The following is a 108,043-nucleotide window of genomic DNA, read 5'->3' as shown; positions in this document are numbered from 1 at the left end:
GCAGTTAAGCCCGCCAGAGCCGATGGTATTGCCGTAACAGGCGTGAGAGTAGGTCGGTGCCGGATTTCATTCAATGCCCCGCTGCGTAGAACGCAACGGGGCTTTTTTGTTGTAGACAGTCGGCGTCAATGGTTGGTGTCATCAGCACCACGATACTAACCCGTTTTAAATTTAAACCAATATTTCGTACTTTTAGCTTTCATATTACCGATATGGTAAAGACAAACATTAATTATATTTTTTCTGTGGTGGCTGCTCTGTTTGTTACATTGGCGGGCTGTAACTCGCCGGAGGGACGGGATGAGCAGACAAACCGTGTGTTTAGCGATGATAGCGCAGCCACATGTGTGGCCCATGGTATTCCTTCACGCGCCGCAGTTATTGCGGAATCCAAAATATCGCATGATTTTCTTGGGGCTGACGATGCGCCGATGGTTTACATCAAAGGGGGGGCTTTTTTAATGGGTTCCGAAGATTTTGCCGATGCTAGTCCTGTACATGAGGTCACAGTTGAGGGTTTTTGGATGGATGAGCATGAGGTAACCAACGCCCAGTTCGCCCGCTTTGTCGCAGCGACCGGTTATCAGACGGTGGCGGAAAGACCATTGGATCCAAGGGATTTTCCGAACGTTCCGTTAGATGCACTGCAACCGGGCTCTGCTGTTTTTATGCCGCCTGATCAAGGAATAGCCGGCTTGCATGACCATCTTCAGTGGTGGCGGTATGTGATTGGTGCGAATTGGAGACATCCCGAAGGCCCAGGTAGCAGTATTGAAGGACGGGAGGATGAACCTGTGGTGCATATAGCCTACGAAGATGCCGAGGCTTTTGCGAAATGGGCAGGTAAGCGCCTTCCAACCGAAGCGGAATGGGAATATGCAGCACGGGCGGGAAAACCCAATAGTAAGTATTATTGGGGAAATGAGTTAAAGCCTCAAGGAAAGTGGGTGGCCAACGTGTATCAGGGCGATTTCCCCCTAAAGGACATTGCCGAAGACGGCTATCGCGGAATAGCGCCTGTTAAATCATATCAACCTAATGGTTTCGGATTGTACGATATGGATGGTAATGTTTGGGAATGGTGTTCGGATTATTACCGGCCTGATTATTATCAAAACAGCCCGGGTATAAATCCTCAAGGCCCTGCAGACAGCCATGATCCGTTGGAGCCAGGAGTTGTAAAGCGAGTGCAACGGGGAGGCTCTTTCCTGTGCAATGAGCAATATTGTGAACGCTACATTGCAGGGAGCCGGGGGAAAGGAGAAATAAGCAGCGGAAGCAATAATCTCGGCTTCCGATGTGTAAGTGACGATCCTCCTCCGGTGGAATAATAGCTGTTTTGGAGCTTAATCCCGGTATTCCGGCAGTTCAAAAAACCGCCGTATGCGTTGAAAGTCATGATGGAGTGATACTGCTGATCCAAATATCAATAAAACGGGGCCGGTATTGTCTATCCCTTTTTCTTCTGAGACTTCGGCAATAGTATTAACTAATCCAACAGCAATTTTCTCATTCGCCATGGACCCACTTTGGATAACTGCGGCAGGCAACCCTCCTTTACCTAAACTTTGGTAAATTGAAACGATCTCGGACAGGCGGTCAAAACCTAGCAGAACGACTACCGTGGCATTGCTACGCGCTGCATCTTTCAGATCAGGCGACAGTTCCCCGCGGCTATCATTACCAGAAAGAATCCAAAGGCTTTCGCTGATGCCCCGGTGCGTTACGGGGATTCCTTGCAACCCGGGGACAGAAATGGCGCTGGAAATACCGGGTATAATCTCCGTTTCGATGCTATAGGAAGCAGCGTAGTTCAACTCCTCATATCCACGGCCGAATACGAATAAATCGCCTCCCTTAAGCCTGACAACACAGCCGAAATTCAGCGCATAGTCAACCATCAACTGGTTAACCACATCCTGAGAAAAGTTCTCATCACCGGATGGGTTGCCTACGTAGACTTTGATGCATTCTTGTGGAGCGTACGCTAAAAGCCGCTCATCTACCAACGCATCATATAAAATCACATTGGCTTCCTTTAATGCGTTAACGCCTTTCACACTGATAAGATCCGGATCGCCCGGTCCGGCGCCGACAATCGTGATTTTTGGATCGATGTACTGTTTTTTTGTTGCTGTTAAAGCCATGACTGTATTATGTAAAAAGTGTAATTAAAAAGCCTCTTCGAGTAACGATGGTCGAAGAGGCTTTTTGTTTTTCCTACCGGATAAAGCGTCTTCAACTGCTCGCGAAGAGCATCATGCCATTACCTACGGGGCAATTATTATTGATGACGGCCCTATGACGGTTTTTTAAATACATGGTACAAAGATAAAAAAAAGTCTATTAAAAAAGTAGACTTAAATAAAAAGTTCTGTGGCGCGTCGCCGATTGGTGGCTAGAGTCTGGTATAAATTGCAATCTGTCCAATATGATTCATTGTATTTGGAGATGACGGCCGTATCAGCAGTTGGTTCATGTATCCGACCTCCACATCATACTTCGGCGACAACCGATAACCTATGGACGCGTAAGCCCGGTTTTGATCAAAGAGCTTTCCATTAACCGCGTCCAAATTCTGAATATTAAAAAACAACTCGTTCTGAAGCGATACAAAAGCACCTCGGCTGAACGACATCCCAGCACCACTGAACGGAATGATACCTCTAATAAAATATCTTGCCCGTTGCGTGAAAGCAGTTTCACTTGTTCGTTTGAGAAAACGCTGCTCCAGGCGGAAGCGATGCTGCACCGGGATGGATAACAGCTTGCCGCTTATAATATATTGTTCCCATATCCGGTGCTCAGTAAGCCTTTGGACATCTGGCGCCAATGCGTTTGTGACCAGCGTGGTTGCATAACCGAAAGCAGCGGTTTGCCTATTGTTAATATAGTAGTTGATTCCAGGCCGGATCAGCAACAGTGAGTTGTCTCTCCAGTTTTTACCAGCGCGGAACTGGATGTCGTTATTCAATCCCCACTTTTCTGAGAATTTTACGTTGTTAAACCATGCGGCCCAAGTACTATACGTGTGATTCTGGCCATGTGAAAGATAAGGGAAAAACTGCAAGCAAAATGCCAGCACAACCAATGGCCGCGTAAAGCGGCGGATCGGCAAATACGTGTTCATAACTGTTTGTTTTAGCTGTTATCTGGATAATATCTGTTTTAGCGGGCGTAATTTAACGAAAAAAGGAGGGAATTCCCTCCTTTTTTCGTTAAATTACGTTCCTTAATATGGTGGCTGAAAGCTAGGAATATACTTGAACGGGTATTAGTATAATCAGCGTAGCTCGAAACGGTCGAGGTTCATAACCTTGTTCCATGCAGCAACGAAGTCTGTTACGAATTTTTCCTGGGCGTCGCCACTTCCGTAAACCTCGGCGATCGCACGGAGTTCAGAATTGGAACCGAAGATAAGATCAGCCCGGGTAGCTGTCCATTTCAGTTCACCAGTTGTGCGGTCCCGCCCTTCAAATATCTCTTTGCGGTCATCAATGGCCTTCCAGGCAGTGCGCATATCCAGCAGGTTCACGAAAAAGTCGTTCGTGAGCGTTCCACGCCGATAGGTAAGCACGCCATGCTGGGAGTGGTCGAAATTAGTGTCCAGTACCCGCATGCCGCCAATGAGGACCGTCATTTCCGGAGCTGTCAATGTCAGCAATTGTGCTTTGTCAACCAATAATTCTTCTGTAGACACGGTATACTTCGTTTTGAGGTAATTACGGAAGCCATCTGCCTGCGGCTCAAGTACGGCAAAGGACTCCACGTCAGTTTGTTCTGGGGAAGCATCCATACGACCAGGAGTAAAGGGAACAGTAATGTTATAGCCGGCATTTTTGGCGGCTTGTTCTACGCCCGCACATCCGGCCAATACGATTATATCCGCGAGGGATACCTTTTTGTCGTTGGACTGCGCATTGTTGAATGTTTGTTGGATGCCTTCGAGTGTTTCTAATATACTTGCGAGTTCGGTAGGGTTGTTTACTGCCCAGTATTTTTGGGGAGCCAGGCGGATGCGTGCTCCATTGGCACCACCGCGCTTATCTGAACCCCGGAATGTAGATGCCGAAGCCCATGCCGTAGATACCAGTTGAGATATTGATAGTCCAGATCCCAATATACTGGCTTTCAACTCGGCAATATCACCATCGTCTACAAGCGTATGGTTGACGACCGGAATCGGATCTTGCCATATCAGTTCTTCCTCAGGTACTTCGGGTCCTAGGTAACGGGTTTTAGGACCCATATCGCGGTGGGTTAGCTTAAACCATGCCCGGGCAAAGGCGTCAGCGAATTGATCGGGGTTTTCCAGAAAGCGTCTTGATATTTTTTCATAAGCGGGATCAAATCTTAGCGATAGATCTGTGGTAAGCATGGTAGGTACACGTTTTTTCGATGGGTCATGAGCATCGGGGATAACCTCAGCGGCGCCTTTTGCCACCCACTGATGTGCTCCGGCCGGACTTTTACTGAGTTCCCATTCAAAGCCGAATAAGTTTTCAAAGAAGTTGTTGCTCCATTTAGTTGGTGTAGTAGTCCATGTTACTTCCAGTCCGCTGGTGATTGTATCTGCGCCTTTACCGGTACCGAAATTGTTTTTCCATCCAAGGCCTTGTTCTTCAATGTCTGCGGCTTCCGGCTCGGGACCAACCAGTGATGCATCGCCCGCGCCGTGGGTTTTGCCAAAGGAATGCCCGCCCGCTATTAACGCCACCGTTTCTTCGTCATCCATAGCCATGCGTTTGAATGTCTCACGGATATCATGAGCTGCCGCGATGGGGTCAGGATTGCCGTCCGGACCTTCTGGATTGACATAAATTAACCCCATCTGTACGGCCGCCAGTGGATTTTCCAAGATACGAGAGTGTATATCTCCGTCTGCAGAATCCTCGGAAACCAATACGCCTCCCTCTTTCTCGATACCTTCCGAGCCATGAGCATAGCGTTTGTCTCCGCCCAGCCAGGTTGTTTCGGAGCCCCAATACACGTCTTCCTCCGGTTCCCATACATCTTCGCGTCCGCCACCAAAACCGAAGGTTTTGAATCCCATAGATTCCAATGCAACGTTTCCAGCCAAAATCATAAGGTCTGCCCATGAAATCTTCCGCCCATATTTTTGCTTGATTGGCCAGAGTAATCTACGCGCTTTGTCAAGGCTGACATTGTCTGGCCAGCTATTAAGGGGAGCAAAGCGTTGCTGTCCGGCGCCCGCTCCGCCACGTCCGTCACCCATACGGTACGTGCCGGCACTATGCCATGCCATACGGATGAACAATGGACCGTAATGCCCGAAGTCGGCAGGCCACCAGTCCTGCGAATCGGTCATTACCGCATGGAGATCTTTCTTTAGTGCCTCATAGTCCAGGCTTTTGAATGCTTCCGCATAATTAAAATCTTCGCCCATGGGGTTAGATAGGGGCGAATGCTGACGAAGGACACTAAGTTTAAGCTGGTTAGGCCACCAATCGCGGTTTTTCGTGCCGTTTGTTCCGACGGTGTGCTTCTGAATAGATCCGGAAAAAGGGCATTTGCTGATGTTGATTTTGTTGTTTTCCATTTTTTATGATTGATTTGACGGTTCTGTTTAAAGTATGATACGTCTTTAGCGCCTCGTTACGCTGGACACTATGGGTGTTAAAATCATTGGGCATTGCTACGCCCGTCATTCAAATATAATGATAACCTGGTTTGAAAGATATCATAAATAACAATAGACGATAGTCAAAATCTATACAACTAAGATACATTATAATTTCTGTGATGCCTTCGTCACCGCCCCTTCTTTTAATTTACCCATATACTCAATTATCTTTGCAATCAGGAAAGACTAAGTCACAATCTACTATCTTTACGGAATTGAACCGGAATTTATGTTGAACTGTAAACAAATTAGTATACTCTATCTGGCAGCCGTTATGGCATTGAACGGATGCGAGTTAGGTGGTGGGAGAAAACAGGAGCCTGCCCCCTATGGGCCTATACCTACTAAGGCCCAGTTGAATTGGCACGAGATGGAGATGTATTGTTTAGTCCATTTTACACCGACCACCTTTCAGAATAAGGAGTGGGGTTTCGGTGATGCTCCGGCTGATTTATTCAACCCTATGCAGTTTGATGCTGGCCAAATTGCGGAAGCCGCCAAGTCAGCTGGATTTAAGGGACTGATAGCAGTGGCTAAGCACCATGACGGCTTTTGCCTTTGGCCCACCAAGACCACCGATTATCATATCGGCAATAGTCCTTGGCGCGATGGAAAAGGCGATATGGTGAAAGAGTTTGAGCTGGCCGCCCGCGAGAAAGGGTTGCAGTTTGGTGTATACGTCTCAGCTTGGGATCGCAATCATCCTGACTATGGCAATGAAAAATATGCGGAGGCTTATCGGGAACAGTTGCGAGAACTCTACAGCGGTTATGGCGAGCTTTTTATCAGTTGGCACGATGGCGCAAACGGGGGCGATGGTTATTACGGAGGCGCCAATGAGATGCGACGTATCGACAGATCTACCTATTACGAATGGGAAGAAAAGACTTGGCCAATAACTCGTAAGCTGCAACCTACGGCTGTAATTTTCAGTGATGTCGGTCCAGATGTTCGCTGGGTTGGTACGGAAGACGGAATAGCTCCGGAAACTTGTTGGGCGACATATACACCGGTAGGTGTGAATGGTGCCAAGCCTGCCCCTGGTGCCACGGATTATACGTTAATCGGTACAGGGCAACGCGATGGCCAATATTGGATTCCAGCCGAATGCGATGTGCCCCACCGTCCGGGATGGTTCTACCATCCGGAACAAGACCAGCAAGTGAAAACTCCGGATCAGCTTTTTGAGATTTACATTCAAAGTGTGGGTCGCGGCGCCGTGTTCAACCTCGGTTTGGCACCGGATACCGCCGGGCGATTGCATCCCAATGATGTAGCATCATTAAAAGGATTCGGTGAAAAGCTGGAGAGAACCTTTGCGGCTAACCTTGCCTATGGAGCATCATTCTGGGCGTCAAACGTCAGAAATGGTAACAATCGATATTTCGGGCCAGATAATCTTCTGGATGCCGGCCGGTATAGTTATTGGGCGACGGATGACACTGTGACCGAGCCGCAATTGGTCATAGACCTTAGGGAGCCAGCAGTATTCGACCTTATACGTTTGCGTGAAAACATTAAGTTGGGACAACGGTTGGATAGCGTTTGGATAGACGTCTGGGAGAATGAAAGCTGGAATCCCTTGACGATGGCCACTAGTATAGGGGCAAACCGAATTATTCGGCTGAAAGAACCCATCACGGCTCAGCGCCTGCGCTTGCGTTTGTTTGCCCCGGTTTCGGTGGCGCTAAGCGATTTCGGACTATTTAAAGAGGCGGCGGTGAATTATGCGGTTGCTGTAAGGGAGCATAAAGCGATTGATCGCTCAGGTTGGATGGTGGTTGGTGATGACCAGACGGGAGGAAACCCGCTTCTTGCTATGGATGGGCGTAAGGAAACAGTATGGATAACCTCTGAACTAGTACTGCCTGCGTCTGTGGCCATTGACATGGGAAAAACGCAGCCGATTACGGGCTTTGGGTACCTGCCGCGGCAGGACGGAAGTGCTGCCGGGTCGATAAGCAGCTATCTGTTTGAAACCAGTAACGATGGCAAGAACTGGGAGCATGCGGCGCAAGGAGAATTTTCCAACATCATAGCGAATCCGATTCTACAGTATGTAGCGTTTGATAAACCGAAGCATGCTCGTTATTTCAGATTTACAGTAGCCGCCGTAGCGGATATGCGGGAAGGCCGGTCAATAATATCGATCGCTGAATTAGACGTGTATTATGATTAGTCTAGCCAACAACTGCATAAACGGTCAATTGCCGTAAGGCCTTCTTCACCGTTTTCTGGTTGTCCGCCCCGACTCATCATTCATGGCGTCGTGTAGAAGCCGCGATACGCGGCCCCGGATTGAGCGTAACGGAAAGTCCTATAATTTGACCAACAGATTTTTCCAATCGACCAAGTTACGGATTATCTTTTCCAAATCTGACGTGGCCACGCGTTCTTGCTCCATGCTGTCGCGGTGGCGTAGGGTAACTGTGTCGTCTTCCAATGATTGGTAGTCTATCGTGATGCAGAATGGAGTGCCGATAGCGTCTTGCCTCCGATAACGTTTGCCGATAGAATCTTTTTCATCATATTGAACATTATAATCCAGTTTTAGCCGGTTGAGAATTTCCCTTGCCTTATCCGGCAAACCATCTTTTTTGGTTAAAGGGAGTACGGCGGCTTTCACTGGCGCCAATGCCGGGTGAAAACGAAGTACGGAACGGGAGTCTTGTTTTTCAGCTGTGCTCAGATCCTGTTCCTCAAAAGCATTACAGAGTACGGTAAGGAACAGCCGATCAAGACCTATGGAAGTTTCAATCACATAAGGAACGTAATTCTGGCTAATTTCAGGATCAAAGTATTGTATTTTCTTACCTGAATACTTTTGATGCTGGCTGAGATCAAAGTCAGTGCGTGAGTGAATTCCTTCTACTTCTTTGAAGCCAAAAGGAAATTCGTATTCGATATCTACTGCCGCGTTAGCGTAGTGGGCAAGCTTTACATGATCGTGATATCGATACTTGGCCGAACTGCCACCGATTGCCAAATGCCATTTCAGGCGCGTTTCTTTCCACTGTTGATACCACTCCAGTTCGGTGCCTGGCCGCACAAAGAACTGCATTTCCATTTGTTCAAACTCACGCATACGCATAATGAACTGACGGGCAATTACTTCATTACGGAAGGCCTTGCCTATCTGGGCAATGCCGAAAGGAATTTTCATCCGTCCGCTTTTCTGGACGTTAAGGAAGTTAACGAAGATCCCTTGTGCTGTTTCCGGTCGGAGGTATACTGTTTCGGCGTCTTCTGCCGAGGCGCCCATCTGCGTGGAAAACATCAGGTTAAATTGTCGTACGTCCGTCCAGTTTTTCGTACCTGATATGGGACATACGATGTTATGCGTCTCTATAAGCGACTTGAGTCCGGCCAAATCGTCGGCATTAAGCGCAGCATCGAGGTCTGCCTGCAATTGTTCGGCTTGGTCGATTTTTCCGTCTGCCTCATAGGTTGCAATCCGTTCTTCAATCAATTGGTCAGCACGGTAACGCTTCTTGGAATCCTTATTATCTATCATCGGATCGTTGAAACCGTCCACGTGTCCAGAAGCTTTCCATGTAGTGGGATGCATGAAAATGGCCGCGTCAATGCCAACGATATTCTCATGGAGCTGTACCATGGCTTTCCACCAGTAGGCCTTCAGATTGTTTTTGAGTTCGGCCCCCAGCTGACCGTAGTCATAAACTGCGCTTAAGCCGTCATATATCTCGCTGGAAGGAAATACGAAACCATACTCCTTAGCGTGTGAAATAACGTTTTTGAAAAAGTCGTCCGTCTGCTTGCTCATAAGACGGCAAACTTAGCTAAAATGCTGCGCATTCCGAATACCGTTGACAAAATAACCGGCGTTGGTTAACATTCGATATAGTATTGCTTAGTCATTTTGTGCGGTGAGCGCATAAACGGCGAAGGAGGCCAGCCAATGTTCCCCCATATAGTCGCCACTGGCCACATGGGGCAATGCTGCCTGCAGATGTTCCTTCGCTATGGCCGTTAACCGTGCCTGGTTTACGCCTGTATATCGAGCGATGCCGTAGAGACACCACGCACGACTGAGGTTTAATCCATCAAGATGCACGAGCTTACCATCTGTGCGATCTGTTACGGTTCCAGGCTCAAGGGAGAATGATTTTTTGAATAGCTGTGGAAGGAATTTTTTCAACCATTTGCGATAAGCGGGAGGCGGAAGGATTCTCCGCATCAGGTCTGCTTCCTCTAAGCATGGGCTTAAAAAATCGGCACCGCCCGGTTCCCAGGCTAGTGGGCAATCGGTGTCTTTCGCATAGAAACGCAGGGCAGTATGCTGGATGACGGAACGGAGCGCTGTGTCTCCGGCAAGCACCGCGTAATCATATGCCAACCGCAGTCCGAATGCCAGATTCGAATGTTCGCCCACACGGATGGCATAGTTCATTTTAGGCAGATAGTTAATATAGGATTGGGCCAGTATAGTGGCCAACGGCCAGACATTCTTGCTTAATGTGTGTCCGATAGGGTCTTCCCATGATAGAAGTTCTGCTTGAAGTTGCAGTAGCCAAGCCCATCCGTACGTCCGTTCAAAGCTTTGGTTCAGGCCTTGAAACAAGCGCATTTCGGTAGCTATGTTCGCTTCAGAAAGGTTTTGGGAAAGTTTGGCTTTTATTTCTGCGGCTTCGGGTATATCCGGGAAGAGTTTCAGCAATCGGACCAACATCCAATGGCCGTGCACGCTGCTATGCCAATCAAAGCATCCATAAAAGGCCGGATGATAGTTGCTGGGCGGGAGTATTAACGTGGAGTCCGTAAAAACAATGCCTGTTTTATAAGGATATGCCTGTTGCATGCACTGGAGGGGCAATTGTGCCAAATGCGACGCTCCCGCCTCAGTAAGTTCTATGTGATCGCCCGTGAATTGATAGTGTATCGATTGAGATTTGGCCGCATTGCAACTAAAGGCTACGATTAACAGTAAGGTATTCCGCATGGTAAAACCAGTTTTTACAAAGATAAAGATTGCTGGTATTATCACTATTTTAGCGTAACCTCATTATCCGGTTCGATATGCCGCTTATTGGCCTCATAAATACGCACGGTGATGAGGAAATACGAAAGCAGGAGGGGGCCATATACGAGTCCCATGACACCAAATAGCGGGAGTCCGATGATGATACCTACTACAGTAATAATCGGGTGGATGTCGCCCAGCTTTTTAGCAATTATCAGGCGTAACACATTGTCTATATTGATAACCACTACGAAGCCGTAAATCAACAGGCCTATGGCGGCAAGGTTACTGCCCTGTGTAAAGGCAATTATCGCGGCAGGGACGAATATAAGCGGCGGTCCCAGTAAGGGGATGAAAGCCAGAATAGCGCATATCACTCCCCAGAAGAACGCGTCATCAAACCCAAAAATCCAAAACCCCAACGCGAGTGCCGCGCCTTGTACCAGCGCAATAATCGTTTGGCCAACAACATTGGAATATGTGATGTTACGGAGTTCAAGGCCAAACTTCATCGCATTTTCTATGCCGAAGGGGGAATACCGCAATAACCCCTGTTCAAAACCTCTGAAGTTAACCAAAATAAAATACAGCAGGAAATACATTACTGCGATATCGAGGAAGAGGCCTGCGGCTCCACTGAGTAAAGAGGTAAGCAGGCCACCAAAGTAAGTGGCGCTTCTTTCCAATTGTTCTTGCAATAAATCCGGTTTGCCCAGTTTATCTCCCGCAAAATCATTGACGGTATTCACTAGTCTTTCGATCCAATCGGGGTTTTTCACGAGCGCTATTACCTTATTGGCAAGCATTGTACCGATACCGAGGAAAGGTAAGACGATGATGATAAAAGAGCCGATGATAATCAATACCGCGACCATTGGACGCCGCCATCGCAACCGTTCTATCATCCAGCTATTGACGGGCCTGAACAGTGTGTATAATACGATGGTGCCAAGTAATGCCCCTATGATGCCCCGCACGGCATACGCGATGATGGTGCCGAGCAAGATCAATAGAACAAGCGTGATTGTGTTCCGTTCTTTTCGGGTAAATATAGAATAAGGCATACGTAGCGCCGATTATCTGTTTACCCAGATAACTCCCCATTCAGAAGTTTGGTTTTCGTTTTTCCAAAAACGCCGCTACCCCCTCTTTGAAATCCGGCGTACCAAAACACTGGCCAAAGGCGTCGATTTCGGCCTCGTACCCGTTTTGAGCGGGGTCTAGACCGGCATTGACCGCCTGTATAGCAAGGTTTACCGCGTGGGAGGAACGCGATGCAATGCGGTTTGCGATATCCATTGCTTTGCTGAACAATATTGAGGGGTCGACCACGTGGTTTACCAAACCGTATTCAAGGGCTTCCGCGGCAGATATCATATCGCCGGAGAGTATCATCTCCAATGCCCGTCCACGGCCCACGAGTTGGGTGAGGCGTTGGGTACCGCCGTATCCGGGGATGAGGCCCAACGACACCTCCGGCAGGCCCAGTTTCGCGGAGGAAACGGCAACCCGGATATGACAGGCCATCGCTAGTTCAAGGCCGCCTCCCAACGCGTAGCCATTAATGGCTGCAATGAACGGTTTGGAAGCGTGATGAATCAAATCAAACACCTTGTTTTGGCCTTCGCGTGCGAGCGTGCGCCCTTGTTCGGTATCTAAATCTGCGAAATCTGCGATATCCGCCCCAGCTACAAAAGCCTTGTCGCCCGCCCCGGTGAGTATCACGCCCCGGACAGATTTATCAGCAATGGAATCGGCAATTGCGTGATGCAGTTCAGCCAGTGAGCGTTTGTCAAGCGCGTTGAGTTTATGTTCACGCGAGATAATGAGGCGGCGTATGGTACCGCTGTCTACGATAGATAAATTTTGGTAGATCATTAGAAATCAATTTTTACGCCAAACCGTATGCCTGCTTTCCTGATGTTCGGATGGTCAAGATACGATAATCTGCGGACATACTCTATTCGGAATATATTCAAAATGTTTTCCAGTCCCGCACTCGCCTCCATATATGGCGTTCGTTGTAACAAGAACGTTGTGGGGCTGCCGTGTTCATTTGTAGGGAGCAAAAGCAAATGCGGATTATCTGCAGGTCGGTTTTCATGCCTTACATTACCGTAAAGTAGTTTAAATCCGGCCACTTCGCGCAATTTCAGCAATTTTAGCAACGGGATTTTATTGAGAATAAAACCATGCAGACGATGCTCGATGCTTAACTTGAAGTATTGGTCGCTCACAAATTCCAAGTTATTCATCAAGTTATAAGCATCGGGTGTGAGCAAATAAGCTTGGTTAGCGTTGGGAATGTCAAGCAGCGGATATGGTACCGTGCCGAAGATATAACCGGCGCCCATGGAGATATCCGCCAACCCCAATTGCGAGAGGAACACCCGCTTGAAAACATTTAGTCGGAGCGCGTGGTAATCATAGCCGCTACCTAAAAGATTCTTAATGCCCATGTTATAACGCAAGTTGAATATGGGATATTCGTTGACAATGGGCGATCGGTCGAGGTTACGCTGGAAAAACTCTTCGTTTGGCGCCCAACGCAGATCGAACCCTATCTCTGTTGCCTGCAATGTGCTTAAAGTATCGGCAGGATTGCCTGAAGTAACGAAACGAAGCTGCGCCGCGGGGGTTTGCCGTAACGATGCCAATGACGTTTGCAGCATGAAGTGATTGCCGAATTCAATGACATGGCTTACCCGAAAATTATCGTGGTAAAGCCAATTGTCCTGCGGGCCGCTGCGGAAGGAACGCACAAAGTTATCGCCGTTACGAAATCCGAGTTGCTGCCCCGGTTCACGCGCGTCCCGTTGATACGTTGCTTGCAGGTAGTGCGACGGGTATTCACCGATTTGCCGGCCATTGAGTGTATGGGCTGCCCCTCCATAGAATTTGACTCGTTGGTCGCCGAACCCATAGGCGAGATACCCCTCTGCGTAAAAGTTCGGAGAAAGTTGCGGGGTTGTCCGGCCGCTTAGCCGTAGGCGACTGCCTTCAAGCTCATTGAAGCTATAAGAGTATTCAAAAGGGCCGAATTCTATGCCTCCTGCCGGAACAAAGCCTTTAGAAAGGATGTATCCCCATTTTAAGGTACGCTGGAATGCCCGGTTATGCTGTAGGCTATCAGTATTGGCATACGTTCGGGCTTCGGTTTCGGTAAGCGGAGAGGGTCTGCTGCGGTGCCAGTATTCATCCGATTGGTTGTCTGCGTTGGCCTCCTTTTGCCAAAGCTGGCCTTCAAAAGTTCCTCGGGGTATGGGCGTTTCCGTATCGTATTTCCTGTATACCAATGTCCGTTGGCCGAAGGCGCCTGGTTTACCGCCATGCGGACTGAAGTCGATTCTCATATCGGAATAGGACAAAAGGTAAATGCCGCTATGATGGCGGCTGAAATGCAATGAAATATCCACATGATTCACCCAATCGAGATTCGCTTGGCGGCCAATCCAGATATCAGCCCTGCGGATGCCATAATTTCCGTCGAGCGCAATCTGTAATTTACCTGAAAACAGCCGATCTTGCTCATTCCGAGGTACAAAAAGAAGCTCCACAAACTGTCCTTGGTCAATCGATAACGTATCCAGAATAAAAAATTTATAGAACACCGGTGCTGCGTCTGCAGTAGGGCTCAGGAATGGTTTGTTAAGGATAAGAATATTGTTTTCGTAAATATCTATATCGCCATGGATGAACTTAAAATAAGCTTCTATATTCCGGTTATTTACATATCGTTGGTCAAGTTCCGTCTTTTTTGTCGCCGAGACGATGGTTTTGCTGGTTTTGGGGCGCATTCTCAGGTAACGGGTAGAAACATTTTCTTCGAGGTATACGGGCAGCACTGAACGGCCCGGAAGCAGCGTCGTGTCCACGTTTTCAAAAGCAAACCGGTAATTCTGGGTCAATCTGCCCTGAGCGACGAATTTAGGTATTTCTGTTACGCCCATCATAATCTTTTCATAGATTTCGACAGAAGCGTGATCAAAGCGTGAAAGGCGGTTTGCCGGTTTATATTCGATGACTTTACGGATAAGATCCACCGCAGGATTATTTTGGTTGCGGTAGCGACCTTTACCACTAATGATTACCTCATCGAGGGTTTGGAAGTCTTCCTCCAGGGCTACGTCTATCGGCTGTGATTGGTTTGGCAACAGGGACTTGCTCACAGTTTTGTAACCCAAAGCATCAAACCGGATGTGTGTAGCGGTACTGTCATGAGGCAGAATATAATAGCCTAAACTATCTGTCGACGTACCGCGGGCGGTAGGGGGCAGCGACACGGTTACGCCACCAATGCCAAGATTGGTGGCAGCGTCGGTCACCCTTCCCCGTATAGCGGTTTGTCCAAGGGCTGTAGAACAGGCAACCGTTCCGATTAGTATGAGCAACTGCCGTAAAGTGGCAAATGATAGCTTCAATCTCATAGCACGTCCTGTTCAATACTAACGTGTATACACGCAGACAAGATACAATTGTTCAGACATAATCCCAATTTACTTTGCCGTTTTCATCCGCTGTACCAAGTAGAGACCTGTCAATACAAGCGCAACCCCACCGAAGGTATACCAAGAGAGCGGTTCATCCATCAATATTGCTGCGATAGCGAATCCGGCGATGGGACACAAAAATAGCCACGCGGAGGCTTTTACCGCATTGTCGCGGAGCAAATATAACCAGAGAAAGACAGCTATAATGGATACTGGAATAGCTAACCACAGGACGGCCGTCCAAAAACGATCGTCGAAAACATTGGCTTCACGATTGAAGAAAAACAATGCAAACGGCAGAAGGCATAGTCCGCCAAATAGCGTTTGCCAGCCATTGATGGTCAGGATATGCAGGTTTTTCCAGTCCTGCCGGGCAAAATAAATCGCTCCGGCTGAATAAGACAACATACTCAGGAATAGCGTGAAGATGCCCCTTGGGCTGGCATGGCTATCAGCGAAAAGCGGATAAGCGGCCACCAACATGCCGGCTATACATAGCGCAAAACTTATAATAGCAATGGGTTTTAGAGGTTGCTTGTACCAAATCGTATTTATGAGCATAATAAGTACAGGGTTGGTGGCTACGAACAGCGTGCCCAATCCGGCCGACACCTCCTGCATGGCCAGTACATACAAGCCCAGATACAGCCCAACGTTCAGGAACCCGTAGATGATTAACTGCTTCCATATGCGCTTGTCTGCCGGTATCGTTCGCTGTATTAAGGTGTGTGAAATACCAAGCATAATGGCAGCAGCAAGTGCAAAACGGGTTATGGCCATTACAAACGGCTGAGCGGATTGCAGTCCGATTTTTGTAGCTGCCGAAGCTGACGCCCAAAGGATGGCAAAAGCCAAACCTGCTGAAAAATATATGACTTGTTGGACTGGATTTTTCAACCGTGTAGAAGACTAATCGTAATTATTATTTGTTCAGCATTGGGGGCGCCGGCATCTTTCTGGCACGGGCTGAAAGGGAATACAAGAAGCGCCTTTAACATAGTGCAAAGGTGGTGCTTATTTTAAGATTTCTAAAGAGTTGTAAGAAAAATACCTTATCTTTGCGGTATCCTCTCATATGATCCATATTAGACTGGATGTCGGTGCTGTTATGCATTCAGCACTTTAAAATGAACGAATTTGCAGTTTTCAACATTAAATCTTTCCAAGCCGATATTGAAGGTGCTGGAAGAAACAGGATATCAAACACCCACTCCTATTCAGGAAAGGGCTATACCGGTCATTTTACAAAAACGCGATGTTTTAGCCTGTGCACAAACGGGAACCGGCAAAACCGCTTCTTTTTCCCTGCCTCTTATTCAGTTCCTGTCGGAAGATACGGCACGGGCTGCCGGGCCGCGGGCATTAATATTAGCTCCAACGCGGGAATTGGCTATACAGATTGGCGATAATATTTCTGTATACGCGAGACTGACTCCCGTCAAGCATACAGTGGTTTTTGGTGGTGTATCCATTAACAATCAGATTATGGCGCTTCGGTCGCGGCCAGCCATTCTGGTTGCTACTCCGGGCCGCCTACTAGACCTGCTTAATCAGCGCGCTGTTTCCTTACAGGATTTGCGCTACTTAGTGCTTGACGAAGCTGACCGGATGCTGGACATGGGCTTTATCAAGGACATCAGGAAAATCATGGCGGTGATACCTGCCAATCGGCAGACGCTGTTGTTTTCAGCTACCATGCCAAAGAATATCGAAGATTTGGCTGGATCTATTCTGAAGAATCCGGAACGGATCGCTGTAACGCCTGTATCTTCAACGGTAGAAAAAATAACGCAGGCCATATACCCTGTTTCCAAGCCGGATAAAATCAGCTTGCTGAGCCATTTGATTAAAGAAGAACAAGGAGCTAACATCTTGGTTTTCTCACGTACTAAGCACGGCGCCGATAAAATCGTGAGGAAGCTTAAACAAGTGGGCATTGCTGCAGAAGCCATACACGGCAATAAATCTCAGCAAGCGCGGCAGAAGGCTCTGACGTTTTTCAAGACTGGCAAAATCAATGTTCTAGTGGCCACTGATATTGCTGCGCGTGGGATTGATGTGGATAATTTGCAATTGGTGATCAACTATGATCTACCCAACGAACCGGAAACATATGTGCACCGGATAGGGAGAACAGGCCGGGCAGGAGCAAGTGGAAGAGCTTGGTCTTTCTGTGATGCTGAGGAATGGGAATATCTTGGGCAAATCCAGAAATTGACGGGGCAGACCATTCCGACATTTGCAGATCATCCCTTTGCATCAACGGAAGCTGCGCAGATAGGGCGACCGTCTAATCAAATACAGCAGGGAAGTGTGCCGAATGCTCCGAAAAGGAAAAAGAAAAAACGGAAAGCTAAAACAGCCCATGTGGCGGCTTAGTGGATAATTAAATAAAAAACAAATAGGAATTACGTGGCAAGATCTCAAGAAACATACAACAAAAAGGAAAAAACAAAAAAGAGGCTTCAGAAGCGCAAAGAAAAAGAGCAGCGCAGAGACGAAAAAAGGCAGGAATCGGGCAAGACAAAAAGTCTGGAAGATATGATAGCGTATGTGGATGAAAATGGTAATATTTCTTCGACTCCGCCTGATCCCAAAAAAGCCAAACCGATCGCGCTGGAAGATATCCCGATTGTGACACCCAAGGCGGAATCAGGCGATGCATCGGATGCTGTCCCCACGGGTACAGTAACGTATTTTGATGAATCACGTGGTTTCGGTTTTATAACCGATTCACGCACCCAAGAGCGCATATTTTTCCATGTGAATGATCTTTCAGAGCCGCTTGCGGTGGGTGATAATGTCGAGTATACCGCAAAGAAGGGCCCTCGCGGCCTACAGGCAGAAACCGTCCGGAAAGGAGGCAACTAACCTCTGCCTAATTGATAAATGTGCCGAAGATGGGATAAAAACGCATGGCCCATTGTGCGATGTTCAATATAAGCAACGTTGAATTCCTTGCACGTCTTTTTTACCAGTTGGTTTATTGCGGGGTAATGTACGTGGCTGATGCGTGGGAAAAGATGGTGTTCCACCTGAAAATTGAGCCCACCCAACAACCACGAAACTATGCGGCTACGGGTTGCAAAATTGGCCGTGGTACTTAGTTGGTGCACCATCCATTCCTGCTCTATTTTACCGGTATCGGCATCGGCCGCAGGGAATTGCGTGGCCTCCACCACATGGGCAAGTTGGAACACCACCGCCAAACAGAAGCCGCATGAAACGCCGGCAATGAGCCAGCCCAATAATGCAGGCAGCCAACCGACCGTGAGGATAGGGATAATAAGGTAGACTCCGGCATAACCTAATTTTGTAGCCCAAAAGATGACGTGTTCACGAACAGGCATTGTTTTCCTGTCGGCTTTGACACCCATTTTTCCGGTGAAATACTTTTCAAAATCTTGGAACAGTACCCAAGCGATATAGGATATTCCATAGAGCACAAACCAATAGGCAAACTGAAAGCGATGAAACCATTTCCTGGGCTGTTCTGTGTGCATGCGCATAAATTTGATATCGATATCGTGGTCAAGTCCGTCAACGTTGGTGTAAGTATGGTGGCTGATATTGTGTTTCTGTTTCCAGAAGTAAATAGTACCGCCGAGCATGTTTAAGGTGTACGCCGAAATGTTATTCAGCCATGCTTTCTTTGAAAAACTCTGATGCCCGCCCTCATGCATGATATTGAAACCAATGGTTGCAAAATTTACGCCCAGCAATACGCAAAGCAAGCATAAGATCCATGCTGGCAGCGAAACGAACAGCAACGTAAGGTATAAACTAACGGCTGTAATCAGCAATACCAAACTCTTAATATATAGCTTGCGGTTGCCGGTATTGGAAATATTATGTGTTTTGAAATAGTCATTCACCCGGTTGCGGAGCGTGCTTGCAAATGGTTTGTTGTTGCTTTGGAAACTAATCTTGGACATGTGGTAATCCTGAAAAAAATAAATAATTCTATAATTTTCCGAAGATACGGGTTTTAAACCCGATAACGGCATGCCGCCGTAAGGTTTAACGCTTTTTAACAGAAAAGATGAGTCAGGCCGGTTTAAGAGAGTAAGTCCTTGTGCTTTACAATATTATGCAAACAAAAGCGACTTGTTGATGAATCAACAAGTCGCTACGTGTAGCCCATAGGAGAATCGAACTCCTCTTTTCAGAATGAAAATCTGACGTCCTAACCGATAGACGAATGGGCCATTCAAAATGGAGTGCAAATATATACCGTAATTTGGATAGTTACAAATAAAGCAATCCAAATTTTATATCAGATCGAAGCCGATATCTTTACGGAAGTATTTACCTTCAAAATAAATACGGCCGGCATCGGCGGTCGCTTGTTGCAACGCGTCGAACAAGGAATCTTTCAACGCCGTTACCGCCAGGACGCGTCCCCCGGCGGTTGTTATCGTGCCTGCTTCTTCCTGAGTCCCTGCGTGAAAAACAAAAGATTCTCTCACGTTTTCAATGTTGCTGATGGTCTTGCCTGACTCGTATGCGCCCGGGTAGCCGCCCGATACGAGCACTACGGTGGCGGCCGTCTTGGGTGACACGGTAAACGAACGATCGGATAAGTTGCCCTGCGCTACACCCTGCAACAGATCAACGAGGTCACTTTCAATGCGCGGCAGCACACTTTCGGTTTCAGGATCGCCCATACGTACATTATATTCAATGACGTAGGGCTCGCCGTTTACATTCATCAAGCCGATAAAAATAAAGCCTTTATAGGAAATTTCATCTTTTTTGAGCCCGCTGATGGTGGGTATAATGACACGCTCCTCCACCTTGTTTAGAAAAGAGTCGTCGGCAAATGGTACTGGCGATACTGATCCCATGCCTCCCGTGTTAAGCCCTGTGTCTCCTTCCCCAATACGTTTATAGTCCTTCGCTGCAGGCAGCACTTTATAGCTATCGCCATCGGTGAGGACAAAAACCGATAGTTCTATACCGGCTAAGTATTCTTCGATAACTACTTTATTGCTTGCTTCACCGAATTTAGCTTCAGCAAGCATAGCTCGCAGTTCAGCCTTGGCTTCTTCCAAGGTGGTGCAGATTAGCACACCTTTGCCGGCAGCCAAACCATCGGCTTTCAGTACGACGGGTAAATGCTGTGTTTCCAGGTAAGCCAGTCCTTCGGTTAACGTTGTTCTGTCAAAAGATTTGGAGGCGGCCGTAGGGATGCCGTGGCGCAGCATGAATTGCTTCGCGAAATCTTTACTGCCCTCCAACAGTGCCCCGTCTTTCCGTGGGCCAATAACCGGTATATGCCGAAGGTCGCCCCGGTCAAGGAAATAATCATGGATACCTTTTACCAACGGTTCTTCAGGGCCAACAACCACCATATCTATGTGGTTCTGCAGTACGAAGTCTGCTATCCCGTTGAAATCGGTAACCTGCAGGGGTACGTTCTGGCCGTAATGGCTGGTGCCAGCATTACCCGGCGCAATAAATAGCCGGTCGATTTGTTCGCTTTGGGCTATTTTCCAGGCGAATGCACTTTCACGCCCGCCAGCACCGATAATTAGAATATTCATTCTTAACTAATTGAATTTAAGAAGTTAACGAAACCGGTGCTTGCGTAATCTCTTGGAGATTACGTTGCCTTGGTCGGTTTCACCGTGCAAAGATATTTTTTTCGGCCGATGCACACTGATTTTTTCGTAACTTTCACCGGGGCCAAATAACATGATTATGAAATCAAAGGCAATTTTTTGTTGGTGTATGTTGAGCTTAGCTCATCATTTGGCAGTTGCCCAAACCTATGTTACAGATACCATATTAGCCAATTTGCAGCGATATGCTGAAGATTATCCGCGAGAAAAAGTTTACCTTCATCTGGATAAACCCTATTATACCGTTGGGGATGATGTCTGGTTTAAAGGATACGTGACCATTGGTACATACAATAACCTTTCCGGCCTAAGCAAGATACTGTATGTAGATCTCATCAGCCCTAACGACCAGATTGTGCAATCCGTCCGTTTGCCTCTGATAGCGGGGGTTACCATGGGAGATTTCCAGCTAGCGGATTCCCTCCAGGAAGGAAACTACCGGGTACGGGCATATACCAACTGGATGCGGAATTTTGACAGTGATACGTTCTTTGACCGAGTAATACCCGTGGGTAATGCACGCACCGATCAAGTGATTACGCAGAGTTCGTTTTCTTACCAAAACTCACCGGTTCATACAGTCAATGCAGAGATTATTTTTACCGATTTAAACGGGGAGGTGCTTGGCGATATGAATGTAAATTATGAGGTGATTATGGAGGAGCGGAGTATCAGTCGCGGGCGGAAGACAACGGACGAACAAGGGCGTATAGCGTTTGATTTTGTAAACAAACAACCGTTCAACCTTAAGAGCGGGAAAATAGAGCTTACGTTATTAACGCCAGAAAAAACCATTCGCAAAACCATTCCGCTGAAGACCACATCAGCAGCCAATAGCATCCAATTCTTTGCAGAAAGCGGCCGGTTGTTGGCGGGCCATTTAACCAAGGTTGCGTTTAAAGCGCTTAAACCAGAGGGGTTGGGTGTTAGCGTGGAAGGGTATATCGAAGACGATCAGGGAACGCGTATTGCCGACTTCGAGTCGGCATACGCAGGAATGGGAAATGTTAGTTTCGTACCGCAGGAGGGACGTACCTATACCGCTAAAGTGACCTACGCCGATGGAACCGAAGCAGCGCATGAACTTCCCGCCGTAGAGCGTTCCGGTTATGCTATTGCGGTTAACAATGAGTTGGATAAAAATATTTTTGTGCAGGCTTTTGCCACTGACGATTTGGTGCGTGGCCAGGAAATCATGCTTTTGCTTCAACGTAACGGCAGCGTCTTTTACGCAGCAAAGAGTAAGCTAACAAAAAATGAATCGGTGTTTTCCGTTCCGAGAGAGGGGCTTCCGGACGGGGTAGTCCAAATTACGTTATTTTCGCCGGAACAGGGACCGCTTGCAGAACGCGCCATTTTCAACGCTCATGGGAATGCCACGTTTCCTCTGACGGTATCAACACCAAAGGAAACCTACGCTGCAAAAGAAAAGGTTGTGGTTAATATCGGTGTTGGTGAGCAGGTAGACAGCAATGGTATTGCTGCCCTTTCTGCCGCGGTAATTGACTTGGGAAAGGTCCCTGTAGACGGTCATCGCGATGGAAATATTTATGCCTCGCTGTTGTTGAGTTCGGACATCAAAGGATATATCGAGACGCCGGAGTATTATTTCGACGACATGGATATTTCCAAGAAAAGGCTGCTTGATAATGTAATGCTTACGCAGGGTTGGAGCCGGATAAACTGGCAGGAGTTATTAACCAGCAAGATACCGGATTTGCCGCATCATCCAGAACAGGATCTACGTATCAGCGGCATCGTTACTAAACGTGATGGTAAAACGCCTGTGCCCAATGCCACTGTAACAGTATTGTCTACAAGCAACGCACTCACTGTAATTGATACGATAACGGGCCCTGATGGACGGTTTAGTTTTGACAGGCTGCTATTTTATGATGAGGCAAAGTTTGTTGTACAGGCGCGAGATGAACGCGGGCGTAAGAATGTTGATATCCAGCTCGATGAGTCCCCCAGACAGCAGGTTTCACGTAACCCTAATGCGCCAGATGCCACGATTAATGTGAATCAATCGGTTAGCGCCTATCTTAAAAATACAGAGGAACAATTCCGGGAAATGGAAAAATATGGCCTTAGGGAAAAAACCATTTTACTGGAAGAAGTGAAAGTGACCGAAAAAGCGTCTCAAAAAAAGGTAACGCATTCCAGTAACCTCAATGGTCCGGGAAATGCCGATCAGGTGCTTACCGCGGAGGATCTTCTGATGGGGTGCCCTTCTCTGGAAATATGCTTACAGGGTCGCCTAGTTGGTGTGATTTTCCGTAATGGTGTACCCTATTCCACCCGTTCAATGAACCAGCCGATGCAGATTGTTTTGGACGGTATGTTTATGGAGTCCGACGCACTATCGATGATTAATCCGTTTGATATAGAAACGATTGAGGTGTTGCGTGGCATTGGCAATACTGCCGTTTACGGTAGTAGGGGTGGTGGTGGTGTCATTATCATTACGACAAAGCGCGGGGATAGCGGTTTATATAATAGAGATTTGTACACCCCGGGAGTCGTTACACATAGTCCTCAGGGATATTATGAGGTACGGGAGTTTTATGCGCCGGATTACAGCGCGCCGGTTGACTCACTTGCGGCAATGAAAGATCTGCGCACCACCATCCATTGGGCGCCGAATCTGGTTACAGATCAAACAGGAAACGCTTCTTTTGAATTTTATACCGCCGAGAGTCCGGGAACATACCGTATTCTGATAGAAGGCGTGGCCGTGGATGGCCGGTTGGCGCGTGTTGTACATTATATTACGGTTAAGTAGTTTCAGGCGTGTGGTGGATACAATAGGGCAGCAACAAATCAGTGAATAAATGGAGTTTATCAACGTTAGGGTAGATGAGCGGGTTTCCCATATTTATCTCAATCGGGGCCGATCAAATGCTATTCACCAGCAAATGCTGGACGAGATTTTACAGGTAATCGAAAGCGCGCAAGAGGATCCGGCAATAGAAGGAATCGTCCTCCATGGCAAAGAGGATTTTTTTAGCGCAGGACTGGATTTGGTAGCTTTATATGCGTATGATGAGGTGGAAACGAGGCGGTTTTGGCACACGTTTATGGATGTCATTCGCGCATTCATCGCATTCGATAAGCCGGCGATAGCGGCTATAAGTGGGCATAGTCCTGCCGGGGGATGTGTGTTGGCAATGTGCTGTGATTATCGGATAATGGTAGAAGGCGATTATATTATCGGGTTAAACGAAGTGCCCGTCGGCATCATAGTGCCGAATAGCATTTATCAGTTGTATGGTTTTTGGCTTGGTCAGGCGGCAGCCTATCGTTATCTCTTGGCCGGGCGGCTATTCAAGCCGCGGGAAGCGCTTGAGGTAGGGCTGGTGGATGAGGTGGTTTCAGTCAAGGGTATGCGTACCGCGGCGGAGCGGCAATTAAGAAATTACTTGCAGCACGAACGAAATACATGGCGCCAGAGTAAGCGTAACCTGCGGAAGGCTTTGCTTGCCGGTTTCGATGCGGAGCAAACAGACTCCGTTGAGGAGGTGTTAAGGCAGTGGTGGTCGCCCGCAACCCGATCCATCGTCAAAGCGATTATAGATAACTTGAAAGGCAATGATGATAGTTGGCGGAGCTTTGCGCGAGAATGCGCTTCAACATAAAACCGTTGTAGTAACCGGAGGGGGTACCGGCTTAGGAAGGGCTATGGCCACGTATTTTCTGGAGATAGGAGCTCAGGTTGTTATTGCCAGCCGTAAGCTGGACGTGTTGGAAAAGGCTGCCGAAGAAATGATGGCCAGTACGGGAGGACAGGTATTTCCGGTAGCGTGTGATGTTCGGGACTACGCCCAGGTGGAACAGCTGCTTTCCCGGTCGTTAGAGCGATTTGGCCGGGTCGATGCGCTGGTAAACAACGCTGCGGGTAATTTCATTTCACCCTCAGAACGACTTTCGGCAAATGCTTTTTCGGCAATAGTCAATATCGTATTAAACGGCACAGCCCATTGCACATTAGCGTTTGGTAAGCATTGGATTTCCCGGAAACAACCGGCAAGTATTCTGAATATTGTTACCACGTATGCATTTACGGGATCAGCCTATGTGGTGCCTTCTGCGGCCGCCAAGGGTGGTGTGCTGGCGCTGACGCGCTCATTGGCTGTGGAGTGGGGGAAATACGGTATCCGCAGTAATGCCATTGCCCCCGGCCCCTTTCCAACCAAGGGCGCTTGGGAGCGGTTGTTGCCGGGTGATTTGGCGGGGCAGTTCGATTTCAAAAACCGGGTGCCGCTGAAGCGCGTGGGCGACCATCAAGAGCTTGCCAATCTCGCCGCCTTTTTACTATCAGACTTTGCCGGATACATAAATGGCGAGATCATTACCATTGACGGGGGGGAGTGGCTACAGGGGGCAGGCCAGTTCAATGGTTTGGAGGCAATACCGGATGCGTTATGGGATAAACTGATGGATATGGCACGGCGGGCGAAGAGCTGATTGTTGCCAAACACTATTTTGGCATTAGTTATGCTTTATGGTGACGTAATTATTTTTTAAGACAAACAGACAATTTTCATAGCAAATGACAACGAATTTAGATCCAGTGGTCCAAGCGCGAGCAGAGAGTTGGTTGCGCACGCCTTATGACGAACAGACCATCAATGCGGTAAAACAGCTTTTTGACACAGAACAATATACGGAGCTGACCGATAGTTTTTATAAAGACCTAGAGTTTGGTACAGGCGGTTTGCGGGGAATCATGGGAGTGGGCACCAACAGGATGAACAAGTATACAATAGGACGAGCTACTCAAGGATTGAGTAATTACTTGCTGAAGATTTTTCCGGATCAGCAGGTGAAAGTAGTAATATCGTATGACAGCCGGAATAATTCGCAGTCTTTTGCTCGTTTGGTGGCCGACATTTTTTCTGCCAACGGCATCAAGGTATATCTATTCGCAGAACTGCGGCCTACACCACATCTTTCATTTGCCGTGCGCCAGTTGAAATGCCATGGGGGTGTGATGCTTACCGCTTCGCATAATCCTAAAGAGTATAACGGCTATAAAGCCTATTGGAATGATGGGGGGCAATTGGTGCCGCCGCATGATAAAAATGTAATTGATGAAGTATATGCCATTGGAGATCCTGATCAAATTAAATTTACGCCTATTCCAGAAAATATAACCTTGTTAGGAGAAGAGCTCGACGAAGCCTATCTTCAAGCAATTAAGGCATTGTGCCTTCGGCCGGAAGCGGTCGTCCGCCAACACGATCTTAGCATCGTGTATTCACCCATACATGGCACGGGGGTTACTCTGGTGCCGCCCGCATTGTTGCGTTGGGGATTTACCAACGTGAATGTGGTTGAGGCGCAGGCGTTACCTGACGGCAATTTCCCCACGGTGATTTATCCGAATCCGGAGGAAGGGGAAGCGATGTCGCAGGCCATGGAAGAGGGCCAACGCAGGGGAGCGGATGTCGTCTTTGCAACTGACCCCGACGCCGACCGGGTGGGAGCAGCAGTGAAGAACGCACAGGGGGAATACCAATTGCTCAACGGTAATCAGATCGGGAGTCTGTTGGTCAATTACGTACTCTCTGCCAAAAAGGAACAAGGTGATTTGCGGCCCGACGATTACGTGGTGAAAACCATTGTAACCACAAATTTAATCGCTGATATCGCGAATTCATATGGCGTAACCTATTATGATACGCTTACGGGCTTCAAATATATCGGTGAACTTATTACCCTTAAAGCTGGAATGGGCAGGTTCCTCGTAGGGGGGGAGGAAAGCTATGGGTTTCTGGTGGGCGAACTCGTCCGTGATAAGGATGCTGTGGTCTCAGCAGTATTTATCGCTGAAATGGCGGCCTATTATAAAGATCAAGGCAAAACGCTTTTTGATGCGCTCATAGAACTGTATATGCAACACGGCTTTTATAAGGAAAAGCTTATCTCGCTAACCAAAGCAGGTAAGGCTGGGGCAGAAGAAATCAAAGCGATGATGGAGCGGTTACGCAATGAGCCACCCCAGTCTATCGGAGGTATCTCCGTAGCCGAAATCAAGGACTACCAGCGCAGCGAGTCATTCAACCTCAAAACCGGCAAACGAGCGGCCATCAATTTACCTAAGTCGGACGTGCTGCAATTCATTACGGTAGATGGCGATGTGGTTTCCGCGCGTCCTTCCGGTACGGAACCCAAAATCAAATTTTACTGTAGTGTTAAGCAGCCCCTTGCTAACCGGGAGGATTTCAACAAGGTAAGTCAGGAGTTGGAAGAGCGGGTTACGCGCATCATGAAAGACATCGCTTGATATGTTACATTGGGAAACGTTGTCTTCTGAATACCTGGTGCGGAAACCTTGGGCAGTGTTGCGTAAAGACGTGTGCCGGATGCCCAACGGCCATATTGTACCTGAGTACTATGTTCTTGAATACCCCGATTGGGTCAATATGGTGGCGCTTACGGTAGACAATCAATTCATATTGGTAAGACAATACCGACACGGCATCAAGCAAGATGTGCTTGAAATCCCCGGTGGAGTAATTGACCCGGGCGAGGATGCTCCTACTGCCGCGGCCCGTGAAATGCTGGAGGAAACAGGGTACCGGTTTGAACATATTGAGCCTATGGTCACCTTATTTCCCAACCCAGCTACGAGCAATAATAAGACCTATTCATACCTCCTCACGGGAGGAGTCAAAGTGCAGGAGCAACAATTGGATGAACAAGAGGAGATCGATGTAATATTAGTGAATCCGGACGAACTGAAAGAGCTGTTGTTGGACAACAGATTCGGACAGGCATTGCATACGGCTGCGCTTTTTTACGCGTTGGCCAAGCTGGAAATGTTTCGGTAAACCCATGAAGCGGCTCGGGTCAGTAACGAACCGGCCGATAAGGGATTGATGACTTTCAGGTGTAGCGCTTGTGTGGAGAATTGCCGTTGTCAAGGGAGGATAAACCAAGTGTTTCTCAGTTGATGAACATGCAGGCCCCGTCAGGATCAGCTTGGCTTGGACATCTCGGTAAATCCTCGCAGCGCGGTACCGTGTCAGTTTCCATGTGTGCAGCCATTCGCATTAAACAGAGAGGCCTGCCGTTCATCGGCAAATCGCATTTCTTAGTGTAACAAGTACACAAAGGTACGGGGTTTCCGGCTCATTTTTGCTATGCCTGAGTAATTCTTTTCAAAACGCCTGCTTAGGTTGTCCGATAGCGGACACTCTGGTGTCTGTCGGAAAGTATATAACGGGCTTGCAATAAACAAGTTGTCTTGTTGGCCGAAAAATTGGCAAACCCTTTTCATTGGTTTGCACGGTGTGAAAAAATGCAGAATGAAATGATTCGGTTAAACAATATATTTAAATGGTATAATATCGGCGGAAGCCGCTCTTTTGTGCTTAAGGATGTCAACCTTGATGTCCATGAAGGTGAATTTATATCCATCATGGGGTCTTCAGGATCCGGCAAGTCCACGTTGCTCCATATCCTCGGACTGCTGGACGAACCGGATGAGGGCGAATACTTCTTTATGGACGAGAGCGTACTTGCGCTGAAAGAGAAACGGCGGTCTGCATTATATAAGCAGTATATTGGTTTTGTTTTTCAGGCATATCACCTTATTGATGAACTAACGGTTTATGAGAATATAGAAACGCCTCTTATCTATAAAAACGTTAAAAGCGGCGAGCGTAAAGCTGTGGTGGGCGATTTGCTTGACAGGTTTGGCATTGTCGGTAAGAAAGATCTGTTCCCTGGGCAGCTTTCGGGCGGGCAGCAGCAATTGGTGGGCATTGCCAGGGCATTGGCCCCCGCACCGAAATTACTGTTGGCAGATGAACCTACGGGTAATCTGAACTCTAAGCAGGGAGAAGAAATCATGAACTTGTTCAAGCAGCTCAATCAGGAGGAAGGAGTTACCATTGTTCAAGTAACGCACTCTGAAAAAAATGCAGCATACGGCGATCGAGTCATTGAGCTGTTGGATGGCCAGATCCAGCATTAAGGGCGAGTAATGCCTCGGCCAACATTTTATCGGAACGGTTGCGTACCTTAAAAAAAGCTTCGCTTCCAAAATAATAACGGCCCAACAACGCTTCAATATCAGTTCGTACCCGGGGTTTCACGGCGTCGGCTTCTTTTTGAGTATAATCAACTCCTTGGTCTTGTATGTATCGAAGGAAGCTCTGGTATTCCTTATCCGGCAGAAAATATCCTTTTAAATAATTTTCTACAGCGTAAGTGGGAGCCGATTTGGTGAGCCGTTCATATACATATGTCTCAATGAGGTTTGCTTGTCTTATCCTTCGGTATAGGTTGCTTATTCCGTTACTGTCTGCGGGCACCCATACATCAGGTGAGATCCCGCCACCGCCGTAAACCAGTTTACCGGATGCGGTAAGGTAACGCGCGGTATCCGTGTGCGCTTTTTGTACAGACGGGAACATGATTGTGTCACGCCTCATGGCGTTTCGCGAAGGATATGTTTTTTGAATGCATCGGCCTGACGGGGTATGGTACCGCGCTACAGTGAGGTTGAGTGCCGATCCGTCGCTGAAACCGAACTGCTCCTGTACCAAAGCCTTCCCAAATGAACGCCTTCCTATAATGATGCCCCGTTCCAAATCTTGTATTGCCCCCGCTACGATTTCGCTGGCAGATGCCGACTGCTCATCAATAAGTACGGCCAGCTTGCCGTCCCCGAAAATGCCGTTGGCACTGGAGTAGTAATCTGTTCGGCCTTCATGTGCACCTTGGGTATAAACAATTAGCTGTTTATCGACAAAAAACTGGCTGGCTAACGCAGTTGCTGCATTGAAATATCCTCCTCCGTTCTCCCGTAGATCCAATATCAGCCGTTGTGCACCTTGTTTTTTGAGGTTTTGAAGTGCCCGCTTAAAGTCGTCTGCAGTTCTTGCGCCAAAACGTCTGATCTTTATGTATGCCGTGGCACTGTCAATGATGTATGCGGCATCGATGCTGCTCACTTCAACACGGTCGCGCATAACTTTTAAAGGCAACGGCAGGTTTTTTCCGTTGCGATTGATGCTTATTTCGATAGCAGTCCCTCTACGGCCGCGGATCTTTTTCTCGATGGTCTGTTCGGAGAAGCGAATCCCGGCAATTGTATCCCCATTGATTGCGATTAATTTATCGCCTACGCGCATACCGGCGCGTTGAGCCGGTCCACCCGCGATGAGCCCTACGGTCATCAGGGTGTCATGGAGGTTGTAATACTCAATGCCAATGCCCTCGAAACTACCTTCAAGGGTTTCTTGTTGCCTATGAACCTGATTAGGCCGAAGGTATTCGGAGTGAGGATCCAGTTGACCTACAAGCTCATCGATAGCCAGTTCCTGCAACTGGTCAATATCCAGGCTGTCTACATAATGGTTGGCTATGATATTAATCATTCGCTGCACTTTGCCCAGATTATCCGTACGGTTTAGCAACAGTGCACCTGTGCTTCCGGTATGCGTGTTTTCATCGGCATACTTCTGCCCAAGTAAGAGCCCAAGCAGGAGCGCTCCGCCGTAAGTAGCCGCGATAAACAAATTTCGTTTGGTAACCTTCCGCATATCGAAATAACATGTGCTAAATTAAATAGTTTCTGTCATTTTCCATGGTCAATGCGTAAAATTTACATTACGGTGGATGAAGTGTTTCCCCGCCGCATGCAGGCTATAAATAAAAGCTGCTTGTGAAAAATCGGTCAGTTAGCTAACTTTGTAAAGTTAATACACAAGGCGATGCATGAGATTGAGCCATATTATCGTTGGAGGGATGATTACATCGCTGCTGAAGACGAGCTGTCACCGTTTTACGGTACAGAGTACAACGAATTTGAGTTTGATAAGCAGATTTACAATTTTCTGCTGCATCCGCAATGGGATAATTTCGGATCCAGCACGTTATACCTGAAAATCTTATACGCCGATTACAACCGGGGATATACCATCATAGAGCTTATCGGGGAGTGGAATGATGCGATATATAACGATATCATGTTGCTTAAACGAGAGGTGATCGATATCATGGTCAACGCAGGTATCAGTAAGTTTATCATGATTGGGGAAAACGTGCTTAACTTCCACGCTTCTGACGATTGCTATTACGAAGAATGGTTCCAAGATATTGAAGATGGTTGGATTGCAGGCATCAATTTCCGCGAACACGTTTTGGACGAATTCAAATCCAGCAATATCGACTACTTCATCAATTTCGGGGGGGCACTTAACCACGTGAGTTGGCGAAACCAAAAGCCGTTGCAGGTCTACAAAGCTGTAGAAGAGCAGATGACCAAACGCTTATATTAATTATACCCTAAGCTGGCTTGGGCAAATACCCTTTTATAGATTAATTTAAACCAAGAGGTATAAGCGCTTGGGTCAGTAGAGATGCCTTTGTCAATATCGGACGAAGTAGCCCAACGATAGTCGGCTACCTCATCGGGGTTAATTGCGGGATTTTCGTCTGTATAGCCGATAAATACATGGTCCAGTTCATGTTCAATAAGACCGTTGTCCAACGAAGCCCGATACCGGAAGGTAAATAAAAAATCCAAAGGAATAGACAACCCCATTTCTTCCTTTAGTCGCCTTTTTGCGGCCGCGGGCGCAGACTCACCGGGGAATGGGTGGCTACAGCATGTATTGGTCCATAACGCGCCGCTGTGATATTTATGAAAGGCTCGCTGCTGCAACAATAACCTACCGGTGCCGTCAAAAATAAAAACGCTGATTGCCCGATGTAGCAGTCCGCGCCGATGCACTTCCATCTTTTCCATGAAACCGACAGCGTGATCGTGCTTGTCTACCAATATGACGTTTCCTGTTTCCACTCAAAAATTTCTGTATATTTACTCAAACATACTGGTATTACGGTTATACTGTCTTTACGTAGCGTGCATCGTAATTTTCAATATCAATAATATACTTATTCCTGACAAGGAATTCAAACAATGGCCTTGCTTCGTCTGACACGGGCATGTTGGCTGTAGTAACAATCTGGTTGTGCTGTTTGTTCAGGTAGGGATAAGCATATAACTTTACGTTTTTACTGAATAAACCACTCACATAAGCCAACAGCTCATCGGTATAATTTCCTTTGGTATACTGCTTTGAATTAAAAATATTGCGTAGGTTAGAGATGTTGGTTGAAATGCCTACGTTACGCGGTTTAAATTGCGATAAATATTCTGCGAGATAATGGTTTCTCGTAAAGTTAGAAACAAGGATGTGGTTGCCGGTACTACAAAGATATTCGGCCCTCTCGGCGAAATACTGCAGATCTTCCGGCGTAAACTGGGGCGTTTGATCCAGTACATTGCTCATGAGCACTTCAATCATTACCACCAGGTTATCTCCTTTAATGCCAACATTACGTTTGAACTGATCTACCGCTAAATTAAACAGGTCAAAGTTAGGGTTGGACTTCTGCCGGTATTTAGTTCGCAAGATCATGATATCCTTTTTATATAGGAAATCCTTGCTTTGGTAAGCTCTGCCTTCCGGGTTAAAAATCGCTGCTTTGGAATACCCCTTAGCAATAAGGTACAGGTTGATGAGCCGTTCGTTCACGTCTCGGAATACGGGCCCGCTGACTTTCACCAAATCAATTTCAACAGACCCGGGAGACAGGTTGTCGGCGAGCGATTCAATCATGGTCTGTACATCTCGGGTATAGTAATACGCAGCAAATACCAAGTTGACCCCTAAGATACCTAATACTTTTTGTTGTAGAAGGTTGTCGCTATCCAATAATCTAACATGGAAAATAATTTCATTTGGCACACTTCCCGTCTCGTGCTGGAAGCGGATGCCCATCCAACCATGTGGATCGTTAGTTTTGTTGAAATTGATGGCCGCTACGGTATTGGCAAAGGCAAACAGCCGTTTATTGCTGTATTTTTCACCTATAAGCCGTTCTGCGAGTAGTTCGTATTCATGTTCAAGCATTTTACGTAGCCTTGACTGGCTCACATAACGGCCGGAATCTTCCGCGCCGTAGATGGCATCGCTGAAAGCCATGTCATAAGCAGAGATTGTTTTTGCGATGGTGCCCGAAGCCGCTCCGGCATTGAAAAAATTACGGGCAACTTCCTGCCCAGCACCAATTTCAGCAAATGTTCCGTATATTTCTTCGTTTAGATTGATTTTTAATGCTTTTCGCTTGGTTTCGTAAATTTCCCTTGCCATGGTACAAAGATAGGGATTTCAGTATCAATGCCATGGTTAACAATGGCATTTTGATTTGGCGATTTAATTTTCGATTTTTGACCTAAGACGTTTTTACTTACCATTCTCACTATGTATAAGACCCTACAACCCGTATTGCAGCAAGAATTGCAGGACATCAAAGATGCCGGCCTTTATAAAACCGAACGTGTCATTGTAACGCCCCAGGGAGCCGATATTAAGGTTCAAGGTGGTGCGGAGGTTATCAACTTTTGCGCCAACAATTATTTAGGTCTTTCATCGCATCCTAAGGTAATAGAGGCGGCCAAACGCGCGATTGATACACATGGGTACGGCATGTCTTCCGTACGGTTCATTTGTGGCACGCAGGATATTCATAAAACGTTAGAGAGCAAGTTGTCGGAGTTTTTGGGCACGGAGGATACTATTCTTTATGCCGCAGCCTTTGACGCCAACGGCGGCGTATTTGAGCCGTTATTCGGCCCGGAGGATGCCATTATCTCAGACGAGCTCAACCATGCATCGATCATTGACGGTGTACGACTCTGCAAAGCACAGCGTTTCCGCTATAAAAATTGCGACATGGATGATTTAGAAGCCCAGCTCCAGGCCGCCAAAGGTGCCAGGCATCGGATTATTGTAACTGATGGAGCTTTCTCGATGGACGGCAGTATTGCACCCTTGAATGTTATCTGTGACTTGGCTGATCGGTATGAAGCATTAGTAATGATCGATGAGTCGCATTGCACCGGCGTTATCGGTAAGACCGGCCGCGGAACACATGAGCTGCATAGCGTTATGGATCGAGTCGATATCATTACAGGTACGTTAGGGAAAGCGCTGGGAGGTGCCTCCGGGGGGTTTACGTCCGGTCGCAAGGAAATCATTGATATGTTGCGCCAGCGGTCAAGGCCTTATCTATTTTCCAACACGTTAGCCCCGGCGATAGCCGGAGCATCCATTGCTGTTCTCGATATGCTAAGTGAAACCACGGCGTTGCGCGATAAGCTTGAATACAACACCCGTTATTTCCGGACTAAGATGGCCGAGGCAGGCTTTGACATTAAGTCGGGGAACCACCCCATCGTACCTGTGATGTTATACGAAGCTTCTCTGGCTCAAGAGTTCGCTGCTAAAATGCTTGATGAAGGTATTTACGTCATCGGATTTTATTATCCCGTTGTTCCAAAAAGCAAGGCCCGTATCCGGGTGCAGCTATCAGCCGCACATGAGCAGTACCATCTGGACAGGGCTATCGCGGCATTTACCAAAGTAGGTAAGCAGCTGGGAGTCATTTAACCAGGGGGAAGATCGGTGCTGACGCGGATATCCCAAGCGGGATGCTTTCTGTACATTGCGTTTGTTTAAGCACTTTTATTTAACTTTGGCGGCGAAACCAACCCATGCACAGATGAATAGCAAAAGTGTTTTATTTGTATTGATGATTTCAACCGCCTTTATCGTATCCTGTGATAATGCTAAACAGACAGGCACAAACCCTTTTCTAAGGGCTTATGATACACCGTTCGGTGTCCCGCCGTTTGATCAGATTAAGGAAGGCCATTTTAAGCCGGCTCTTGAGGCGGGCATGAAACAGCATGAAGCAGAAATTACGGCTATCGTGAATAACGCTGAGTCGCCCACATTTGATAACACCATCGTGGCGCTGGAGCAAGCCGGTCGGTTACTTAGCCAAGTCAATACCGTACTTAGTAACTTGAACTCGGCCCACACCAACGATTCCATCCAAGCCATTGTTAAAGAGATGGCTCCGGTATTGTCCGCACATTATGATAACATCCGGCTGAACGAACAGCTCTTTGCCCGTGTAAAGGGTTTATGGGACAAGCGGGATTCATTGGAGCTTACGGACGAGCAATCCAAATTGCTCGAAAACACCTATAAGGGGTTTGTGCGTGGGGGCGCCAACCTCCATGGCGATGACAAAGACGAGCTGCGCAAAATCAACGAAGAACTGTCTGTGCTGACGGTGCAGTTCAACCAGAACCTGCTGGCAGAAACCAACGCATACGAGCTGACCATTGAAGATGAAAAAGATCTTGCGGGGCTCCCCGAAGGGGCTATAGCTACAGCAGCGGAAACGGCCAAGGAAAAAGGTCAGGATGGAAAGTGGGTGTTTACCTTATCGAATCCCAGCGTTATGCCTTTTCTCCAATATGCGGATAACCGCAATCTGCGTAAACAGATTTGGGAAGCATACAAAAACCGGGGTGATAACGATAACGCGCATGACAATAAGGAAATCCTTGTCAAGATAGCCAACCTGCGTCTACAGCGGGCCAATCTGCTGGGCTATCCTACACATGCGCATTACGTCCTGGAAGAGGCCATGGCGGAGCATCCTGATAATGTCTATAAACTGCTTCATGATTTGTGGCGTCCGGCGCTGGCTAAAGCGCAAGTGGAAGCCGCCGATATCAAAAAAGAAATCGCTTCCGCCGGCCAATCGTTCGAACCGATGCCCTATGATTGGCGGTATTATGCGGAAAAAATCCGTCAAAAACGGTATGCCCTCAGCGAGGATGAAATCAAACCTTACTTTAGCTTGGAAAAGGTGCGCGAGGGTGCATTTGATGTAGCTAACCGGCTCTATGGCATTACATTTAGAGCCTTGGATAGTGTGCCTGTTTACCATCCAGATGTAGAGGTTTATGAAGTGTTTGATACAGATGGTAGTCACCTGGGAGTCCTTTATGCCGACTTTTTCCCACGGGCTTCTAAACGGGTGGGGGCATGGATGACGTCGTACCGCCGCCAGCGGACGGAAGGCGGTAAGCGTATCCCTCCGGTCATTTCCATTGTTTGTAATTTTACGAAACCCGTCGGCGACAAACCGGCGCTACTCACCTTTGACGAGGCCAGTACTCTGTTTCACGAGTTCGGCCATGCCCTCCACGGGCTGTTGTCCAATGTAACGTATGAAAGCTTGTCCGGCACTTCTGTGTCGCGAGATTTTGTTGAATTGCCTTCCCAGATCATGGAAAACTGGGCCGCGGATCCTGAGGTACTTAAACTATATGCCAAGCATTATGAGACAGGGGAGACCATCCCCGATGAGTTGATCGCCAAAATGAACCGCGTGGGCACATTCGACCAAGGGTTTGCCACCGTGGAATACCTGGCGGCATCATTGCTGGATATGGATTACCATACGCAGACCGATCCAATCACTATTGGGGCCACCGATTTTGAAAACGCTTCAATGGATAAATACGGCTTGATCGATGAGATTATCCCACGGTATCGCAGCACGTATTTCCAACATATTTTTAGTAGTGGATATTCGGCGGGGTATTACAGCTATATTTGGGCTGAGGTGCTTGACTCGGATGCGTTCGCTGCTTTTAAAGAAAAAGGTTTGTTTGACCAACCTACCGCTCAGGCATTCCGGAAAAACATTCTAGAACGAGGTGGTACGGAAAGACCCGCTATATTGTATCGTAATTTCCGTGGATCCGATCCGAACCCGGCCTATCTGATGAAGAAACGGGGATTAGAATAAAAGATTTCAGGGGCTGTCCATTCCGGACGGCCTTTGACTATTTATATTATTCTATATTCCGGCCGAATGGAACTGTAAATCATACAGGCGTTTATAATAGCCGTCCATACGCAGAAGTTCTTGATGCGACCCCACCTCCTTGATTTCCCCTTTATCCAACACAATGATCTTGTCTGCTTTTTGGATGGTGGAAAGGCGGTGGGCGATAACGATGGAAGTACGGCCTTTCATTAAAGTGTCAATAGCGTGCTGGATGAGCCCTTCGGTTTCGGTATCAACGGATGAAGTAGCCTCGTCCAGCACTAATATTCTGGGGTTATGTACGAGTGCCCGTATGAATGCGATGAGCTGCGCTTGGCCAGATGAGAGTGTGGCTCCCCGCTCCTGTACCTGATAGTCATATCCATTGGGCAGCCGCATAATAAATTCATGGGCTCCCACCTGTTTGGCTGCTGCAACAATTTGTTCGCGTGTAATTGCCGGGTCATTCAGACTGATGTTGCCGGCTACGGTGTCCGAAAACAGAAACACGTCCTGCAGTACGGTGGCAATGGTGCGCCGCAGGTAGTTCAATTCATATTCCCTGATATCTATTCCATCCAGTAAGATGGCACCCTTATTGACCTCGTAAAAGCGGCTGAGTATATTGATCGTAGATGATTTGCCTGCTCCGGTTGCTCCCACTAATGCTAACGTTTCACCCGGAGCAATTTTAAAACTGATGTCTTTCAGCACCCACTTCTCGTCGTTGTAAGCAAACCACACGTTGTTAAAGACAATCTCCCCGCGGATTTGGGCGGGCTGCATGTTGCCGGTATCGGGTGTCCGCTCATCGGTGTCCAACACAGCAAAAATCCGCTCGGCGCTTACCATGCCCATCTGCAGCGTATTGAACCGATCCACCAATTCTCGGATAGGACGAAAAATCATGTTGATATACATGATAAAAGCCACAATGACACCTGGCGAAAGAGTTTCAGCCAAAACCTGCTTAGAGCCATACCACACCAACAGCCCCAATGCAATTGCCATGATGATTTCGATCACCGGAAAGAAAATAGAAAAATACCAGTTAGCCCGGATATGCGCATTGCGATGTTCGGCGTTAGCCGCCTGGAACTTACGCATTTCCTGTTCCTCGCGCGCAAAATATTGAATAATACTGATGCCTGAGATATGCTCCTGCAGGAACGTATTCAGGTTAGCTACCCATTTACGCACATCCTGGAAGGCAGATTTCATAGCTTCCTTGAAAATATAGGTCGCCCCTATCATTAAGGGCATCGGAATTAACACAATCAGCGTTAACTTCCAATCGGTATAAAACATTACGCCCAGGATAACCACCAGCTGTAAAATATCGCCGATGATTTGGATAACCCCTTCGGAAAAGATATTGGCAATGGTTTCCAAATCTGAAATGGTCCGGGTAATGAGCCGCCCAATGGGTGTATTATCAAAATACTTCAGACGAAGCCCTGTGATGTGGTTAAACACGCCAATGCGCAGATCGCGAATTACAGACTGCCCCAATGTACTGGTCATTAACGTGTGAAAATAACGTATAACTGTCTGCAACAACAAAAGGCCCAGCATGATCAGCAGCATTGCACGCAAACCATCCGTATCGTTTTGGAGGATAAACCGATCCAGCGTATATTCGATGAGCATCGGCAGTGCCGGGGCGGCACCCGCCATGACTATGGTAAGGAATACCGAGGCGATGAAAATACCACGGTAGGGCTTAACGTAGCGCATCATCCTGCGGAGCAGATCCGCGTCGTACGTTTTACCTGTTATTTGGGGCTCGCTCATGGGTAGGTGCAAAAGTACGACTTTGTGCGCTATCTAAATTCATTGATTTGTCAAACCCGTTGGCCGCATTCACTTCATTTCCTCAAGGATGTCAGGAAGATGCTCAATGGCTACATCAGCATTAAGCATGTCGCCGTTAGGCCGAATAAGAACATAGCGCGGCAAATCAGTCAGGTATAGAGAGTCTATGAGCGGTTGGAGCGCCTCTTTCCTTATCTTATAGTTATGCTGCAGATTCAACGGCTCGCTTAGCTTTTCCCATGTGGTGAACCTGTGGTCTACTGACAGGTGAATAACCGCTGTTTTTAACGCATCCAGGGCTGGGGCCTGCTTCTCCAACCGGAGAATTTCCGTGTGTTGGCCCTTATCGCCGCTTTTCCAAAAAGAAAGCAGCAAAAAATCGAAGTGACTGAAACCTTCCCAATTGATAGGAGCCAAACCCTTATTCACGGCCATCAATTGGGTTTCAGGGTCTAATCGTTGAACCGGGCTCAAAATACGATCCAGGCGTTGGGCGAGGTCAATGCCATATTTTGTCTGCCGAGCATGACTGGAAACAGCTTCATGCAGCGCCCGGTAATCTGTTGCGTATTGCCGATGCTCATTGGTGGTATAGATCAAAAAGAGGGAGGTTACCAGCGGTCTTTTCTGTTGGATAAATCCCTGAGTGATGTCAGCTTCCCGGTTTCCGGAGTCGTTTTTTGTGTCGGTGAGTTTGGTCGCGCCTCCAGCGCCCAGCGAGAAATGTTCCATCTGGCTTTCTTTTTCAGCCCATGCATCGTTTAACGCGTTTTGCCAATCATTTATTAATTGCTGCTCCTCACCGCCTCCTGCGATCGAAAACTTGGCCTTACTGATGGAGCCGTCGTGGTTAAAGGGCTGATGTTGCAACGTTAATTCGGATCCTCCTTCCAGATACACAGGGATGTGTTCTTTCCAGTCCAGGCCACTGGTGCCTCGTCTCGTAGATTTTCCTGCGATTTCCAAAAAGTACACCTCATGCATGGGCAACCGAGCGGTCAATGTAAATGAACCGTTGGTCAGTGCGGCCGTTGCAAGTGAGTCCCGTTTTCTATCGTCAAGCAGCTTAATGTACCGGATTTCGCTGGCTGTTTGCAAATCGTTAATGTTGCCTGTCACCCGTAAATTACCCATCGAAGGTTTATAAACATAAGGATTGGCAACATCCGTATTGGCTTTGCTTTTTTTTTCAGAGGGTGGGTGGCAGGAAAAAAGTAGGAACAGGGCAGAAGAGATAAGGGAAATCCGATAGAGATTCATAGTTAGTAAATTAGTGACTCAAATTTACATAATCCGAACGGAAAATCCAGTTGTTTTATGTGTCAGTATTGTGGTCAATATAGGGGTATATTACTTCTGTGAGGTAAAGTCCGCATGCAGGTACGGAAGAACCGGCTACCGCTCGACTCTTGCTTTGGATCACGGTATGCATGTATGCGGGTTTATTTTCCCCTCGTCCTATTTCGATCAGTGTTCCCACAATAGCCCTTACCATATTGCGCAAAAATCGGTTGGCCGAAATGTAAAAAACCAGCTGTTGATCGCTCACCCATAACCATTCGGCGCGCATAATTTCGCAAATGTGGGTATGTACTTGCGTATTGGATTTGCTGAAACATGAAAAGTCGTCATATTCCAGTAAGATTTTGGCCGCTTCGTTCATGGCATCCACATCAGGAACGCCGCGCAGCTGCCAAGAGCGGCCGTGAAGAAATGGGTTTTTTCCAAAATGTGTATGGTATTCATATGATCGCTTCACCGCATCAAAGCGGGCGTGTGCGCCAGGCGCTACAGCGAATAGCCGTCTAACCGCGATATCGTGGGGCAGTAAGGCGTTCAGTTTATAACAGCATTCATCCGGCTGTTTCAAGAGCTCGTCGTCCCTGACATCGAAGTGCGCATAAAGTTGCGTAGCATGCACACCGGTATCGGTCCGGCCGCATCCCACAGTATTTACGGGTTGGCGCAATATAGTGGTTAAAGCTTTGTCCAACAACTCCTGTACCGTCACGGCATTCGGTTGAATCTGCCAACCGTGATACGCTGTGCCGATAAAGGCGAGTTCTATGAAGTATCGTTTGCTTGTGGATTCCACGCAACAAAGGTAGTGAAATGTTTGATGACCATCGTTGGCAGGCAGTAGCCGAAAAACGCAAGAGTAGATTAACCGGATAATTTCAAATTAACGTATCTTTGCAGCCTATGATATATCTTACACGGCGCGAACGGTTTAATGCGGCGCATAAACTATACCGCGAGGGATGGACGCTCGAGCAAAACGAAGAGGTTTTCGGCAAATGTTCAAACCCAAACTGGCATGGGCATAATTACGAACTTTTTGTTACGGTTAAGGGAAAAATTAACCCGGAAACCGGATTTGTAATTGATCTGAAGGAACTGAAAAAAATCATTAAGGCACAAGTAGTGAATAAGCTTGATCACCGCAATATTAACCTTGATGTAGATTTTATGCAGGGCAAGATGGCGTCTACCGAAGTACTGGCGGTAGAGATTTTTAACCAATTGAAACCACATGTAGAAGCGCATGGGGTTTTCTTGCATTCCATCAAGCTGGTCGAAACTGAAAATAATGCCGTCGAGTATTTCGGTGGATAGCTGTGGTACTCGTCAATAACATGAAACCATGGAAGAGCATTTTTCACTCAACGAAGAAGAAATAGACGGATACGTGAAAATCGACCGTTATAATCCCGAAAAGGTGGCCCGCATAGCTGCCCATTATGCTGACATCTTAGCGCTGCTGGGGGAAGATCCTTCCCGCCAAGGATTGCTCAAAACCCCCGAACGCGTAGCCAAGGCGTTGCAGTTCCTTACGCATGGTTATGATTTAGATGCTGCTGAAATATTGCGCAGTGCAATGTTTGAAGAGGAGTACAGCCAGATGGTGGTGGTCAAGGATATAGAGGTTTATTCGATGTGTGAGCATCACATGCTCCCCTTTTTCGGAAAAGCACATGTCGCCTATATTCCCAATGGGCATATTGTAGGGCTTAGCAAGATTCCGCGTGTGGTAGATATTTTTGCGCGTCGTCTGCAGGTACAGGAAAGGCTCACCAACGAAATCCGCGATTGCATACAGCAAACGCTCCAACCCGCTGGAGTGGCGGTGGTTATCGAATGCAAACACTTATGTATGTGCATGCGCGGCGTACAAAAGCAAAATTCAGTCACAACCACATCAGCATTTACCGGGGAGTTTGCACACGAACGGACGCGCAGTGAGTTTCTTCGGCTGATAACGGCCTCATTGGATTAACGCTAATGGGTCGGTTTTAAACCGACTTAGTCCAACCTGTATTGCGTCTACCATAATTGAGCGTGAGCGCCAAACCGTTCACACTTTCCTTGGTAAGCTGGAGGTTGACACCGTATATGCACCGGGTGGCCCTGTTTAAATGTTCCCATCGTTTACGAATTGCCTGTCGGATAATACTATAGACCGGATCTTCACCATCACTGATAGCCACCCCATCGAGCAACTGAAGCTTGAACACTCCCTCGCTCTTGGCCGATGTACCGGCGGTTCTATGGCCTTCGTGTGTTGTAAAGGTTGGGCAGGAAACTTTGAAAAAGCAGCGCGAATAACACAACGCCGGCGCAGCCCACCAAATTAAGCCAGAGAAAGGCCATGGCATCGGACCACCACAAGCCGATGATGATCGCTTCGGTGACGATGGCCGCCCACAGTACCGCCCTGCCGCCGGCCCGCTTGACATAAAAAGCCACCACAAAAATGCCCAGTATCGTACCGTAAAAGAGCGAACCGAGGATGTTTACCGCTTCCAATAGGTTGCCCAATTTGCTCGCATACAAGGCGATGATGACACAGAAAATCCCCCAAGCGAGGGTGAAGGCCCGTGATGCCGAAAGGTATCCACGCTCACTTGCTGCCTTACTGACAAAACGCTTGTAGATATCGATGACCGATGTCGACGCCAAGGAATTGATGGCGCTGGCTGTGGCGCCCATAGACGCCATAAACACTATGGCGACTAACAGTCCGACGAGTCCTTTCGGAAAATTTTCGGTGACGAAAGACAGAAAGATGTAGTTGTTGTCATTAGTGTCCGCCAGGCTGTCGTTCTCCTGCATCAGGGCTATCAAATCTTGCCGCACCTCCTTGGCCTGTGCGTCGGCATGGCGCAGTTGCTCGCGCACGTCAGCGATCATTGCTTCATCATCACTGTCAAGGGCGTCCGTCAATCGGTGTATTTGCTCTTGTTTTTGCCTGAAAATTGCCTCATGTTGCGCTTTTAGTGCATCTACCTCAGGGGCATATTCACTGTTTTCGATTTTGTTGAGCTCATACTTATTGAAGAATATGGGGGGGCTGTTGTATTGATAAAAGGCAAATACTAAAATGCCGATCAGTAGGATAGCAAACTGCATCGGCACCTTCAACAACCCATTCATCAGCAGGCCAATGCGGCTATCGCGAATGGAAGACCCTGTGAGGTATCTTCCCACTTGACTCTGGTCGGTGCCAAAGTAAGATAATTGCAAAAAAAAACCGCCGATAAGGCCGCTCCACAAAGTGTATTGGTTATTCCAGTCAAAAGATAGATCAATGGCGTTTGCCTTGCCAGATTTACCGGCGATATGCAGGGCCTTTGCTAAGCCTATATCCTCCGGAAGCATATAAACCACCAATATGCCCGCCGCGAGTAATCCCCCGAAAATGATGCTCATTTGCAAAAGCTGTGTATAGGATACGGCCTTAGTGCCACCATATACCGTATAAAGGACAACGAGCGCGCCGATAAATAGTGTCGTGTAAACCACATTGATCTGTAAGATGCTGGAGAGGATAATGGCCGGCGCATAGATGGTGATGCCTGTCGAAAGTCCTCGCTGCAGCAGAAAAAGAAAAGCGGTAAATGCACGGGTGTGTACATCGAACCGCTTTTCCAAAAATTCATATGCCGTAAATACGCGTAGCCGATGAAAAATCGGCACAAACGAAATGCTTAACACTATCATGGCTAAGGGCAGTCCAAAATAGAACTGCACAAAGCTCATGCCTGACGAGTATGCCAGTCCGGGGGCCGACAGGAAGGTGATAGCACTGGCCTGCGTAGCCATTACAGAGAGTGCTACGTGATACCAGGGCAATGACTTATTCCCCAGCAAATATCCATCGATATTGCGGATGCCCCTGCTCTTGTAGATACCATAAACCACAATTACAAGCAGGGTAACGAACAGCACTCCCCAATCCGTCTTACTCATCCAAAATGCTTAGTGAATAGGTAAAACAGTACGATTAATGCCAGCAACCAAAGTACAACAATCCAATAAAAACGTCTCCAATTGCGGACAAAAGGAGGAAGCCCTTTATCGATCATGCTCCCGGCTTTTGAGCAGGTTGCCGACGAAAAAACCGGCAAACAATAGCCCGATCACGGCGCCAATGATGGTCGCGAGAAAGCTCTCTTGCGTGAAGCCGCCGGTCAATCCGCCGAATATTGCCCCCAGCAGGTAAAAGTAGCTGTTGATGTTTTTTTCTTTTGAATGTTCTTCAATGTGCTTTTCCATTTCAATATATGCTTAATCAATTGGGTTTCGCGAGCAAATTTACAAATAATCTATATGCACCCGGCACACCTGCCGGTAATTGCCGGAAAAAAGCAAGCGATGTATAAACAAAGTTACCTTTGCCATAGCGGGTTACCAAGAGAGCGCCTTCATTGGGTGTTTCACCGGGATCAGCCATACGTAACGGCTGATTATATCGGGGGTCGGCATCGCTTACAAAATACAATCCACGTTCCTGTATCCAGCCATCGAAATCAGCAGCCGTAATTTTGTTTGGGTAATTGAGTATCCGGTTATCAGTTTCAATAAAGGTTACTTCAGCTGCTTCATCGGTCACACGGGTGCGGCTTAAGGCGAATGGGTAGGGCCCCAGATCAGGTATCTTCAGTCCACCGCTCGTATTATACTGTACCAATAATGTGCCTCCGTTTTTCACATAGTCAAGCAGACGTGGCTGCATATATCGCACGCGTTCGTTCACATTATATAAGCGTACGCCTGTGACAATGGCGTCATATTGTGATAGGTCTCCCGATAGCACGTCTTGTTCGTTTAATATATCTACTTGCAGGCCGATTTCCCGTAACGTATTTGGAATCAGGTCGCCCGCTCCAGGCAAATAGCCGATTCGGGAGGCGGATATACCCGTTTCTATTTTACTTAGCCGGGCCGCTGAAGGAGGGAACCATGTGATGCGGGGGATATGTTCATACGCAATAGACCGCAGGGCCTTAGCGGTTCCGGCAGCGCCATCGTATTGTAAGACCACGCTGAGCGAGTCGGTGAGCGACGACCGTTCGCCGGGATAGATCGTAAACCGGGATACTGTCTCTTCAGACTTCGCCGAGAACGAGAGCGTTATTTGCTGCGGTTCAGCCTTCCAGCCTTCCGGTAAACGAAGCGAAGCAGTAGCCGACACGGGTTGCTGCCCGTGAGCGGCAAAAACCACTTCCAGTGTTTTGGGTGCATTGCCGTTGAAGACCAATGCTTTTTGGTTCAGGTTGGCGGTAATCGGCGGGGCAATAACGAGCGGTTCATGCACTTCTCCCCTCACCGGATCTGTATATTTATAAATGATTGGCCGTTCAAACGTCAGGGCTCTGTCGTTAATTTGGAGGGTAATGCTGGTTTTTGGAGCATTGCTGTTTTCCGGCCGGCCCACATCGTTGGGATTGTCAATGACAAAACTTCCCAATGCGTGAGGGCGTCGTAGCCAGTAGGGCTGGGTGACGAGATCGGCGTTGAAAGCCGATGTTTCTTCATGGATTTCATTGAAGGGAAGGATGGTGTCACTCACCATTACTTTCACGCCCGGCCTCCGCACAATATAAGCGGTGCTGACAGGGATTTGTTCGCCCACGGCATATTTGGGGGCAGGAGCCGTACTTTCCATCCATATCCCGCCGCAGGCCAGGACAAGCTCTTTGATTTCCGCCGTTTTTTGTGCTTTCCAATACGTATCGTTGATCTGTTCCACTTCGTCAAGCAAGGCTATAAGTCCGGGAATTGATTTTTCCGGGTGTTCCCCGTCAAATGCATGATAGAGTTCGTCAATCATGCGCGGTATTTCGTCAGACGCCCCTACGCGCTTCCACGAGGTTTCAATACCATCAAAGAGTGTATGTTCCGGAGCGTCACCTTGCAACACTTCAAAGCGTTCCACGCTATTGCCCCGTTGGCGGGGCGAACCGAACCCTTGGCTTTTGTGCTTTGAGCGGCTTTCGGCGGCAATCTCACCGTATGATTGTCCCACGAAAGGGTTGTAGTCGCCAACATTTATAAAAAAATGGGCAGACGAAGGCGGAGAACCTTGAAAAAAGCTGGATGTGTTCCAAAGCAAGCGCTTGGCTTGCCATACTGGTATGGTTTTGAGTTGTTCCGGAAAGCGTTGCGGGTCGGCAGCAGCCCGGAACGCCTCAATAGCCAGCAGGGCTGAAGCCTGGTGATGGCCATGCCCCGCTCGTTCATCGGGTGGAAAGCGGGTGATGATTACATCCGGCCGGAATTTCCGGATTACCCAAACTGCGTCGGCAAGGATCTGTTCGCGCCCCCAGATGCGAAAGGTCTCCTCCCAGGTTTTGGAAAACCCGAAATCAATGGCACGCGAAAAGAACTGTTCACCACCGTCCACGTTCCGGGCAGCTAACAGTTCGTTGGTGCGGATAAGGCCGAGTACTTCCGCTTGTTCCGTGCCAATAAGGTTCTGTCCTCCGTCACCGCGGGTAAGCGATAAATAGCCGGTCCGATACAATTTTTCTTTGGCCAGCCAAGCAATCAGCCTCGTATTTTCGTCGTCCGGATGTGCCGCAAGATAGAGTACCGAGCCCAACGTGTTCAGTTTCTTGATAGCTTGTTTGATTTCCCCTGCATGAGCCGGGGGGTGTGTTTGGGCAATTGATGGAAAAATTGATATGGATAGCGGTAAAAGTGAAAGTAGTAAGCGCTTTACATTCATGGTTTAAATATAGCGGTTTAAGAAAAACAAAACAAAAGCCGTCCCAGTTTACGCCGGGACGGCTTTTGCAAATTAACAATTAAAAAACCATTTACACCTTAAAAAACCGCAATGTACATGAGCACCAAGAGGAAAAACGAGATGTTTTAACCAAAACTGCCAAAGCGGCCTATAAGAAGTTAACCTTTAACAACGGTAAAGTTACAATAATAAGTAGCCAAATCGCTGTTAGGCAAACGGTAAGTTTTCCACAAAAGTGCCGTTGTCAACAAGAGGTTGTTGGCAGCGCTTTGCCATTACTTATGCCTTATCGATGGAGCCCAGTACCCGTGTCATGAATGCGTTGAGCGCTTCTTTTTGATTCATGCCGCCTTTAACCAGTTTATCCACTTCAATAGCACCATATAGGTTAGAGATAAGTTCTCCAATCACATCCAGTTCTTCATCCTTTAGTGAAGGAACCTCCGTAAGTGCTTCCAGTGTCTCAATGGTTTCGAGCACATAGTCTTGGTCATTCTTATCGATGAACTCTACCAAGTGTTTAATTATGGGTAACTTCATTCAGCAGTTCGATTAATGGATCAAATTTATTGGTCTGTACCTGATTAACCAATTTACCCCCTTTGAACGCGGCAAACGTGGGCAGATTACTCACATTGGCCAATTGCCGGGACAGCGGAAAGCGCTCCGCATCAGCGATGACGAAAGGGATGTGGTCGTTTTCTGAGGCCAGTTTTTTGAATTTTGGTTTCATGATTTTGCAGTTCCCGCACCAAGTTGCGGAATACTGTACCAGCACGACATCGTTATCCTTGACGATATCGGCCAAGTTATCGTTTTCTAATTCTTTTAACATGACAAAAATTTTTTTGGAGAGGCGCGGAGGTTGAGCGAAACGTCAACCCCCGTGCGCCTTAATTAGTGTGGTATTGCTTAGCTCAGAGAAACCTGGCTTGCCAAGTAGCTGGCCACGCCATCGCGGGTAGCATGCATGGCTTCCTTTCCTTCTTCCCAGTTGGCCGGGCATACTTCACCGAATTTCTGCACGTGGGCGTAAGCGTCGATTAGGCGAAGGTACTCTTTTACGTTGCGGCCAACAGGCATGTCGTTCACGCTTTCGTGGAATACTTTGCCTTGTTCATCGATGAGGTAAGTAGCGCGGAAAGGTACATTCGAGCCTTCGAAAAGGTAACCGAATTCGTCATTTTCTTTCTCTTCTCCTTCCAATATGCCCAATATGCGCGAAAGGTTGCGGTTGGTATCCGCAAGAATCGGGTAGGTAACGCCTTCGATACCGCCGTTATCCTTTGCCGTATTCAACCATGCGAAATGAACCTCGTTGGTGTCGCATGATGCGCCAATAACAACGGTGTTGCGCTTTTCGAATTCGGGCAATGCCTCTTGGAAGGCATGCAGTTCCGTGGGGCATACGAACGTAAAATCTTTGGGATACCAAAACAGCAATACCTTTTTACCTTTTTTTGTGGCTTCCTCAAAAATATTGATAGATAGATTGTCGCCGAGGTAATCTATGGCATCGACTGTAATGTTTGGGAATTTTTTTCCTGTAAAACTCATAGTAAATCCAATATTTATTTGACGCTGCAAAGATACGGTTTCCTTGGCATCAACAGTATTGTTTTTGTCAATAGGCCATTTAAATCATCTATCTTACCGCGTTATGCCGCGATTGAGGAAATGTTTTTCAGATATAGCATAAAATCGTATTTTTGCTCCCGACGTTTAGGCCTCGTAGTTCAATGGATAGAATAGAAGTTTCCTAAACTTTTGATACAGGTTCGATTCCTGTCGAGGCTACAAGATAGGACAAGTGAAGATTTTCATCGCTTGTCCTTTTTTTATGATAGGACGGCCTATAGCGGACTGGAGGTCGCCGTGAACGGTAGGGCCGCCGGAAAGTCAGCGGCCCAGTCGTTAGTATTCAAAATATCCTTTGGCATTGTGGTAACAAATATCCTGGATGATTTTGCCGGTCCACTGGATGTCATCCGGTATAAGCCCCCGGTTGATGTCTTCAGCAAAAAGGCTGCAGAGCAGTCTTCTGAAATAATCGTGGCGAGAGTAGGAGAGAAAGCTCCTTGAATCCGTAAGCATGCCCACAAAACAGCTGATCAGCCCGATATTCGATAATGTATTCAACTGTTGGGTCATGCCGTCTAATTGATCCAGAAACCACCAGCCAGAGCCGAATTGCATTTTTCCTTTGATTCCCTCGGCTTGGAAATTTCCCATCATGGCTGCAAATACGGCATTGTCCGACGGGTTCAGGTTATACACAATGGTCTTGGCCAATCGGTCCTCTTCTTCCAGCGCATTGAAAAACCGCTGCATGCTTACTGCCTGCCGGAAATCGCCGATGGAATCATAACCGGTATCAGGGCCGAGCTCGCGCAATTTCCGGTTATTGGTGTTGCGTAGCGGGCCAAGATGGAATTGCTGCACCCAGCCCTTATCGTGATACAGCTTGCACAGCTCAGACAGAACCACATAAGTGAACGCTTCTTCATGCTCGGCAGCGAGGCGGTCGTTGCCATCGAGCACTTGTTTGAATACCTCATCCAAAGAAACGGCCGACGTACCAGCCTCCGGCAGATGACTCAAGCCATGATCCGCGATGCGGCAACCGTGGGCATGGAAGTAATACAGCCGCTTCCATAGGGCATCCAACAAAGTATCCAGATCAACAATAGCGACGCCGCTGCTGGCTTCCAGCTTTCTGATATAGTGCCGGTATTGATCGCCTTTACTAAGTTGGAAGACCTTGTCCGGTCGAAACGAGGGCAACACCTTGGTCTCGAATCCCGACTGAGCGATGATCCGGTGGTGATTAAGGTCGTCAGTGGGGTCATCCGTGGTGCCTACCATTTCCACGTTGAAATGGCGCAGGAGCCCACGGGGTGAGAAGCCGGGTGTTTGCAATCGGGCCGAGGTATTATCGAAAATAGCATCAGCATTATCGGGCCCCAGCAATTCAGTAACGCCAAATGGGTTCTTTAGTTCCATGTGGGTCCAGTGGTATAACGGGTTCCGCAGCGTGTAAGGTACGGTTTCCGCCCATTTGCGGAATTTTTCCCGGTCATCCGCATCGCCGGTGATGTACTTTTCCGGAATGCCCAGCGCCCGCTGTGCCCGCCATTTGTAGTGGTCTCCAGCCAGCCAGATGTGTGTGATGTTATCGAAATAGGAATCGGCAGCCACCGTATCCGGCGGCAAATGCGAATGATAATCGATAATGGGCAACGCTTTGGCATAATCGTGATACAGCCGTTGGGCCACGTCGGTATGCAGTAGAAAGTTATCGTGAATAAAATAAGCCATATCCGTTTTATTGACCAGTGATGCCAAGTTTTATTGACCAGTGATGCCAAGTTCTAATCCGCGTAATTCTGCCAGCCCGCGAAGACGGCCAATAGCCGAATAACCGGGGGCGGTGGTCTTTTGGAGGTCATCCAGCATCTGATGACCATGGTCCGGCCGGAAGGGGATAGGTGTGTTGCGCCGTTGGTTCTCGGCTACCAGCGCCTTCATGACCGCGTACATATTTACATCGCCATCTAAGTGGTCAGCCTCGAAGAAGTTTCCCTGTGCGTCTTTCTTGACATTACGTAAGTGCACAAAATAAACGCGTTCCTTCACGGCGTCAAAAATAGCCGGAATATCGTTGGTCATGCCAGCGCCCAGCGATCCGGTGCAGAAACAAATGCCATTGAATGGCCTGTCCAGTTCGCGGATAATGTAAAGCAAATCTTCCTTATTACTGGCTATCCGGGGCAGGCCCAAAATCGGATCAGGCGGGTCGTCAGGGTGAATGGTCATGCGGATGCCGTGCTCTTCGCAAACATCGGCAATGGATGACAAAAACCAGATTAGGTTTTTACGTAAGCCGTCAAAACCGATATCGGCGTACTCGCGGATGCTTTCGCGAAGTTCATCCAGTTCAGTGCTCCGTTCGCCAGGAATACCCATCAGGATATTGGTGTTCAACAAAGCGATCTGATCGTCCGTATAACTTTCATACCGTCTTTGGGCTTCGGCTTTGACGTCGTCGGGGTAGTCCCGCTCGGCGCCCTCGCGCTTCAGTACAAACAAATCAAAGACAGCTAAATCGTTCCAATTGAAATACAGCGCTTTGGAGCCGTCTTTCATTTCTAAATCAAGTTGGGTGCGTGTCCAGTCCAGTACGGGCATAAAATTATAGCAAATCGTCTTAATACCCTCCTGGGCAAGGTTTCGTAGGGTTTGCCTGTAATTTTCCAGGTAACGCTGCGCATCTGCCCTTCGGGTTTTAATAGCTTCATGCACAGGCACGCTTTCCACCACGCTCCACCTAAGCCCCGCTGCCTCAATATCGGTTTTACGTTCACGGATATCATCCACGGGCCAAACCTCGCCATGCGGAATATGATGAAGAGCGGTTACGATACCGGTCGCTCCGGCTTGTTTAATGTCTTGTAAAGATACCGTGTCGGCAGGGCCGTACCACCGCCAGGTCTGTTCAAGTTTCTTTGTCATTATTCTTTATGCTTTTTATTTTAAACCCCGCTCCATGCATTGAAACCGCCATCTACCAGGATAGTTTCTCCAGATACGAAGCCAGAAGCGTCACTCAGTAAAAATATCAGCGTGCCAGTCAGTTCCTGTGGGGCGCCTAGCCTGCCGTAAGCCGTATTGTTTACGAAGCGTTGCGCGCGGTCGGTATACGATCCGTCCGGATTGGTAAGCAGCGTCCGGTTCTGTTCGGTTAGGAACACACCGGGAGCGATGGCGTTTACGCGTATCTTGTCACCGTATCGCTGAGCAAGCTCCACCGCCATCCATTTGGTATAACCTTCAATAGCGCATTTAGCCATATTGTAGCCAAGCACACGGGTGATGGCCTGTTGTGCAGCCAATGAAGATATATTTACAATGGAGCCTTTGCCTTTTTCGGCAATCACCCGTCCAAAAACATGCGTAGGAATAACGGTTCCGAAAAGGTTGAGTTCCACGGCTTTTTTGGTGTCTTCTATCTTAGCCTCAAACAGATTTTGATCAGGGCCTATCGTTGCCCCAGGGATGTTGCCCCCCGCAGCATTTACCAAACCATCTATGGTGCCCCATGCGGCTAAAATCTGTTCTTTTGCCCGCTGTACGGCAGCTTCATCCAATACATCGGTAATAACGGCCATGGCCGTTCCACCGTTGGATTTGATTGCCTCTACACGAGCGTGGGCCCGTTCCTCATTACGGCCTAATACGGCCACCTTTGCTCCTGCAGCCGCAGTCGCCAAAGCAAATGATTCCCCCAATACCCCGGTAGCTCCTGTAATCACTACTACCTTGCCAGCTAAAGAAAATTGCTGTATTCCATCCATAAGTAAAAAATAAGGTCTATACTGTATTTTGAATCCCCAATATTAACAAAATGGGCTGAACCTTAACGACTTTTTAGAAATTATCTACGAAAACGTTGTAGCCATTTTTGATGGGAAACGCAGGGAACACATTCATTTACAAAAATTTAACAATTTTATTTTAAGATATCGTTTTAAAGCGATACTTTTGCATCCCCAACATCGGAAGGGCTTACGTGTTGAAAAATAATTATTTACAAAAAATATAGATATGACTAAAGCAGAAATTATCGCAGAGATCTCCAACAAAACCGGATTGGAGAAAGTGGATGTCCAAGAAACGGTTGAAGCTTTTTTCAAAGTTGTAAAGAACGCAATGATTGGGGGTGAAAACGTATACGTAAGAGGATTCGGTAGTTTTGTGGTAAAAAAACGAGCAGAAAAAACAGCACGCAACATTTCAAAAAATACGGCAATCATAATCCCCGCGCATTACGTACCCACCTTTAAACCGGCCAAAACATTTGTTGAGAAGGTAAAGGCAGGCAATAAATAATTTCTGCTTTATTGCAAAGCAAGCAGCAACCCATCATGCAGCAACGGACCAAACAGATTATCGCTATTACAACTACCATCGCGCTGATGGGGTTCCTTTTAGCGCAGCCTATAAAAGGTTTGGTCAACGAAGATAAGAACGCAGCAACGGATGCTCACGCAACATCACAGGCCACCTTTGAGCTGATGTCGCAGCAGGCCAAACAAGGGCTGAATCCGCAGATTATCGGTGAAATTTCGACAATAGAATCGAAATTGACAAAGGCTTCCGGAGCAGAGAAAGTAGCTCTCCTCCAACAACTCGCCTCCAAATGGGACGATGTAAATAAACCTGCACCCCTTGGCTTTGTTTATGAGGAACTCGCCAAGCTCGAGCCTCAATTTGAGTATTGGTTTAAAGCAGGTGATGCTTATCGTGCTGCCTATACCAATCTTCGAGATACCGCATTGGTGCGGGAACTCAACAGTTACGCGATTAATGCATACCAGAACGCATTGAAGTATAATGCAGATGATTTGGATGCAAAAACAGGCTTAGGTAGTGCCTATGTAACGGGCACGGACAATCCCATGCAAGGAATTGCACTTCTTCAGGAAGTTGTAAAAGCAGATCCCTCACATGTAGAGGCAAACAAGAGCTTAGGTTTGTTTTCCATGCAATCACGGCAGTTTGACCGTGCTATAGACCGTTTCAAAACGGTAATTGAACAACAGCCAGACGCAGAATCTTATTTTTACCTCGCAACGAGTTACGAAAACATTGGGTTGAAACGCGAAGCGATAGCCGCTTTTGAAAAAAGCCGGGATTTAGCCGCAGATCCAACCCTCACCCAATTCATCAATCGTAAAATCGATGAGTTGAGTAAATAAATTAATTCAATCATTCATTAAAAAAATTAAGCTATGCCAAGCGGAAAAAAGAGAAAAAGACACAAAATGGCTACCCACAAACGTAAAAAGCGTTTAAGAAAAAACAGGCATAAGAAAAAATAGTTCAGGCCTGTACAGCCCGCTTCCGGAATGGGGTATATAAATGAGCGTGTTTCCACCATCGAACTCTGCCCCAAATGAACACTTGCCGGAAGATTTTGGGTGTTTGTTAAACGTATTTTATTGTTTCATTCAGAGCAGCGGTTGTTTCAAATCGCCTGCTTTGTAAAAAAAGTAGCTGTTGGTAAAGGAGTTAATCATCGATTCAACTCCCGAAAAGGGAGTTACTATCGCTTTACTACAGGACAAACAGCTTGTAGAGCTCAATAAAGAGCCCGCCAACAACAATTATGCTGTAGGTGATATCTACTTAGGTAGGATAAAGAAGATAATGCCGGGCCTGAATGCCGCGTTCGTGGATGTCGGTTATTCTAAGGACGCATTCTTGCATTATCTGGACTTAGGCCCCCAGGTACAGTCGCTCATCAAGCTCACCAAGGTAGTAAAGAATGGCAGTTACAAAGAGAAACTGCTCGATAGTTTAAAGTTAGAAAAGGATATCAACAAAGCGGGTAAAATTTCCGAAGTATTATCCCGCAACATGTTGTTGCCTGTACAGATTGCCAAAGAGCCTATATCTACTAAAGGCCCCAGGTTAAGTTCGGATTTATCCATCGCTGGAAGGTATGTGGTATTGGTGCCGTTTTCGAGTGCCGTTTCCATATCCAAGCGCATCAAAGGTAATGCCGAACGGAGTCGGCTCAAGAAAATAGTCGAGAGTATTAAGCCGGCCAACTTCGGCGTTATCATCCGCACGGTTTCGGAAGGAAAGGGCGTTGCAGAACTGCAAAAGGATTTGCTGGATCTGATTTCCAAATGGGAGGTATTTACCAGCCGATTGCGTTCCGCTGAACCTACTCAAAAGGTACTTGGCGAAATGGATCGCACCTCCACCATTCTGCGAGACATCCTCACCGATGAATTTTCACACATCTATGTCAATGATCAAGCCATCTTTGATGAGACCCGGTCATACGTGCAGGAGATCTCGCCAGACCTGGAGAAAATAGTTAAATTATATAAGCACAAAGAGCCTATTTTTGAGCACTTCGGCATTGAGCGCCAGATCAAGGCTGCGTTTGGCAAGACGGTAAACCTGCATGGCGGAGCCTACCTGGTTATCGAACATACAGAGGCGTTGCATGTTATCGATGTAAACAGCGGCAATCGTACCGCCAATAAAGATACGCAGGAGGAGAACGCCTTGCAGGTCAACAAAGAAGCTGCCAAGGAAATTGCACGCCAACTGCGGCTACGTGATATGGGGGGCATCGTGGTCATCGATTTTATCGATATGCATAAACCTGCGAGCCGTAAGGAGCTGCATACTTACCTTAAGCAATGCATGGCCAATGACCGAGCGCGTCATACCATTTTGCCGCCCAGTAAATTCGGGCTGGTGCAGATCACCCGGCAGCGCGTACGGCCAGAAATGACTATTGTTACCAATGAGAAGTGTCCGGCCTGCGGCGGTACTGGTGAAATCCGTTCCAGCATCGTACTGATGGACGATATCGAGAACAACCTGAGCTTTATCCTCCAGGAACAGAATGAGCGGAGCATTACACTATGTGTGCATCCCTATATCTATGCTTACGTCAAATCCGGAATCATTTCCCGACGGTTGAAATGGTTTTTCAAATTCGGGCGATGGATAAGGGTAAAACCAGTGTCTTCTTATTACCTGACGGAATTCCATTTCTTCAATGGCAAAGAGGTTGAAATAAAGTTATAAGCAAATCAGGGGGGTGTACACCTACCTCCTGATTTGCTTTGTCATTGTTGGCTTATCAAAATTTCTTCAACCATCTCGCTAAGGGTTCCGGTTTTCAGCCAATGTATCGGTATCCCGTCTTTCTCCATCTTTCTGAAATAGGTCATCTGCCGTTTCGCGAAGCGGTGTATTTCGGTATTTAAGCGGGCAAAGAATACTTCGTAACTCAGCTCGCCCAACACGTACTGTGTGGCATATTTATATTCCAGCCCATAGTATATCAATTTTTCGGCAGGGATGCCTTTTTCCAGTAGCGCTTCCACTTCTTTCAGTAACCCGTCATCAAGCCGTTGCTGAAGCCGGGCGGTAATGCGCTGCCGCCGCAGTTCAACCGGAGGGTTAATGCCGAAAAGCGTGGCCCTTATGGGGTGGTCCGAGTGGACGGGAAGCGGATTTGACCGGTACCATGCTGCAATTTCGATGGCCCGTATAAGCCGCTTATGCGTACTGGTATCGGCACTAAAATCTGGAGGGAGGGACAGCTGGGCTAATTGTTCCCGCAGTGTTTGCAGCGGTACCTGCGCAAGCGCAGCGCGTAGCACCGGGTTTACCGGCACCGCGGCGTAGTTAAAACCCTGTACTACGGCTTGGATATACATTCCTGTGCCGCCACAAAGAATCGGCTGCTTACCCTGGGCCCAGATGGCGTCAAAAGCCTGCTGGAAATCTTCCCTGTACCGCGCTACATGATAACTTTCTCCAGCCTCTACAACATCAATGAGATAATGAGGAATGTTGTCATATGCTCCGAGGTCTTTCCCTGTGCCCAAATCCATGCCTTTATATACTTGCCGTGAATCAGCACTGATGACGGCCCCATTCAGGCGTTTCGCAAGCTCCACGGCCAACTGCGTTTTCCCGGAAGCCGTAGGGCCGAGAATAACCAATAGCCGCTGCTGAGAAACCAAGTCCATCTTATCCATCAAAGTCTGCCCAATATAATTAAAATATTTTCGACAGGGTAGCTCACCCCTTAGGTCTTCACCAGTTTGATACTGCCGTTATTGTATAGTGGTACAAAGCCGGATCGATGTCTTTCATCAGCGCTTTTGGCACGTATTTCAAGGGGCAAAGTATGCTCGTAATAGCGTTCCATGGTCCGGGTGTTTATCCAGAAGCATTGCGGTTCCGTCTCGCCGACGGCAACGAAGCCCATTTTGCGATAGCTGGAACCATCGGACCAATCTTTATCAGCATACGTCATGATATCCCCCGGGTGGAAATCTTGCTGAAAGGTTTTGATCAGCTTGCTGAAACCGCCTACCACATGTATGCCCTGTTTATGGCAAAACCGGAGCAGTTCATACGAACGGTACGGTGCCGGCTTGGCTTCCATTTTCCGGCCACCGCTGAATATGGCAACAGACACCAGCACACCCCCGTGAAATAACCCGTAACGGTATTTGCCAGGAAGTGCCACCTGGAGGTGATGTTCCTGTTGAAAGGCCATAGCTGCAGGCTTGTCAATACGGGCCGCTACGGTCTTCCGTGCGTGGATGCGTTGTGCCCGGCCGGCAAGGGCGGCAATGCGGTTAAGTATCAGGCCTGCGCGTCTGATCCATTGGTCTTCATCCAGGTGAATGTTTCGGCCTCCTTTTGTGTTGGGCAGGCGCTTTGCCGCACCGCAGGGATAGTATAAGATGCGTATAGGCAATTCATCGGTCCACAGTAAACGGATGTCTCCCATGCATCTTTCCTCGTGGAAGCTAACCTGTAGCTTATTTTGTAGAGCGGTATAGAACGAGTCGAAAGCGCTATGGGCAGCAGGCATAATAACGAGGATATAAAGGGCAAAAATCAATAAAATTTTCTGGAGGCAGCCATTTTTTGCGTAAATATTAGCGATATTCGTCAGGTATGAAAAAGATTTCTTTCCTGATTGGCATAATGTTCATCGGTTGGTGCGGAAGCCTTACGGCGGGCATGCAGACTTCGGGGACCAATCAGACGGTTTTATTGAATAATCAAACTCGTCTGATCCCGCTAAGGAGCTTGGACAACCGTAAAATAGCGTGCCTCACCGATCTCGATCCATCACTTGCTGCGGCATTTGCCGATCAACTGGCGCGGTATGCGCCGGTTAAGGCATTGGCCATTCCTGCAGGGAATGAGACATTTTTAGGTCTGGATGAAGACTTGAAATTTTTTAACACGTTGATTATCGGTGTGGATGGTACAGATCTGAATAGCCAGCGCTTGGTGCAGTTTATCAGCGCTAAAGCGATAGGCAAACAGGTGGTATTGGTCGTTTTTGGCCCCGGAGCGGCGCTTGGAAAGCTGGATTTTGTTCATTTTCCAATATTATGGAGTTCCCAAACCACCGTAAATGCGGCAAGGAATGCTGCGATGGCTGTGTTCGGAGGGGTAGCCTGTACGGCGCGGTTACCCCAATCGTTCTCTGCACGGTACGCCACAGGTGCGGGCTTCACTACTGAACAAACGCGACTGGCATATGCAGACGCCTCGGTTTTCGGCATTGATGCCAAGCGTCTGGAAAACCGGATAGATGCCATTGCCCAGGAGGCTATCCGTGAGCGGGCTGCCCCGGGCATGGTGGTGATGGTGGCCAAGAGTGGCAAAGTGATTTTCGAGAAAGCCTATGGCCACCATACTTATGAACGGCATACACCCACCACGGTGTCGGATATTTTTGACTTGGCGTCAATTACCAAGATAGCGGCTACCACGCCTACTGTCATGAGATTAGCCGAACGCGGTGTCATTAACCTTGACAGTACGATGGGATATTACCTCTTACAGGCCCGAGAGACCAATAAAAACCGTACTAAGTTAAGGGATGTGATGCTTCATGAGGCTGGTTTTATTCCATATATACCGTTTTACCGCGATCTGAACCCGGGCGATCTGAGTCGGGATTCTTCTGCAACACATGCGGTGAAGGTAGCTGACAACTGTTATATCCGCACCGGATATTATCAGGACGTCATGTGGCCTATAATGTTAAACTCCAAGCTCAATGCTCCCGGTTCGTATGTATACAGTGATATCAGTATGTACGTAATGAAAGAGGTCGCAGAACACCAGACGGGTATCCCCATTCAAGATTATATCCAGCGGGAATTTTACCTTCCATTGGGCATGCAAACGGCGGGTTACCTTCCGCGGCAGCGTTTCCCGAAGCTGCGTATTGTACCTACGGAAGACGACAAAATTTTCCGGAAAACTTTGCTACAAGGGTATGTACATGATCAGGGCGCGGCCATGGCTGGCGGTATTGCGGGCCATGCGGGGTTGTTTGCTACGGCCAATGACCTGGCCATCTATGGGCAACTGCTGCTCAACCGGGGCACGTATGGGGGCGAGCGCTACTTCAAGCCGGAAACCGTCGATATGTTTACCTCCAAACAATCAGCTACCAGCCGGCGTGGCTTAGGTTTCGATCGCCGTGATCCGGATACCAACAAAGAATATCCTTCGAAGCTGGCGTCTGAAGCAACTTTCGGTCATACCGGTTATACGGGCACTTGCATTTGGATAGATCCCAAAGAGCAGCTTACCTATATCTTCCTTTCTAATCGGGTACATCCAGAGGTTAGCACCAAGCTGCATGAACTGAATGTACGCAGCCGGATACAGGATACAATATATGAGGCAATCCGTGAAGCAAGTCAATCGAAATGATGCGTTACCTGACATTTCCGGCCAGCTGTTGTATTGCCCTGCTGTGGATGTCTCCGGTGTACGGACAGGATGCCCGGCGCATCCATGAGCAAGCCATTGTGGTGGATAGCCATAATGACGTGCTGTACCAATCGGTCATGCGTGGTAAAGATATCGGCCAGCGCATTAACTCAGGGCACACAGATTTACCTCGTATCAAGGCGGGAGGAATAGACGTGCAGGTCTTTGCGGTCTGGTGTAACGAAAAGTATGGCAAGGGTACTGCTTTTGCACATGCCAACAAGCAGATAGACGGACTGATGAAAGTGATTAGCCGCTATCCGGATGATATCATGTTGGCTACAGACGCTGTCAGTGCCCGGCAGATTGCGGAACAGGGTAAGATCGCTGCTATCATCGGTATAGAGGGCGGCCATATGATTGAGGCACGGATTGATTATCTTGATAGTTTATTTAAGCGAGGTGCTCGTTACCTTACCCTCACATGGAACAACAGTGTGGAATGGGCGACTTCCGCTACGGATGAAACACGGAAGCCCAATACATTGAAACATAAAGGGCTCACCGACTTCGGGAGGCAGGTGGTGCGTCGGATGAACGAGCTGGGTATGATGATTGATCTGTCCCACGTTGGCAGGCAAACATTCTTCGATGTGATGGAAATTACTACCAAGCCGGTTATCGTGTCGCATAGCAATGCCTACGCGTTGATGGCGCACCCGCGCAACTTGCATGACGATCAGATAAAAGCAGTGGCCAAAAACGGAGGGGTCATCTGTCTTAACTTCTATTCGGGTTTTCTGGACCCCATGCATTACACCAAAATCAATAGGTTTTATGCCAAGTACGTTACTGCAAATGACAGTGTCAAACGCTCCAGCGATGCTAAGTATGATCGCCTCCCTGCAGTGGCAAAAGAGCAACTGAGGCCGCCGTTGTCGCTCTTGCTAGACCACATTGATTATATGGTTAAACAGGCCGGTATAGACCATGTGGGTATCGGCAGTGATTTTGATGGAATTAATGCTACGCCCAAAGGGCTGGACGATTGCAGCGACTTCCCTAAAATTACAGAAGGCTTGCTCACGCGGGGATATACCGAACCACAGATCCGGAAAATATTAGGCGAAAATATGCTGCGGGTGATGGCCGCACAGAAGAACTGAACCATGGCCAAAACAAAGATAACCTATTTCTGCCAAAGTTGCGGATACGAATCACCCAAATGGCTCGGTAAATGCCCGTCATGCAATGCTTGGAACACCTTTGTAGAAGAGGTGGTAGAACGCGCCGCCGCCCGCGCACCGGATTGGCAGACATCGGCGGATGTCTCGAAGCGCACCAATAAGGCTGCCGCCATACAAGACATCGAACATGCGGCAGAAAGCCGGATGACAACGCCCGACGGAGAACTTAACCGGGTATTGGGAGGAGGTATTGTCCCCGGCTCGCTGGTACTCATCGGCGGTGAGCCGGGCATCGGCAAATCTACATTGATGTTGCAGCTCGCGCTTAACATGCCGGGCGTGAAAACACTTTACATTTCCGGTGAAGAGAGCGAGCAACAGCTCAAGATGCGGGCCGAGCGGCTTACCGGGCCGGCCAGTGCTGATTGCTTTATCCTTACCGAAACATCCATGTCCAACATCTTTACACAGGTAGCGGCCGTCGGCCCGGGGTTATTGGTCATTGATTCCATCCAAACCCTATATTCCGCGCAGTTAGATGCCGCACCGGGCAGCGTTTCCCAGGTACGTGAGTGCACGGCCCAGTTGCTGCGTTTCGCTAAAGAAACAGCAGTGCCGGTATTCATTGTGGGGCATATTACCAAAGACGGAGCCATAGCGGGGCCTAAGGTGCTGGAGCATATGGTGGATACGGTGCTTCAGTTCGAGGGCGATAGGCATCACGTATACCGCATCCTGCGCGCCGTAAAAAACAGGTTTGGCTCCGCTTCAGAGCTTGGAATTTATGAAATGCAGGGAACCGGGTTGCGTGAGGTAAGCAATCCTTCGGAGATTCTGCTGTCGCAGCGCGAAGAACAGATGAGCGGCGTCGCCATCGCGGCCATGCTGGAAGGCATGCGCCCCATGCTTATCGAAGTACAGGCGCTGGTGGGTAATTCAGCTTATGGTACACCCCAGCGCTCATCCACCGGCTTTGATACGCGGCGCATGAACATGCTGCTTGCCGTGCTCGAAAAACGTTTCGGATTCCGGTTGAGCGCGCAGGACGTGTTTCTTAATATCGCGGGTGGTTTGCGGGTAGAAGACCCCGCCATCGATTTGGCGGTTATTATCGCCATTATCTCTTCTCAGCAGGATATTGGTGTAGCGCCAACTGCAGCGTTCGCAGGTGAAGTAGGCCTGTCTGGCGAAATTCGGGCCGTCAATCGTGTTGAGCAGCGTATCGCGGAAGCAGAGAAGCTTGGTTTTGAAACCATCTACATTTCCAGATATAACACTAAAGGATTGGACAACAGCAAACATCGCATCCGTGTCGTTCCCGTAGCACGCGTTGAGGAAGTGTTTCAGGCAATCTTTGGATAGGCCTTAGCTTACCGACTTGCCAAAGGGCGTAAAAGCCAGTGCCATCAGCTTGAAATGCTGCCGGCCAAAGGGAATGCCGATAATCGTAATGCAAAGCAGCAGTCCGAAGACAAGGTGTGTAAGTGCCACCCATATTCCTCCGAATACAATCCAAAGGATATTCATCAGCGTATACAGGCACCCCGTGCTTGACGGGCGGTTGGTCACTACCGTACCGAATGGGACCAAAGAAGCCACAGCCAACTTGAAAAGTTGTATCCCGAACGGTATGCCCACAATGGTCAGGCAGAGTACCAGTCCGCCAATAAGGTATTGCAGGCAAATAAGAAATCCGCCGAAAATAATCCAAATGAGGTTGCCAAGAAGGTTCATATCAAGATTCGGTTAAGTGCGCAATGAGATTCGCTTCAGTCAGCCGTCGCTGTTCGCCGCTCCGCATGTCTTTAAGCGATAGTAGTCCGCTCTGGATTTCGTCTTCACCGATGAGCAGGACGTAAGGAATCCGCTTGGCGTCGGCATATGACAGCTGTTTCTTCAGTTTGGCCGCAGTGGGGTATAACTCGGCCGCCACCCCTGCATTGCGTAGTTTATACAGCAAGGGTAGTGCATACAGTTCTGCTAATTTGTCAAAATTGCTGATCAACACCTGCGTAGACTGCCTTGTGCCGGCAGGGAAAAGCGATAATTCTTCCAACACGTCATAGATGCGGTCCGCTCCGAACGAGACACCTACACCTGTAAGCCCTTTGAGCCCAAACATCCCCGTCAAGTCATCGTAGCGGCCACCTCCACCAATGCTGCCCATAGTTACCTCATTGGTCTTCACCTCAAAGATGCAGCCCGTATAATAGTTGAGTCCACGGGCCAGGGTAATATCCACGTCTACAAAACGGTTCAGCAACGCAACATCACCCGTCAGTCTTTCCACATACCCCATAACGGTTTCCAGCTCTTCGATACCCAGCAATCCGGTAGCAGATGGTTCAAGTACCCGTTTCAGCTGCCGGATTTTGTCAATGTTGTCGCCTTGTAGTTGAATGATAGGTTGCAGTTTTTTTAAGTCATCCACCGAAAACCCGCGGTCGAGCAGTTCGGTAATGACACCGTCGAGGCCGATTTTATCGAGCTTGTCGATAGCAACGGTCATCGCCACGATAAGTTCCGGTTTGCCGAGCACTTCGGCGATTCCCGTCAGGATTTTCCGGTTGTTAAGCTTAATGGTAAAGTCCGTCAGTCCGAGGTTTGTCAATGCCTCGTGGTAGATAAGGATAAATTCCGCCTCATGGAGTAAGCTATCCGAGCCCACTACGTCCACATCACACTGGTAAAATTCGCGATAACGCCCCCGCTGGGGCCGATCGGCCCGCCATACCGGCTGTATTTGGAAACGCTTAAAGGGCAGCGTTATTTCATGTTGGCGCATCACTACATACCGGGCAAACGGTACGGTCAGGTCATACCGCAGGGCCTTTTCGGAAATGTGAGGAATTAGCTGTACAGAAGCCCGCTCTTCCAGCATATTCCCCGGCACCTTTGCAAGGTATTCGCCGGAGTTAAGTATTTTGAAGATCAGCTTATCTCCTTCGTCCCCATATTTACCGGTAAGGGTCTGCAGATTTTCAAATGCAGGGGTTTGTATCTCTTGGTATCCGTACTTTGCAAAGACCTGTTTTATCGTGTCAAAGATATAATTGCGCTTTTCCATTTCCGCCGGTGAGAAATCGCGCGTGCCTTTTGCCAATGATGGTTTAATCGTTGCCATGCCGCAAAGGTAAGCATCGGAACTTAGAAGTGCATTATGGTGCGCGCTTTAAAGCACATTTAACGCCTCGCAAGCCTTTTCGGCAGCGATTTTTTCCGCGCTCTTTTTATTATAGTCGCGGCCCGTACCATACACCTCGCCGTCAATTACAGCATCAATGGTGAAAATTTTCATACTGTCGCCTTCTGCATTTTCGGTCTGCACGAAGCTTATCTCCTTGCCGGCTTGCTGGCACCACTCAATGAGGCGGCTTTTGAAATTGGTTTCAGTCTGTTCCAGTAATTGGATGTCTACATGGGGCTTGATAATACGGCCTATCAGGAAATTACGGGTAAAAACATATCCCTTGTCAAGGTAAATGGCCCCAATGAGTGCTTCAAAAGCGTCCCCCAGCAGCGATCCCTGCTTACTGGGATAATTGATCATGCGGGTATCATACTGGATGAGTTCATTGAGCCCAAGCTTTCGGGAAAGCTGGTTGAGGTGGGCACGGCTCACAATTTTTGAGCGCATTTCCGTGAGAAATCCTTCGCCCTTGTAGGGATATTTCTTAAAGAGTAGTTCGGCCACCACCGATCCCAGTACAGCGTCGCCCAGAAATTCCAGCCGTTCATTGCTGTTCTTGATGCCATCTTTCACAGGTACGGCTACTGATTTATGGCGGAAGGCCAGTTGGTAGAGGTGTATATTCCCCGGAACGAAGCCCAGTAGATTTCTCAACGCCCTTACATAGCGGCGGTTGGATGAAAAGTACAGCTTGTAAATCCTTGAAATAGGCATCTGATTGTTACGTAAAACTAAGCATGCAAAGGGGAGGTTCCCCTTTGCAGCCAATGCCTTCCAACCTACGCTTCAAATTTTTTAAAAATAACCGTGGCATTGTGTCCACCAAAACCGAAGGTGTTGCTCATAGCAGCATACACGCCCCGTTTTTGCGCTTTATTGAATGTGAAGTTTAGTTTCGGATCGAGGTTTGGATCATCCGTGAAGTGATTGATCGTCGGGGGTACGATGTCGTTTTGCACCGCCAGTATGGAAGCGATGGACTCCACCGCACCAGCGGCACCGAGCAGGTGCCCCGTCATGGATTTCGTAGAGCTGATGTTAAGCGCATAGGCATGCTGCCCAAACAACTCTAGGATGGCCGTGATTTCACTTGGATCCCCCACGGGGGTAGATGTTCCGTGCACATTGATATAATCAATGTCTTCGTTTTTCAGCCGTGCGTCCGTCAGGGCGTTGGTCATCGCCAATCGGGCGCCGAGGCCTTCAGGATGAGATGCGGTAATGTGGTATGCATCGGCGCTCATTCCGCCGCCTACTAATTCGGCATAAATCTTAGCCCCGCGCGCTTGTGCATGCTCAAGGCTTTCCAGTACGATGGCACCTCCGCCTTCTCCCGCCACAAATCCATCCCGATCTTTATCAAAAGGCCGCGATGCCGTCTGTGGGTCATCATTTCGGGTAGATAGTGCATGCATCGCATTGAAGCCGCCGATGCCGGCTTCGTTGATGATGGCTTCGGAACCGCCGGTAATAATCACATCGGCAAATCCGGTGCGGATATAGTTCAACGAGTCAATCAGCGCATGGGTAGACGAAGCGCAGGCAGAAACCGTAGAAAAGTTCGGCCCGCGTAGGCCATGCCGCATAGAGATATGCCCCGGGGCGATATCCAGAATCATTTTTGGGATGAAAAAGGGGTTAAACCGGGGTGTTCCGTCACCCTTGGCAAAATTGCTCACCTCATCCAAAAAAGTCTTCAAGCCACCGATACCAGACCCCCAAATCACACCGATGCGGTTGGTATTCAGTTTATCAAATGCAAGCGACGCATCGGCAATCGCTTCATCTGTAACGGCTATTGCATAATGTACAAATGGATCTACCTTACGGGCCTCTTTGCGCTCCATGAAATCTTCGGCATTGAACCCCTTAACCTCACAGGCAAAGCGGGTCTTGAATTTCGAAGCGTCAAACTTCGTGATAGGAGCAGCGCCGCTTACCCCTTTGATTAGGTTGTCCCAGAATTCCGGGACAGTATTTCCTATAGGAGTAAGCGCACCTAACCCTGTTACTACTACTCTTTTAAGCTCCATTTATTATGATTAGCCTAATGAACTTAGTTAGTTAACGTTTTTTTCTAAATAAGCGATTGCTTGTCCTACCGTGCTGATGGTTTCAGCCTGGTCATCGGGAATAGCTACGTTGAATTCTTTTTCAAACTCCATGATCAATTCCACCGTGTCGAGCGAGTCGGCACCCAAATCATTGGTGAAAGAAGCCTCGGGGGTTACTTCGTTTTCGTCTACACCCAGCTTTTCAACGATAATTGCTTTAACTCTTGATGCGATATCAGACATGATTCTATAGTTTAATTGTTTAATAAATCTGTGCAAAGAAAAATAAATTTCGGCAAATAGTAAAACGTTTTTGATTTTTGAGGCCTTCCGCCCACTTAGCAATTGAAAAATACTTATAGTTTTTATGTCAGTGATTTAGCGCAATCCTCGGAAGTCCGCTCACGGGTACTTCGCTGATGGCCACCTTCCAACTCCAATTCCGTTACCTTTTTATTATCTTTCGTATAATTGTAATGCTATTCTTTTTGTTTTTGTAATATTGCGCTGAATATAGGAAATACTTTGAATAAAGTTACACTAAAATACGAATTAGACCTTGATTTCACCCTTGTTGCCATAACGTCTTCACTTAGGGATTATCGGCTGTGCCATTTCATCAATAAGGCCACGCGGCGGAACTTCACTAAGATTGACGATCACGAAGTCTGGTTGCCTCCTTTGGGCTGGGCGTATTTCAGCAGGTATGCAGATTTCTCCACCGCTACCGATACCGAATATTATCTTCTGGCAAATAAAGGAACGGACGGAGGGATTCTCGTCCCGGAAATGCGCCACTCGGATTACTTCTTGCTGATAAAAAATTTTATAGACGATGAAGACCTTGCTTTTCTCCAGGACGGCATCGCGAGCATTGCGGAAGTGGTGGTCGCAACGGAAATCTCCCCGCAAAAATTGAAATCCAAAGAAAATCTAATATTTTAGCGCCATGTTTCAGCAAAGTGTATCAATCACACTATATTGGTTTTGTTGGAACAATCATTGTCAGTACCATAAGGTAAATAGAAGTAAAACAAACAACACGATATAATGGAAAAGGTTCAGAAGCGAACTAAAATAGTAGCGACATTAGGCCCTGCCTCGGCCAACAAAGAGGTGTTAACCAGCATGATTGCCAAAGGGGTAGACGTATGCCGCCTCAACTTTTCTCATGGTAGTCAGGAAGACCACTTGAAAGTGATCCATACCATCCGTGAAATCAATGCAGAGTACCATACCAACATCGGTATCTTGGCCGATTTGCAGGGGCCCAAGATCCGTATCGGTAAAATGAAAGAGGGAGGGGCAGTTTTGTTGAACGGCGCGCAGGTAGAGATTACCACCAAAGAGCTTATCGGTGACGAAAGCCGTGTCTACATTACCTATGAGAATTTTCCGAAGGACGTTCGTGAGGGTGAAATCATCTTATTGGACGACGGAAAAATACAGTTACGGGTACTGCGTTCAAACCAGCAGGATACCGTTTGGTGCCAAGTGGTACATGGAGGGGTCCTCACTTCCCGTAAGGGAGTAAACCTCCCCAACACAAAGGTGTCCATCCCCAGCCTCACGGAGGAAGATCTGAACAACCTTCATTTTGTGCTTGAGCATGATGTAGAATGGATAGGGATGTCGTTCGTGCGGACGGCTGATGATATCGTAAAGCTCAAAGAAGCTATCCGGGCCAAAGGCAAATCGGCCCGCGTAATCGCTAAGATTGAAAAACCTGAAGCCATTGAAAACATAGATGCTATCATTGCCGCTACGGATGGCATCATGGTGGCCCGGGGAGACCTCGGGGTAGAAATGCCCATGGAGGATGTGCCCGTGCTTCAAAAGATGATTGTCAGCAAATGCCGCAGCGCGGCTAAACCGGTCATCATCGCCACACAGATGTTGGAGAGCATGATTACGACACCCCGTCCTACACGGGCAGAGGTAAATGACGTAGCCAACTCCGTGCTGGATGGTGCGGATGCGGTAATGCTCAGCGGCGAAACATCGGTCGGCGAATTCCCGGAAATCGTTATTGAAACCATGAGTAAGATTATTGTCCACGTAGAACGGACGTCTTATCCTTATTACAGCCTGAAAAAGACCGTGCATGGCAACGAATCAATGATTCCTGATGCGATATGTGGGTCTTCGGTGTATCTCGCCGAAAAAACCAATGCGTCGGCGATTGTGGCGATGACGTACTCCGGTTACACCGCTTTTGAGATATCAAGCTATCGTCCGGACGCCAATATTTACATTTTTACAGGAAATCAGGTGCTGCTCAATACGCTCAGTTTACTTTGGGGCGTAAAAACGTTTTTCTATGACAAGTTCGAGAGCACCGACGGCAGTATACATGATGTCAATTCCCTGCTGAAAGCCAAAAAATTGGTTCAATCGGGGCAGATAGTCATTAATACGGCATCTACCCCTTTGCACAAAAAGGGAAAAACCAATACCATCAAGGTTACTGAAATGGAATAAATATGGCTATACGTGCTGTTGCCGACCGGCTACTCACCACCGCCCGGCGCTGGTGGTACACCATTACTGATAAAGAGCGAGCGGCAGTGTTGCGCGTAAAAAAGGAGCATTTGACGTATCTCGGAACGGCTGATTTGCTCAACCTCTATGAAACGGTTAAAGCGGTAGAGCGCGACCGGGTTGATGGGCTTTTTATCGAGGCGGGATGCGCGCTGGGCGGCTCGGCCATCGTCATCGGTCGCGCCAAACGTCCTGATCGTGAATTTCGGGTATACGACGCGTTCGGCATGATTCCGCCTCCATCAGATAAAGATGATGCCGATGTACACGCCCGCTATGACGAAATCAAAAGCGGCCGATCGAAAGGCCTCGGCAACAATACATATTATGGCTATACGGAAAACCTCCAGCAGGTGGTGTCGGCCAACCTGGCCGGACACGGCGTGCCTGCTGAACCGAACCGGATTAAATTAATCAAAGGGTATTTCGAAGATACTTTATATATAACCGAACCGGTTGCCTTTGCACATATTGACTGTGATTGGTATACGTCTGTGATGAGCTGCCTTGTTCAAATTGAACCGAATCTGGCTCATAATGGCAGGATAGTTTTTGACGATTACTATGACTGGTCAGGTTGCCGGAATGCTGTAGACGAATATTTCCGCGACAAAAACGGATACGAGTTTATCAAAAAGGGCAGAAAACTCCACGTCAGAAAGACAGGGTCCTAACGGTTATTGTTCATCGTATCCGGTTTAATTTTAATTCGGAACGGCTCGGCTTTCTTCTGCTGTGGCAGAAACTCCAGTGGTTTTCGTGACGTACTGTCCGATTGCGGTATCTTAACCAAAGGGCTCCGGTAAAGGTTTGGCATGGGTACGCAATTATCGCCTCGGTATGCATTCGGCATTTCAACACACCCGTCGCCCCGGTACGCATTGGGCATGGGAGCGGTAGGAAACGCTTGTAAGCCATGCTGCTTGGGGGCAACTGCTGTGCTGTCTGCAAGTCGGCTTGCCGTTGCCGAAACGCGGGTCTCTTGCGGGCGTTTATCCGCCGGACCGTCAACTGTTGCGTTCAGGCCTAAGGCACTGAACACGATGAAAAGCCCTTTCATTGTTCAATAAATCAGTGTCAAACAAAAATAGTAAAAACCTTGCAATGCACGGTTTTATCTCTGTTAAAATATGTTAAAACCCTACATTTTGCTGCGTAGCTTGTGTATTTTTGTGAGAGATGAAGCATCGAAGCATTGGACTGATTATCGGGTTAATGACGGTTGCCCTGTTGGGTGTGATGGCCATGCAGTACTTTTTTATCAGACAGTCTTATGTGCTGAAAGCGCAGCTGTTTGATGAATCCGTAAAAGCAGCACTTCACATGGTAGCCGCCAAGGCCGAGAAGAAGGAAGTGGAGCAACTGGCCCGCACACAGCGTCAAAACAAGGAAAAGCTGGAACGTGAGCAGCGCAGGCTGGAGGAGCAGCTCCGGCTAAAAACAGAAATCGAACAATTGCGAGAAAGACAGTCTGAATTCTATGTGGCTTTTAAACGGCAGGAAGAGGCATTGCATGCGCAATACCCGTTTGTGCTGCCCATTGAAAATAATGCATTTTACGAAACCTATATCAACGATGCCCGCTATCGCCACCTGGTCCGGGTTAACTTTCAGTCTAACGAAGTGGTCGACGGTGGATACCACCGAAGCGACAACTCGGTAGGGCTTTATGCGATCCGGCAGGTGCCTCTGCGCAAAGCTAAAGACGATAGTGTGCGCTATTTCATCCCCCTTGGCCCGGCAACCTACGGCTCTACGGATCTCAACTACGCGATCAAGGCACTGCCGCCACGCAAAGATTTGAAACTCAACGATGATATTGCTCGTAAGGAAAAGCAGCTTAAACTGCTGCAAGCGAGCACCCTGTTGGATACCATTGCCATTATCAGCGGTAAAAATCCCCGAATCATAGAAGATTTCGCAGCGGAAATCGAGTTATATAAACTTCCGCTGAACCAGCGCGTCAACGCTACCTATATCAAAAAGGAGTTGGAAAAAGAACTGGTGGCCCGCGGTATCCGGTCGCCATTCAATCTCGAAATCCGCGATGGTAATAGCATGCTGTATTCCATGGCCAATTTCGCGAGTGAGGAGCCTTCGCCGGCAAACGTTTACACCACAGAGCTCTTCCGTGCAGACGACCGTGGGGCCGCTGGCAGGCTATCCGTATATTTCCCTAATAAAAACAATATCATAATGGGCAATATGGCGGTGATGATGTTTTCCTCCGTAGCGCTGTTGCTGGTGCTGATTGGTTGTTTTGCTTACACCATCTTCACCATACTCCGCCAGAAGAAGATCTCAGAGATGAAAACAGATTTCATCAACAACATGACGCACGAGTTTAAAACGCCTGTCGCCACGATTATGATTGCCAGCGAATCACTGAAAGATCCGGAGATAGCATCAGACCAATCCCGCGCGGCACGCCTGGCCAACATCATTTACGATGAAAACGTGCGCCTCGGTAACCATATCGAGCGTGTGTTGAATATAGCTCGGCTCGAAAAGGGCAATCTCAAATTGGATCACCAAGACGTCAATATCAATGACTTGGCTCAAGCGGTGGTAGACAGTATGGAACTTCAGTTACAGAAAAACAATGCACGGGTGACCATGCAGCTTGATGCCGCTGACGACCGCGTAGTAGGTGATGAATTGCACTTATCAAATGTGCTGTTCAACTTGGTGGATAATGCGATTAAGTACAGTCCCGAAAATCCGGATATCACCATCAAGACCCGGAATACGCATAAACACATTGTTGTCAGCGTCGCGGATAAGGGCATCGGGATGAGTCGGGATCAGCTATCCAAAATCTTTGACCAGTTCTATCGCATCCCCACCGGTAATCGGCATGACGTTAAGGGGTTCGGCTTAGGGCTGAGTTATGTAAATGATATCGTCAAACGGTTCGGCGGTAGAATACAGGTCAGAAGTGAAAAAGACAGGGGGACAACATTTGAAGTTATGTTGCCGCTCAAAGGATAGGATACTACTATTATATTATGAAAATTCTACTGGCAGAAGACGACCCCAATCTCGGCGATATTTTGAAGGATTACCTTGAATTGAAAGGTAAGTTCGACGTCACGCTTTGTAAAGACGGAGATGAGGCAATACGGCAATTCAATAAGGAGCAATACGATCTCTGCATTCTTGACGTTATGATGCCCCGGAAAGACGGTTTTACCTTAGGCAAGGAAATCCGTAAAGTCAACGCGGATATACCTATTATTTTCGCCACAGCGAAAGGCATGATGGAAGATAAGACCGAAGCATTCGGTCTCGGGGGTGATGATTACATCACCAAGCCGTTCCGTGTGGAAGAATTGTTGCTCCGCATCAACGCGTTGCTGAAACGGGCCTCACGCGGAAAACAGGGAGAAGAAGCTTTCCCTGAGAAGTTCCAGATAGGTGATTATCATTTTGATTACGTTGCCCAACAGATTAGCCATAAGGGGCAACAGCAAAAGCTGTCCACCAAGGAGGCTGAATTGCTGCGCTTGCTCTGTATCAAGAAAAATGATGTGCTTACCCGTGAAGAGGCGCTGCTCAAAATCTGGAACGATGACAATTATTTCAACGGCCGCAGCATGGACGTCTTTTTGAGCAAACTGCGCAAATACCTGCGCGACGATCCGAAAGTAGAAATCGTCAATGTCCACGGCAAAGGTTATAAACTGCTGGTAAGCTGAATATCTTTCCAAAAAATTTGCACTTTTTAGAATTTATCCCGACCTTAGCCGCCGCTTATGGAGAAAGGCAGAGGGAATGGACCCTGTGAAGCCTTAGCAACCTGTCACCAGACAAGGTGCTAAATTCTACCCGTCGGCAGGCGGGAAAAATAAGCAGACACAACTCACCCTTGTGCCCTCTCCCCAAAGCAAGCAATAAAACAGTGGTGTTGTAAATTATCATACTTTATTTATATCCTCATGTTAAAAACCAATAATTTGGGTTATCCGCGTATCGGAGCCTTACGCGAACTTAAAAAGGCTAATGAAGCCTATTGGGCGAAAAAGATTGGGCAAAGGGAGCTGCTGGAAGCGGCACGCATTATCCGAGAGAATAATTGGAAGACCCAGCGGGAAGCAGGCATCAACCTGATTCCTTCCAATGACTTTTCGTTCTACGATCAGGTGCTTGACCTTACGCTTACCGTGGGCGCAATTCCCACACGTTATCATGGATTCACTTTGGAAGGGCCGTCATCCTACAACCTGGATCTATATTTCGCCATGGCCCGCGGCTTCCAGCAAGAAGGCCTTGACGTAACGGCCATGGAAATGACCAAGTGGTTCGATACCAATTACCACTATATCGTTCCTGAATTTGTAAAAGATCAGCAATTCAGCCTTACCTCAGAAAAGGTAATCAACGAATTTAACGAGGCCAAGCAGTTAGGCATCATTACCAAGCCCGTGCTGATCGGCCCGATAACTTACCTGCTGTTGGGTAAAGAGAAAGCGTCTGGCTTCCATCGCCTTGATCTGATTGACCGTTTGCTGCCGGTATATGAAGAAATTCTCGGTAAACTCGCCGCGGCTGGCGCGGAATGGGTGCAGCTTGACGAACCGTTCCTTGCGCTGGATATCGATGACCGCACCCGCCAACTCTACCAGCGTGTATACAGCCGCCTTGCGGCCGCAGCCGAAGGTCTTAAATTGTCGGTCACTACCTATTTTGAATCGCTTCGTGAAAATGCAGAAACAGCACTGGCCCTGCCGGTGCAGGCGCTGCACATTGATTTGGTCCGCGGTGAAAAGCAACTTGCCGAAATCCTGCCGGCCGTGCCGGCGGGCCTAACGCTCTCATTGGGCGTCGTAGATGGCCGTAACATCTGGAAGAACGATTACGAAACTGCACTCCAGCAAATCAAGTTGGCTGTGGATGCACTCGGGTCAGAGCGCGTGTGGGTTGCACCCTCGTGTTCCCTGCTTCATGTTCCGTTTGATCTAGACTTGGAAGACAACGAACAATCGCTTCCCGCTGAAGTGAAAAACTGGTTGGCTTTCGCCAAACAGAAACTCGCCGAGGTGACCGATTTGGCAAGGCTGGCCGCCGGTGAGGCAGACGCCGCTACACAAGCGCGTTTTGAGGCCAATAAAGCGGCTCAGCAAAGCCGCCGCACCTCCAGGCTGATACACCGCGATGAGGTAAAAGCACGCGTTAAGGGCATCACAGATGATGACGCTACGCGCACAAGCCCCTTCCCCGCCCGCAAGGCAAAGCAACAAGCACGGTTTAACCTGCCCGCCTTTGCTACCACCACCATCGGTTCGTTCCCGCAAACACGCGATGTCCGTAAGTGGCGTGCCGACTTGAAGAAGGGGGTTATCACCCAGGATGAGTATGATCAGTTCATCGCGGAAGAAACCGAACGCACCATTCGCCTGCAGGAAGAATTGGATATTGATGTGCTGGTACACGGCGAGTTTGAACGCAATGACATGGTGGAATATTTCGGCGAGCAACTCTCGGGATATGCCTTCACCAAAAACGGATGGGTTCAATCTTACGGCTCGCGTTGCGTGAAGCCCCCCATTATCTACGGTGATGTGAGCCGTCCCGCAGACATGACCGTACGTTGGTCCGCCTACGCACAGTCGCTGACCAATCGTCCTGTCAAGGGCATGCTCACCGGGCCCGTTACTATCTTGCAATGGTCGTTTGTGCGCAACGACCAGCCACGTTCTGAAACAACCTACCAAATTGCACTCGCTATCTTGGATGAGGTGCAGGCGTTGGAAAAAGCGGGCATCAAAATTATCCAGATTGATGAACCTGCCATCCGAGAAGGGCTTCCGCTGCGTAAGGCAGATCATAAAGCATACCTTGATTGGGCAGTGCGTGCGTTCCGTGTGTCTTCATCCAATGTAGAAGACGATACGCAAATCCATACGCATATGTGCTATTCCGAGTTTAACGATATCATTGAACACATCGCCGCCATGGATGCCGATGTGATTACCATTGAGACCTCTCGTTCACAGATGGAACTGCTTGATGCGTTTGCGGATTTCAACTATCCGAACGATATTGGTCCGGGGGTATATGACATCCACTCCCCACGCGTACCCAACAAAGAAGAGATGGTCAAACTACTGGAAAAAGCGAAAGCGGTTATTCCCGCCGGGCAGTTATGGGTAAATCCCGATTGCGGCTTGAAAACCCGCGCATGGCCGGAAACCAAGGCGGCGCTGGAAGCCATGGTAGATGCCGCTAAGACGCTCCGCGGCGTAGCCGAAGCGGTATAACGTTTATGCGATTAGTGTACTAACCCCGGCTGCTGTGCTCAGCAGCCGGGTTTTTTTTAAGGGCATCCGCAGTCCGCTATTCCCGTCACCGGTCACAAAAAAGCCTATCTTTGTCCCATGCGATTTGATATCATTACCGTGCTTCCGGGGTTGTTGGAAAGCCCCTTTGCGCATTCCATCCTGCAACGCGCCCAGAAAAAGGGGCTGTGCGAGATCGTGGTGCACAACCTTCGCGATTATGCAGATAACAAACACAAAAGTGTGGATGATTATCCCTATGGAGGTGGGAGCGGGATGGTGATGCAGGTTGCTCCTTTCGCCGCGTGTATCGAAAAGCTGCAGGCCGAACGTCACTATGACGAGATTATTTTCATGACACCCGATGGCGAGACGCTCAATCAGTCAATCGCCAACCACCTGTCTACCAAGGGCAACATGATCATTCTGTGCGGACATTATAAGGGCATCGACCAGCGTATCCGTGATATCTACGTTACCCGAGAACTGTCCATAGGCGATTACGTGCTTTCCGGAGGCGAATTGCCAGCGGCGGTGCTGGTAGATGCAGTGGTCAGGCTTGTCCCCGGCGTGCTTTCCGATGAAACATCTGCGCTTTCCGATTCTTTTCAGGGTGGTTTGCTGGATGCGCCGGTATATACCCGGCCGGCCGATTGGCGGGGGCATAAAGTGCCAGATGTGCTGCTCAGCGGCAATGAAGCGGCCATTAATCAATGGCGCGATGAACAGGCCATTGCCCGTACCAAAGATCGCCGCCCAGACTTGCTGGATGAGTAAAGTGGAGTGCTGCGGAAAAAAATTTGTTTAATCAGATTTTTTTATAAATTTGCGGTGTATGTTGATAATGAAGTTCCGCATCGATTCGTGGTGGTGGCTCGGCAAATGTAACGTCGGGTCTGTAGGAGCAATAACGTATTCCTAATCAACCAAAGCTTGGAATATTTGGCCCGACTTTCCCACAAGATCGTCGGGCTTTTTTATGATGTTTAGTTAAGAAAAAATGACATATCGATTTAAAACTACCTACAAGCACCTATTGGCAGATACCACTACGCCGGTGAGTATTTACCTGCGGCTCCGGGATGTATTCCCAAATAGTTTGCTGCTGGAAAGCTCCGATTATCACAGCCGTGAAAACAACATGAGCTATATCTGCTGTGAGCCGATTGCAGGCATCAAGCTGGATGATGACTTCTTGGATATCCGGTACCCCGATGGTAAGACCGAGCGGAAATCTGCTTCTGAAATCGACCTCCGTGAAGAAGTGTCCCGGTTCAGGAGTGCGTTTACGCAAATGGACGGCACGGAGTTTACATTTATTTCCAATGGATTGTTCGGTTTTTTTACGTTTGATACCGTAGCCCACTTTGAAGATATTACCCTCCGGAGTCCAAAAGATCCGGCCCGTGATATTCCTTGCCTTCAATACCATGTGTACCGATATGTCATAGCGATTGATCACTTCCGCAACCAGTTGTATATTTTCGAGCATCAACTTGAAGGAGAAGAACGGCCCGCCGGATTGGAAAAAATCCAACACCTTATCCAAAACAAGAACTTTCCCGAATACAGTTTTTCGCTTAACGGAGATGAAACCTCCAATATGACCGATGAGGGCTTCAAAGCGCTCGTAGAGCAAATGAAAGCCCACATCTATCGGGGTGATGTCTTTCAGATTGTGCCGTCACGCGGTTTTTCCCGGCCTTTCCTGGGAGATGAGTTCAACGTATACCGGAGCTTGCGTTCCATCAATCCGTCTCCTTACTTGTTTTATTTTGACTATGGCGATTTTAAGCTGTTCGGGTCATCTCCGGAGGCGCAGTTGACCATCCGCAACCGGGAAGCAACCATTTACCCGATCGCAGGAACGTTCAAGCGAACCGGCAATGCTGAGCAAGATGAGCAGTTAGCCGCTGCCCTGAAGGAAGATCCTAAGGAAAGTGCTGAACATGTGATGTTGGTCGACTTAGCCCGCAACGATCTCAGCCGTCACTGCGAAGGCGTGCATGTCAAGTCATACAAAGAAACCCAATATTACTCGCATATCATCCATTTGGTTTCCAAAGTGTGCGGCACGCTCAAAGAAGGGGTCAACTCCTTTGACGTGGTGGGCGATACCTTTCCCGCAGGTACACTCAGCGGCGCGCCCAAGCACATGGCCATGCAACTGATAGACCGCTACGAAAACCAGCAACGCAGCTTCTACAGTGGGGCCATCGGATATATGGGGTTTAATGGCGACTTCAACCATGCCATCATGATACGGTCGTTCCTCAGCCGGTACAATACGCTGCACTATCAGGCAGGGGCAGGTATCGTCGCTGATTCAGACCCCGAAAAAGAACTTCAGGAAGTAAACAATAAAATTGCGGCATTGCGCAAAGCCCTTGAGTTGGCGCAGGATATATAGACATACGAAGATGAGCAGTTTGCAACAACGATTACCTAATATCTTGGTAATAGACAATTACGATTCCTTTACTTTCAACTTAGTCCACCTGTTATATGAATGTGGGCATAACGCAACCGTCTGGCGCAACGATAAGTTCGTGCTGGAAGACGTTGCCGCTTTTGACAAGATTCTGTTGTCTCCCGGCCCGGGTATTCCGGAAGAGGCAGGCCTGCTGTTGGATGTTATCCGGGAATACGGGCCGTCCAAGAGTATTCTTGGCATCTGCTTAGGTCAGCAGGCTATCGCCGAAGTGTACGGGGGCTCGCTATATAACCTCCGTAAACCTGTGCATGGAACGGCTACCCCGTTGGTTATTACGGATACGGATGAATTACTTTTCCATGGGCTTCCATCTTCATTTTCCGTGGGCCGCTATCATTCCTGGGCTGTCTCACGGGAAAACCTGCCGGATACGCTGCAGGTTACGGCTGTAGACGAGCATGGGGTCATTATGGCGCTTTCGCATAAAGAGCTGGACGTGAAGGGGCTGCAGTTTCATCCCGAATCTGTGCTTACCCAATACGGAAAGGAGATGATTGCCAATTGGCTATCCACTCCCCAGCACCCAACCCCCATCCCCGAACACCGGCCCCCGATCACCGATCACCCATCCCCGGTCACCGACCACCCAACCCCAATCGCCAACCACCAATCACCCACCACGCCATGACCATTCTGGATACCATCGTTGCAAAAAAAATACAGGAAGTCGCCGAGTCCAAGGCTGCGGTGCCTGCGCCGGTATTGGAACAAATGCCGTTGTTCGGCAGGGATTGCCTTTCTTTGCGCCATTCGGTTGCTGATAGCACTAAAAATGGTATCATCGCTGAGTTCAAACGGGCTTCTCCTTCCAAGGGTGTCATTAACGATCATTCCACAGTAGCACAGGTCGTAACCGCCTACCAGCAAGCGGGTGTTTCGGCGGTCTCCGTGCTCACAGACAGCCACTTCTTCAAGGGCGGACTGGATGATTTGGTGGCTGCACGTGCCGCCTTGAACATCCCTTTGTTGCGTAAAGATTTTACCATTGATGCCTACCAAATCACGGAAGCGAAGGCTTACGGGGCGGATATTATCCTGCTGATAGCAGCCATCCTCAGTCCTGCCCAAATCCGGCAGCTTTCTGAGCATGCCCATGCCCTCGGCTTAAGCGTATTGCTTGAAGTGCATAATCGTGAAGAGCTGGAGCGAAGCATGGTTGATACCGTAGATGCCGTGGGGGTCAATAACCGTAATCTCCATGATTTTTCCGTGTCGTTGAGGCATTCCCTGGAACTGGTCGATTGTATTCCCAATCGGTTCATCAAAGTGTCTGAGAGCGGCATCAGTGATCCCGTTACCATCCGCCAACTGCGCGAGGCGGGATTCAATGCGTTCCTCATCGGCGAAAATTTCATGAAAACGGACAACCCAGCGTTGGCCATCGGGGAGTTTGTGAAGGGATTGTAAGCCGATTTGGTTACCTTTGCATAACCATGGAAATATATTTGATCGGCTTTGCCCTCGTTATCCTGATTATAGCGGTTGTCCTGTTTATTAGCAGACCCAAACAAGCGGCGGAGCATGGCGCCGAGTTGGAGACACTGCGTAAGGAACGCGAAGTGCTGTCCATTCAGCTGGCTCGCGCCGAACAGCAGGTAGAGAATCTTCAAGCCGAAAAGGAGCGCATCACCGCCCTGCTGCGTGAAGAGCAGCAGCGCCTGCTCGGCGAGTTACAACAAGCGCGTGAACAATGGGCAGCGGCCGAACGGTCGTTGGAAAGTGCGCGCGCCTACTATAAGTCACAACAAGAGAAGCTGCAAGAGCAAAAAGCGGAAATCGAAACCATTAAGCAGCAGTTCAATACGGAGTTTCAGGTAATCGCCAACAAGATCCTCGATGAGAAAACGCAGAAATTTACCGAAACCAACACCCGCTCGCTCGACCAAATCCTCAGTCCGCTCAAAGACAAGATCAAGACGTTTGAAGAAAAGGTAGAAAAAACATATCAAACCGAAGCTGCGGAGCGTAACACCCTGAAAGGGGTCGTCGAGCAACTGATGGAACAAAGCTTACGCATTAAAGACGAAGCCAACAGCCTTACCCGTGCATTGCGGGGCGATAGCAAGAAGCAGGGCAATTGGGGCGAGGTTATCCTGGAGCGTGTGCTGGAACGCTCCGGCTTGGTCAAAGACCAAGAGTACCGGTTGCAGGCATCCATGGTTGATGAAGAGGGCCGGCGCCTGCAGCCCGATGCTGTTATCCACCTGCCCGATGAGAAGCATCTGGTAGTCGATTCCAAGGTGTCGCTGATAGCCTATGAGCAGTGGGTCAACGCCGATACCGACGAAGACCGTGAGCGTTTTGCCAAGCTGCATATCCAGTCGGTAGAGAATCATGTAAAGAGCCTTTCGGCCAAAAATTACCACGACCTTTACCAAATCAACTCACCTGACTTTGTGTTGCTGTTCATGCCCATTGAATCGGCCTTCAGCATGTCCATCACCTACAAGGCCGACCTGTTCAGCGATGCTTGGGACCGCCGGGTGGTCATCGTCAGCCCCTCCACCTTACTGGCCACGCTACGTACCATCGCCAGCATGTGGAAACAAGAAAGGCAGACGCGCAACGTGATGGAAATTGCAAAAGAAGCAGGGGCGCTTTATGACAAATTTGTTGGCTTCCTGCAAGACATGGAGAAGGTCGGCAGGCAATTGGATGGTGCTGTGCGGGCACATGAAGAAGCTACCAAGAAACTCGGCACTGGCCCCGGCAATGTCATCAGGAAGGTTGAAAAGCTGAAAAAGCTGGGAGCGAGAGCCAGTAAACAGATCGACGGTGGCTTGTTGGATAACGATGAGTGAAGACCTGGCCTAAGAGTCCGGCAACGGTGCGCCGATAGGGTGTTCGCTGTAGCAGGGCCCATCCGGCAATAGGTTACCGACATAGTCCGACAGCCATTCTGTTATAGATTGAACACGCATTTCAATACCGCCATCCTGCCGCGTAGCTGATAGTGGCTGTATCCCAGCCTATTGGCCGATAGTGAATAGGTTTCATAAGAAGTAATGTCAGCCAGGTTGGTCAGGTTCAGCTCAATGTCGGTACGCCATTTGGCAAGGGTATAGCGGATATTCGCGTCGGCGAAGAAATAGGAGATGTCATTGAGCTGCGCCTGACTGGTATATTGGTGGCGGCCGTTGACGCGGAGAAACGTGCGCTTAAGCGGGGAATAGGAAAGCCCGATGCTTTGGTCGAACCGCCTGATCTGCCGGTCAGGCACATGAGCGGAAGCTTCTTCCAGTACCAGCCGGCTGGTTGTCCATGTGCCCGTGCCGTTGTAGTTAAAGCTGATCTTATCGAAGAGGCGGACTTCAAAGGCCGGATTTACCGTCAGCGAGCGGTTATTGAAAGGGAGCGTTTCACCGTTGAGCAACTGGTTGAAGCGGCTGGTGCTCCAGGAGGCACTCAGGCTGGCTGTCGCCCCGAGGGCAAAGATAAACCTGCTCACACCTGCGTTGAGGTTGACACTGCTCACGTCGTTATTGATTGGTAGGAGCACCGTACGGGCGATGTTGTCCGTGACGACGCTTGCGGCGATGGTATTGGCAGTCGACCGGGTATAGGTGACGCCCGCGTTCATGAAAAGCATGCTGATGGCACGTTGAAAATGGTACCGAAGCCCTATATTATGGCTGTCGCGCTCCTGCAAGCCGGCGTCATTCGCCTCAATGCTGCGGTAATTGGTCAATACCGCACCACGGAATACCCCGTTGATATTGCCCATCTGGTTGGTGTAACGATAGTCAAGCGAAAGATAGTCTTCCCGGGTCGTCATGCGTTTCAAACGCATCGACGGATTGAACAGCAGACGGCTTTTCGATTCGTCCAGGGCAAACGCATCGTCGTGATAGGCGATGCGCAGCACGGCGAGCGGAAGCGTTGCGGTGGCTTCCCACGGTCCCTGCTTGTATTCATATGTGCCGTCTACAAAGAACTGATGCCGCTGCCAGTGCAGGTTATTGTCGTCACTGCGGGCATACGGTGTCTCCCGGCCGTCCGTTTGGGTGAGGCGCAGGGCCGAATGCAGCCGTTGCCATTCGTTGATCACGCCGGTCCGGTAGCGCTGGCGGATCAACCCCTTGGTGAGCCGGTAGGCGGCCGATGCCCGGCTGAACCAGGTGGGGGTTTCACCGAACTGGCGGATGCCGGCCAACGGCATACCCGCGTTCAGCACTTCTTCGTTGATGCCGGGTGTAATGATAAGCGTCTGGGGCTGATTGAAGTGGTTGACATACCAATACAGGTTGATCACGTTGCCGTTTTTCAGCGCCGGCGTGTATTCCAGCGTGTTGGAAAAGTCGCACAAACGGTTGTGCAGGCCCTGGCGCATGTCCATGTCGTTGCTCAGTAAGGCAGACGAACCCCTATCGCCTGAATAGTTCAGCTTGAATACGTTGCTGAAATAATGCTCTTCTTCATTGGCCATGGCGGTGAGGCTAACACCGGTGAGAAAGGGATCGCGGCCAATGTCCTGCCATTCGCTGTAGCGAATGGTATCATTGCCGAGGTAGAGTTCGCTCCAGCTGTTGTAAGCCATGTCGTTGCCATCCAGAAGGCCGTTGATGTTTGCCTTCAGCTGAAGCCCATTTTTCAGGTTCACGAGATTGTTGAGGTTGAGCGACCCGGAGTTATTGAAGTAATAACGCTGCTTGGGCAGTGGCGGGCTACCCGCGGTGCCCGATGAGAGCAGCGCCTGCGGACGGGAGTTGCCGGCGCCTGTCAGCATATCGGACAGGCCGAATGCCGTGAAATCGGACGCAAGGTCTTCGCCCACGTTGTTGCCCTTGGCCACGTTGAGCATCTTATATTTCTTGTTGAAGAGGATGGAATTCAGCTCGCTGTCATATTGGTGGGGCAGGCCGGCGCCTGCTTTGACCTGCCCGGTGAGTTTGAGACGAGCTTCATCCTTGATGACGAGGTTGAGCGCCACGCGGTCGCTGAGGGCTTTGTTTTTGAGCACTTTCAGCGGCTGGTGGTTCTGCAGCACCTCCAGCTTCTGCACCATGGCGTGGGGGATGGTTTTCGTGCCGATGGCATATTTGTCGTCGAGCAGGTCGTCGCCGTCGATGTACAAGTTCGAGATGTTCTGCCCGTTGTATTTGATCTGTCCGCTTTCACTCACCTCCATGCCCGGCATACGCTTCAGTACATCCCCGATGCTGCGGTCTTCTGCCTTGGCAAAGGAGCCCACGTCATAGCGGAGTGTGTCGCCACGCGTATCGATGCGGGGGCGGCTTTTTACGTTCACCTCTGAGAGGTCGATGGGTTTTTCCTCAAGGGTGATGTCATAGCGGCTGCGTTCGCGCAAAATCGGCAGGTTTACGCCCGCGTAGCCGAGGTGATTAACCAGCAGGCGGAGGCTGTCTAAGGGCGCTTCGGCAGGCAGGACAATGCTGAAATTGCCGCTCGCATCACTGGTTTTAAAGGCCACAATGCGGTCCTGCGGATTGCGCACGGTCACACTGGCATGGGGTACCGGTTTACCGTCGGCGGTTTTCAGCGAACCTTGAATGGTTTGCTGTTGAGCCAGCACGCCCGCACCCGGGCAGAGCAGGAATAAGGTAAAAAGAAGTCCGGCGGGTTTAAGAAATATCAACGGTTATCTTCCAGTTCAAGGGGATTATTCTCCACGGGAGATATCTGTGTATTGTCCTTTTTCACATTGACGCTTTTGATGCGCGAAGGGTCGATAGAAGTCATCGGGTTTCCGCCGCTTGCGCCCACGCGCACCGTGAGAGGTCCGCCGCCTCCCCCGGCCGTTGCTGTGCCTTGCGATCGGGCGCTATGCGCTGCCTGAGGGTTTTTTCTATACGCTTCCACCAGCTTGTCCAGCGCTTTTTGCGTGGTCGGGATGGCATTGTCGGGAAGCAATACCGCGGCTTCGCTTTCCTCAAGGGTCTCGAAACCCGCGTAGCGGAAAACTACCTCTTGCCGGCTGTCCGTGGCTTCGAGTATTAGGCCCGGAAGTCCCTGCAGTTTCCAGGGACCGGCCTGAAAAGGCACTTCCGTGGTAAACCATGCCGTGTACTCGCGGCCTTTAAATCGGCCGGTGGCTTTCTGTGCCGTATAGCCGCCAATCTCCTTGGTCTCATCGGCTACGTGCCAGTCAATGGCCGGATAATCTTCGTCCACCAAATACGTTTCCCCTGCCACACGGGATAGCTGCTTGAATGCCTGTGTTCCCGGCTTCGCGTAGTATGACTCCTGTGTGGTGCGGCCGCTTCCGGTGATGGTGAGGTTGCCGTCGAACGAAGGGTCTTCCAGTTGCTTTTGGATTTGCTGGTTGATCTGTTCGCCCGTATTGGAACCGTAGAGCGAAGCATGCTGCCCTATGTAAAGCACCATTTCCTCTTTATGCGGCTTGTCGGGTTGCAGGGTGTCGTTGATGTGTGTGAATTCATAAAGCACGCGGGCCAGAGCGGGGTCACTTTGCTGCGCATACAGGGCTGATGTAAGCGAAATAGCGAGTATTAAAATGATTAAGTGTTTCCTTTTCATAGAATCCGAATTTTTAATAGTTCTACGAAAATATAGTAATTAGGGCAACGGACCAAATTTATTTACGAAAATTTCGTAAATAACTTGCGGTGACTATTGGCTTCCAGAAGTTCCCGGGTGTATCCCATGCTTATTCGTTAGCCCTTTGTGACGCTGCCATGTGACGGAACGCTCGCTTTTGAGCGGTTTGTCTAAGCCTCCTTGTCACGCCGGTACATCCAGTAGAACAGCAGCGGAAGTACGGTAAATGACAGCACCATGCATACCAGCAGGCCCCCCACAATCATGATAGCCAACGGCTTCTGCACTTCAGAGCCCATACCGCTGGACATTGCGGCAGGGAACAACCCCATAGAACCCATTAACGCAATCATCACTACGGGCCTAATCCGGCTGTAAACCCCTTTGCGGATAGCCTCGGTTAAAGGAATTTTCCGTAGCAGGTTTTGACGCATCACGCCAATTAACACAATACCGTCAATGGTGGCCACTCCAAACAGGATGATGAACCCGATACCTGCGGAGATGCTGAAGTTGGTTCCGGTCACCCAAAGGGACAAGAACCCCCCGATAAACGCAAATACCATCGTCACAGAAGAAATGAGGGTATCTTTTACGTTGCCGAAATTCATATACAACAAAAACAAAATTAACAGGAGCGATACAGGCACAATCAGCATCAACTGGCGCGACGCCCTGTCCTTGCTCTCAAATTCACCGGCCCATTCCAGCTTAATGTTTTTCGGAAACGAGGTGTTGGCGGCTATGGCGGCTTGGGCCTCAGCAATGGTACTGCCCAAATCGCGGCCTTCAACGCTGAAGCCCACGCCGATATAACGGCTGTTCCCTTCCCGGTAGATGAAAGCTGGGCCAGTATGGTAGCCTATGGTCGAGATTTCCTTCAATGGTACGTTCTTGCCATCCATCGTCGGGATTAAGATGTTTCCGATTTTCTCTTCGTTATCGCGGTATTCCTGCTGAAAGCGTAGCCTAACATCGAAGATCCGTTCATCTTCGTAAAACTGTGTGGCCGCCTGCCCGCCAATGGCCATTGCTACCACGGCCTGCACATCGGCCGTATTGACAGCGTAGCGCGCCATTTTGTGATCGTGCAGCTGGATGCGCAGTTCCGGTAGGCCGATGTTTTTGAAAACATTAAGGTCTTCAACGCCCCGCACGCCCTGCAGCACATCCGCTACCTGCGCCGCATAGCTTTCCAGTTCATATAAGTCATCGCCGAAAATTTTAACCACCAGCGAACTTTTCACGCCAGCCACATATTCCTCAACGTTGTCTTGAATGGGTTGGCTGAAACCGAAGTTGATACCGGGGTACTGTTCCAGCTGTTCCCGCATTTCGCTTAAAAGTTCATCCTTTTTGATGTTCCGTTTCCACGTCTTTTCAGGATGCAGTTGGATGTGGAATTCGATGTTGAAGAAGCCCGTCGGATCGGTGCCGTCATTGGGGCGGCCCACTTGATTCATTACAAATTTTACCTCCTCAAACTCACGCAGCTTTTGTCGCATGTCTTTCGCCAGCCGCACCGATTCGTCCAGGTTAACGCTGTTTGGCAGCGTGGCGCGCACATAGATAGCGCCTTCGTTCAGCTTTGGCAGAAACTCACTCCCGTGGTAATGGAAGCCAATGGCGCACGCTGCGAACAGGGCTACGAACATGGTAAACGTTGCCCGTTTATGCGCAAAACTGAACGTAAACAGTCGGTATAGGTTGTCGCGGAAAAAGCGCGAAACGATGCTTTCACGTTCCACGATATTTTTGTTTAGCAAAACCTTGCACATGGCCGGCACATAAGTGAGGCTCAGAATCAACGATCCCAGCAGTGCATAACCCAGCGTAAAGGCTAATGGAGCAAACATTTTGCCTTCTACCTTCTGAAACGAGAAAATCGGCATCAAGGCTACGATGAGGATGATCAGGGCAAAGAAAATATAGGTTGCCACGCTGCCCGCGCTGCGCTTGATCAACCCCAGCTTACTCATCCTGTTAAACCGTTCCATTCCCACTTGGTGGGCTTTTTTCTCCAGCGATACGAACACCTGCTCCACGATAACCAGCGTGCCCTCCAATAACAGTCCGAAGTCAAGCGAACCCATGGAGATCAGATTGGCCGGCAGCCCCTGGATACGCAGCATCACAATGGCAAACAGAAAAGCCAACGGAATCACTGAAGCAACGATTACCGTGGTCCGCCAGTTATACAGGAAAATAAACACGATGAGCGACACCAGCAGTATGCCTTCCACCAGGTTCTTCGCCACCGTGTTCACCGTCGTGTTTACCAGTTCCGTACGGTCGATAAAGGGCTCGATGTTCACATTAACCGGTAGAATGCGGTCGTTCAGCTCAGCAATCTTGTCTTTAAGGCGTTCAATCACCTCACCTGGATTTTCGCCACGTAACATGATAACGATTCCCTGTACAACGTCGTCGTCGTCCTGTAATCCCACCTGTCCTAATCTCGGTTTGCTTGAAACCTGCACTTCTGCAACATGTTTAACCAGAATGGGCGTGCTGCCTTTTACCGTAATCAGGATGTTTTCAATATCTTCCAGCTTATCGAGCAAACCAATGCCGCGCACCACATACGCCTGATCGCCCCGCTGGATGACATCGCCGCCTACGTTAATGTTGCTGCTGCTTACGGCTTCATATACATCGAGTGGCGAGAGATCATAGTTCACCAGGTCTGTTGGGTTTATTTTAATCTCGTAAATTTTCTCCTCTCCCCCAAAACTCACCACGTCGGCCACTCCCGGCACAGCAACCAGTTCCCGTTCAATGACCCAGTCGTGTATCGCAGATACTTCCCGGATAGGTAAGTCACTCTTCACCACATAGCGGAAAATTTCGCCCGTCGCGCCTGAGGGCGGTTCAATCTCGGCTTCCGCACCGTCGGGCAGCTCCACGCCTTGCAGGCGGTTCGAAGCGTATTGCTGGGCATAGAAATCGTCTACGCTGTCTTCGAAGATGATGGTCACCACTGACAGCCCGAACAGCGAGATGGAGCGAACCTCAGCTTTCCTCGGTATCGTATTTACTTCCTTTGATATGGGCAGGGTGATAAACTTTTCCACTTCCTCTGCACTGCGTCCCGGCCATTGCGTGATGATGCGTGCGCGGGTATTGGTTACATCCGGATAGGCTTCTATGGGCGTACGCAGCAGGGTATACACGCCTACACCCAACAGCAGGAAGGTCAGGAAGAAGATGACAAACGTATTTTTGAGCGAAAAAGAAACGACCCCTTGGACAAATTTGTTCATGCGAGACTAATTGATTTTGATGGCTTCATCGAACTTGCGCTTTAACCCCTTTTCAAGCGGATAACGGTGGGGCAGGCCTCATCCTTTTATCCGTTCATAGATCAATAAATGGTTGCGAGACACCACACGCTCGCCCGGGTTGATTCCTTCATTCAGGAAATACCATTGGTTGTCACGTGCGGCCAAAGAGAGCCGCCGCAGTTGCAGGTCGCAGTCGCCTCCATAAACCACGGCGAAATACTGGTTGTCGTCAAAGATTACGGCATCTGCCGGAATAGCCACGGCCGTTGTTCCGCTGCGGCGCTCCACGGTGATGTCGGCCGGCATACCCGGTTTTAACTTCCTGCCCTCGTTCGGAATCACAATCCGGGCCTTAAGCACCCGTTCTTCGCTGTCAAAAACCTGTGATAGGGCAGAGATGCGTCCTTGGAACACTTCCCCCGGGTAGCCGAGGGTCCGGATTTCCACGGTCAGCCCTTCCTCAACAAACTGCATATCCGTGGCATGCACATTCGCCATTACCCATACGTCCGCCAGTCCCGATACCGTAAAGAGGTTGTCACCGTCGTTGATGGGCATGCCGGGGTTGATGTTTTTGGCCACAATATAGCCGCTTGCCGGCGATCGCAGCTCAAAAACCCCCTGGGCCGGATTGGGGTGGAAAAGTGCCAGGTTTGAACGGATGCCGGCCAGCTCGGCCTCCAGCATTTCGATGGCCGACTGCGCCTGCACCAGCTCTATCTCCGAAGCGATGTGGTCGCTGTGTAGACCGGTCGTCCGCTCCAAATCCCGTCGGGCTGCCTTCAGCTCGGCCTCAATGCGTTTCGCATCAGCAGCCAGCAGGTTCAGCTCAGGGCTTTTCATGGTAGCCAGTACCTGGCCTTTCTTCACGTACTCACCGAGCGAGAAATGCGTCTGCACGGCTATGCCTTCCACCCAGCTAACAAACTGAACCACCTTGTCGGGGTTGTAAGAGACCTCGCCCGTCAATGCAATGTGCCGGGTTACCTCGCGTTCATACGCGGTGTCAATCACCAGTTCCCGGCGCAGGTTGTCATTCAGGCAAAAGCCATCGCGCTTCTCCTCTATCAGTTGCTCGCGCTGGCCGCAAGAAAGGGCCAGCAGAACTAAAGTCCAGCAGTATTGTTTTGTTCTATTCATCAAATTAGAGCGTTAAGGAAGTTGATCGCCTACATAGTAGCGCAGATTTTCATAGTGGATATAGCTATCCCTGTTTGTTTCAAGGATGTAGTCTTTGGTGTCCAGGTAAGCCTCCAGAAAATCCAGGTATTCCAGTAAACTCACGCGCCGTTCGGCGAAGCTATGGTGAAAACCTTCAAGGAGTTTATCCATTTCCGCCTCGTCGTCCGGACCGAACTGCTCCCGCTGGTCAATAACCATGAGTAGGCTTTTCCACGCTTGGATGGCTGCGCTGCCTACCGCTATCTTTTTCTCTTGGGCTAGCAGCCGGTGTTTTTCCACGGCGGCCTGTGCCGCCCGTATGTTTCCCTGATTACGGTTAAATAGCGGAAGATCCATAGACACCCCCACACCGATGAAGTCGCGCATGATATTGCCGCCTCTGTCATATCCGATGTTTACAGCCACATCCGGCGTCCGTTGCGCCTGCTCATAGCGCAGCTGGTGTTCCGCCTGGGTAACCTCCCAACGCAGTGCTTGCAGTTCAGCGTTATAGGCATCCGCCCATTCCAGGATAGCTACTGCCTGAAGCGTTTTTGCTATCTCCACGTTATTGCCGTAGGGTTGGCTGCCGCTGAGTACCAATTCACTTGCTGGCGCAATGCCCAGCAGCACTTTCAGTGCTTGCTGCGCCTCGCGGTTCTCCCGCCGGATGTCCGCAATCTCCTTGTTCAGTGCCGCTTCCGATGCCTTGAGGCGCATATATTCGCTTTGGCTTACGTTCCCCAAGGCCACTTGCCGCTGATATGCTTGCAGCAGCTTACGCAGCTGCGCCAACACTTGGCGGTAGGTCTGTTCACGCTGCTGCGCATAGTCCAGCTCAGCCAATTGCGATCGGAGCTCAACCTTGAGGCTCCGCAGCATGTCTTCAAACTGCTGTTCAGCAACCCGCACGCCGGCTTCCTCCGCAGCCATCAGCTTGCGCCGCTTACCGGCGGTTTGGATCACCTGCTCAATGTCTACCGCTATCTGGGCGTGGTTTCCCCACGAACCGGATAGACGGCCAAGCGCTTCAGCGCCATGATTTGACCACAGATTTACCTCATCGATAGCCAGTGTGGGGTTAGGCCATAGCTTGGCCTGTATCACCTGTGCTTTCGCCTCATCAATTTCCAATTTGGCAGCCAGCAGCCGCAGGTTGCGCTGCAGGAAAATAGTTTCTGCCTCTTCATGGGTCACGTGCACCGTATCCACCGTCGGCTGTGCCCCCGCGGCGGTCACACAGCTCAGCAACCCAATCATCCAATAAAGACACCAACCTCTCATACGTTCTGTTTCAGCTTTTCCTCATTCCCGTTATCCGACTCCGCTGTTGGAGCTTCCTCCTGCCCGCGTTTGAATTCACGCACACCGCGGCCCAGCCCGCGCATCAGTTCGGGGATTTTCTTGCCGCCGAACAACAGCAGGCAGGCCACGATGATCAGGAGTAGTTCTTGTCCGCCGATGCCAAAGACACCCAGCATGACCGATGTTGTGTAGATTATTTCCATTCCGATGCGGCAAAGGTAGCGCCGCAACATTAGAGGTACCTTAGAGCCGGGTTAAAGTTGCCTAAAGTGAAGTGTAGCTGTGGTCCCTTTACCGGGTTCAGACGCCAGTGCGAACGCCACGTCATTCTGTTTGCAGATGAGTACAGCCAACGAGAGGCCAATGCCGCTGCCTTTGGTGCTGCCCACATTACTGCCCCGGTAAAACGGTTGATGCACGCGTTGCAGTTCATCGGCAGATATGCCGTAACCGTTATCCTGTATGGTAAGCCGGAGCGAATCATTTTCATGGGCCAGATTGACAGCAACCGGATTGCCATCGGCATATTTCACCGCGTTATCCACCAGGTTATACAGCGCCATTTTCAATTGGTTGCCGTTTCCCCTTACCAGTAGCTGTTCAGGCTGCACAACGGAAACAGATACCTCCATCAGCGCCTTGGCATCCGGCCACCGGTCAATAATGGCCTCCAACACTTCCCACAGCAGTTCATCCAACCGGAAGGTGCCGCGGTCGTCCGGAGACGATCGAAGCCCCGCCAGCATCATCAGGTTGTTGAGGATGCGCTCCAGCTCGGCAACCCGGCGTAGCACCGTCTGGCTTACCTCGCGGTATTCGCCGGCCGTCCGGTCTTTCTGGCCGAACACTTCAAGGTTACCGGTAATGGCCGCCAGGGGCGTCTTAAACTCATGGGAAACGTAGTTGACAAAGTTTTTTTGGATGGTAAAGGTTTCCGAAAGCCGGGATAACAGCCCATTGAAGGTGTTGACGAGGTCGTATAATTCGTCTTTCGCCTTCGGCAGTACCAAGGCCGTATCCAGGTTATCGGCCTGTAGCTGGGTTACCTGGTGGATGACTGACGCTATGGGGCGGTAGGCAATGCGCGAAAGCCAGTAGCTAAGCAGAAAAATGATAACCAAACCGATGGCCAGCGCGGCCACCATCATCAACAGCAACCGGTTGCTTTGCGACGTAAAGAACGTATTGCTGGTGGTCACCACCACCACGAAGTCGCCTTGGTTATCCGGATAGTAAATCCCTGTACAATAATAGCCAGCAGTTTTGAACCGCACACGGCCTTCTTCACGGATGCGTTGCAGTATGGCAGGTGTTGCCTGTTCCCGCAGTTGCCCGTTGCCGTAGCGGAGGCGGTTCTCTTCGTCGTATACCTTTACGTCGGTCTGCTGCATTTCGCTTTCAAAGTCGGCGCGTATGCGGCCATGCTCCCGGGGCGACAGTTCGTCTTCTTCCAGGTAAAACATGGCTGAGAGCAATGCCGTCTTCTGGAGTTCGCTGAAAATGATGCGTTCCGACGTCACGTGGAAGCTGTAGTAGACCACCAAAGCCGCCACGGTAAACACCACCCCGAATGTGAGGGAGGCAATCAGCATCAGTCGGTTGCGGATAGACATGCGTTAACGGTTTATTGGGGTGCCTTCCACAGGTAGCCCGCCCCTTTTACCGTGTGGATAAATTTTGTTCCTTGCTTTTCGATTTTGGCCCGCAAATAAGAGATATATACGTCTACCACATTCGTGCTGTTGTCAAAGTTAATACCCCAAACAGCGTTTAACAGTTGCGTGCGAGACACCACGCGTCCGTGGTGTTCCAGCAGGTAGCACAGCAGTTTGTACTCTTTAGGCGAGAGGTCTACCTGTTCGCCGTGCACGCTTACCGTATGTTCGGCAGCATTCACCTGCAACGGGCCGCTGGTATATTGCTGGCTTTCGCCACGGTGCGCCAGGTTGGCGCGGCGCACCAGCGCGTTGATGCGCGAGAGCAGCTCTTTGAAATGGAACGGTTTCACCAGGTAGTCATCGGCGCCGCTATCCAAGGCATACACTTTGTCATCCGGGCCGTCCAACGCGCTCAGTACCAAGATGGGGGTCTGGTTGTGGCGGCGGCGGATCAATTTGGTCAGCTGCACACCGTCTATGCCGGGCAGCATGATGTCCATCAGAATAAGATCCCAGACATGTTCCTGTAGCTGCTCCCTGGCAGATTCGGCTGTTGGGGCCAGCGCCACGGCATGCCCCGCCTCTTCCAGCCCTTTTATAACGAAATCGCTGATGCGGCTGTCATCTTCTACCAGTAAGATGTTCATGCCGCCAAAGATACGGGTTCATGTTTGCAAATCGAGGGCAAGTTGGCAAAGTCTGCGTATATGTATCGTGGCGTAATGAAGGCTAACAGAAGGTGTGTTTAAACCGTTGAAAGGTGGCTAAGGCAGAAACGGGTAATAAACCACCTCATGGAGCCGGATGTCCGCGGACGAAACGCCAACCATCACTGTAAATTCGCCTGGTTCCGTCACTTCGTTCATGTCTCTGTCGATAATCGTTAAATCCTGTTCCGTCAAGACGAATGTAACAGATTTGCTTTCCCCCGGGCGAAGGTGGATACGCTGAAACTGCTTAAGCTGTTTTATCGGTTGAACCACAGCAGCCTGATGGTCGTGCAGGTATAATTGGATCACCTCGTCACCAGCTATCTCGCTTTCGTTGCTCACCTGGCAGGTTATCCGAACCGATTTTTCGCTTAACCGGCCGATGACTAAGCTGTCATAAACAAAAGTACTATAACTTTGACCATATCCAAAAGGATATAGCGGTGCTGCTTTTTCGTCTACATAATCGTGAGCAGCCGGGTGCTGCTGGTTGTAATATACGGGAAGCTGTCCCACATGGCGGGGTATCGAGATGGGTAACCGGCCGGAAGGATTGTAGTCGCCGAACAATACATCTGCGATAGCACTGCCGCCTTGTTCGCCAGGATACCACGCTGTGAGTAATGCACCGGCATTTGCTGCAGCCCAATTCATGTTCAACGGACGCCCTTGGATGTATAATACCACGGTAGGGGTACCCGTCTTCACTACCGCTTGGAGCAATTCCAGCTGCTTGCCTAAAGGTTCCAGTGTAGCGCGATCAAAGCCTTCACCATTTTCAATATCATTTACGGCTGTATGCTTGGTAGATGCGGCGCCAGTTTCCAGATATTCGGTTTTAAAATCGCGGGCGCTGGACCCGCCCAGCACTACGATAGCTACGTCAGCTTGACGAGCGGATGCTACGGCTTCATTGATAGTCAGGTCGGAGGTGTCTCGGATGGCACAGCCCTTAACATAGCTGACCCTGGCTTCCGGAACTTTATCCCTGATTCCTTCCAATACGGTTATGATATGGCTCTCGTCTTGCGGTGCGGTGTAGTCTCCCAACTGATTGTATGGTGTATGGGCGTTTGGGCCGATTACCGATATGCGATTCAGCTGCTTGCTGAGGGGGAGGATATTGTTTTTGTTTTCCAGTAAGACCACTGATTGGCGTGCAGCTTCACGGGCGAGCGCCACATGTGTATCATTGCGTACAGTGTGGGCCGCTTGTTCAGGATCGACGTAGGGGTTTTCAAACAACCCCATCGCAAATTTCAGGCGCAACACGCGGCTTACGGCCGTATCGATAGCTGCGGCCAATGCTCCGCCCGCTTCCAGCGAACGGAGCAGGGTTTGGTAAGCGTTACTTCCCAGGTCTACGTCTACGCCGGCATTTAGGGCTTTAACTGCACTTTCTTTCAGGTCTTTAGTAATACGGTGCGAATCTGCGAGGCCGTCAATGCTAAACAGATCGGAAACCACAAATCCCTTGAACCCCCATTCATCGCGCAGGATGTCTTTCAACAACAATGAGTTGGCAGTACAAGGTATGCCATCAATGGAGTTATAGCTGGTCATTACTGACAACGCACCAGCGTCTATTGCAGCTTTAAAAGGGGGCAAGAAAGCCTCTCGGAGGGAGCGTTCGCCAATTAACGCGGGTCGCCCGTTGTGGGCCCCTTCTGGTACGCCATAGGCCGCAAAATGTTTCAATGTGGTTATCACTGCGCCTGCCTTATCAAGCTTCCCGGCTCCGGTGCCGCGCACAAAGGCCGCACCCATCGCAGCACTTAACACGGGGTCTTCACCAAAACCTTCTTCTACGCGTGACCAGCGGGGGTCTCGGGCCAGATCCAATACGGGGCCATAACCAATATGGCCGCCCTGCAATCGTACCTCTTTGGCTGCAGCCGCTGCCACTTTTTCTACCAAAGCCGGATTCCATGTTGCGGCTAGGCCAATGCCCGTAGGGAATACCGTGGTGCCGATGGCCATATGACCATGAGGCATCTCTTCTGCAATAAATAGTGGTATGCCCAGTCGGCTATGGGTCATTACATAACGTTGCATGGCATTGCCCGCTTCGGCGGCCATCCGTGGGTTCAACCCGGTTTCGAGTGTCTTTTTCGTCCATGGATCGGCGCGGTATACAGCCCAGAACATCCCGATGTGCCGGTGGTCGATCAGCGTCTTGAACGTGTCAGATACCGTAACGGTTGTCCCTTGCTTGTCATACATCTCCCACCCCATAGGGCACAGCAGTTGGCCAACTTTTTCAGCCGGTGTCATCCGCTTCAACAGATCTTTTACACGCGTTGGTATAGTTTGTTGGGAGTCACGATAGGCTGGGAGGGCCGTTCCTTGGGCATAAGCATGGCTCATAAAGGCCATAAGGTAACCGACAAAGGACACCATCAACAGTAACGGGATGATGGATCGGTTCGGAAGGAACTGAAAGGGGTTGTGTAGCATGGGATGAATTGTTTCGGCGCTATACTGTAATTTACAGGGTTTCCTATTCTGCTTTGTAAACATTCAAAACGGCCAACTGCGTGTAGGTGCTATTCCACTCCAGGGTCAGCCGGAGGTGACGGGCGTTAACTGGCGCATAGAAACCAATATATTGGTAGTTGCTCGCCAAAGCCATTTCACTAGCAGTTGCTGCTCCTTGTCCTTCGAATTGGATGCCGTCTACACTTGTTTCTACCGCTACCCGATTAAACCGGTATGAAAAATTGGAATAGCGGGCAAACAGCCGTAATCCCTCCACCAACTGTTGGCTGCCCATATCTATCGTAATCGTTGCTGGATTGCCTGATAGGCCCCAGAACGAACTGGTGGAGCTACTGAAAATATTCTGAGGTTGCCCACCCGTTGTCGCGTGGGTAGATGAAGCTGTCCATCCCGAGTAATCGGTTATCAGTGTACCAGTCAGTTTATCCGGGCCTACAAGTGGTTTGATGTTGCTCGTTGAAGTACGTACCACAACATAGACCGTCCGGTGTTCTTCATTGATGGCCATTTTAGGGTCCGAAACACTGTTCAGACGCACTGCAGCCACATATCCCGGTTCGGTGAGCAAGACGAGCTTTTCAGGCGAAATGGCAATGACAACCGAGTCAGTGTGGAAGCGATCTTTCCCAAATGCCGGCGATGTATTTTCCAGCGAAAGCACGCCTTCAGGAAAAGCGTGGTATTCGGTGTTATATTGGGTATTGTAAGCCTCTGCTACTGCATTGTCCAACACCAATCCGGCGGTTACCGCTCCAGAGACGGGCTTGGTCGCGTGAACGACAAACTTAGCCGATACTTGTCCCAACGAGCCCGCTGGTGTATGAACCACCTCAAATTGATATTGATTCCTCGGTGCGTTGATGGGGCTCCATACCCCGGTGTTGATGTACGCTCGGTTCATCGGGTCACCCACAACATCAAAATGTTCCGTGTCTGAGCATGAGATCACCAAGCCACATGCCCATATTAAAAAAAGATGTAGTCGTTTCATGATGGTTGAATTATTGTGTGCATTTGTTTTTGTCGTCCATGAGCCAACTAACCGCATGGCGCTTATCAAACGGGTTCAATGTGCCGTTTCCGGTATTATCCCGTACGGTCTGGGACCAATCCATATCATAACCGTTGCCAGTCGCGTCGTGGAAAATATGCCCTTCGGTTTCATTGAATTTCCAATACGCAACCAAATCATCAGCAGTGGGGTCCACTCCGCAAAGCCCTAATTTAATTTCACCTGGTGTGAGGTTCCGCTTCCAAACCCGTGTCTCGGCAATGCGTCCGTTAAAGTATTGCATCCGCGGATAGTTTGCCCATGACATGCCCAACTCAAAACGTTGGAATGTACATTCTCCGGACCCCATCAACTCGCTGTCCAGTTCGCCGTCTACATACATGCTTAGTTTACGGCCATCATAGGTAAGCGAAATCGTATACCATTGTCCAGTATTGAACCGAGTTTTTGAGACAATGCTTCCTGCAGGGTTCACCCATTGCAGGGAATTGATAGCTTGTCCATTTTCGCCGAATCGGAGCATGTTGGAGCGCTGTTCCTCTTTCGATGTAAACGAGCACAAACGGCTGATTTGTTCAGGCGTGGTGTGCCAGTCATTGATATAGCATTTTACTTCATACGTATACCGTGTCAGATTCACCGCCTTGTCGTCCGGAAAAATGTAGTTGCTGTAGAGATCCGTGTTGTTCATGTCAAGCGAATAAAAGCTGGATACGCGCGCAAGGCGTAGAAAAATCGTCCGTGAACTTGGCAACACATCCAGATTTCCTCCGCTTACATGGATAATGCTTACAGGGATGATGTAGGTGCGTCCATCAATGAGATCATCCGTAGAAGTTATGCGGACATTGATGCCCGTAGAAGAGGCACTGCCTGCTCGGATGATGCCTTCAGTGCCGTCAATGGCTACGGTGTTTTCCGGTACAGGATAGTAGCGGGTGCCGTGTTCGTTGTTATAGGCATCCACTTTCGCGTTGTCTTGTGCAAAACCGACCGTGATATCTTCTGTTACTTTTCCAGTAGCAGACGCCGTCACGGTATAGGTGGCCGGAGTTTCCTCCACCACGAAGCGCACAAGTGGGTTTACCTCCGTGCCTGTAATGAGTATCACTTCTTTGTTATAGTCGAATTTGTCGCCTTCTGTACAGGCCGTTATCCCGAGTATTGTTACCCCGGCGAGTAGCAAACCGAATTTATTACTTTTCGCTGTTTTCATCATCTTATAGATTTATCATGTAAGGCATTGAAATCTGCAAACGAGATTTGTTTTAAAAGAGCTTGTGGTTCATCGTTAGTTATTCTTGTTGTGCTATCGAATAGCTGGGTTGGCGATCTGGATGCACCGTCTCATGTTGTAGTAGGGTATACCCGAGCTGGAATAATAATCGCGGTCAAAATAAAATGCGCCGAACCCGGCCTTTTTCCCTTGCGTCGGGTTCCAACGGGCCATACCTTCTAATGAATACATTCGGCTGCCGTCCGTTGTCAGTGTGTTGCCGTCGGCTTCCACAAACGGCGAACCGCCATTCTCATACCAACTCCCTAAGTTTTCGGTAACGATAAACTTACTTGGGGGTGCCCAACTGATATTATCATAGTAACTTTGCAGTCGCGCGGCCGAATGCTCCGTAAACCCTTGGGTATAGGCTTGGCGGATAAAGTAATTGACATAAGGTTCCGTCTCTCTTGGTGGGTACTGGGAATAAAAGTCTACGATAAGGAGCTTGTCTGGATGCTTGCCCTTGGGACCGAAGTATTGGCCGATATATTCGACCATTTTGGTGAAGTGCGCTCCTTGTAGCCAGTCTCCTTCGGGCTCGTAGTCCAAGTCTACGCCATCTAAATTATAGTGGAGTACCTCGTCCACTAAGTGTTGGGCATATACGCGGATGCCTTCGTCGTTCTGGTTTTCACGCAAATCATATTCGGTACCATCCAATAGTGTAATCACTTTATTCATCCGCACGATGGTGGGTACCACAAAACGGGTTCCCTTTTTTTCCCGTACAAATTGCAGGTCTTTGTAGGCTACCGGGGCGTAAAGGTGGCTGTTGGGATCATTGCTCGGTATGCCGCCCCATAGCGAAAGGATATCGAGGCTGTCCGGCACGCCGAGTATACGTTCGCCCCAGGACGCTGGATCTTTATAGCCTCCTACGCCCTCGATGGGTGCATAGGCCGCAAACCAACCGAACGCCAATTGATGATCGGATTGCTTATATGCGCGCAAGTCGGCATAGTATTGTTCATCGTATGTTTTAAGCTTCTGGATTTCCAGCGGCTCCACCAGCGTGTCGCAGCTGACCAGCACCGTTGCAGCGCTGGCGCATAACCAAAGGTTTAATGTTAAGTTCTTCATGTCAATAGCATTAAGATCATGTATTATTTTTTGTCCCACCATAGTTTTGTGCCGCCATTGTCGGCTCCACCCAATTTGGAAATACCTACTTGTACCCCTGCCCGGTTGTTGTTATACTCAGATTGAGGGTAGGGTATACGGCGCACCTGAACGTTATTGCTGATAGTTCCGTTACTCCGGTTTTCTACCGGCGGTATTAGTCTTGGATAGCCTGTGCGACGGAACTCTGCCCATCCCTCAGGGCCGTCAGGATAGCCTGCGATCCATTTCTGTGTGATAATGCGTTCGAGGTTCACCTCAAAGGGATCTCCTTCGTTCCACGCAATGGTGGGCCCATTGGGAGCATTGGCATGGAAGGCAGATCCTTCGGCATTGTCTCTAAACTCAATGGGCCTGTTCGTTAGGTTGTTAATGTATGCATCGGCGCTGCCAACCCGGTTTTCATCAAAAGATACAGCAATGCCCGCACGGTAAAATTCTTGTGCGGTCCCCCCCATGTTCCAATTCCGCAAGGCTCCTTCAGCACGGAGAAAATAAGATTCTGCTGCTGTCATCCACACAATTTCTGTGGTGCTGTTGTCTACGTTCAGATTGGATATGCGGTTGCTCACATAGGGTGTCCAGACCGAAGTGACGATACCCAGCCGTACACCGTGATAACCCCCATCCACCGTTGGAGTGAAATAAGCCCCGCGCCGTGGGTCTTCATAGCCATTCAGGTAGGCATCCATGGTAGCTCCCATACGTACTTCGCCCGCGTTGAAGTTATAAGCGATTTCAAACAGGGGGTGGTAATACACCAGGTTCGATGTGTGTTTCAATGATGTACGCTCCTGCGGTTGCGTGATGAGCCCGATGGGATTGGCGATGGCTTGTTCGGCCTCTTGTTGGGCCTTGGTAGGGTTGGCGTAGACGATGCGCATCGCTAAGCGAAGCCGCAGAGTGTTGGCAAATTTGACCCAGTTGGTTACATTACCTCCGTAAATGAGGTCGTATTGTTCCAACAGGGTTGCGTTTGGGTTAGCCTGTACAAACTGAGTAAGCACTTCGATCGATTCGTTCAGTTCATCAAAAAACCGATAGTACACCTCATCCAGCCCATCATAATCATTCTGCAGCGAACCGCTTCCGTAGTTCAGGTAAGGGATGGGGCCATAAGCGTCGGCAACACGATGCATGCCCTCCACTTTTACAATGGTGGCTAGTGCGGCAACTTCCGGAAGCCCTTGCTCCTCGGCTATTTCGGCAATGGCCTGCCAGGCAGGCATGATGCTCGAAAATCCCGACCGGAACGTGGTTTCGATCCAATTGGTAATAAACGCGTAGGAGCCGTTATGCACCCCCCCATACCAAGTGCCAGTAGGCGCAACGTACCCCGAATAGATGTCGCTGGTGAGTCCTTGCGATACCTGATAGTCGGCATCCATGTTGCTGCCATCCTTAAAAAGGACTACATTTCGTTGCAATTGTGAGAAAAAGGCACCGGTTTTAAGGTTGTCGTGCGACATCATTTCCTCCGTGGCTTCATGCGGATTGGTGTTGTAGGTTTCGAATTTATCGGTACATGCGTTCAGCAACGCCATGGAGGCGTAGCCGACCAAAGCAAGCCAACGACAGGGTGTCTGGATAATCTTGGTCATAATTGTCATCTTTTGCGTCTTAAAATTGAAGTTTAAGAGAAAAACCTAAGCTGCGAAGGCTGGGCGACATGAAGTAGTCGATGCCTTGGAAATACGTTCCGGTATTGGCTGTGAGTTCCGGGTCGTACGGTGCTTTGTTGTATAAGAAAAAGAGGTTTCTGCCAATCAATGAAACGTTGGCACCCTTTATAGCGTTTACCCAGTGGTTGATGGGTAAATCGTACCCCAGTGCGAGTTCGCCCAAGCGGATGTTGGTAGCGCTGTAGGTGTACATAGAGGCCACGCCACCGGAAGATCCGCCCCCCACCACATCGTAGTAAGGCTTTGCCGGAATGGGCCGACCATTCACCAGCACGCCGCCCGCGTCGCGGGCATCAGCAGAAGCCTGTGAGGCTCCGAATGCATCCAAGATGGCTTGCGTATTGGATACGACCACCCCGCCCACGCGTCCGGTAAACAGAAAGCTTAGGGAAGCCCCTTTCCAAGTTAGGCTGTTGCCCCAGCCGAAATTGTATTTCGGGTTGCTATTGCCTGCATATACAAATTGATTGGGTTCCGCAACCACTGTTTGGTCGGTTGGATGTACGTAGATGGCTCCATGTTCATCCGTCCGTAGGCTGCTGACGTAAATGTCGCCCATACTACCACCTTCTTCCAGTACCATTTTATAGCTGCCTGTGCCGCCCATGTCGATTTCGGTCAGCGAAATTTGCTCGCCAGTCACCGGGTTGGTCCAGTTGGGAAGCAGTTCAACGATTCGGTTGCGGTTCAAAGAATATACCAGGTAGGTATTCCATTTCAAGGCCCCAAAATCTTCGTTGTACCGGGCGGCAATTTCTATCCCTTTGTTATCAATCTGGCCTGCGTTGACAATAACGCTCGTGTAGCCGGACGACGAAGAAAGTGTCGGCTCAAAAAACTGGTTATACGTGCTTGAATAGTATACCGTAGCATCGACGTTCAACTTATTGCGGAAAAAGGTAGCGTTAGTGCCAGCTTCCCACGATCGCGTACGTTCTGGGCGGAGATCGGTATTCGGCATCCGCGTTTGGGTTTGCGGATATCCGCTTGAAAGTGAGTAAGTGGGGATAGTCAGGAACGGGTTGGGCTCATTCCCCACTTCAGAATACGAAACCCGAGCTTTTAGGTAGGGTAATACATCGGAGCCGAAATTGAACAGGTCTGTTAGTACCGCCGATATGCCGATAGAAGGGTAGAAAAACGACTTGATGTTAGACATCGCCAGCGTAGAAGCCCAGTCGTTCCGCCCCGTTAGGTCCAGAAAAAGCTGGTCATGGTAGCCCAATTGCATACTGGCAAATACAGCCTGTTTGTTACGGTGATAACCAGACTGAGACGACTCCGCAGTCGAATTGTTTACGTTGGCGTACGTAAATAGGTTAGGTACACCATGGAGCTTTCCGCCATACATATTCTGGTCGTATTGCACATCTTCCACGTTGGTTCCGACATTGGCGGTTAGGTACAAGGCGTCTTGCGCAAATGTCTTGTTGATATTCATCAAAAATTCGGCATACACTTGTTGGGTTTGAGCCTCGTTCAACGAGTAATAGCCATTTTCTGAGGCAAACAAGGTGTTTGTAGACGCGTTGAATTTCTTTTCGAACTTGTCGTTGCTGCGGTCCAGTTTCAGTCGGCCGGAGAGGTTGATCCAATCGTTCAGGCGATATTGCAGCGTCGCATTTGTCATGTACCGCTGTTTGTTATTTTGGAAACGGTCACGCTCCATAATCCAATACGGGTTCTGCATAGATAATCCCTGGTCGCCATAGGGCCAAAATTGGGTTTTAAAATTCCGTGATGCATCATAGCGTTCGTATATCTGTACTTTCGTAAAGTCATCTCCAGCCGGAAATAGGTATATTGGTACGAGCGGATTGAAATACAATCCCTGCGCTGTCATATTCTGTTCATTGACGTTTGCGTGCATAAACCCGAGGTCCATCGTCATTCTGTCGTTCAAGAACGACGAGGTGTTGCGCACCGAGAAATTATAACGGTTATAGTCGTTATTGTGCAGTACTCCTCCCGCATTGACCGTACCTGCGGACACATAAGTCTGATTTTTGTCATTTCCCGTAGATAGGCTCACCGCATTGGTGACGTTGATGCCGGTGTTGAAGAAATCGCGCACATTGTAATCAGACGGTACGTTCAGCTTTTCGCCCCAGCTGTAATAGCTGCCTGGCTCAGATGGCCCATAGGTGTTCTGTAGTGCCGGCAATATCAGTGGTGCGGAAAACTGCGTGTGATTCGATACATTAATGGAAAATTGGCCTTGCTTGCCTTTCTTCGTGGTAATAAGGATCACCCCATTAGACGCCGAGCTGCCGTAGAGTGCCGCCGCCGCAGAGCCGCTCAACACGGAGATGCTTTCAATGTCTTCGGGATTAAGGTTCGATATTCCATCGCCCGTTTGGCCGGCTCCTGAATAGATGTCTGCCGGCTGGTCAGTGGAAAGGCTGGGCATCGGAATACCGTCAATCACATACAGTGCATTGTTGTTGCCCGAAATGGATTTGACACCCCGCATCACCACCCGGGATGATCCACCCACACCAGAGGAAGCGCTGTTGATGGTTGCGCCTGCAATTTTTCCGTTGAGGTTATTTACGAAGTTGGCGTCCGAAACCGTGTTAATAGCGTTTCCGTCAATTTGCTGCACGTTGTAAGTTAGCGACTTGGATTGTCGCCTTATCCCCAGCGCTGTTATTACCACTTCGTTCATTTCCGTAGCCGCGACTTGAAGGGTGATGTCCAAAGCCGTTCGTCGGCCAACGGCCACCTCCAAGGGCTGCATACCCACAAACGAAACGGCGAGCGTATCCTGGTCCGAAGACACGGTTATAACGAAACGTCCTTCTGTATCCGTTTGCGTGGTTTCTTCAGTAGTTTTTACAACAATAGTGGCACCTGCAACGGGAGTGCCATCGGTATCTTTCACCGTGCCAGACACCTGTCGTTGCTGTGCCCCCAAAAGTGATCCCGGTTTTGGCCGTACGATAAGGATATGATTGCCACTCATCCGCAGTTCCAAGCCTTGTTCACGCAACGCGGATTGAAGCACCGATTTCACTTTCGTATTGGTTGCTGAAACAGACACCTTGCGGTTTACGTCTACCTCCTCAGCGTCAAACAAAAATGAATAACTTGTCTGTTTTTTGATTTCCGCAATCAGCTCGGCAAGGGGCCGGTCGCTTAGTTTCACAGAAACCTTTGCCTCCTGTGAATAGCCAGATGCCGACACGCCGATGATGCCTACGAACATCAGTATGCATGCTAACTTCATGATTTTAATAATTCTTCGAGGATAATTTATTGGGCATAACAATCCCAAGCAGTGTATTTTTCTATACATTTGCAGTTAATTGAGGTTAATAGTCACGTATTAGTCCAAGGTGATCGGGGAATGTAGCCGCATTCTCCGATTCATTTTTTACGATGCCGGATGTCTTATATCATATATCATTAATTTTAAGTTGTTATAAAATGGTTATCCTTCGGTTAATTTTACTAATAAATAGCTACCTTCCGGCCTTCGATTCGATACGTGAAGGCCTCTAACGACGCCATGATCTTCAGGATTTCTTCCAAGGTTTCTCCTTTTGTAAAATCACCGGTAAACTTGCGCTTTTCCAGTGCTTCCCGGTGGATGGTAATGTCGGCACCAAACATTCGTTCCAGATCATGGATTATTGTTTTCAATTCAGCGTTTTTGAATATCAGTCTGTTGTTTACCCAGTCGGTGCCATATTCCGATGCATTGGGTAAGATGGTATACTGCCGTTGCCGGATATCGTAAATCGCCAACTGATCCGGCCGTAAATGCAGTGGCTGTCCTGCCTTGGTTTGCAATTCCACCGCTCCTTCTACCAACGCTACGCTTACCTGTGCGTCATCGGGATAAGATTTTACGTTAAACGATGTCCCATGTACTTTTATCTCCATCGCTTCCGTCTCTACAATAAAAGGCACATCGGTATTCTTGACTACTTCGAAATAGGCCTCACCCTGCAATTTTATTCGGCGCTCACGTTTACCAAAATTATCACCGAGCCGGATTTCGGTGGCGGCATTCAACCAAACCACCGTGCCGTCTTGCAATACCGTTTTTGAAGTAGAACCCCTGGGTACGGTAATCGTCGCAACGGCCGGAGCTGCTTCCGGCCGTTGCCATAGCCAATACGACGAGGCCAGCGTAACCAATATCAGCGCGGCTGCTGCACCGGTGTAACGAAGTAGACTTTGCCAGCCGGTTACACTGCCCCGAGTCTTAGTACAGAAATTGTTATATGCCGTAGACGGGTCGAAACGTTTGTCTTCGGTTGCTGCATCGGCGGCTTCCCATAGCCGCTTCACGGCTTCGTAATAGTGCCGGTTTTCATCGGAGGCATTGAGCCACTCGTCCAGTGCGTGTTGCCGCTTGGCCGTAATTTCACCGGTTAGCGCCTCATGTATATGGTTTAGCCACTTTTCTTGATGGTCCATTTCTTCCTTTCCTGTTTTTAGCTGGTGCTTAGATATAAGACAGTCAGAATGGATTTTCGGGTAAATCCGATGTGATGTTTTTTTGGAAATGTTAAATCGGCGTGGGTCGATGTTAACGGCGGGGTGGTATAACGTAATCTTTTAGATCGGTCCGGAGTTTGGATAGAGCCTGCTTGATGTGGTACTTAACCACATCTATAGAAACACCGGTATGCTGAGCAATGGCCTCGTATTTCATCCGTGAAAAGCGGCTTAGCGAAAAAATGTGTGCGGTTAAAGGGGGCATGGCATTCAGGCTATCCTTGATTTTCAAATCCAACTCCTGTTCCAGCAACATTTCCATGGGGGTTGGAGTTTCAGGTTCCATGTGTGCTCCGTCAAGGGCTATTGATCTCCTGTACTTATCAATAAAAACCTGGTTACGTCGGAGCTCTTCCAGATAGTTCAGGCATCGGTTGCGTACACTCCTAAGCAAGTATCGTCGCAACGACCTGATGTCAATCGTTGCCTTACGCTGCCAGATGCTGAAGATAACGTCATTTACCATAGTCTCTGCAACGTATGCATCGCCAACCAAGCTGTCCGCAAACCGGCACAGCACACGATAATGGTGTTGGTACAACCATTCATACGCCCGGTTGTCTCCAGCTTTTAGGCCTCTAATGATTTCCTCATCGCGATCCATCACATACGGGTGGTTAGGTTGTGTTATTTTTTTGTTGCCAAATTGGTTTCACAGTGAACGGTCCGTTGGAGCGGAGTACGGACAAAGTTAAAAATAAATACAACAATTTTTTGTCGACAGTTGTTACAGGGTCGCCGCGATATCCTTGGGTGCACGCGGCCCGGAACTAAGCCAGATATGTCTTGACGCTTCGGGCATACCGGTCATACTCCTCCTGCTGCTGCCGGATAAAGGCATTGTCAGCTAAGCGGCCTATTACAGCGTCCATTTCCTGCTCGTTTTCATACACCATCAGGCGGAAGGGATTCTGGTAGTCTTTGGCCCGCGTCTTATAGATTTCTTTACAAATCCACTGCTTGGTAGCCACGCTTTCCTCAATCAGCGTCTGGAGATAAGGTGCTGTCAGCTGAACCTTTTCCATGCCGTTCACTTCCAGGAGCGAGGCCAGTGCATGTTCCAATTTGTGCGTAGGGTATTGGCTGCTGAGCTGGTGGTAGCGCTGGTGCACGGTGTCCCAATCGTTGATGCGGCCTCCCCGGATGTCATCAACCAGTGCTGCCAGGTCGGTTTTGCGGATGAGCTGCCCGCCCACGTTTTCAAACAGCGCACGTTCCGCAGTAAGCCCATCGGTCAGGTAAGCTGTTTCAAACTGTGCGTAGGTGTGGGTATCGAAATACTGCTTCAGTTGGGTTGCCGCATAATAGGTAATCATGCGCTTGTAGGCCGCATAACCCTCCCGTACCTTGATGAGCACCACCTTGCGCGAGGAATTTTCCACCCCGTCCAATAAGATTTCCCGTTCGCGCAGGTCTGCGCCGGGGTCGGCCAGCAGCTCCCTTCCCAGGCGGGCCCACTCGCCGCTGTCGGCGGCCGGATGGTAGGCCTTGCCTACGGCGGTCTCCATTTCGCGCAGTGCGGAGAAGGTTTCGTTAATGGTATCCGGCGCCAGCACATCGTATTCAAAGTACTGGTTTTTGAGCGTGCGGCGGTCACGGCTGATGAATTTCATGTTGTTCCGCATCAGCGCATACATGTTGTACAGAAACCAGTAGGCCGGCAGTATCAGCAACCGGTTGTTGGGCACGTCGTGGCTCACCATCGCAAATGGCATGCGGATGTCCAACTCATGCATAAAGTCGCCTTTTACAATCAATGTGTATGAAGCAAAGCGCGAATTATGCTTGAGGCTCACGCAGAGGCCCGGCCAGAAGCCGCGTCCGGCCACGATTTCGCCGTCGGCACCCCGCGAGTTGTGGTTGGAACCCACGGTAGCCCCAGCCGCCATGTTGCTCTGGCCCATCACCAGTGAGGCGCAGAGAAACGAGTTATTATGGTGCTGCTCATGCGCCGGGAAGATGAGCGAGTTCAGCACTTCGCAGCACGAGATGGTGCTGTTGTCGCCCAGAAACGAATTGATTAACCGAGCGCCGTATTTCAGTTGGGAAAATGACGAGAGAATAAACCGCACCGCTTTTACGCCGTAGAAAATGCGGCAGCCATGGCCAATGATGCCATTAACCAGTTCGCACCCTTCGCCAATCTGGGTGTATGCCCCCGCAATGGAGTTCACCGTTACGTTCTTGAGTTTATTTACGCCCTTGATGTAAGCGTCGGTGCCTATTTTAACATCCTTGATGATGTGCGAATTTTTAATCACCGTGCGGTGGCCTACTACGCTGTAATAGCCCCGGCGCGAATCGAACCGGCCAAAGGTCATCGCTTTGAAACGTTCCTGGAGCTGCCGGTCGTGGCGGTTGCGTGTCCAGAGGTATACATCCGAGGCCTGCATGCCGTCATAAGGCAGTACCGCCCGCCCACCGTTTTCGTTGCATAGCTCCAGCTCAATAAGACTGCTTGCGGCATCGCCGTCCTTCAAGATGCCGTTACCGAACTTGGCATTGCTGCTGGTTTCCATCTCGTGCACGTTAAAGAGCATCACCTCCTCGCCGATGATAAAATGCGCCAGATACCGTACATTGTGGATGGCCGCTCGCGCGCCGATGTCGCAGCTCACCACGATACTGTGGTAGATTCCTGTCGGCAGTTGCAGGTCGCGGTACTCCAGGTATACCGGCTCCATCGGGCCGATGCGCACACGCCCGTAAAATTTGCATTGCTGGATTTGGTCCGGCAAGAAAGGGTCAGCTACCCACACATCTTTCCAGTTCGGCGAATAATTGCCATTGCGGATGAGGGAGTCAATTTCCGCCTCATGCAGCGGCCGGTAGCTATAGGTTGCCAGCTGCTGTTTGTCGCGCAGGTAATACTCATCATGGCCTTCCGGCAGGTATTCGCTCGGGACGAAACCATACCCCAGGGTATTCAGTGGTTTTTTGTGCAGGGAACTCATGGCGTCGTACTATTCCACGGTCACCGATTTGGCCAGGTTCCGCGGCTTGTCTACATCCAACCCCCGCTCCACACCAATGTAGTAGGCCAGCAGTTGCAGGGGGATAACGGCCAGCAGGGGTGCTACAATCTCATGTGCCCTTGGCACCACCATTACGGTTTCCGCCAGGCCGGTCACCGTATCGTCCCCTTCAGACACCACGGCCACCACCTTGCCCTTGCGGGCGATGATTTCCTGGATGTTGCTGACGATTTTTTCGTGGTAAGCATCCTTGGTCGCTACGAATACAACGGGCAGCATTTCGTCCACCAGCGCTATCGGGCCGTGTTTCATTTCTGCGGCCGGATAGCCTTCGGCGTGGATGTAGCTGATTTCTTTTAGTTTCAGGGCGCCCTCCAGGGCAATCGGAAAGTTATATCCGCGGCCCAGGTAGAGGAAGTCGCGCGCGTCTTTATATTGGCGGGCAATATTCTGGATGTGGTTCACCTGGTTGTCAAGTATCCACTGTACCTTATCAGGCACTTCATTCAGCTCGCTCAGCAGTACGCCGAACAGCTCCCGGCTGATGGTTCCCCGTATTTCGGCCAGCTTCAGCGCTATCAACTGCAGCACCGCCAGTTGGGCGGTGAATGCTTTGGTGCTCGCCACGCCGATTTCAGGCCCCGCGTGCGTATAGGCCCCGGCATGAGAAATGCGGGCAATGGAAGAGCCCACCACATTGACGATGCCAAAGATCGTGGCACCCTGTTGTTTGGCGTTTTCCAGAGCCACCAGGGTATCGGCCGTCTCGCCGCTCTGCGAAATGGCGATGATGACATCCTTTGGTGATACAATCGGGTTCCGGTACCGGTATTCCGAGGCATACTCCACCTCCACGTTGAGGCGGCAGAGCTCTTCAATGAGGTATTCGCCCACCAGGCCCGCATGCCAGCTGGTGCCACAGGCCACAATCACTATCCGGTTTGCCTCGCGCAACTGATTTTCAATCTTATCCAGGCCGCTCAGCGTGATGGTTCCCTGTTCGGCAAGGAGCCGGCCCCGCAGCGAATCCCGGATGGTTTGTGGCTGTTCATGGATTTCCTTCAGCATGAAGTGATCAAAGTTACCCTTTTCGATGGCCGCCAGTTCCAGGTCCAGTTGCTGCACAAAGGGCGTGATCCGCTCATTTCCCAGGTTCTTGAGTATCAATTCATCAGGCCGTACAATGGCCAGCTCATAATCGTTAATGTATACCACCTCCTTGGTATAGGCCAGCATGGGTGAGGCGTCCGAGCCGAGGAAATGTTCGTTTTTCCCCACACCGATAACCAGCGGACTGCCCTTTCGGGCAGCGATGATGGTATCGGGGTACTCCTTGTCGATGAGGAGGATTACATACGCACCGGTCACCCGTTTCAGGGCGATGCGCACGGCCTCTTCCAGCGAACATACGTTGTTCAGCTTGATGTCTTCGATGAAGTTGAGCAACACCTCAGAGTCCGTGTCGCTGCCAAAGGTATATCCTTTTCCCAGCAATTCGTTTTTCAGCTGCGCATAGTTCTCGATGATGCCGTTGTGGATCATGGCAATGGTGCCCGATTTCGAAAAATGCGGGTGTGCATTGCGGTCAGACGGCTCACCGTGGGTAGCCCACCGGGTATGGCCGATGCCCGTGGTGGCCGTTGTTGACCGCTCGGCGGCAAACGCTTCCAACGCCGATACTTTTCCCTGTTTCTTGTAAACCAGAATCTGATTTCCCGTATGCAAGGCCACCCCGGCACTGTCGTAACCGCGGTATTCCAATTTTTTCAGTCCGTCAATCAGGATGGGGTATGCTTGTTTTTGGCCGGTATAGCCTACGATTCCACACATATAGATCGTGTTCGATTTTAATTGTATGTCGACAAAAATAATATTTTAAGTATAAAATCAATCGATTGCGTAAATTAATTTTTCGCCGAACCCCGGGTGGATTCGATTTACCTTAGCGGCAATGGCCGCCGCCAAAGCAACGGCTCCTATAGGATGA

84 protein-coding genes, 2 tRNA genes, 1 pseudogene and 1 riboswitch (1 of these 88 running past the window's edge) are annotated in these 108,043 nt (G+C 49.3%); of the genes and pseudogenes, 33 read left to right on the top strand and 54 right to left on the bottom strand.

What is annotated here, in order from left to right; genetic code table 11:
* Nucleotides 1-212: 212 nt before the first annotated feature.
* Nucleotides 213-1,331, top strand: coding sequence for a formylglycine-generating enzyme family protein (locus BM030_RS11995; protein WP_090973849.1), 1,119 nt, complete (start codon nucleotides 213-215; stop codon nucleotides 1,329-1,331).
* Between the two features lie 15 nt (nucleotides 1,332-1,346).
* On the opposite strand, the gene cobA is transcribed toward BM030_RS11995, so the two are convergent.
* The 3 genes from cobA to katG form a co-directional block, all read right to left on the bottom strand.
* A complete protein-coding gene (cobA, locus tag BM030_RS11990) occupies nucleotides 1,347-2,147 on the bottom strand; it encodes a uroporphyrinogen-III C-methyltransferase (protein WP_090973835.1) in 801 nt (266 codons plus the stop codon).
* 251 nt (nucleotides 2,148-2,398) lie between these two features.
* Nucleotides 2,399-3,130: a DUF2490 domain-containing protein gene (locus BM030_RS11985; RefSeq protein ID WP_090973834.1), complete on the bottom strand. Its 732-nt coding sequence runs from the start codon at nucleotides 3,128-3,130 to the stop codon at nucleotides 2,399-2,401.
* Between the two features lie 153 nt (nucleotides 3,131-3,283).
* Complete coding sequence (gene katG / locus BM030_RS11980) at nucleotides 3,284-5,560, bottom strand: catalase/peroxidase HPI (RefSeq protein WP_090973833.1); 2,277 nt, start codon at nucleotides 5,558-5,560, stop codon at nucleotides 3,284-3,286.
* A 358-nt stretch (nucleotides 5,561-5,918) separates the two neighbouring features.
* On the opposite strand from katG, the gene BM030_RS11975 reads away from it, so the two are divergent.
* Nucleotides 5,919-7,823, top strand: coding sequence for an alpha-L-fucosidase (locus tag BM030_RS11975; RefSeq protein WP_090973848.1), 1,905 nt, complete (start codon nucleotides 5,919-5,921; stop codon nucleotides 7,821-7,823).
* A 138-nt stretch (nucleotides 7,824-7,961) separates the two neighbouring features.
* On the opposite strand, the gene BM030_RS11970 is transcribed toward BM030_RS11975, so the two are convergent.
* The 6 genes from BM030_RS11970 to BM030_RS11945 form a co-directional block, all read right to left on the bottom strand.
* On the bottom strand, nucleotides 7,962-9,428 hold the full coding sequence (locus BM030_RS11970) for a glycine--tRNA ligase (RefSeq protein ID WP_090973832.1): 1,467 nt from the start codon (nucleotides 9,426-9,428) through the stop codon (nucleotides 7,962-7,964).
* 87 nt (nucleotides 9,429-9,515) lie between these two features.
* Complete coding sequence (locus tag BM030_RS11965; protein ID WP_090973831.1) at nucleotides 9,516-10,604, bottom strand: DUF2891 domain-containing protein; 1,089 nt, start codon at nucleotides 10,602-10,604, stop codon at nucleotides 9,516-9,518.
* 44 nt (nucleotides 10,605-10,648) lie between these two features.
* Entirely contained in the window at nucleotides 10,649-11,689 is a 1,041-nt protein-coding gene (locus BM030_RS11960; protein WP_090973830.1) for an AI-2E family transporter, read from the bottom strand.
* 40 nt (nucleotides 11,690-11,729) lie between these two features.
* Complete coding sequence (locus tag BM030_RS11955) at nucleotides 11,730-12,503, bottom strand: enoyl-CoA hydratase/isomerase family protein (protein ID WP_090973829.1); 774 nt, start codon at nucleotides 12,501-12,503, stop codon at nucleotides 11,730-11,732.
* Nucleotides 12,503-15,052, bottom strand: coding sequence for a DUF5686 and carboxypeptidase-like regulatory domain-containing protein (locus tag BM030_RS11950; RefSeq protein ID WP_090973828.1), 2,550 nt, complete (start codon nucleotides 15,050-15,052; stop codon nucleotides 12,503-12,505). The genes BM030_RS11955 and BM030_RS11950 overlap by 1 nt, the downstream gene beginning before the upstream one ends.
* A gap of 69 nt (nucleotides 15,053-15,121) precedes the next feature.
* Nucleotides 15,122-15,970 carry a DMT family transporter gene (locus BM030_RS11945; RefSeq protein ID WP_244518897.1) on the bottom strand — a complete coding sequence of 283 codons (849 nt, stop codon included), beginning with the start codon at nucleotides 15,968-15,970 and terminating at the stop codon, nucleotides 15,122-15,124.
* Between the two features lie 282 nt (nucleotides 15,971-16,252).
* Between BM030_RS11945 and BM030_RS11940 the strand changes: the two genes are divergently transcribed.
* Complete coding sequence (locus BM030_RS11940; protein ID WP_090973826.1) at nucleotides 16,253-17,494, top strand: DEAD/DEAH box helicase; 1,242 nt, start codon at nucleotides 16,253-16,255, stop codon at nucleotides 17,492-17,494.
* 33 nt (nucleotides 17,495-17,527) lie between these two features.
* A complete protein-coding gene (locus BM030_RS11935; RefSeq protein WP_090973825.1) occupies nucleotides 17,528-17,986 on the top strand; it encodes a cold shock domain-containing protein in 459 nt (152 codons plus the stop codon).
* Here BM030_RS11935 and BM030_RS11930 read toward each other — a convergent pair.
* From BM030_RS11930 to purD, 3 genes are all read right to left on the bottom strand, one after another.
* A complete protein-coding gene (locus BM030_RS11930; RefSeq protein ID WP_090973847.1) occupies nucleotides 17,983-19,050 on the bottom strand; it encodes a fatty acid desaturase family protein in 1,068 nt (355 codons plus the stop codon). The genes BM030_RS11935 and BM030_RS11930 overlap by 4 nt on opposite strands.
* A gap of 201 nt (nucleotides 19,051-19,251) precedes the next feature.
* Nucleotides 19,252-19,323 (bottom strand) — tRNA-Glu (locus BM030_RS11925).
* 63 nt (nucleotides 19,324-19,386) lie between these two features.
* Nucleotides 19,387-20,661, bottom strand: a complete 1,275-nt coding sequence (gene purD / locus BM030_RS11920; RefSeq protein ID WP_090973824.1) for a phosphoribosylamine--glycine ligase — start codon at nucleotides 20,659-20,661, stop codon at nucleotides 19,387-19,389.
* 187 nt (nucleotides 20,662-20,848) lie between these two features.
* Here purD and BM030_RS11915 point away from each other — a divergent pair, with 187 nt between their 5' ends.
* From BM030_RS11915 to BM030_RS11890, 6 genes are all read left to right on the top strand, one after another.
* Nucleotides 20,849-23,524, top strand: a complete 2,676-nt coding sequence (locus tag BM030_RS11915) for a TonB-dependent receptor plug domain-containing protein (RefSeq protein WP_170845717.1) — start codon at nucleotides 20,849-20,851, stop codon at nucleotides 23,522-23,524.
* A gap of 49 nt (nucleotides 23,525-23,573) precedes the next feature.
* The gene (locus BM030_RS11910; protein WP_090973822.1) at nucleotides 23,574-24,377 is read left to right on the top strand and encodes an enoyl-CoA hydratase/isomerase family protein; all 804 of its coding nucleotides are present in this window, start codon (nucleotides 23,574-23,576) and stop codon (nucleotides 24,375-24,377) included.
* A complete protein-coding gene (locus tag BM030_RS11905; protein ID WP_090973821.1) occupies nucleotides 24,331-25,206 on the top strand; it encodes an SDR family oxidoreductase in 876 nt (291 codons plus the stop codon). The genes BM030_RS11910 and BM030_RS11905 overlap by 47 nt, the downstream gene beginning before the upstream one ends.
* Before the next feature lie 85 nt (nucleotides 25,207-25,291).
* A complete protein-coding gene (locus tag BM030_RS11900; RefSeq protein WP_090973820.1) occupies nucleotides 25,292-27,028 on the top strand; it encodes a phospho-sugar mutase in 1,737 nt (578 codons plus the stop codon).
* A 1-nt stretch (nucleotide 27,029) separates the two neighbouring features.
* Nucleotides 27,030-27,575 (top strand): NUDIX hydrolase, encoded by a 546-nt coding sequence (locus BM030_RS11895; protein WP_090973819.1) that lies wholly within the window; start codon nucleotides 27,030-27,032, stop codon nucleotides 27,573-27,575.
* A 482-nt stretch (nucleotides 27,576-28,057) separates the two neighbouring features.
* On the top strand, nucleotides 28,058-28,723 hold the full coding sequence (locus tag BM030_RS11890; RefSeq protein ID WP_090973846.1) for an ABC transporter ATP-binding protein: 666 nt from the start codon (nucleotides 28,058-28,060) through the stop codon (nucleotides 28,721-28,723).
* Here BM030_RS11890 and BM030_RS11885 read toward each other — a convergent pair.
* Complete coding sequence (locus BM030_RS11885) at nucleotides 28,689-30,296, bottom strand: S41 family peptidase (protein WP_090973818.1); 1,608 nt, start codon at nucleotides 30,294-30,296, stop codon at nucleotides 28,689-28,691. The two genes, BM030_RS11890 and BM030_RS11885, sit on opposite strands and share 35 nt — an antisense overlap.
* Nucleotides 30,297-30,467: 171 nt before the next feature.
* On the opposite strand from BM030_RS11885, the gene BM030_RS11880 reads away from it, so the two are divergent.
* Entirely contained in the window at nucleotides 30,468-31,034 is a 567-nt protein-coding gene (locus BM030_RS11880) for a hypothetical protein (RefSeq protein ID WP_090973817.1), read from the top strand.
* Here BM030_RS11880 and idi read toward each other — a convergent pair.
* A complete protein-coding gene (gene idi / locus BM030_RS11875; RefSeq protein WP_090973816.1) occupies nucleotides 31,031-31,558 on the bottom strand; it encodes an isopentenyl-diphosphate Delta-isomerase in 528 nt (175 codons plus the stop codon). The genes BM030_RS11880 and idi overlap by 4 nt on opposite strands.
* Before the next feature lie 43 nt (nucleotides 31,559-31,601).
* Nucleotides 31,602-32,915 carry a nicotinamide mononucleotide adenylyltransferase gene (locus tag BM030_RS11870; protein ID WP_090973815.1) on the bottom strand — a complete coding sequence of 438 codons (1,314 nt, stop codon included), beginning with the start codon at nucleotides 32,913-32,915 and terminating at the stop codon, nucleotides 31,602-31,604.
* A 111-nt stretch (nucleotides 32,916-33,026) separates the two neighbouring features.
* Here BM030_RS11870 and kbl point away from each other — a divergent pair, with 111 nt between their 5' ends.
* Nucleotides 33,027-34,214: a glycine C-acetyltransferase gene (kbl, locus tag BM030_RS11865; protein ID WP_090973814.1), complete on the top strand. Its 1,188-nt coding sequence runs from the start codon at nucleotides 33,027-33,029 to the stop codon at nucleotides 34,212-34,214.
* Between the two features lie 112 nt (nucleotides 34,215-34,326).
* Nucleotides 34,327-36,438, top strand: a complete 2,112-nt coding sequence (locus tag BM030_RS11860; protein WP_090973813.1) for a M3 family metallopeptidase — start codon at nucleotides 34,327-34,329, stop codon at nucleotides 36,436-36,438.
* A gap of 51 nt (nucleotides 36,439-36,489) precedes the next feature.
* Here the strand turns inward: BM030_RS11860 and BM030_RS11855 are convergent, their stop codons facing one another.
* From BM030_RS11855 to truA, 3 genes are all read right to left on the bottom strand, one after another.
* Nucleotides 36,490-38,253, bottom strand: a complete 1,764-nt coding sequence (locus BM030_RS11855; RefSeq protein WP_090973812.1) for an ABC transporter ATP-binding protein — start codon at nucleotides 38,251-38,253, stop codon at nucleotides 36,490-36,492.
* A gap of 69 nt (nucleotides 38,254-38,322) precedes the next feature.
* Complete coding sequence (locus BM030_RS11850) at nucleotides 38,323-39,408, bottom strand: DUF4369 domain-containing protein (protein ID WP_170845716.1); 1,086 nt, start codon at nucleotides 39,406-39,408, stop codon at nucleotides 38,323-38,325.
* 181 nt (nucleotides 39,409-39,589) lie between these two features.
* The gene (gene truA, locus BM030_RS11845; protein ID WP_090973810.1) at nucleotides 39,590-40,369 is read right to left on the bottom strand and encodes a tRNA pseudouridine(38-40) synthase TruA; all 780 of its coding nucleotides are present in this window, start codon (nucleotides 40,367-40,369) and stop codon (nucleotides 39,590-39,592) included.
* A gap of 107 nt (nucleotides 40,370-40,476) precedes the next feature.
* Between truA and BM030_RS11840 the strand changes: the two genes are divergently transcribed.
* Complete coding sequence (locus tag BM030_RS11840) at nucleotides 40,477-40,890, top strand: 6-pyruvoyl trahydropterin synthase family protein (RefSeq protein WP_090973809.1); 414 nt, start codon at nucleotides 40,477-40,479, stop codon at nucleotides 40,888-40,890.
* 28 nt (nucleotides 40,891-40,918) lie between these two features.
* Nucleotides 40,919-41,551 (top strand): GTP cyclohydrolase I FolE, encoded by a 633-nt coding sequence (gene folE / locus BM030_RS11835; protein WP_090973808.1) that lies wholly within the window; start codon nucleotides 40,919-40,921, stop codon nucleotides 41,549-41,551.
* 269 nt (nucleotides 41,552-41,820) lie between these two features.
* On the opposite strand, the gene BM030_RS11830 is transcribed toward folE, so the two are convergent.
* The 6 genes from BM030_RS11830 to BM030_RS11805 all read right to left on the bottom strand — a co-directional run bounded on the left by BM030_RS11830 (nucleotide 41,821) and on the right by BM030_RS11805 (nucleotide 47,863).
* Nucleotides 41,821-43,524, bottom strand: coding sequence for a sodium:solute symporter family protein (locus BM030_RS11830; protein ID WP_090973807.1), 1,704 nt, complete (start codon nucleotides 43,522-43,524; stop codon nucleotides 41,821-41,823).
* Between the two features lie 105 nt (nucleotides 43,525-43,629).
* Complete coding sequence (locus tag BM030_RS11825) at nucleotides 43,630-43,830, bottom strand: GlsB/YeaQ/YmgE family stress response membrane protein (RefSeq protein WP_090973806.1); 201 nt, start codon at nucleotides 43,828-43,830, stop codon at nucleotides 43,630-43,632.
* Nucleotides 43,831-43,846: 16 nt separating this feature from the next.
* Entirely contained in the window at nucleotides 43,847-46,285 is a 2,439-nt protein-coding gene (locus BM030_RS11820; RefSeq protein WP_090973805.1) for a PIG-L family deacetylase, read from the bottom strand.
* A 300-nt stretch (nucleotides 46,286-46,585) separates the two neighbouring features.
* Nucleotides 46,586-46,846, bottom strand: a complete 261-nt coding sequence (locus tag BM030_RS11815) for a DUF6952 family protein (RefSeq protein WP_090973804.1) — start codon at nucleotides 46,844-46,846, stop codon at nucleotides 46,586-46,588.
* On the bottom strand, nucleotides 46,827-47,141 hold the full coding sequence (locus BM030_RS11810; protein WP_090973803.1) for a thioredoxin family protein: 315 nt from the start codon (nucleotides 47,139-47,141) through the stop codon (nucleotides 46,827-46,829). The genes BM030_RS11815 and BM030_RS11810 overlap by 20 nt, the downstream gene beginning before the upstream one ends.
* A gap of 77 nt (nucleotides 47,142-47,218) precedes the next feature.
* A complete protein-coding gene (locus BM030_RS11805) occupies nucleotides 47,219-47,863 on the bottom strand; it encodes a peroxiredoxin (RefSeq protein WP_090973802.1) in 645 nt (214 codons plus the stop codon).
* A gap of 168 nt (nucleotides 47,864-48,031) precedes the next feature.
* On the opposite strand from BM030_RS11805, the gene BM030_RS11800 reads away from it, so the two are divergent.
* Nucleotides 48,032-48,103, top strand: a tRNA-Arg gene (locus BM030_RS11800).
* Nucleotides 48,104-48,220: 117 nt separating this feature from the next.
* Here the strand turns inward: BM030_RS11800 and uxaC are convergent.
* The 3 genes from uxaC to BM030_RS11785 are packed head-to-tail and all read right to left on the bottom strand — an operon-like array spanning nucleotide 48,221 to nucleotide 51,660.
* Entirely contained in the window at nucleotides 48,221-49,624 is a 1,404-nt protein-coding gene (uxaC, locus tag BM030_RS11795) for a glucuronate isomerase (protein WP_090973845.1), read from the bottom strand.
* Between the two features lie 30 nt (nucleotides 49,625-49,654).
* On the bottom strand, nucleotides 49,655-50,818 hold the full coding sequence (gene uxuA, locus BM030_RS11790) for a mannonate dehydratase (RefSeq protein ID WP_090973801.1): 1,164 nt from the start codon (nucleotides 50,816-50,818) through the stop codon (nucleotides 49,655-49,657).
* A gap of 20 nt (nucleotides 50,819-50,838) precedes the next feature.
* Entirely contained in the window at nucleotides 50,839-51,660 is an 822-nt protein-coding gene (locus BM030_RS11785; protein WP_090973800.1) for an SDR family oxidoreductase, read from the bottom strand.
* A gap of 250 nt (nucleotides 51,661-51,910) precedes the next feature.
* Between BM030_RS11785 and BM030_RS11780 the strand changes: the two genes are divergently transcribed.
* From BM030_RS11780 to BM030_RS11770, 3 genes are all read left to right on the top strand, one after another.
* On the top strand, nucleotides 51,911-52,195 hold the full coding sequence (locus BM030_RS11780; protein ID WP_090973799.1) for an HU family DNA-binding protein: 285 nt from the start codon (nucleotides 51,911-51,913) through the stop codon (nucleotides 52,193-52,195).
* Between the two features lie 35 nt (nucleotides 52,196-52,230).
* Nucleotides 52,231-53,064, top strand: coding sequence for a tetratricopeptide repeat protein (locus tag BM030_RS11775; RefSeq protein ID WP_090973798.1), 834 nt, complete (start codon nucleotides 52,231-52,233; stop codon nucleotides 53,062-53,064).
* A 301-nt stretch (nucleotides 53,065-53,365) separates the two neighbouring features.
* The gene (locus BM030_RS11770) at nucleotides 53,366-54,919 is read left to right on the top strand and encodes an Rne/Rng family ribonuclease (protein ID WP_090973797.1); all 1,554 of its coding nucleotides are present in this window, start codon (nucleotides 53,366-53,368) and stop codon (nucleotides 54,917-54,919) included.
* A 41-nt stretch (nucleotides 54,920-54,960) separates the two neighbouring features.
* On the opposite strand, the gene miaA is transcribed toward BM030_RS11770, so the two are convergent.
* Nucleotides 54,961-55,881, bottom strand: coding sequence for a tRNA (adenosine(37)-N6)-dimethylallyltransferase MiaA (gene miaA, locus BM030_RS11765; RefSeq protein ID WP_244518895.1), 921 nt, complete (start codon nucleotides 55,879-55,881; stop codon nucleotides 54,961-54,963).
* A 50-nt stretch (nucleotides 55,882-55,931) separates the two neighbouring features.
* Nucleotides 55,932-56,729 carry a hypothetical protein gene (locus BM030_RS11760; protein WP_139215885.1) on the bottom strand — a complete coding sequence of 266 codons (798 nt, stop codon included), beginning with the start codon at nucleotides 56,727-56,729 and terminating at the stop codon, nucleotides 55,932-55,934.
* An 86-nt stretch (nucleotides 56,730-56,815) separates the two neighbouring features.
* On the opposite strand from BM030_RS11760, the gene BM030_RS11755 reads away from it, so the two are divergent.
* From BM030_RS11755 to radA, 3 genes are read left to right on the top strand one after another with little or no spacing between them, the layout of a single operon-like run.
* The gene (locus BM030_RS11755; protein WP_090973795.1) at nucleotides 56,816-58,600 is read left to right on the top strand and encodes a serine hydrolase domain-containing protein; all 1,785 of its coding nucleotides are present in this window, start codon (nucleotides 56,816-56,818) and stop codon (nucleotides 58,598-58,600) included.
* A complete protein-coding gene (locus tag BM030_RS11750; protein WP_244518893.1) occupies nucleotides 58,597-59,766 on the top strand; it encodes a dipeptidase in 1,170 nt (389 codons plus the stop codon). The genes BM030_RS11755 and BM030_RS11750 overlap by 4 nt, the downstream gene beginning before the upstream one ends.
* 3 nt (nucleotides 59,767-59,769) lie before the next feature.
* Complete coding sequence (gene radA, locus BM030_RS11745; protein ID WP_090973794.1) at nucleotides 59,770-61,149, top strand: DNA repair protein RadA; 1,380 nt, start codon at nucleotides 59,770-59,772, stop codon at nucleotides 61,147-61,149.
* 3 nt (nucleotides 61,150-61,152) lie between these two features.
* Here the strand turns inward: radA and BM030_RS11740 are convergent, their stop codons facing one another.
* From BM030_RS11740 to BM030_RS11720, 5 genes are all read right to left on the bottom strand, one after another.
* Nucleotides 61,153-61,521, bottom strand: coding sequence for a YccF domain-containing protein (locus BM030_RS11740; protein ID WP_090973793.1), 369 nt, complete (start codon nucleotides 61,519-61,521; stop codon nucleotides 61,153-61,155).
* Between the two features lies 1 nt (nucleotide 61,522).
* The gene (hisS, locus tag BM030_RS11735) at nucleotides 61,523-62,911 is read right to left on the bottom strand and encodes a histidine--tRNA ligase (RefSeq protein WP_090973792.1); all 1,389 of its coding nucleotides are present in this window, start codon (nucleotides 62,909-62,911) and stop codon (nucleotides 61,523-61,525) included.
* Nucleotides 62,912-62,959: 48 nt separating this feature from the next.
* Nucleotides 62,960-63,691, bottom strand: coding sequence for a ribonuclease III (gene rnc, locus BM030_RS11730; protein WP_090973791.1), 732 nt, complete (start codon nucleotides 63,689-63,691; stop codon nucleotides 62,960-62,962).
* A 65-nt stretch (nucleotides 63,692-63,756) separates the two neighbouring features.
* The gene (fabF, locus tag BM030_RS11725) at nucleotides 63,757-65,010 is read right to left on the bottom strand and encodes a beta-ketoacyl-ACP synthase II (protein ID WP_090973790.1); all 1,254 of its coding nucleotides are present in this window, start codon (nucleotides 65,008-65,010) and stop codon (nucleotides 63,757-63,759) included.
* Nucleotides 65,011-65,037: 27 nt separating this feature from the next.
* Complete coding sequence (locus BM030_RS11720; RefSeq protein WP_079717265.1) at nucleotides 65,038-65,274, bottom strand: acyl carrier protein; 237 nt, start codon at nucleotides 65,272-65,274, stop codon at nucleotides 65,038-65,040.
* A 282-nt stretch (nucleotides 65,275-65,556) separates the two neighbouring features.
* On the opposite strand from BM030_RS11720, the gene BM030_RS11715 reads away from it, so the two are divergent.
* The 3 genes from BM030_RS11715 (at nucleotide 65,557) to BM030_RS11705 (ending at nucleotide 68,246) form a co-directional block, all read left to right on the top strand.
* On the top strand, nucleotides 65,557-65,976 hold the full coding sequence (locus BM030_RS11715) for an IPExxxVDY family protein (protein WP_090973789.1): 420 nt from the start codon (nucleotides 65,557-65,559) through the stop codon (nucleotides 65,974-65,976).
* 105 nt (nucleotides 65,977-66,081) lie between these two features.
* On the top strand, nucleotides 66,082-67,512 hold the full coding sequence (gene pyk, locus BM030_RS11710; RefSeq protein WP_090973788.1) for a pyruvate kinase: 1,431 nt from the start codon (nucleotides 66,082-66,084) through the stop codon (nucleotides 67,510-67,512).
* A gap of 2 nt (nucleotides 67,513-67,514) precedes the next feature.
* On the top strand, nucleotides 67,515-68,246 hold the full coding sequence (locus BM030_RS11705; protein ID WP_090973787.1) for a TylF/MycF/NovP-related O-methyltransferase: 732 nt from the start codon (nucleotides 67,515-67,517) through the stop codon (nucleotides 68,244-68,246).
* On the opposite strand, the gene BM030_RS11700 is transcribed toward BM030_RS11705, so the two are convergent.
* Nucleotides 68,243-68,632 carry a hypothetical protein gene (locus BM030_RS11700; protein ID WP_090973786.1) on the bottom strand — a complete coding sequence of 130 codons (390 nt, stop codon included), beginning with the start codon at nucleotides 68,630-68,632 and terminating at the stop codon, nucleotides 68,243-68,245. The two genes, BM030_RS11705 and BM030_RS11700, sit on opposite strands and share 4 nt — an antisense overlap.
* A gap of 119 nt (nucleotides 68,633-68,751) precedes the next feature.
* Here BM030_RS11700 and BM030_RS11695 point away from each other — a divergent pair, with 119 nt between their 5' ends.
* The 8 genes and pseudogenes from BM030_RS11695 (at nucleotide 68,752) to rmuC (ending at nucleotide 79,145) form a co-directional block, all read left to right on the top strand.
* A complete protein-coding gene (locus BM030_RS11695; RefSeq protein WP_090973785.1) occupies nucleotides 68,752-70,563 on the top strand; it encodes an ATP-binding protein in 1,812 nt (603 codons plus the stop codon).
* A 17-nt stretch (nucleotides 70,564-70,580) separates the two neighbouring features.
* On the top strand, nucleotides 70,581-71,270 hold the full coding sequence (locus BM030_RS11690; protein WP_090973784.1) for a response regulator transcription factor: 690 nt from the start codon (nucleotides 70,581-70,583) through the stop codon (nucleotides 71,268-71,270).
* Nucleotides 71,271-71,322: 52 nt separating this feature from the next.
* Nucleotides 71,323-71,426: riboswitch (SAM riboswitch) on the top strand.
* Nucleotides 71,427-71,510: 84 nt separating this feature from the next.
* On the top strand, nucleotides 71,511-73,832 hold the full coding sequence (gene metE, locus BM030_RS11685) for a 5-methyltetrahydropteroyltriglutamate--homocysteine S-methyltransferase (RefSeq protein WP_090973783.1): 2,322 nt from the start codon (nucleotides 71,511-71,513) through the stop codon (nucleotides 73,830-73,832).
* A 117-nt stretch (nucleotides 73,833-73,949) separates the two neighbouring features.
* On the top strand, nucleotides 73,950-74,627 hold the full coding sequence (gene trmD, locus BM030_RS11680; RefSeq protein WP_090973782.1) for a tRNA (guanosine(37)-N1)-methyltransferase TrmD: 678 nt from the start codon (nucleotides 73,950-73,952) through the stop codon (nucleotides 74,625-74,627).
* 223 nt (nucleotides 74,628-74,850) lie between these two features.
* Nucleotides 74,851-76,260: an anthranilate synthase component I family protein gene (locus BM030_RS11675; RefSeq protein WP_090973781.1), complete on the top strand. Its 1,410-nt coding sequence runs from the start codon at nucleotides 74,851-74,853 to the stop codon at nucleotides 76,258-76,260.
* Nucleotides 76,261-76,270: 10 nt separating this feature from the next.
* Nucleotides 76,271-76,855: pseudogene (locus BM030_RS11670) on the top strand (anthranilate synthase component II); the annotation flags it as partial.
* 113 nt (nucleotides 76,856-76,968) lie between these two features.
* Nucleotides 76,969-77,751, top strand: coding sequence for an indole-3-glycerol phosphate synthase TrpC (trpC, locus tag BM030_RS11665; protein WP_090973779.1), 783 nt, complete (start codon nucleotides 76,969-76,971; stop codon nucleotides 77,749-77,751).
* Between the two features lie 26 nt (nucleotides 77,752-77,777).
* Nucleotides 77,778-79,145, top strand: coding sequence for a DNA recombination protein RmuC (gene rmuC, locus BM030_RS11660; protein WP_090973778.1), 1,368 nt, complete (start codon nucleotides 77,778-77,780; stop codon nucleotides 79,143-79,145).
* 101 nt (nucleotides 79,146-79,246) lie between these two features.
* Here the strand turns inward: rmuC and BM030_RS11655 are convergent, their stop codons facing one another.
* The 19 genes from BM030_RS11655 to BM030_RS11565 form a co-directional block, all read right to left on the bottom strand.
* Entirely contained in the window at nucleotides 79,247-81,940 is a 2,694-nt protein-coding gene (locus BM030_RS11655; RefSeq protein ID WP_090973777.1) for a carboxypeptidase-like regulatory domain-containing protein, read from the bottom strand.
* Nucleotides 81,937-82,842: a GLPGLI family protein gene (locus tag BM030_RS11650; protein ID WP_090973776.1), complete on the bottom strand. Its 906-nt coding sequence runs from the start codon at nucleotides 82,840-82,842 to the stop codon at nucleotides 81,937-81,939. Before BM030_RS11650 ends, BM030_RS11655 begins: the two co-directional genes overlap by 4 nt.
* Before the next feature lie 191 nt (nucleotides 82,843-83,033).
* On the bottom strand, nucleotides 83,034-86,126 hold the full coding sequence (locus BM030_RS11645) for an efflux RND transporter permease subunit (RefSeq protein ID WP_090973775.1): 3,093 nt from the start codon (nucleotides 86,124-86,126) through the stop codon (nucleotides 83,034-83,036).
* A 78-nt stretch (nucleotides 86,127-86,204) separates the two neighbouring features.
* Entirely contained in the window at nucleotides 86,205-87,287 is a 1,083-nt protein-coding gene (locus BM030_RS11640) for an efflux RND transporter periplasmic adaptor subunit (RefSeq protein ID WP_090973774.1), read from the bottom strand.
* 12 nt (nucleotides 87,288-87,299) lie between these two features.
* Nucleotides 87,300-88,592, bottom strand: a complete 1,293-nt coding sequence (locus BM030_RS11635; RefSeq protein WP_090973773.1) for a TolC family protein — start codon at nucleotides 88,590-88,592, stop codon at nucleotides 87,300-87,302.
* Nucleotides 88,589-88,816: a Sec-independent protein translocase subunit TatA/TatB gene (locus BM030_RS11630; RefSeq protein WP_244518891.1), complete on the bottom strand. Its 228-nt coding sequence runs from the start codon at nucleotides 88,814-88,816 to the stop codon at nucleotides 88,589-88,591. The genes BM030_RS11635 and BM030_RS11630 overlap by 4 nt, the downstream gene beginning before the upstream one ends.
* Nucleotides 88,817-88,867: 51 nt before the next feature.
* Nucleotides 88,868-90,226, bottom strand: coding sequence for a sensor histidine kinase (locus tag BM030_RS11625; RefSeq protein ID WP_090973772.1), 1,359 nt, complete (start codon nucleotides 90,224-90,226; stop codon nucleotides 88,868-88,870).
* A gap of 11 nt (nucleotides 90,227-90,237) precedes the next feature.
* On the bottom strand, nucleotides 90,238-90,918 hold the full coding sequence (locus BM030_RS11620) for a response regulator transcription factor (RefSeq protein WP_090973771.1): 681 nt from the start codon (nucleotides 90,916-90,918) through the stop codon (nucleotides 90,238-90,240).
* Nucleotides 90,919-91,035: 117 nt separating this feature from the next.
* On the bottom strand, nucleotides 91,036-93,438 hold the full coding sequence (locus tag BM030_RS11615; RefSeq protein WP_211657589.1) for a glycoside hydrolase family 3 N-terminal domain-containing protein: 2,403 nt from the start codon (nucleotides 93,436-93,438) through the stop codon (nucleotides 91,036-91,038).
* Nucleotides 93,439-93,481: 43 nt separating this feature from the next.
* On the bottom strand, nucleotides 93,482-94,471 hold the full coding sequence (locus BM030_RS11610; RefSeq protein ID WP_170845715.1) for a discoidin domain-containing protein: 990 nt from the start codon (nucleotides 94,469-94,471) through the stop codon (nucleotides 93,482-93,484).
* Between the two features lie 10 nt (nucleotides 94,472-94,481).
* Nucleotides 94,482-95,711: a BT_3987 domain-containing protein gene (locus tag BM030_RS11605; protein ID WP_211657588.1), complete on the bottom strand. Its 1,230-nt coding sequence runs from the start codon at nucleotides 95,709-95,711 to the stop codon at nucleotides 94,482-94,484.
* Between the two features lie 90 nt (nucleotides 95,712-95,801).
* Nucleotides 95,802-96,851 carry a glycoside hydrolase family 18 gene (locus tag BM030_RS11600; protein WP_090973839.1) on the bottom strand — a complete coding sequence of 350 codons (1,050 nt, stop codon included), beginning with the start codon at nucleotides 96,849-96,851 and terminating at the stop codon, nucleotides 95,802-95,804.
* 23 nt (nucleotides 96,852-96,874) lie between these two features.
* Nucleotides 96,875-98,491 (bottom strand): RagB/SusD family nutrient uptake outer membrane protein, encoded by a 1,617-nt coding sequence (locus BM030_RS11595; RefSeq protein WP_090973838.1) that lies wholly within the window; start codon nucleotides 98,489-98,491, stop codon nucleotides 96,875-96,877.
* A 19-nt stretch (nucleotides 98,492-98,510) separates the two neighbouring features.
* Nucleotides 98,511-101,801 (bottom strand): SusC/RagA family TonB-linked outer membrane protein, encoded by a 3,291-nt coding sequence (locus BM030_RS11590; RefSeq protein ID WP_090973769.1) that lies wholly within the window; start codon nucleotides 101,799-101,801, stop codon nucleotides 98,511-98,513.
* Between the two features lie 224 nt (nucleotides 101,802-102,025).
* The gene (locus BM030_RS11585) at nucleotides 102,026-103,000 is read right to left on the bottom strand and encodes a FecR family protein (RefSeq protein WP_090973768.1); all 975 of its coding nucleotides are present in this window, start codon (nucleotides 102,998-103,000) and stop codon (nucleotides 102,026-102,028) included.
* Between the two features lie 112 nt (nucleotides 103,001-103,112).
* On the bottom strand, nucleotides 103,113-103,685 hold the full coding sequence (locus BM030_RS11580) for an RNA polymerase sigma-70 factor (RefSeq protein ID WP_090973767.1): 573 nt from the start codon (nucleotides 103,683-103,685) through the stop codon (nucleotides 103,113-103,115).
* Between the two features lie 166 nt (nucleotides 103,686-103,851).
* Nucleotides 103,852-106,035: a DUF4954 family protein gene (locus tag BM030_RS11575; RefSeq protein ID WP_090973766.1), complete on the bottom strand. Its 2,184-nt coding sequence runs from the start codon at nucleotides 106,033-106,035 to the stop codon at nucleotides 103,852-103,854.
* A 9-nt stretch (nucleotides 106,036-106,044) separates the two neighbouring features.
* The gene (gene glmS / locus BM030_RS11570) at nucleotides 106,045-107,886 is read right to left on the bottom strand and encodes a glutamine--fructose-6-phosphate transaminase (isomerizing) (RefSeq protein ID WP_090973765.1); all 1,842 of its coding nucleotides are present in this window, start codon (nucleotides 107,884-107,886) and stop codon (nucleotides 106,045-106,047) included.
* Between the two features lie 146 nt (nucleotides 107,887-108,032).
* On the bottom strand, nucleotides 108,033-108,043 hold the final stretch of the coding sequence (locus BM030_RS11565; RefSeq protein ID WP_244518878.1) for a bestrophin family protein. Its footprint extends 850 nt past the window's final position; the window shows 11 of its 861 coding nt (coding positions 851-861); the start codon falls outside the window, past its right edge; it ends in the stop codon at nucleotides 108,033-108,035.

This window comes from Parapedobacter composti (assembly GCF_900112315.1).
In the GTDB taxonomy this organism is placed as follows: domain Bacteria; phylum Bacteroidota; class Bacteroidia; order Sphingobacteriales; family Sphingobacteriaceae; genus Parapedobacter; species Parapedobacter composti.
Note: the sequence above shows the minus strand (reverse complement) of the source record. Positions and strands in the feature narration are given on the sequence as shown.

Bases quoted from the DNA above. Each gene is read 5' to 3' on its own strand.
- BM030_RS11785 (WP_090973800.1), bottom strand. From the start codon at position 51,660: ATGGATGGAATACAGCAATTTTCTTTAGCTGGCAAGGTAGTAGTGATT.
- BM030_RS11850 (WP_170845716.1), bottom strand. From the start codon at position 39,408: ATGGGTAATTTACGGGTGACAGGCAACATTAACGATTTGCAAACAGCC.
- pyk (WP_090973788.1), top strand. From the start codon at position 66,082: ATGGAAAAGGTTCAGAAGCGAACTAAAATAGTAGCGACATTAGGCCCT.
- BM030_RS11635 (WP_090973773.1), bottom strand. From the start codon at position 88,592: ATGAGAGGTTGGTGTCTTTATTGGATGATTGGGTTGCTGAGCTGTGTG.
- fabF (WP_090973790.1), bottom strand. From the start codon at position 65,010: ATGGAGCTTAAAAGAGTAGTAGTAACAGGGTTAGGTGCGCTTACTCCT.
- BM030_RS11975 (WP_090973848.1), top strand. From the start codon at position 5,919: ATGGCATTGAACGGATGCGAGTTAGGTGGTGGGAGAAAACAGGAGCCT.
- rmuC (WP_090973778.1), top strand. From the start codon at position 77,778: ATGGAAATATATTTGATCGGCTTTGCCCTCGTTATCCTGATTATAGCG.
- BM030_RS11895 (WP_090973819.1), top strand. From the start codon at position 27,030: ATGTTACATTGGGAAACGTTGTCTTCTGAATACCTGGTGCGGAAACCT.
- BM030_RS11595 (WP_090973838.1), bottom strand. From the start codon at position 98,491: ATGACCAAGATTATCCAGACACCCTGTCGTTGGCTTGCTTTGGTCGGC.
- BM030_RS11950 (WP_090973828.1), bottom strand. From the start codon at position 15,052: ATGAGATTGAAGCTATCATTTGCCACTTTACGGCAGTTGCTCATACTA.
- trmD (WP_090973782.1), top strand. From the start codon at position 73,950: ATGCGATTTGATATCATTACCGTGCTTCCGGGGTTGTTGGAAAGCCCC.
- BM030_RS11910 (WP_090973822.1), top strand. From the start codon at position 23,574: ATGGAGTTTATCAACGTTAGGGTAGATGAGCGGGTTTCCCATATTTAT.
- BM030_RS11580 (WP_090973767.1), bottom strand. From the start codon at position 103,685: ATGGATCGCGATGAGGAAATCATTAGAGGCCTAAAAGCTGGAGACAAC.
- BM030_RS11985 (WP_090973834.1), bottom strand. From the start codon at position 3,130: ATGAACACGTATTTGCCGATCCGCCGCTTTACGCGGCCATTGGTTGTG.
- BM030_RS11810 (WP_090973803.1), bottom strand. From the start codon at position 47,141: ATGTTAAAAGAATTAGAAAACGATAACTTGGCCGATATCGTCAAGGAT.
- BM030_RS11965 (WP_090973831.1), bottom strand. From the start codon at position 10,604: ATGCGGAATACCTTACTGTTAATCGTAGCCTTTAGTTGCAATGCGGCC.
- BM030_RS11855 (WP_090973812.1), bottom strand. From the start codon at position 38,253: ATGAGCGAGCCCCAAATAACAGGTAAAACGTACGACGCGGATCTGCTC.
- hisS (WP_090973792.1), bottom strand. From the start codon at position 62,911: ATGGCAACGATTAAACCATCATTGGCAAAAGGCACGCGCGATTTCTCA.
- BM030_RS11645 (WP_090973775.1), bottom strand. From the start codon at position 86,126: ATGAACAAATTTGTCCAAGGGGTCGTTTCTTTTTCGCTCAAAAATACG.
- BM030_RS11970 (WP_090973832.1), bottom strand. From the start codon at position 9,428: ATGAGCAAGCAGACGGACGACTTTTTCAAAAACGTTATTTCACACGCT.
- BM030_RS11805 (WP_090973802.1), bottom strand. From the start codon at position 47,863: ATGAGTTTTACAGGAAAAAAATTCCCAAACATTACAGTCGATGCCATA.
- BM030_RS11860 (WP_090973813.1), top strand. From the start codon at position 34,327: ATGAATAGCAAAAGTGTTTTATTTGTATTGATGATTTCAACCGCCTTT.
- BM030_RS11905 (WP_090973821.1), top strand. From the start codon at position 24,331: ATGATGATAGTTGGCGGAGCTTTGCGCGAGAATGCGCTTCAACATAAA.
- BM030_RS11590 (WP_090973769.1), bottom strand. From the start codon at position 101,801: ATGAAGTTAGCATGCATACTGATGTTCGTAGGCATCATCGGCGTGTCG.
- BM030_RS11870 (WP_090973815.1), bottom strand. From the start codon at position 32,915: ATGGCAAGGGAAATTTACGAAACCAAGCGAAAAGCATTAAAAATCAAT.
- BM030_RS11755 (WP_090973795.1), top strand. From the start codon at position 56,816: ATGAAAAAGATTTCTTTCCTGATTGGCATAATGTTCATCGGTTGGTGC.
- kbl (WP_090973814.1), top strand. From the start codon at position 33,027: ATGTATAAGACCCTACAACCCGTATTGCAGCAAGAATTGCAGGACATC.
- uxaC (WP_090973845.1), bottom strand. From the start codon at position 49,624: ATGGCTTATTTTATTCACGATAACTTTCTACTGCATACCGACGTGGCC.
- BM030_RS11890 (WP_090973846.1), top strand. From the start codon at position 28,058: ATGATTCGGTTAAACAATATATTTAAATGGTATAATATCGGCGGAAGC.
- BM030_RS11640 (WP_090973774.1), bottom strand. From the start codon at position 87,287: ATGAATAGAACAAAACAATACTGCTGGACTTTAGTTCTGCTGGCCCTT.
- cobA (WP_090973835.1), bottom strand. From the start codon at position 2,147: ATGGCTTTAACAGCAACAAAAAAACAGTACATCGATCCAAAAATCACG.
- BM030_RS11575 (WP_090973766.1), bottom strand. From the start codon at position 106,035: ATGAGTTCCCTGCACAAAAAACCACTGAATACCCTGGGGTATGGTTTC.
- BM030_RS11690 (WP_090973784.1), top strand. From the start codon at position 70,581: ATGAAAATTCTACTGGCAGAAGACGACCCCAATCTCGGCGATATTTTG.
- BM030_RS11780 (WP_090973799.1), top strand. From the start codon at position 51,911: ATGACTAAAGCAGAAATTATCGCAGAGATCTCCAACAAAACCGGATTG.
- BM030_RS11960 (WP_090973830.1), bottom strand. From the start codon at position 11,689: ATGCCTTATTCTATATTTACCCGAAAAGAACGGAACACAATCACGCTT.
- BM030_RS11695 (WP_090973785.1), top strand. From the start codon at position 68,752: ATGAAGCATCGAAGCATTGGACTGATTATCGGGTTAATGACGGTTGCC.
- BM030_RS11600 (WP_090973839.1), bottom strand. From the start codon at position 96,851: ATGAAGAACTTAACATTAAACCTTTGGTTATGCGCCAGCGCTGCAACG.
- BM030_RS11615 (WP_211657589.1), bottom strand. From the start codon at position 93,438: ATGCTACACAACCCCTTTCAGTTCCTTCCGAACCGATCCATCATCCCG.
- trpC (WP_090973779.1), top strand. From the start codon at position 76,969: ATGACCATTCTGGATACCATCGTTGCAAAAAAAATACAGGAAGTCGCC.
- BM030_RS11620 (WP_090973771.1), bottom strand. From the start codon at position 90,918: ATGAACATCTTACTGGTAGAAGATGACAGCCGCATCAGCGATTTCGTT.
- BM030_RS11815 (WP_090973804.1), bottom strand. From the start codon at position 46,846: ATGAAGTTACCCATAATTAAACACTTGGTAGAGTTCATCGATAAGAAT.
- BM030_RS11820 (WP_090973805.1), bottom strand. From the start codon at position 46,285: ATGAATGTAAAGCGCTTACTACTTTCACTTTTACCGCTATCCATATCA.
- BM030_RS11830 (WP_090973807.1), bottom strand. From the start codon at position 43,524: ATGAGTAAGACGGATTGGGGAGTGCTGTTCGTTACCCTGCTTGTAATT.
- BM030_RS11930 (WP_090973847.1), bottom strand. From the start codon at position 19,050: ATGTCCAAGATTAGTTTCCAAAGCAACAACAAACCATTTGCAAGCACG.
- BM030_RS11610 (WP_170845715.1), bottom strand. From the start codon at position 94,471: ATGAAACGACTACATCTTTTTTTAATATGGGCATGTGGCTTGGTGATC.
- BM030_RS11825 (WP_090973806.1), bottom strand. From the start codon at position 43,830: ATGGAAAAGCACATTGAAGAACATTCAAAAGAAAAAAACATCAACAGC.
- BM030_RS11840 (WP_090973809.1), top strand. From the start codon at position 40,477: ATGATATATCTTACACGGCGCGAACGGTTTAATGCGGCGCATAAACTA.
- BM030_RS11750 (WP_244518893.1), top strand. From the start codon at position 58,597: ATGATGCGTTACCTGACATTTCCGGCCAGCTGTTGTATTGCCCTGCTG.
- radA (WP_090973794.1), top strand. From the start codon at position 59,770: ATGGCCAAAACAAAGATAACCTATTTCTGCCAAAGTTGCGGATACGAA.
- purD (WP_090973824.1), bottom strand. From the start codon at position 20,661: ATGAATATTCTAATTATCGGTGCTGGCGGGCGTGAAAGTGCATTCGCC.
- folE (WP_090973808.1), top strand. From the start codon at position 40,919: ATGGAAGAGCATTTTTCACTCAACGAAGAAGAAATAGACGGATACGTG.
- uxuA (WP_090973801.1), bottom strand. From the start codon at position 50,818: ATGACAAAGAAACTTGAACAGACCTGGCGGTGGTACGGCCCTGCCGAC.
- rnc (WP_090973791.1), bottom strand. From the start codon at position 63,691: ATGCCTATTTCAAGGATTTACAAGCTGTACTTTTCATCCAACCGCCGC.
- BM030_RS11900 (WP_090973820.1), top strand. From the start codon at position 25,292: ATGACAACGAATTTAGATCCAGTGGTCCAAGCGCGAGCAGAGAGTTGG.
- BM030_RS11760 (WP_139215885.1), bottom strand. From the start codon at position 56,729: ATGCCTGCTGCCCATAGCGCTTTCGACTCGTTCTATACCGCTCTACAA.
- BM030_RS11720 (WP_079717265.1), bottom strand. From the start codon at position 65,274: ATGTCTGATATCGCATCAAGAGTTAAAGCAATTATCGTTGAAAAGCTG.
- katG (WP_090973833.1), bottom strand. From the start codon at position 5,560: ATGGAAAACAACAAAATCAACATCAGCAAATGCCCTTTTTCCGGATCT.
- BM030_RS11995 (WP_090973849.1), top strand. From the start codon at position 213: ATGGTAAAGACAAACATTAATTATATTTTTTCTGTGGTGGCTGCTCTG.
- BM030_RS11625 (WP_090973772.1), bottom strand. From the start codon at position 90,226: ATGTCTATCCGCAACCGACTGATGCTGATTGCCTCCCTCACATTCGGG.
- BM030_RS11675 (WP_090973781.1), top strand. From the start codon at position 74,851: ATGACATATCGATTTAAAACTACCTACAAGCACCTATTGGCAGATACC.
- BM030_RS11585 (WP_090973768.1), bottom strand. From the start codon at position 103,000: ATGGACCATCAAGAAAAGTGGCTAAACCATATACATGAGGCGCTAACC.
- BM030_RS11775 (WP_090973798.1), top strand. From the start codon at position 52,231: ATGCAGCAACGGACCAAACAGATTATCGCTATTACAACTACCATCGCG.
- BM030_RS11605 (WP_211657588.1), bottom strand. From the start codon at position 95,711: ATGATGAAAACAGCGAAAAGTAATAAATTCGGTTTGCTACTCGCCGGG.
- miaA (WP_244518895.1), bottom strand. From the start codon at position 55,881: ATGGATAAGATGGACTTGGTTTCTCAGCAGCGGCTATTGGTTATTCTC.
- BM030_RS11705 (WP_090973787.1), top strand. From the start codon at position 67,515: ATGGCTATACGTGCTGTTGCCGACCGGCTACTCACCACCGCCCGGCGC.
- BM030_RS11650 (WP_090973776.1), bottom strand. From the start codon at position 82,842: ATGAAAAGGAAACACTTAATCATTTTAATACTCGCTATTTCGCTTACA.
- BM030_RS11885 (WP_090973818.1), bottom strand. From the start codon at position 30,296: ATGCGGAAGGTTACCAAACGAAATTTGTTTATCGCGGCTACTTACGGC.
- BM030_RS11915 (WP_170845717.1), top strand. From the start codon at position 20,849: ATGTTGAGCTTAGCTCATCATTTGGCAGTTGCCCAAACCTATGTTACA.
- BM030_RS11740 (WP_090973793.1), bottom strand. From the start codon at position 61,521: ATGAACCTTCTTGGCAACCTCATTTGGATTATTTTCGGCGGATTTCTT.
- glmS (WP_090973765.1), bottom strand. From the start codon at position 107,886: ATGTGTGGAATCGTAGGCTATACCGGCCAAAAACAAGCATACCCCATC.
- metE (WP_090973783.1), top strand. From the start codon at position 71,511: ATGTTAAAAACCAATAATTTGGGTTATCCGCGTATCGGAGCCTTACGC.
- BM030_RS11630 (WP_244518891.1), bottom strand. From the start codon at position 88,816: ATGGAAATAATCTACACAACATCGGTCATGCTGGGTGTCTTTGGCATC.
- BM030_RS11700 (WP_090973786.1), bottom strand. From the start codon at position 68,632: ATGAAAGGGCTTTTCATCGTGTTCAGTGCCTTAGGCCTGAACGCAACA.
- BM030_RS11955 (WP_090973829.1), bottom strand. From the start codon at position 12,503: ATGATCTACCAAAATTTATCTATCGTAGACAGCGGTACCATACGCCGC.
- BM030_RS11880 (WP_090973817.1), top strand. From the start codon at position 30,468: ATGCATGAGATTGAGCCATATTATCGTTGGAGGGATGATTACATCGCT.